Consider the following 112,757-nt stretch of genomic DNA (forward strand, 5'->3'; position numbering starts at 1 on the left):
CGCCTTCACCGGCGGAAGGCTGTCCCGGCTGGAGGGTTCGCTCCTTGTGACAGGCTATGCAGGCTACACTGCGGTCACCGCCGGCCTGGTATGATCCGGACGTTCAAATCACTCGAACGATGGACGGCTCAGGCTTAACCCGGCCAACGGGCTGGTAAGAAACCGTTAGCGCGACTCACCAGATCGCAGTAAATAGCGCACGTCCCGAGCCAATCGTGGTTGCGGGCATTCTAGGAAAAATCGAAGATGACTAAAGTCGTTCTTGCCCTTGGCGTGAGCCTCGGTGCACTTGCGCTCGCTGCTTGTGATGGTCTTTCATCGCAGGACACTGCCTCGGAAACAGGCGTGCCGGCCACCGTCACTGAAACTCCTGCTGTCGAGCCGGCTGAGCCCGCTCCTGCAGCTCCCGAAGCCGCTCCGGCGGATGCTCCCACGACCGAGGGAGTTGTTGAAGACCTCCCTGCGCCTGCCGAAGAAAGCCCTTCGCCCAGCATCTGATCGGGACAACATCCAGGAGCGCGTTGTGCAATGCAGGATGCGCTCCTGCCTGGTTTGAACGTTGTATCAAGAGCTGCGCTACATGTTTGCGGAGTGTTCCTAATGACAGAAACTATGGCTGTGGTTGCACTGAGTAATGACGCCCGGCGCGAACGAATATCATCATTGCTTGTCCGCTATCCTGAACTTCAGGGTAGCGAGCTCGAAGAGCTGATCGATTTTTACAAAACCGCTCCGCCGATCGAAACTGCCCTCCTGACGTGCGAGGAGAATGTCGCGGCAAAAGCCAGGCAGTTCCTCAACGAGCATGCGAAGGCAACATCGCGCGGGCTGGAAGCGCCTCTCGTAGTGGTCGTTTTCGTTCTCCTAGCCATCGTAATCATGTTTGCCTTAGCGTTTCACTTACCTGCATGACGAATATCGATAGCTCGCGGCTTCCGCTATGAAACCTCCGTCGCAAGACCAATTTTCAGCGCTCGAAGTGGGGGTCGCAGCATTCAATGTTGCATGCGGTTTCCTTGTTGCTGTCGTTCTTATCCATGTCGTTTTTGGGCAAACACTCCTCCAACAGATCTTCATCTGGCTGGCCGGTAGCCTTGCAGTTGGGATTTTGGCGCGGGTCTGGCTTCGACAAAAAGAGACGCGCAGACATCCCGTAAATTTCCTCCTCGTTGCGGTCGCGGGCTTCGTTGCACTGGATGTTACGGTGTAGGACGCTGGGGCTGGGCGATCAGAGCGATTTTTGGGGGCCGTATCGCTTCGTCTGTTTGGTTGGGGCGGAGTAAGATCGGGGTTGCTTGTTCACCTGCGCCCCATCCGCCCGCATCTATAATTACTCTTGTGTGGTCAATCACCGTTGGGAGCTGGATTCCCATCGTTGTTCCGAACTTCAATAATTATTCGAGCGAGGTCCGTCGAATGGAACGGGAAGCCCAGAAGCCAATCGAACGTATCCAAGAAAATATGCTCGCCCGCAGTGAGCGGCGTCTCCTAAACTGGATCTGCGCGCGAATGCCCGCATGGGTGTCACCCGACATGCTAACCTTCGTGGGCATGGCGGGTGCCTTCATGGTTTTTGCAGGATATGTCGGAAGCAACCTCGGGGATGAGTGGCTGTGGCTGGCCATCGCGGGATATGTAATCCAATGGTTTGGCGATTCCACTGACGGTAGCCTCGCTCGCTTCCGCAAGATCGAGCGGCCACGATACGGCTACTTCCTCGACCATAGTTGCGATGGTCTGGCAACGACGCTTGTAGTGGTGGGCATAGGACTCAGTCCTTACGTGACACTCGAAATAGCGCTTGTGGCTCTATCGGGCTACCTCCTGCTCTCGATCCACGCCTTTCTCTCGGTGCGCGTTCTTGGCGAACTAAAACTGTCGTATTTGAACGCCGGCCCAACCGAGCTGCGCTTCCTGTTGATTGCCTTGACCCTGGCGATGGTGGGATTTGGAACGGGTCCCGGTGTCTTTGGGAAAGTGAACGGGTTTGATCTTTTCGTCGGTGGTGTCGGGTGCGTGTTGATCATTCTATTCACCATTCAAACCTGGGTCACAGCACGTCGGTTGGCGAAAGAGGAGCCGTCTCGTAACGCGGAGTGGTCCAGTCAGCGAGGGGCTGGAGATTAGCCGTGCCCAATACTCTGCATGGTTGATTTACTCTCCGCTTTCCACCCATTCGGGGATGTTCGCGCTGAGAAATTTACGTCCTATGAGCTGAAGGTCCGAACTTTGCGCCGATTTCGCACTGTCTGCTACCGCTTAGGCAGAAGACTGTCGTTGAGGTTAGAGCCAGGTGGATGGCGTCTCATGCTGCATCGATCGAAAATCGATGACGCGAGGCTAAGTGTAGAGTCTGGCTATTCCGCAACTATAGTGTGCAGCCTAGCCGAACCAGACCGTCGCGCGTTCGAAAGGAGAAGGTTGAATGGAAATCCCGGCTCATGGCCGCCCTTGGGATGAAATTAGGGTCGAGCTTGTGAATCGAGGATCGGGGGATGCCAATTGGCGCGAGGGCAAAACTGCAGTCTACGTCTTCAACGCCGGCCCCGAGCTCACTCAGGTGCAAAAGGAAGCTTACTCACTCTACATGTCCGAAAATGGTCTAGGACCGATGGCTTTTCCCTCGCTCGCCCAGATGGAACGCGAGGTCATCCAGATGGCACTCTCCATCCTCAATGGGCCAGATGGCGCCACTGGCGCCATGACCTCCGGCGGGACCGATAGTATCACCATGGCGATGAAGGCCGCCCGCGACTTCGCCAGAGCGGAGAAGGGACATGCGGAGCAAGGAAATGTCGTCTTGCCGTTTTCTGCTCACCCCGCCTTCGACAAGGCGGCGCATCTGATGGATCTCGAGATCCGTCGGATCCCGCTCAAGGACGATGGCAGTTACCAAGCCGACCCTGAAAGAATGAACGTTGCTTGCGACGATCGAACGATCATGCTGGTCGGCTCGGCCCCGAATTTCCCTCATGGGATTATCGATCCTATCAAGGCTTTGGGAAAAGTGGCGGCAAGCAAGGATATCTGGCTGCATACTGATGCCTGCGTCGGTGGATATTTCGCTCCTTTCGCCCGTATGAATGGTGTGCCTGTGCCTCCTTTCGACTTTGGGGTTCCGGCTGTCAGGTCGATTAGCGCCGATCTGCACAAGTACGGCTATGCAGCCAAAGGTGCGTCAACGGTCTTGTTCCGGTCTGAAGAGTTCTACGACCACATGCCTTTCTCGAACAAAGAGTGGAATGGCGCCCCAATGAAGACGCCAACCCTTGCCGGCACGCGACCAGGAGGTGCCATTTCCGCAGCATGGGCAGTGATGAATTTTCTGGGTATCGATGGGTACTGCGAAAAGCAGGGTCTGGTTTGCCAAACACGGGAGCGAGTAGCAGAAGGTCTCAAGAAGCTTGGTTTTGAGATCCTGGGCGATCCGCTCCTTGGATTAATCGCCTTTCGCCATCCAGAGGAAGACAACCTCGCGATCTATGGTGAAATGTACCGAAAGGGATGGTTCACCTCGATGACCACCCAACCGCCGAGTCTACATCTCATGCTCTCGCCAAAACATGCTGAGGTTGTTGATGAATATCTCACCCACCTGAAGGAAAGTTTGGCAACCGTCGCTTCAGGGAGGCAGGGCAACCAGATTACACCGCGCTACAGCTGATCTTGACCGGAATGGCCGCAGAGAATCTCTGCAATCAGGGCTTGGAAGTCCAAAGCCTATGGCTTGGAAGAGGGCGCAAAACTGCCCAGAGATTCTAGCGAGGACTTGTGTATGGATTCGGAACCGGTCCCTGTCGGGGGGAGTGGAGCAGAAACGGCGTTCTCTACCCAATCTTCTCAGGCAGCGCGAACAGGCTCACGAAGTTTTCAGCTGCGGTCAAATCCCCCTCGAGATCCTTGGAAGGTGTGGCGAAGCCGCAGGGAGTGGGGCCATGCGCTTCACCAGAGACGGTGTTTGGACCTCCGCCCATAATATCGACCGGCTATCGTGGTGCAACTATGGCGAGAAGCAGAGCGACCGCGCAAAGACAGATTGAACGAATGTTCCGACACGGTACGGAAGGTCTGTAATTCGCTTACAGGCCCCGCATCGATGCATGTCACGCCTTCGCCGGGCTTCAGCTCTGCCCTGGCACAACCTGCTCGCTGATCCGAGAAAGTCCGTCAGTAGCAGCTTCGACTGCCCCAATCCGCGCCAGGGAGTTCAATCTGGCGGCCGTGATCATTCCCAAATGGGCTGGATGCTGAAGCAGATCGCGGCCCCCGCTTCGCAAGCGCTCCGACAGGAATTTCTGAACTTATGGCCATGTCATTCGTTGGCCTTGTGAAACGGAATAGATGACGCAGGTGAAAGCAGGGGAAGCTATGTCCGATCCCGTCCTGACAGAGGCCGCACCGGTCGAGGAAAGCGCCAGGATCAAGGTCAACCCGCCGGTATTTTACATATCGGCCGGCCTCATCCTCGCTTTTGCGCTGTTCGGAGCGCTGGCCCCCGACCAGGCGGGGCAGATATTCAGCGAAGTCCAGGCTTACATCGTGCGCGATTTCGGCTGGCTTTACGTGTCGGCCGTCGCAGGCTTCCTGCTTTTCGTCGTCTACCTGATGCTGAGCCGCCACGGTGATATCAAGCTTGGGCCCGACGAAAGCGAGCCGGACTACAGCTACCTGTCATGGTTCGCGATGCTGTTCAGCGCGGGCATGGGGATCGGGCTCGTATTCTTCGGAGTAGCAGAGCCGATCCAGCACTACGCGTCGCCGCCCACGGGCGAAGGCGGCACCGTTGATTCCGCCAGGCGGGCCATGACGCTGACCTTCTTTCACTGGGGGCTGCATGCCTGGGCGATCTACATCGTCGTGGGTCTATCGCTCGCCTATTTTTCCTTCCGCAGAGGGCTGCCGCTGACGATCCGTTCGGCGCTCTACCCCCTGATCGGTCACCGCATTGATGGACCGATCGGGCATGCCATCGATATCTTTGCCGTACTAGGGACGATGTTTGGCGTCGCGACCTCGCTCGGGCTCGGAGTCCTGCAGGTGAACGCCGGTTTTGCCTACCTCTTCGATATTCCGATTGCAGCCCAATCACAGTTGATCCTCATCGCCGTGATCACCCTGCTGGCCACGCTCTCGGTCTTTCTCGGGCTGGACAAGGGCGTGAAGCGATTGTCGGAGCTCAACATCATCCTCGCCATATTGTTGCTCGGCTTCGTCCTCTTCTCGGGGTCCACCATATTCCTGCTGCAGGCCTTCGTCCAGAATGTGGGTACATACCTTGGCGAGGTGATACCGCGCACCTTCCGCATGTATGCCTACGACCCCAATCCGTGGCTGGCGGACTGGACCCTGTTCTACTGGGGTTGGTGGATCGCCTGGTCGCCCTTTGTCGGCATGTTCATTGCCCGCATCTCGCGCGGACGCACCATTCGCGAGTTCGTGGGCGGCGTGCTGCTGGTGCCGGTGCTCTTTACTTTTCTCTGGATGACCGTCTTCGGTAATACCGCCATCTCGCTCGATCTGGCGGGAACGGCGCCTATCGCCCAGACCGTGGCGGATAACCTGCCCGTTGCCCTGTTCGCGACGCTGGCGGAACTGCCGCTGGAGGCGATAACCTCGCTGGTTGCGACTTTCCTCATCATCACCTTTTTCATCACATCCGCCGATTCCGGCGCGCTCGTGATCGACATGATCACCTCCGGGGCAGCGAAAAACCCGCCCGTGTGGCAGCGGATATTCTGGGCCGTGTGCGCCGGCGCGATTGCTGCGGTCCTCTTGGTCGCTGGCGGGCTACAGGCGCTCCAGACCGCCGCCATCGCCAGTGCGTTGCCATTCGCGGTCATCATGATCTTCATTTGCTACGGGCTGTATCGCGGATTGGGCATGGAATCCGAAGGCACGTCGACCGACCTCATGCTTGCGCCAACCAGAGAACGACTTCCCGAGTTAACCTGGCAGCAACGGCTAACGTCCATCATGGGCCACTTCGGACAGAAAGACATTCACGCCTTCATCGCGGACACTGCCGGACCTGCCATGGAAGCGGTTTCGGAGCAGATGCGCGAAAGCGGCTTCCAGCCCGAAATGGAACAGACGCCTGACTGCATCGAGATCACCGTGCCCCACGGTGAGCGCGGGGCCTTCAGATACACCGTGCGGAGCCGGCCGTTCCTCCTCCCCAGCTTCGTATGGGCGGAATCGCGCAAGGAACGCGAAGAGGACCCGCGCCATTACCGGGCGATGGCACACACGTCGGAAGGTGAAACTCCGCATGACGTCACGGGATTCTCGCGTGATCAGCTGATCAACGACCTGCTCAATCGCTATGCGCGCTTCCGTCATTCGCGGCGGATCGCCTGATAGGTCAGGTCAGGCTCAGAGGCTCCAGTTGAGGCCGATACGGCCGACCACATCGTACTCGTCGATACCACTTGCCACCTCGCTATTGGGCACCCAGAGATCGACAGCGCCAGTGAGAGTCAGACCAGGAAGACTGTCGCGTGCCGGCTGGCCTGATAGGGCAAGGCCGGTGCGAAAGAAGCCGAAAGTCTCTTTCCCGCCGTCGATCCCGTCATAATACTCGTCGGATAGGCCGACCATCAGGGGTATCGCGACGTGGATCGGTTCACCGCCGATCTGCGCATCGAAGGACGGTGTAAGCGAAGGCTGGATATATAGCGCATCCTCCCGCCCCGGCCGTCCGGCCTCCTGCACCAACCGCAGGGATGGGGAGAGGCTGAAATTCTCCAGCGGCACGCCGTCCCATGCTCCCGTGTCGTCATAGGTCGCGATCATTTCCAGGTCATTATAGCCCTCGAAGGAATCGCCAAGAGATTCGTAGCGGTAATAGGTCGCCGATATATTCCACCTCTCGGCCAATTGGATCGCCGCCCCCGCGTATAGGTCGGTCTCGTAGAAACGAGTGAGGCGGCCGGCTGGGCCCGCGGGCACCGAGCCGAGCTTGATGCTCGCCCAGCTGCCAACGAAAACGTCGGCGTCCGTAATCAGCCCGCCTTCGTCATCTGCCACATCAAGCGATATGGTGACGCTGGGCTGCAAGCTCACTTCCTCGGCAAACATGACCCCGCGCGAAATGTATTCGGTGACCACGCCCGCACCGACATTGATCGAAACGCGGTCATCCACCTTCGGCGCTTCGCTCTCGGGTAGAGCGGCTGGAGGCAAGGGCTCTGCGGTTGCCACAGGCTCGCTTTCCTGTGCGATTGCCGCACCGGTCGCAAAGGGAGCGATGGCAATGGTTGAAAGAAGATGTCTTTTCACGGTTTCCTCCGCGCAATTCGGCAAGCGTTATGCCGGCTCAACCAAGCGAAAAGCGCAGATGTTCCGAAAAGGGGAGGTGCCAGACAGTTTTTCGAATCACGTCGGAGACTGAAAAGTGAACCCGCTCTCGCCCACATCTAGACGGCGATCGGAGCGTGCCATTGATGGTTCGGACCGTGACAGACGATCGACGTGATGGCGAAGTCAATGTGGTGGCGAACGGATAGAGGCCCCATCAAACGTAGAGGCCCAAGACACTACGCCTACGTCCGCAATCGGGTCGTTAGCTGACGGTCTGGTACTCTTCTCTAAGCGGTCGAAGCAGACAGTCCAATTACGACCCGATAGCGGACATCCGAGGGCCGGGGGTGACTGCGGGTTACGTGCCTGTTAGGTGAGATCGCTAATGGCGATCGGAATTCGATCAGCCTTCAGGAGAGTATGCATGCTTTTTCACACCATGGTCGGATCGAACGACATTGAGCGATCCAAGCGTTTCTACGACACGGTGCTCGGCACCCTGGGTGCAGGGGAAGGGACGCGGAACATCGCCGACAGCGGCCATACCCGTCTGATCTACAATAACGGCAACGGAACCAACTTCATCGTCAGCCAGCCGATCAACGACGAACCGGCAAGCGTCGCCAACGGCAGCACAGTCGCCTTTTCCTGCGACTCGCCCGAGCAGGTGAAGCAACTTCACGATACCGCCGTTGCCGCTGGCGGAACCTCGATCGAAGCTCCACCTGGACCGCGCGAAACTGCCTCCATGGGCACCATCGAACTGGCCTATTTTCGTGATCCCGACGGCAACAAACTGTGCGGAATTCATTTTCCTGCCTGATCCGTCCGGCACGGGTCTGCTTCTAAAACTAGCGGAGTTCGATCATGCGATCCCGCGAATGTCCGCATTCCACCTACCTACGGCCGATCAACCACGTTCCGCGAAGTCCGGATAGCGGACGTTCAGGCGCCGGCGCTCTCCAAGGCCTTCAGCCCAGCCTCTTCTCTTGCAATCGCGCGCTTGAACGCATCGCGCGAAGTCAGGCGTTCGCGATAGGCTTTGAGACTGTCGGACACGCCTTCGTCCAGTCCCACGCTTTCGGACAATATCAGCGCATAGCCGCAGCAAATGTCAGCAACCGTAAACCGGTCGCCGCAGAGATATTCGCGCCCCCCTAGCCGCCGCTCCAGCTTCACGAGCCGCTTCCAGAACCACTTGGCATAGGCGTGGCCTGCCTCCTGCAGCCCCTTGTCCTTTTCGAACAAGACGAAGCGCATGAAGACGGTTTGCGGGAAGGTGATCGTCGCATCTGCGTGGTAGGTGAAATCGCAATAGGCGGCGTAGTCCGGCTCGCCCGGGGCGATGGCGAGATCGGTGTAACCGTCTTTCGTGGCGAGGTAATGAGCGATCGCGCAGCTCTCGGTCATCTTTGCCTCGCCGTCGACCAGCATCGGCACGGTGCCGAGCGGGTTGATCTCCTTGTACTCGGGCGCGAGGTAGCGCGGCGGGAACGGCAGAACCTTCAGGTCGATATCGACGCCCGCTTCCTCCGCCGCCCAGGTCGCACGCAAACCGCGAGAGCGCGCACAAGTATAAAGGATCGGCTTGTCCGCCACCTCAGTGAGCCTCCGCTTGTTTGCCGAAGCCGTGCCCCATGTGCACGACCTTGTGCAGCACGAAAGCGATGATCGCGCCCAGCACCAGCCCGATAAGGGCCGAGACCGTCGCATAGGCCAGCCAGCCTGCGAAACCTGCCGCGCCGGGCAGGACGCCCTGCGCCCAGTATTCTGCGCCGTGCGCGAGGTTGTAGAGTACATCGATCCCGATTTCATGCGTGCCGTGGACGATAATGCCGCCCCCGACCCAGAGCATGGCGATTGTTCCGATGAAGGAGAGCGCCACCAGCAGCTTCGGCATGGCGGCCAGCAGGAACCGCCCGACCGATTGCGCCAGGGCAGAAGGCTTTTCGGCGAGATGCAGGCCGACGTCGTCCATCTTCACGATCAGCGCGACCGAGCCATATACGATCACGGTGATCGCTATGCCCACTGCAGCCAGCGCGGCTGCGCGTACCCAGAAGCTATCGGTAATGGTCGCGATTTCGTTGAGCGAAATTGCGATGATCTCCGCCGAAAGGATCAGGTCGGTGCGGATCGCGCCATTGATGCGCTGCTGTTCGAATTTGGCCGGATTCTCGATCTTGTCTTCAAGCGTCTTGCCGTGCTTCTCGCCCTCCAGCTTCTCCATGACCTTCTCGGCCCCCTCGAAGCTCAAATAGGCACCACCCAGCATCAGGATGAAGATGATCGCCTGCGGCAGGAACCAGCTCAGCGCCAAAGCGCCGGGTAGCAGGATCAGCAGCTTGTTCTTGAGGCTCCCCTTGGTGATCTGCCAGATGATCGGCAGCTCGCGCTTGGGGCTAAGGCCGGTGACGTAGCTCGGCGTGACAGCGGCATCGTCGATCACGACGCCTGCCGCCTTGGTGCCCGCCTTGCTCGCCGCGACGCTGATGTCGTCCATCGAAGCTGCTGCTGCGCGCGCAATCACCGAGACATCGTCGAGCAGCGCTACCAATCCGCCGGGCAATCCACTTCTCCTTGAAAACCTTTGCGGTGTGAACGGTCCCCTGCCCGCCCCGTTCCGCCTTCGCAAGCCCTACACTGCACTTGCTTTCCTCCCGGAAACCGCTATGTGCGCGCCTTCCCTGCGGCAGAACCGCTGCCACGGGGATTCGAAGAAAGCCGGAGGGGCCCCGTCATCCGGACGGACAAGCCAGCGATCGGCATAAATGTGAAAGGAAGCGAGATGGCTCTTTACGAGCATATCTTTCTCGCGCGTCAGGACCTGAGCCAGTCCCAGGTCGACGCGCTGGCGGCAGCCGCCACCGAAATCGTCGAACAGAACGACGGCAAGGTCACCAAGACCGAGACCTGGGGTCTCAAGTCGCTCGCCTACAAGATCGACCGTAACCGCAAGGCACACTTCGTGATGCTCAACATCGATGCCCCGGGCACCGTTGTCGAGGAACTCGAGCGCCAGACCCGTATCAACGAAGACGTCATCCGCTACATGACCATTCGTGTCGACGAACACGAAGACGGTCCTTCGGTGATGATGCGCAAGAACGACCGCGACAAGAAGCGTCGCAGCGATCGTGAGGAGCGTAACTGATGGCACGTCCGTTTTTCCGCCGCCGCAAATCCTGCCCGTTCTCGGGCAAGAACGCGCCGAAGATCGATTACAAGGATACGCGCCTTCTGCAGGGCTTCATGTCCGAGCGTGGCAAGATCGTTCCTTCCCGTATCACCGCCGTCAGCGCCAAGAAGCAGCGCGAACTCGCCAAAGCGATCAAGCGCGCTCGCCACATCGGCCTGCTGCCCTACATCGTGAAGTAAGAGGAGAAGACACATGGATATCATCCTCCTCGAACGTATCGAGAAGCTCGGCACGATCGGCGACGTCGTCACCGTCAAGGACGGTTACGCCCGCAACTTCCTGCTCCCGCAGAACAAGGCTCTGCGCGCCAACGAAGCCAACAAGAAGGTCTTCGAAGCGAACCGCGAACGCCTTGAAAAGGAAAACGCAGAGAAGCGTTCGGAAGCCGAAAAGCAGGGCGAGAAGGTCGACGGCACCGAGATCGTCCTGATCCGCGCTTCCTCGAACGCCGGCCAGCTGTACGGCTCGGTCAACGTCCGTGACATCGTTGCCGGCCTCGCCGACAAGGGTCACGAGATCGACAAGAAGCAGGTCATCATGGGCAGCCCGATCAAGACGATCGGCATGCACGAAGTGACCATCGCCCTCCACCCCGAGGTGCATGTGACGGCCAAGGCCAATGTCGCACGTTCCGAAGACGAGGCCGAATTGCAGAGCCAGGGCGTCGACGTGCTCGCGCAAATGTTCGAAGAAGAACAGCGCGAAATCGAAGAAGCTGCCGAAGCGAACCGCGTCGATCCGACGCTCGAACCGGGCGAAATCCCCTCCGAGCTGTTCGAAGACGGCGTCGAGCCGCAGCCCGAAGGTGAGGCTGTGGAAGCAGCGGCCGAAGACGCTTCGGACGATGCTGAAAAGAGCGACGAGGCCTGAGGGCTTAGTCGAGCTCTAGCTCACTGATCCAAAAGGGGTCGGGACCAGCGATTTGTCCGCTGTTCCCGGCCCTTTTTCTTTGCGGCCACTCACGCAAAGGAACCGCTGTCCTTGGATTGACGCAAATTGCGCGCTATCGGGCGTCGATGAACGATTCACGCACAATAGTATCCGAACTGCAGGCCATTTTTGACCGCGCCTGCGAAGAACTCCGCACCGATATCCTCGCCTTCGCCAAGGATGGCACCACACCGCCACAGCGCAAGCGAGAGGACGGTAGCTACGCCTATCCGGAATTACGGCTGCATTTCTCCGGCGAGGGCAATCCGTCCGACCGCTCGCGCGCCTTCGGACGGCTCGAACAGCCAGGGGTCTATTCGACGACGATCACACGCCCGTCGCTCTTCGCCAGTTACCTCGAAGAACAGATCGATCTGATCACCAAAGACTATGATGTTCGGCTCGAGGTTTCCCCCTCGCGCCAGGAGATCCCTTTCCCCTATGTGCTCGATGGCGACGCGGGCGCTATGATGGCGGGAATAGCGCCGCATGAACTTGCCAAGCACTTCCCCGCGACGGATCTGGCGCTGATCGGCGACGAGCTGGCCGATGGGCAGGAACTGAATGAGCCCGTCGAAACCTATCCATTGTCGCTGTTTGACGGGCTGCGCACAGATTACTCGCTGGCGCGTCTCGCGCACTACACCGGCACCCGCACGGACGATTTCCAGCACTTCATACTGTTCACCAACTACCACCGCTATGTCGATGAGTTCGTTGACTGGGCAGCGCAGCAGGTCGGCACGGATGGCTATATCGGTCTGACCGGTGCAGGCGGGCTCAGTATCGGCACAGAGACCGAAGACGCGCGCAGCCAGCTGTCCGACACCGCCTGGCGCAAACACCAGATGCCGGCCTATCACCTCATGCGCGAGGACAAGAGTGGTATCACCTTGGTCAACATCGGTGTCGGCCCTTCGAATGCGAAGACGATCTGCGATCACCTGGCTGTGTTGCGCCCGCACAGCTGGCTGATGATCGGCCACTGCGGCGGACTTCGCTCAAGCCAGAAGATCGGCGATTTCGTCCTCGCCCATGCCTATCTGCGCGACGATCACGTGCTCGACGGGGTTCTCCCTCCCGAGATCCCGATCCCTCCCATTGCCGAGGTACAGCAAGCGCTCGCCGGGGCTGCGGAGTCGGTTTCAGGTACGCAGGGCGCGAACCTCAAGCAGCGCATGCGCACGGGCACGGTCGTGACGACCGACGACCGCAACTGGGAACTCCTCTATTCGAACAGCGCCAAGCGATTCTCGCAGAGCCGCGCGATCGCGATCGAAATGGAAAGTGCCACCATCGCTGCACAGGGTTATCGCTTCCGCGTCCCCTACGGCACGCTGCTATGCGTGTCGGACAAGCCGCTCCACGGCGAAATCAAGCTGCCGGGACAGGCCAACCAGTTCTACGAGGAAGCCATCGCCGCGCATCTCCAGATTGGACTGGTGGCGTGCAAGCGCCTGCGCGATGAAGGTGACCGGCTGCATTCGCGCAAGCTGCGCGCGTTCAACGAGCCGCCCTTCAGATAAGAAGCAGTCAGGGAGAGATACATTGTCGAACAGATCGCGCTCTATCGAAGGTCGCATCGCCATCGTAACCGGTGCCGCCAGCGGCATGGGCCGCGCTACGGCCAAACTGCTCGCAAGCGAGGGTGCCAAGGTTGCCGTCACCGACCTCGATCTGGGCGCGTGTCAGGAAGTTGCGCGTGACTGCGGTGTCAACGCGCGGCCCTATGCGCTCGACGTATCCAATGCCGAAACCATCAAGAGCGTGGTGGCCCGGATCGCAGAGGACTTCGGAGGCATAGACATTCTCATCAACAATGCGGGCGTCTCGTGTCATGCTTCGCTCGACGCGGACGACGACGAATACGAAGAGGTGTGGAACCGCGCCCTCACCATCCTGCTCACCGGTCAGCAGCGTATGGTGCGCGCGGCATTGCCTCATCTGCGCGAGAGCGATGCGCCGCGCATCGTCAACATCGCCTCGACCGAAGGGCTCGGCGCGACGCCCGGACTTTCACCCTATGTGGCGGCAAAGACCGGGGTCACCGGCCTAACCCGATCGATGGCTGTCGACCTCGGCCCCGAAGGCATCACCGTTAACTGCCTCTGCCCCGGCCCGATCAATACCGCGATGACCTCGAGCATCTCGGACGAGCACAAGACGATCTACGCCAAGCGACGCACCGCACTGAGACGGTACGGAGATCCTGAAGAAGTCGCGCATGTCACGATATCCCTCGTGCTGCCCGCAGCGAGCTTCATCACTGGCGCCGTGATACCTGTCGACGGCGGATTGATGGCAAGGAACGCTTGAGGGTCTGCCGCTCGATCGCTGCTTGTCATTTCTCGAGGGTGGTCATCGCGCGATACGATAGCTAGGCGCTCTCCCCGATAACAAAGAGAGTTTCACTTATGCCTGCATTCCCCCGGTTGCTGATAGCCTGTTCCGCTCTGTTGCTCGGCAGCGGCAATGGTCTGGCGCAAACTGACAGCACTGGCAGCACTGGCAGCAATGCGACCACCACCCTTGCAAAGCTCGAGCAATTCGATGCTTTCGCGCGCGAATATCGGTTGCGGCATTCAGTTCTCAGCATGTCGTACGCGATCGTCAAAGATGGCGAAATCATAGCGTCCGAGGGTATCGGATGGCAGGATCACGACGCCGAAGAGAGAACCACCAAAGACACAAGCTATCTCGTGGCGTCGATCACCAAGACCTTCACGGCCGCCACCTTGCTGGGCATGGATGCAGATGGTCTGATCGACCTCGACGACGACTTCACGAAGCTAAGCGACTGGGAATCGCGGTGTGAGTGGCTCTCGACCAGCGGGAACATATTCGGGGGCGGAAAGGCCCTGGATGATGGCTACACTCCGCCACCTATCGACTGCTCGGCAAGCCTGACCCTGCGACAGGTCTTGCAAATGCGCGTGCTCGGCCAACCGGGCAGCAACTTCCTCTACAATCCCATCGTTTACGGTCGTTTGTCCAACTGGGTTGAAGAACAAACCGGCACGACATTTGACGTTTGGGTGCGCCGCTATGTGATCGACAAGGCCGGACTCCAAAATATCGCCGCTGGATGGCGAGACGGCCAAGGTGGAGACGCGCTGCGCATGCTGGCGCCCCCGTTTCGCCACGCACCCGAACAACCGGACAATCTCGATCCGTCGGTACTGCCAAATCCTGAAATGAACGGTTCAAGCGGTATTATCGCCAGCGCCCATTCTCTCGCGGAGTACTCGATCGCGCTGGACGAAGGCCGTATCCTCAAACCCGAGTTGCTGGACCAGATGTGGACTCCGCCCACTGACGGCGATGGCAGTAGGGCAAGCTACGCCTATGGCTGGTGGAGTCAGGAATGGAACGGGAAACGTCTGGTCTGGCATGGCGGGTGGTGGCCGGACGCCTATGCCGGTTTCCTGCTGAAAGTACCCGAAGAAAACCTCACCCTGGTTGCATACGGCAATACGGATGGCTTGCATTGGGGCAACCGGCTCCAGGTTGCTGAAATCCAGAAATCCCCTCTGGCGCTGAAATTCCTGGAGTTATTTGCCGCGAGCAAATGACTGAAATCGGGTAACTGGCATCCATTTCACCCCCTGCCCTTGGTCTTGGTCTTCCCGTCCTTGGCGTTCTTCTCGATGAAGTCGATGATCATGCCGGCGACATCCTTGCCGGTCGCCTTCTCGATACCCTCGAGACCGGGCGAAGAGTTGACTTCCATGATCACGGGTCCGTGATTGCTGCGCAGCATGTCGACGCCGCAAACATTCAGTCCCATGCGCTTGGCCGCGCGCACCGCGGTCGAGCGTTCTTCGGGCGTGATCTTGATCACCTGCGCGCTGCCGCCACGGTGGAGGTTTGAGCGGAAATCATCCGCCGCACCTGTGCGTTTCATGGCCGCGACGACCTTGCCGCCGACCACCAGCGCGCGGATGTCGGTGCCGCCGGCTTCCTTGATGAACTCCTGCACGAGGATGTTGACGTTGGCCCCGCGGAAGGCCTCGATCACGGACTTGGCCGAGGACATCGTTTCGGCCAGCACGACCCCGATCCCCTGCGTCCCCTCAAGCAGTTTGATCACCACCGGCGGGCCCTTCACCGCCTTGATGATCTCTTCGGCCTGTTTGGGATCGTTGGCATAGGCCGTAAGCGGCAGGCCCAGCCCGTGCTTGGCGAGGATCTGCATGCTTCTGAGCTTGTCCCGGCTGCGCCCGATGGCGACGCTTTCGTTGAGCGGCCAGCAGCCGCGCATTTCGAACTGGCGCAGGATGGCGAGCCCGTAATTGGTGATCGAGGCACCGATACGCGGGATGACTGCGTCATAGCCGACCATCGGTTCGCCATTATAGAACACTTCGGGACGATGGCTGGCGATGTGCACCGTGCAGCGCAAGGTGTTGACGATATCCAGACTGTGCCCGCGCTCCTCCGCCGCCTCGACCAGACGCTTGTGCGAGTAAAGATTGGGATTGCGCGCCAACATGGCGATTTTCATGTCTTATGTCCTTTGACGGGTTCGCGGCCGGGGCTCTGAAGCCAACTGTGTCCGCTGTCGACGACAAAACGCCGACGTAAGGAAGAACGGCCGATCAACATCGGAAATTTCATGTCGCTACGGTTTGCCAAGCTGATCTCTGCGCGGAATTCCAGACTGCCGATGCGCAGCGGCGTCTTGATGACATAGCGGCGCTGGGTTTCGCCGTTGGAGCTTGTAATACCGCGAATGTCGACGTGGATCGCCTCGCATTCATGGCGCACCCCGCCCCAGTCGACCGCGAAGCGCACAAACCGCTCGCCATCGCGCCTGAACTCCTCGAGCACATGGGCGTGAAGCGACGACGTCCGCGCCCCGGTGTCGATCTTGGCCGGAATGTCACGCAGACCGAGCTCGGGCAGAAATGCCATTTCCCGCCAGCCGAGCGTGGTCATCGTTCTGACGGGCTTGCTCAATCGAAGATCGCCATTCCGTCGCCCCCGCCTTCGCCCGGCAGGCGGCGCAGCACTTCGCCGCTGTCGTAGTCGACCTCGGCAATCGTGTTGCTGCGGGTTTCCGCGACATAGATCCGCTCGCCATCGGGCGACCACAGCACCGTGACCTGAAAGCGTTGCTCGGCCTCATCCGGGCTGGAAACCGCAATGCTGCGCAGCACCTCGCCGCTCGCAAGATCGATGACGGACATTCCGCCATCCTGAAGGTCGCTCGTCACTGCAACGTCGCCCTGCGGGCGGATCGCGATGCGCAGCGGGAAGGCTCCGGTCGCAACGGTCTTGCGGATTTCGAGCGTCTGCGGATCGAGTTCGAATGCTGCGTTCGACCCCCGCGCAGAAACCCAGAGCGCCTTGCCGTCGGGCGAAAGCGCAATCCCTTCCGGCTCGATCCCGACCTCCACCGAACGCGGCGCGCGGCGTGTCTTCAGATCGACGAGCGTGACGGTCTTCGACCCGAGATCGGTCGTCCAGGCATGATTGCCATTAGGGGCAACCACGAGCATGTGGCTGCCCTGCTTCGCCGTCGAATATTCGAAGGTCTCCGCAGAACCGAGCGGGTCCCTGATCCAGAACACCGACTGGCGGCCCTCTGCCGTCGCGTAGAGATCGCCATTGGCATGCCACTGGATGCCGTGCGGCCGGGCGTTATCGCCGAGGTCGATACTCTTCACCTTGGCGAGGTCTTCGGCGCGGAAGATATCGACGCTCGTCCCGCCATAGCAGGCGAGCGCGACATGCGTGTCATCGGGCGAAGTCGCCAATTCATGCGGGTTGGCGCAGCTATCGACCCGGGCGGTCTCGGCTCCGCTGGCGAGGTCGATCCGCGCCAGCGTGTTGCCGAACTTGCCCGCCACGAACAGCGCCCCTGCCCCGTCGCCTTCGGCGGAACGTTGCGACGCCGCACCCTCCCCCGCGACCGGAGCGCAGGCGGCAGCGCCAAGCGCAAGCGCTGCGATTGAGCCAACGAACCGCACCTGCATGCTCATCACCATGATTACCAACCCTTGGGCTTGCCCTCGTTCTGCTCTTCAAGCCATTCCATCAGCGGGGCGAAATATTCGACCATCGCCTTGCCGCTCATCTGGCGTTCGCCGGTGAAGGCTTCGAGCGCATCGGGCCACGGTTTCGACGCACCCATTTCCAGCATCGCATTGAGGTTCTTGCCGACTTCCTCGTTACCGTAGAACGAACAGCGGTGAAGCGGCCCTTCCCAACCGGCCTGATCGCAAGCCGCCTTGTAAAACTGGAACTGCAGGATCCGCGCGAGGAAATAGCGGGTGTAAGGCACATTGCCCGGCACGTGGTATTTCGCACCAGGATCGAAGGCATCAGGGCCGCGCGGCACCGGCGGGACAATGCCCTGATACTGGTAGCGCAGGCTGGTCCACTGCTCGTTGTAGTCGGCGGGCGCGACCGATCCGTCGAACAGGCTCCAGCGATAGCGGTCGACCAGCAGGCCGAACGGCAGGAAGGCAACCTTGTCCATCGCCTGGCGCAGCAGCAGGCCGATATCCTTGTCGGCGCTGGGTACGTCGCTTTCGTCGAGCATGTCGATCTGGACGAGATATTCGGGCGTAATCGACAGCGCGATCATGTCCCCGATGGCTTCGTGGAAACCGTCGTTGGCACCGTTGAGATGCAGGTAATCCTGGCTGTTGTAGGCGCGCTGGTAATAATTGTGGCCCAGCTCGTGGTGGATGGTGATGAAATCGTCCGCATTCTGCTTGATGCACATCTTGATGCGCAGATCGTCGACATTGTCGACATCCCAGGCGCTGGCGTGGCAGACGACTTCGCGGTCGGCAGGCTTCACGAACTGGCTGCGTTCCCAGAAGGTTTCGGGCAGCGGCGCAAAACCCATCGAGCTGAAGAAATCTTCGCCTGCGCGAACCATGTCGATTTCGCTGAGGCCCTTCTCCTCGATCAGCTCCGTCAGGTCATAGCCGATGTCGCCCGCCCCTTCGGGTGCGACGAGAGGGTAGATATTGCCCCATTCCTGCGCCCACATATTGCCCAGCAGATCGGCGCGGATCGGGCCGTTGGCGGGCTGGATCTCGTCACCGTACTTCTCGTTGAGCTTGCTGCGGACATAGGTGTGGAGCGCGACATAGAGCGGCTTTACTTCCTGCCACATCCGCTCGGTCTCCGCCGCGAACTGGTCGGGATCCATGTCGTAGTTCGAGCGCCACATCGCGCCGAGGTCGGCAAAGCCCAGCTCCTTGGCGCCCTCGTTGGCGATCGACACCATGCGGGTGTAATCATCGCGCATCGGCGCGCCGACATTATCATGCCAGCTCGCCCACATCTCGGCGAGCTCTTCAGGCGTACGCTCGAGATTGCCCATTTCCGCCTCGATGTCGGAGCCGTTGATTTCCTCGCCATTCAGCGTGCCGCGACCCTTGCCGTATGCAGCGCCGAGAGCCGTCGCGATCGAGGCGAGCTCGGTAGCCGCACCATCGCGCACCGGCGCGGGCATGACGATGCCATTGCGCAGCATGTCGAGCTTGCGCGCGACCTCGGGATCGAGCCCGTCTACCTGCGCGTATTTCGCAGCGTCATTGGCATAGGTCACCGCCTTCGCCGTGGCTTCCGCGCCGTATTTCGCGGCGAGTTCGTTGGAATCGTGAATGATGTAGGTGTTGTTGATCCACTCGACCCGGGCATATTCGACCGAGAAATCGAACATGTCCTTCTCGACCATGGCGATCCAGTCGGCCGCGCCCTGCGGGGTCAGCGGATAGGGGTTCGCCTCTTCCTGAACGACAGGTGCGGCTGCAGCAGTCTGAGCTGGCTCTGCCTGCACGGTCGCGCAGGCGGCAAGCGAAAGAGCAATCGCAGAAGCGCCCATGAGGCGGGCGGCATTGGCGAGTTTCATCGAAGCGTATCCTCTCAAAATGTAATCCGGTTACAGTTGCAAACAGTTTGAACGTCTCGCGGAACGGAATCAACCGGACGCGCGGCTCATTCTGTGTCTTTCAGCCAGTTCACCATGGCTTCGCCCATTTCGGGCTTGGTCGCCGAGACCAGGTGCGCGCCGGGGGTCTCGACATAGGTCGCATTGGGGAGCAGCGCCGCCAGTTCCTCGGCATTGCCATTGTCCGTATCCTCGTCCCCGCACACCACCAGCGTCGGCATGGTGATATTCGCGAGCTTCTCCTTCTCGAGATCGGTCATGGTGTCGAGCAGCAGCCGCGCGGCCGTGCGGTTGACGCCCTGCGATTTCAGAAACTGCTTCGAATAGTAAGCCGGATCGCCGGGTTTGATATCGTCGAACTCGTCGATCACGCGCTTGAAGAAGGCGCTGCGCCGGTTCCAGTCGGCAACGCCGGCCACGCCCATGCCGCCGATGATGAGCCGCTGCGGTGCAAGCACGCCATTGCCGACAGCATGGAGCGAGGTCCGCGCACCGAGCGAAAAACCGCCCAGCACGTAGTTTTCGAGGCCGAGGTGCTCGATCAGCGCCGCGACATCGCGCACCAGCACGTTCTTGGGATATTTCTCCGGATCGTCCGGGCTCTCGCTTTCGCCGTGCACGCGGAAATCGAGCATGATCACGTCATACCCCGCCGCCGCCAGCCGATCGGCATGACCCCATTTGATCCAGTTCATCTCGGCGCTTGAAAACAGCCCGTGGAGCAGAACCAGCGGTCGACCCGAGCCAACGCGGTGCACGGCCAGGCGCATGCCGTCGAAGCTGACAAAGTGGTCGGTCTTCACGGCGCTCACCGCTTCTCCAGTCCCTTCTGCTCCATGCGCCATTGGGCCATCTCGATCCGGTCCTGACCGAAGAAGGGTTCGCCATCGAACACCAAGGTCGGCACGCCCCAATGGCCCGCAGCTTCCAGAGCCTGCTGGTTGGCAGCGATCTCCTCGTCGAGAGCGTCTGCCTCGGCTTCAACCTCGGCATCCAGTTCGGCAAGGTCGAGACTGGCCGCCTCAGCGGCATCGGCGAGGTGGTTTCCCTCGTGCCAGTTTTCCGCTCCGCCCCAGATCAGCCTGGCCGCCTCGTGCGCGAAGACGAGACCCTTGCCGCGGCGCGCCGCTGCCTGACCCAGCCGGGTGATCCGGCGAATGTAGGGCTGATCCTCTGCGATCTTGCGCGTCGCCATGTCCTGAATGATCGGGTCGGGCCGCGGGGCTCCAAAGGGAATGCCGTGAAACTGCGCCACGCGGATCATGTCGATCATGGTGTAGCGCAGCCAATTGGGATGGTTACGCTCGAAGAAATCGGGCTGGCGCACGGCCAGCGGATAAACCGGGCGCAGCGCGATATCGACGTCGTATTCCTCGGTCATCGCACGATACCGCCCGATGCTGAGATAGCTGTAGGGCGAACGGAAGCTGAAATAGAGATCGGCCGAGAGCGTCATAGATCGTCAGTCCTAGCAGATTGATCATGAGTCGCCAGCGCGCGTTGCATATAGTAAGCTAGCTTATTATATGTCCGCCTATGATTCTGGATCTCGGCTACCGCATGTCTGACAACTCGCGCCTGTTGCGCCGCTTGTTCGATGAACGCGTGCGCGACCTCGGCCTCACCGCCGCGCAGGCGCGCCTCCTCCTGTCGCTCAAGCGACACCCAGACGAAAATCAGGCATTTCACGCAGAACGGCTCGAAGTCGAACCGATCACTCTCACTCGCATCATCGACCGGATGGAAGAAGCCGGCTGGGTGGAACGGAGGGCCGATCCCGCCGACCGCCGCGCCCGCATCCTTCATCTGACCGACAAGAGCCGCGCCACGGTCGAGGAACTGCGGCAGATCATCGAAGCGATGTTCGAGGAAGTTCTGCTGGGGCTGGACGATGGCGAGCGCGGCCAGCTTGCAGACTTGCTCGAACGGATCGGCGCCAATCTTGCCACTGCGCGTGAGGTGGAGCTCGTAAATGGCTGAAGCCGATCCCGTCATCGAGCCGCAAACCGCCGAGGAAGTGCAGGTCGAACAGCAGGAGCCAGCGACGCCCAAGCGGCGCTGTATGCGGCTCGCCCTGATGCTGTCCATTCCCCTGCTGCTCATCGCCGGAGCCGGAATTTACTGGCTCGGGCTGCAGGGCAAGGTCTCGACCGACAACGCCTATATCCAGCAGGACAAGGTCTCTGTCAGCGCCGAGGTCGGCGGCAAGATTATCGAGGTGCTGGTTGCCGAAGGGGACGAGGTCGAGGCCGGCCAGCTGCTCTTCCGGATCGATCCCGAGCCTTACCAGCTTCAGATCGCGCAGGCCGATGCCGCCATTGCCAGCGCGCAGGCCAACGTCATCGCGCTCCAGAACGACTCTGACCTTACTGGTGTCGACATCTCCGCCGCGCGTGAAGACATAGCTTTCGCCCAGGCGAAGTTCGAGCGGATCAAGGCGCTGTGGGATCGCGGCTTCAGCACAAAGGCTGACTATGACGCCGCAGAGCACGCCATGACGCAGGCGCGCGAGCAGCTAAAGCAGGCGCAGGCCCGCCAGACCGAGGCTCGCGCAAGGCTCGCACGTGGCTCTGCCGTTCCGGGCGAGAACCCGCAGATCGCAGCTGCCAAGGCGCAGAAAGCCAGCGCCGAACTGGCCCTGCGGCGCACCGAGGTCCGCGCGCCTATTGCGGGCGTCGTCGCTCAGGCCGACCGGCTCCAGCCGGGGCAACAGGTCGTATCCAATCTTCCCGTCCTGACACTGGTTTCCGAGACCACGACCTATGTCGAGGCCAACTTCAAGGAAACCGACCTTGCCGACATGCAGCCGGGCCAGCGCGCCCGGATCGAGTTCGACGCCTATCCGGACCTCGAGCTGACGGGCCACGTCCATTCGATCGGCGCGGGCACGGGTTCGGAGTTCTCAGTGCTTCCGGCGCAGAACGCGACGGGCAATTGGGTCAAGGTTACCCAGCGCGTGCCGGTTCGCATCGCGGTCGATGAGCAGAGTCCGCGCCGCCTGATCGCCGGTCTCTCTACCGAAGTGACGGTCTACACGAACGACGACGCGAAGGACTGAGCGTGGCGAGCAGCGCGGCCGCATCTCCTACCACGCGACCCGCGGGTGCACCCGACGCCCCGCCCGTGGAGGACGTCGCACATCTCCACACCGATAACTACCCGCTGCTGATCCTCGGCATCATGGCCGCGTCGCTGATCCAGATCCTCGACACGACCATCGCCAATGTCGCCATCCCGCATATGCAGAGCTCGCTCGGCGCGACGGTCGACACGGTCACCTGGGTTCTCACCAGCTACATCATCGCCTCTGCCGTGGCGCTGCCGGTGACGGGCTGGCTCGCCGACAGGATCGGCGCGCGTCGGCTGTTCATCCTCTCGGTGGCGGGATTCATCGCCGCGTCGATGGCTTGCGGAATGGCGCAGAACCTCGAAGAAATGGTCATTTTCCGCGGGCTGCAGGGCATTGCGGGCGCGTTCATTGCGCCGCTCAGCCAGAGCTTCATGCTCGACACTACCAAGCCCACCAAGCATGCGCAGGTCATGGCGCTGTGGGGCATGGGCATCATGATCGGCCCCATCCTGGGTCCGGTGCTGGGCGGCTGGCTGACCGAGAGCGCGAGCTGGCGCTGGGTGTTCTACGTCAATCTGCCGATCGGCCTGCTCTCGCTCGCCGCGCTGATGGCCTATCTGCCGCATCGCGAGCAGAAGTCGCGGCGGTTCGATCTGCTCGGCTTTTTCCTGCTCGCCACGTCGCTGACGACATTCCAGCTGCTGCTCGACCGCGGCAACCAGCTCGACTGGTTCGATTCGGGTGAGATCTGGCTCTACGCGCTCGTCAGCGCGTCCTGCGCCTGGATGGTCGTCGTGCATTTCGCCACAGCGAAAGAGCCGATGTTCGAAACCGCGCTGTTCAAGGATCGCAATTTCGCCATCGCGCTGTTCTTCATGCTGGTGATCGGCGTGGTGATGTTCGCCGTCATGGCGCTACTCCCGCCCATGCTGCAGAACCTGTTCGATTACGGCGTGATCGATACAGGGCTGGTGCTGATGCCGCGCGGCGTCGGCGTGCTGATCAGCATGCAATTGTCGGGTCTGCTGATGCGGCGCGGAATAGACGCCCGCCCGGTGGTCGCCGCGGGTTTCCTCATCTGCGCGCTGTCCCTGTGGGAGATGGCGCACTGGTCGCTTGCTGTGGACGAATACAACATCGTCATCAGTGGTTTGACGCAGGGGATCGGCATGGGGCTCGTTTTCATTCCGCTGCAGGTCAGCGCCTTTGCCACCCTGCCCCCGCATTTCCGCACCGACGGGTCGAGCCTGCTCAACCTGCTCCGCTCACTCGGCGCATCGGTCGGCATTTCGGTGATGACCGTGCTGCTCGGCCGCAATATCCAGATCGGGCATCAGGACCTGGGGAGCCATGTCACCGCGGCGACCGGCGGGATGATCGATTTCTCGACCATCGACCGCTTCCAGTCGCTGGGAGACGCAGCGCTGCGGATCGTCGATGCAGAGGTGAACCGGCAGGCCGCGATGGTCGCCTACGTCAACGATTTCTACCTGATGATGTGGATCACGCTGGCGGCAGCGCCGCTGACATTATTGATGCGGAAGAACGCCAACCCTAACGCGGCGGCGCGGCGCTAGAACGCCCGCTCTCAACGGAAGAGGCAGTTCACCCCGGCCCACATGGCTGTCGGCTTGGCTCCCTCGGTATCGTCCGAGAACAGCAGGCTGATCGTGTTCCCGCCTTCGTTGCCGATGATGTATTCCGCGCCCAGCGTGCTGTCCTCAACCGCGGTCATGTCGCCGCTATCGCCCGTCAGTTCCGCGCGGGTCGCATCCGGCAGATAGTCGCCGCCATTGGCGAACCAGCCGACGAACTTGTCCTTCTGGAAATTGAGCGTGATGCCGTCGTAATTGGTCGAGCTGATCGGCCCGGCCGGACATTCGCCATTGGCCTGGCGATCCTTGATGCTGCCGAGCGCCGAGGAAAGCGTATCCTCGGTCGCGGCGCGCACACTGCCGAAGGGCACGACCATTTCCGCATCGCCGTCCTGCGGCGGGATGGTGATGCCGCTCGCGTCGAGATTGACCACACGCTTGGTAATACCGCTTTCCGCAGCATCGGCCGTGTCATCCCCCGATGTCTCGTCCTGCGGCGTACAAGCCATCAGTGCGGAACCAAGAGCGACCGGAGCCAGCAGTGCGATCAATCTCATCGTGTTTCTATCCCTTCTTGAGGTGCTTGCGCCCGAGCAGCTCGGCGATCTGCACCGCATTGAGTGCTGCACCCTTGCGCAGATTGTCCGACACGCACCACAGCGTCAGGCCGTTCTCGACCGTCGGGTCTTCGCGCACGCGGCTGATGTAGGTGGCACCGTCGCCCGCGCATTCGACCGGCGTGACGTAACCGCCATCCTCGCGCTTGTCGACCAGCATGCAGCCGGGTGCCTCGCGCAGGATTTCCATCGCCTGTTCGGCGCTCAGCTCGTTCTCGAACTCGATATTGACCGCTTCGGAGTGTCCGACGAACACCGGCACCCGCACGCAGGTCGCGTTCAATTTGATCTTCGGGTCGAGGATCTTCTTGGTCTCGACCACCATCTTCCACTCTTCCTTGGTCGAACCATCATCGAGAAAGGTGTCGATGTGCGGGATCACGTTGAACGCGATCTGCTTGGTGAACTTCTCAGGTTCCACCGGATCGCCGACGAAGATCGCGCGGCTCTGGTTGAAGAGCTCGTCCATCCCCGCCTTGCCCGCGCCGGAGACCGACTGATAGGTCGAGACGACCACGCGCTTGATCGTCGCCGCGTCGTGCAGCGGCTTCAGCGCCACCACCAGCTGAGCGGTCGAGCAATTGGGGTTCGCGATGATGTTGCGCTTGGTATAATCGTCGATCGCATCCGGGTTCACCTCGGGCACGATCAGCGGAACGTCAGGCTCCATCCGATAGAGCGAGCTGTTGTCGATCACGACGCAGCCTGCCGCCGCCGCCTTTGGCGCGTATTCCTTGGCTGGGCCGGAGCCTGCCGCGAACAGGGCGATGTCCCAACCAGCGAAATCGAAATGCTCGATGTTCTTGCACTTGAGCATCTTGCCGGTGTCGCCGAACTCGACCTCGGTGCCTGTCGAACGGCCAGACGCGACCGCAGCCACCTCGTCACAAGGAAACTCACGCTCGGCAAGGATTGCCATCATTTCGCGCCCGACATTCCCGGTCGCACCCACTACGGCTACACGATAGCCCAATTCAACTTCTCCAACTGTTTCGCACACGCTCTAGCGGTGCAGGAGGAAATCTCAACGACAAGGTTTTCGATTGCACGCCATAGAAAAAGGGCGCCCTGACCTGTGCCAGAGCGCCCTTTCCTTGCGTTTCGTAATGAAAGCCTCGCCTTATGCGTCAGCCTTCACATTGTCGCGGCGCTCTGCAATGCGCGCACGCTTACCGGTGCGGCCACGCAGATAGTAGAGCTTCGCCCGGCGCACGACACCGCGGCGAACCACGGTGATGCTGTCGACGATCGGTGCGTAGAGCGGGAATACGCGTTCCACGCCTTCACCGAAGCTGATCTTGCGCACGGTGAAGTTCGAACCCATGCCGCGGTTCGAACGGGCGATGCACACGCCTTCGAAATTCTGAATACGTTCGCGGTTGCCTTCCTTGACCTTCACGCCGACACGTACGGTGTCGCCTGCGCGAAACTCAGGGATGTCCTTTGCCGCAGCGGCCATTTCTTCCGCTTCGATCTGCTGGATCAGGTTCACTGGTCCATGTCCTTCTTCTTTCGCCGCGCGCCAGAGGCAGACTGGTCCCGAGCGTCACTATAACGCTCCCAAAGGTCCGGCCTGCGTAACCGAGTATCGTCTTCGCTCCTTGCCTTGCGCCAAGCAGCGATTTTCGCATGATCCCCCGATCGCAGCACTTCAGGGATCGTGCGCCCTTCCCATTCAAAAGGTCGGGTGTATTGCGGATATTCGAGCAAGCCTTCCTCGAAGGATTCCTCAGTCCCGCTTGAAGCCGCGCCCATTACCCCCGGAAGCAGCCGAATGCAAGCGTCGAGTATGGCGATCGCCGCGGTCTCTCCACCGGAGAGAACCACATCGCCCAGACTGACCTGTTCGATCTGTGGGCGCGCCTCGAACAATCGTTCGTCGAAGCCTTCGAACCGGCCGCACAGGATGGTGACGCCCGGCCCTGCGGCAAGTTCCCGGATACGCTCCTGCGTGATCGGTTTCCCGCGCGGCGTCATGGCCAATATTGGTATTGAGGCCGTGCCGCCCGCGCTCTGGGCATTAACAACATGATCCACCGCGGCGCCAAGAATGTCCGCCTTGAGCACCATGCCCGCGCCGCCGCCTGCAGGCGTATCGTCGACCGTCCGGTGCTTATCGGTCGCGAAGTCGCGGATCTGCACCGTCTCACAGGTCCAGTCGCCCCGCTCGAGCGCCTTGCCAGCGAGCGAAATGCCGAGCGGTCCGGGAAACATCTCCGGGTAAAGCGTTAGGATGGTAGCGGCGAAACTCATGGTGTCGCCCATGCTCAAGCGAGGACCGAATGGCAAGTGACGTGGATGATTGCATTATCGTGGGTGCGGGCCCAGCCGGGCTGACCGCCGCGATTTACCTCGCGCGATACTACCTCGATATCCGCCTGTTTGACTGCGGGACGAGCCGCGCCAGCTGGATTCCGAAGACCCGCAACCACGCCGGCTTTCCCGATGGGATCAATGGCGAGGAACTGCTCGAACGAATGCGCGAACAGGCTGCGAAATATGGCGCACTGCGCGAGCCAAAGCGGGTGACCGACCTCACGAAGGAAGGGGACGAGTTCCTAGTCACCACGGAAGACGCGGAGTTCCGTGCGCGCACGGTTTTGCTCGCGACAGGCGTGGTGAATAACCGGCCCGAGGGGTTCGATGACGCGCTTCATGACGAAGCGCTCTCCCGCGGACTGATCCGCTATTGCCCCGTATGCGACGGCTATGAGGTCACCGACAAGAAAGTCGCGGTGATCGGCACGGGTGACCACGGCGCGGCTGAGGCGCATTTCATCCGCACCTACACGAAGGATGTAACCCTGATCTCGCCGGGCGACGTGCACGAGTTATCGGAGCAATGCGCCGCCGATCTCGAAGAGGCAGAGATCGCGCGCGTCGACGGACCATGCGGCAGTTTCGCGATCGAGAACGCGCAGATCGCCTTCGACACCGCCGAAGGCCGGATGCGCTACGATTCGATGTATCCGGCGCTAGGATCGGTCGTGCGTTCCGGCCTCGCGCGATCCTGCGGCGCCGATGTCAGCGACAAGGATTGCATCGAGGTAGGCGACCACATGGAGACCAGCGTTCCGGGGCTTTTCGCCGCCGGAGACGTCGTGATCGGCCTCGACCAGATCAGCCACGCCATGGGCCAGGCAGGCGTAGCCGCGACAACTATTCGCAATCGGCTTGCGGAGGAGACACCGCTCAGGCGCTAGCCCCGGTGCTCAATCGCTGCATTTCACGAAGACCACACCGTCACCCTTGATCGTCGCGCTTCCGATACTGACCGGATCATAGGCCGCATCTGTCGCGGGGCGCAGGATGGCAACACCATCAGGGCCGCGCGCTTCCATTGGCAGATCGTCCATCGGCTCATCGAGAACCAGGCGCGGATAATCGCCAAGCGCGATAGCGGCGCTGCGATCATGGCGCGAGATATCGGCTTCCATCACCAGTGCCCCTGGACTCTTGCTGACGGTGAAGTCTGGGTCGTCGCAATTGGCGTCAACGCCTTTCGCGACCCAGCTTCCGATCAGATAATCCTCGGTCAGCGCTATGCCGCCGCTGCGGGCCGGATCGCGATCACGAGCGGGCGGCTCGATTTGCTCGATATTCTCCGGGATGAGCGTCGCCTGCCCTTCCATGCAGAAACTGGCATCGGCCTCTTCACCGGTGAAGCGCACATAGTCACCCGGTCCGAAATCGGCTTCGCCCAGGCTGAGCGCGTAAACCTCGCCATCCGGTGTCCGCAGAATCGGGCATTCGGTTCCCTCCTCGATCCGCCCTTCGACGGTGACGAGCGAGGGTTCATCTGCCGGCCGCGTCTGCGTTGCCTGTTCGGATTCCGTTGGGTCTGGATTGGGCGTTTCACCTCCGCCACAGGCTGAAAGAGCGAAAGCGGTACCAATTGCGAGTGTCGAAATGAATTTCTGTCTCATGTGCGATTCAGCGAACGAGCGCGCGCACATGTTCCGAAAAACTACTCTGCGAAACCGGCGGAGATCACCAGTCTCTCCGCATCCCATTCGAACACGGCCTGCTCAGTCATGGGCACCATGAAGGTCTTCTGCCCCTTGGCCGGAGCAGGATCGCGTTCGATTTCGATGATGTCGGTCGCGCCGAAATTATGGACGGCGATGGTCTTGCCGACGTGATCGCCTGCGTCGGTTACGACAGCGAGCCCAATGAGATCAGCGTGGTAATATTCGCCCTCTTCGAGCGGAGGGAGGTTTTCGCGCGAGACGCTCAGCACGGTCCCGCGCAGCTTTTCCGCATCACCGCGATTGGTGATCTCAGCAAAGCGGGCGATCGCCCCGCCCTTGCTGTCGTCGCGGATCTTCGTGAGGGTCAGCGAGGACTCGTTGAAGCTTTTATGGGCCTTCAGGGCATCGAGCCCCTCGCCCAGCAGCTTCAGACGGACCTCGCCCGTCACGCCATGTGCACCGGTGACGGCTGCCAGCGTGACGGGTTGGTCCGGCATCGGAAAGGCTTACTCGGCCTTTTCTTCGGCTTCGTCGGCGGTTTCCGCAGCTTCTTCAGCGGCGCCTTCTTCAGCAGCAGCTTCCTCTGCGGGAGCTTCTTCGGTTGCTGCTTCTTCTTCAGCCGGTGCGTTGGCTTCTTCTTCGGCAGCCTTGGCAGCTTCTTCGGCCTCAGCAGCCTTCGCAGCCTTCTCTTCAGCGCGTTCCTTGGCGGCTTCGCCCGGCTCACCCTTCTGCGGGTTGTTACGCGGAGCGCGTTCCAGAATGCCGGCAGCGTCGAGGAAGCGCAGGACGCGGTCCGAAGGCTTCGCGCCGACCGACAGCCAGTGACGTGCACGGTCTTCGTCGAGCTTCACGCGCTCGCCCGAATCCTTGGGCAGCATCGGGTTGTAGGTGCCGATCTGCTCGAGATACTTGCCGTCACGCGGGCTGCGCGTGTCCGATACGACGATGCGGTAGTAAGGACGCTTCTTCGCGCCACCGCGCGAGAGACGAATTGCAACTGCCATGATAGATTACCTTTCCAGTATAAATCTTTGAAATTATTTCTTGTTGAGCATGTCGCGAAGATCGGGCGGGAGCGTGTTCGGATCGACCGAAGGCCCTTTGCCGCCCGGACCACCGAGGCCCGGAAGCCCGCCGGGACCGGGACCGTCGAGGCCAGGCATGGCTGCGCCCATGCCGCCTTTTCCGAACAGGGCGCCGAGGCCCTTGAGCCCGCCCATCTTCTTGATCTGTTTCATGGCGCGGGACATCTCCTGGTGCATCTTCAGCACCTTGTTGACTTCCTGCACCTCTCTTCCCGCACCCGCCGCAACGCGCTTCTTGCGCTTGGCGTTCATCAGCGCGGGATTGGCGCGTTCCTTGGGCGTCATCGAACCGATGATCGCGTCCATATGGACCAGCACCTTGTCGTCCATGTCGGAGGCCGCGAGCGCCGCCTTTGCCTTCTTCATGCCGGGCAGCATGCCTGCCAGCATGCCGAGGCCGCCCATGTTCTGCATCTGCTTCAGCTGGGTGCGCAGGTCATTGAGGTCGAACTGACCCTTGGCCATGCGCTTGGCCATCGCCTCGGCGTCTTCTTCCTTGATCGTCTCGGCAGCCTTTTCGACAAGGCTGACGACGTCGCCCATGCCGAGAATACGGCCGGCGACGCGCTTGGGATCGAAGACCTCGATCGCGTCGAGCTTCTCGCCCGTACCTGCGAACTTGATCGGCTTGCCGGTGACGTGGCGCATCGACAGCGCCGCACCGCCACGCGCATCGCCATCCATCCGGGTGAGCACGACGCCAGTTAGCGGCACCTCGCCGGAGAAGCTCTGCGCTACATTGACCGCGTCCTGACCCGTCAGACTGTCGACGACCAGCAGCACTTCGGTCGGCGCGGAAACGCTTGCAACGGCCTTCAACTCGGCCATCAGCGCTTCATCGACGTGGAGGCGGCCCGCGGTATCGAGCAGCAGCACGTCGGCTGCCTGCAAACGTGCCGCTTCCATCGCACGGCGGGCGATATCGACCGGCTGCTGTCCGGCGACGATCGGGAGCGTGGCGACATCGACCTGCTCGCCCAGCACCGCCAGCTGCTCCTGCGCAGCGGGGCGATTGACGTCGAGCGAGGCCATCATCGCCTTCTTGCCGTGCTTTTCGCGGATCAGCTTGCCGAGCTTGGCCGTCGTGGTGGTCTTACCCGAGCCCTGCAGGCCGACCATCATGATGACGACCGGAGGCTTCGCATCGAGTTTCAGCCCGGCGACTTCGGTGCCGCCGAGCATCTCGACCAGCTCGTCATTGACGATCTTGACGACCTGCTGGCCCGGCGTGACCGAACGCAACACGTCCTGCCCAACAGCCTTTTCGGTGACGGCATCGATGAAACGGCGGGCTACGGGAAGTGCGACGTCGGCTTCGAGCAGGGCGATACGGACTTCGCGCATTGCATCGCGAACGTCCTGCTCCTTGAGTGCGCCCCGCCCCTTCAGGCGATCAAACACGCCGCCGAGGCGATCTGACAGATTGTCAAACATGCGTGTTCAACTCCTTTGCGAGCCCGAAAGCCCTGAAACTCTGCTTGGTCGCTTCCCGAACCGAAAAAGTGGAAGCCACTTTTTCCGGGAAACTCCCGAAAACGCGAAAAACGCCGGCGGACGAAAACTCGTCGGCCAGCGTGCGAACTCCCTTCTGGGAAATCCGACTTTTCTGTTTCGACTGGTGGAGCCTAGCGGGATCGAACCGCTGACCTCTACAATGCCATTGTAGCGCTCTCCCAGCTGAGCTAAGGCCCCGTGCCAGTCGATATATGCAGGCGTTCAAGCCTGCGGGAGCCGCCCAATATAAGGGCGACCATCCCTTTGCAACTTGTTTTTTAGCTCCAGATCGCGCCGGTTGGCGGTCAGTCGAGGCCGTGGCCTCGCAAGGGCGACCGCCCGCCCGCAGCGATGCGACCTTCAGGTCGCCTGAGCGAGGATATCGCACCCCGGATGGGGTGCGCGCCCCTTAAGTATCGTCGTCGTCGTCGTCGCCCTTGCCCTTGCTGACGCCGAGATCGTCGTCACCACCAAGGTCGACTTCATTGTCCGGGGAATCATCGTCCTCGTCGATATCGATGTCGAGATCATCGTCATCGCCGCTGAGGTCGCTATCCGCTTCGGCGTCCTTCTTCTTCTTTTCGTCTTCTTCGAACGGGATCGGCTGCTTGGTCTTGAGCACCGGTTCCGGATTCCATTCCTCACCGCATTCGATGCAGGTGACGGGGTCTTCCTTGCCGAGGTCATAGAAGCGTTCCCCGCATTTGGGGCAGGAACGCTTGGTGCCCCATTCTGGCTTGGCCATGTTTTACCTATTCCTTTGGTCGGGCCCGGCTTCCGTGTAAGCGAGCCGCGCGAAAATCTAGTATCTTGATGGGTAGCAAGAGGCTCCGAATCAAGAGCGCGGCGCGCCTTGCCATAGGGTCATGCCCCTGTCAAAAGCCGACGCCGTTTTACAGCCACCCCTCACGCCTTCGGAAGAACCCTTGCCCGCCCATCGTTTCACATCATCAGGCCCGCTCACAGGCCGCCTGCGCGTCCCCGGCGACAAATCGATCAGCCACCGCGCGATCATGTTTGGCGCGCTCGCCGTCGGGGAGACTCGCGTCACCGGCCTGCTGGAGGGCGAGGACGTGATGGCGACCGCCGCTGCCATGCGGGCGATGGGCGCTCAGATCCTGCGGCGAGCCCCGGATGAGCGGGGTATCGCGGAATGGAGCGTCCACGGTGTGGGCGTCGGCGGATTGCTGCAACCCGCTCAGGCGCTCGACATGGGCAATAGCGGCACGTCGACCCGCCTTCTGATGGGAATCCTGGCCAGCCATGGCGTCACCGCCAGCTTTACCGGCGACGCCAGCCTCTCGGGCCGCCCGATGCGCCGCGTGATCGAACCATTATCGAAGATGGGTGCAAGTTTCGAGGCCTCTCTCGGCGGCACCCTGCCGCTGATGATGCGCGGCGCCCTCCCCGCTGTCCCGATCGAATACCGCCTTCCGGTCGCCAGCGCTCAAGTGAAGAGCGCCGTGCTGCTCGCCGGGCTCAACACGCCGGGCATCACCACGGTTATCGAGCCGGTGCCGACGCGCGACCATACCGAACGGATGCTGCGCGGCTTCGGAGCAGAACTCGAAGTTGAGGAGATCGACGGCGAACGCGTCATCCGCATTCATGGCGAGGCCGACCTCAAACCGCAGCAGGTCGAAGTGCCGGGGGACCCCTCTTCTGCAGCCTTCTTTATCGTCGCCGCGCTGATTACCGAGGGGAGCGACCTCGTGATCGAGAATGTCGGCCTCAATCCGACCCGCGCAGGCGTCATCGAGGTACTGCGCCAGATGGGCGGTAGCATCGAGGAACTGGACCGCCGCGAAGTCGGCGGCGAGCCGGTGGCGGACCTACGCGTCAAGCATTCGGCATTGAAGGGCATCGAGGTCGATCCCGCCATCGCGCCCAGCATGATCGACGAGTTTCCCGTGCTCTTCGTCGCCGCCGCCATGGCCGAAGGAACAACCAGCACCAGCGGGCTGGATGAACTTCGGGTCAAGGAATCGGACCGCCTGTCCGCCATGGCCGAGGCGCTGACTTCCATCGGCGTTCGCGTGGTCGAACATGACGACGGGCTCGACATAATCGGCAGCGGCGGCGCACCATTGCGCGGCAGCGCCAACGAGCCGGTGACCACCCATCTCGACCACCGTATCGCGATGAGCATGGCGGTGGCGGGCCTTGCCTCCAAGGACGGCGTCGAAGTCGACGATACCGCGCCGATCCAGACCAGCTTTCCGAACTTTACGGACTTGCTGGAAGAGGCTGGGTCAGCCAGATAAGGCCCCTAACGAGACCGATTTAAGGATTCACATGGCTTCCCGTCCGCTTCATCACTTTCTTGCTCCCACTCTGCTGGCGATTGCCGCCTGTTCCACTGCCGCGCAGGCAGCGACCTATACGATGTACAAGGATCCCAATTGCGGCTGCTGCGACAACTGGGCCGATCATGTGCGCGAAGACCTGGAAGCCGAAGTCGCCATCAATCAAAACGCCGATATGCTGGCGGTGAAGGATGAACACGGCGTGCCGTCTCAGTTGCGCTCCTGCCATACGATGATCGTCGATGGTTTTGTGATCGAGGGCCACGTGCCCGCCGCCGATATCGAGCGTCTGTTAGAAGAGCGACCCGAGGGTGTGCGCGGGATCGCGGTACCCGGCATGCCGATCGGTTCGCCGGGCATGGAAATGGGCAACCGCTCCCAGCCCTATCAGGTCATCGCCTTCGGAGATTCTGGGCTGTCGGTCTTCGCCAGCTACGAATGATCAATGGTCACTGACCTCGATCTCTACAGCTATATCGGTTTCATCGGCACCGCCTGCATCATCGGCGCCTATGCCTATTTGACCTACAGCAATGAGCCGAACCCTTTCGTGCTCCACGGCACCAATCTGACGGGCGCGGCGCTGCTGACGATCAGTCTGGTCGTCCACACGAATTGGCCGAGCCTCGTCCTCGAAGGGTTCTGGGCGGCCATCGCCATCTGGGGCCTCGCCAAGGCATTCAAGGCAAGGAAGCAGAATACATGATCATCGCCGTCGACGGCCCCACAGCGTCAGGCAAAGGCACGATTGCCAAGGCGCTTGCCGCGCATTTCGGCCTGCCGCATCTCGACACCGGGTTGCTATACCGCGCTGTCGGGCGACAGGTGCAGCTAAACGACGGCGATCCGAACAATCCGGCGGACGCCCTCGCCGCGACTCACTTTCTCGACGCCTTGCTCCTCGATGATTTTCTTCGCAGCGAGGAAGTCGGCGGGCTCGCAAGCCGGGTCTCGGTCCATCCCGCTGTCAGGCAAGCCCTGTACGACCGCCAGCGCGCCTTTGTCGAACAGCCCGGCGGCGCAGTCCTCGACGGGCGCGACATCGGCACGGTGATTGCGCCCGAGGCCGAAGTGAAGCTGTTCGTCACCGCCAGCGTAGAAGCCCGCGCGCGCCGCCGCTGGCTGGAGATGACGGGTCGCGAAATCGAGATCCCGCTGGCCGAGATCGAGCAGGACATCGTCCGCCGCGATGCGCGCGACATCAATCGCAAGGATGCGCCGCTCAAGGCTGCGCCGGACGCACTGATCCTCGACACCACCAGTTTCGACAAGGAGCAGGCGATCGAGGCCGCGATCGAGGCGGTGAAGGAAAGACTGTCTTCTTAGCCTCATTCGCCGGCGTTCGCATCCGCTCACTTGGCTTTCGCGGCATAAGCCGCGTCGCGCAGTCGCGCTCTGACTGACGTGACCAGGAACCAACTGACTTGCGACCCGTAAGCCGCGATGCAATTTCGCGCTGTCCTACACGCGCCTGCCCGCGCTAGATGGGCGGATGGACATGCCCGCCACAAGCCCCCTCGCCGCGCACATCGCGTTGGAAAAGTGTCAAGCACGTCCAACATGGCGCAGCCCGCGGATTTCCGCCACTCTGAGCCCCATTCTATCGCTTGACAGGGTGTCAATTGTGTCAAGTTTGTTGGAATGCGTTCTGCCGCCCCGCAAACCCGCATTTCCCTTGCATTGCGCAGCGTTTTCACCTAGGCGCGCGCCCGTCCCGAACATCCAAAAGATCGAAAGGACCTTCGCGGCGGCATCCGGCCTCGCGGAGACGTCGGCCCTCTTGCCCCGTACACCCACGCAATCCTGCGCGGGGGACGGAGAAAGACCCCGGTAAAACCGGTGGCCGGTAGCAAAACGATTAGGAAACTCCAGCACATGGCAACTGCAGCCAATCCCACGCGCGACGATTTCGAAGCGCTACTTAACGAACAACTCGGCGGTGCAGGCGAAGACGGCTTTGAAGGCCGCGTCGTCAAGGGCACCGTGACCGCCATCGAAAACGGCATGGCAGTCATCGACGTAGGCCTGAAGAGCGAAGGGCGCGTCAACCTCAAGGAATTCGCACGCGGCGAAGACGAGCACGGTCTCGAAGTCGGCAGCGAAGTCGAAGTCTACATCGACCGCGTCGAAAACGCTGACGGTGAAGCGATGCTCAGCCGCGATCGCGCCCGCCGCGAAGCAGCCTGGGACAAGCTCGAAAACGAATTTGGCGAAGGCAAGCGCGTCGAAGGCCGCATCTTCGGCCGCGTCAAGGGCGGCTTCACGGTCGACCTCGACGGCGCCGTGGCCTTCCTCCCCGGTTCGCAGGTCGACATCCGCCCCGTGCGCGACGTCACCCCGCTGATGGACATGCCGCAGCCGTTCCAGATCCTCAAGATGGACCGTCGCCGCGGTAACATCGTGGTTTCGCGCCGCGCTGTCCTCGAAGAAACCCGCGCCGAACAGCGCAGCGAGCTGATCGACAAGCTGACCGAAGGCCAGGTGATCGACGGTGTCGTCAAGAACATCACCGATTACGGCGCCTTCGTCGATCTCGGCGGTATCGACGGCCTGCTCCATGTCACCGACATGAGCTACAAGCGCGTCAACCACCCGAGCGAAGTGATCGAGATCGGTCAGACCGTGACCGTCCAGATCGTTCGCATCAACGAAGACACGCAGCGCATCAGCCTCGGCATGAAGCAGCTGGAGAGCGATCCGTGGGACGGCGTCGCCGCCAAGTATCCGGTCGGCATGAAGCTGACGGGTACGGTGACGAACATCACCGAATACGGCGCATTCGTCGAAATCGAACCGGGCATCGAAGGCCTGGTCCACGTTTCGGAAATGAGCTGGACCAAGAAGAACGTCCACCCGGGCAAGATCGTCAGCACTTCGCAGGAAGTCGAAGTGATGGTGCTCGAAGTCGACAGCGAAAAGCGTCGCATCTCGCTCGGCCTCAAGCAGGCCCAGCGCAACCCGTGGGAAGAGTTCGCCGAGAAGCACCCGATCGGCAGCGAAGTCGAAGGCGAAGTCAAGAACGCCACCGAGTTCGGCCTGTTCATCGGTCTCGACGGCGACGTGGACGGCATGGTCCACATGTCGGACATCGCCTGGGGCATCTCGGGTGAAGACGCGCTGGCGCTCCACCGCAAGGGCGAGCAGGTCAAGGCTGTCGTTCTCGATGTCGACACCGACAAGGAGCGCATCAGCCTCGGCATGAAGCAGCTCGAAAAGGGCGCACCTTCGGCAGAAGGCGCGGACTCGAGCTCGCTGCGCAAGGGCCAGACCGTCACCGTCACCGTTCTCGAAGTCCGCGATGGCGGCCTCGAAGTGCAGGTTGGCGACGACGGCGCGACCGGCTTCATCAAGCGTTCGGACCTCGGCCGCGACCGCGACGAGCAGCGTCCGGATCGCTTCCAGACCGGCCAGAAGGTCGATGCGATGGTTGCTGGCTTCGACCGCTCGAAGAAGCCGAACTTCTCGATCAAGGCCCGTCAGATCGCCGAAGAGAAGGAAGCGGTGCAGCAGTTCGGTTCGTCCGACAGCGGCGCGTCGCTCGGCGACATCCTGGGCGAAGCGCTCAAGAAGAACGATTGATTGGGTTGAGTGGCGTGGATCATCCGATCCACGCCGTTCGGCCTACCGGCCGGCGCGCAGTCGCGCTTTGAATGCCGTGACCTAGAGACAAACGGCGGCTCAGCCGCCGCGAAACAATCTCGATTTGAGGAAGGCCCGTTGCTCGGTTTGAGCGGCGGGCCTTTCCTACTTTGGCAAGGGCGCGTAGGATGCTGGCATGACCCTCAAGATCCACCAGTTCCCCTGCCTGTCCGATAATTACGGATATCTGATCCACGATCCTGCCAGCGGTGAAACCGCCGCGATCGATACGCCCGATGGCAAGGAGTACCTTCGGCAGGCCGAGGCCAAGGGCTGGACCATCACCCAGATCTGGAACACGCATTGGCACCCCGATCATGCCGGCGGGAACAAGGATATCGTCGAAGCGACCGGTGCCAAGGTCTTTGCGCCCAAGGAAGTCGAGCGCATCGCCGCCATCGATACCGAAGTGCAGCACGGCGACACGGTTTCGCTGGGTGACATGACCGCCAAGGTGATCGACGTCGGCGGGCATACCCACGGACATATCGCCTATCACATGCCCGACGAGGGTGTGGCTTTCGTCGGAGACAGCGTGTTTGCACTCGGCTGCGGACGCATGTTCGAAGGCAATCCCGAGCAGTTCTGGGCGAGCCTCGAACGGTTGAAAGCCCTGCCACCTGAAACGACGCTCTATTGCGCGCATGAATACACGCAGGCCAACGCCGCTTTCGCGCTCCATGCCGACCCGGATAACGAGGCCTTGCGTGATTACGCAGAGGAAATCGCCGAGAAGCGCTCGCAGAATTTGCCGACCGTACCGATGGGCCTCGCACGCGAGCTCGAGACGAACCCCTTCCTGCGTGCCGATGATCCGGCTCTCCGCGCCAAATGGGGCGGCGAGACATCGGCCGAGACTTTCGCCGCACTTCGCGAAGCCAAGGACAATTTCTGAGCGCCATGCAGGCTCTGCGGGTGGAATCGCTGTCGGACGACCTGACCGGTGTCGAACTGGTTGATCACCCCATGCCGACGCGGCAGCCGGGCGAAGTGCTGGTGCAAGTGCGCGCCGCTTCGCTCAATTTTCCCGACCTGCTGATGACGCAAGGCAAGTATCAGTTCAAACCCGAGCCTCCCTTCACCAGCGGCCTCGAACTGGCTGGCGAAGTCGTCGAGGCCGATCCCGGCAGCGCATTCAAGCCCGGCGACAAGGTCATCGGCGGCAACAAGACCGGCGCCTTTGCCGAATTCGCCAGAGTGCCCGAGCGCGGCCTCTCTCCCCTTCCTGCCGGTATGAGCTTCGCGCAGGGCGCTGCCATGGGGGCAGCCTATCAGACGGCCTACACCGGCCTCGTCGAACTCTGCGGCCTTACAGAAGGCCAGTGGGTCCTGGTCACAGGGGCTAGCGGCGGTGTTGGCCTTGCCGCAGTCGATCTGGCCAAGGCGCTTGGTGCCCGTGCGATCGCGGCGACAGGCGTGGAGGACAAGCGCGAGCGCATCGCGCAGCTCTACAAGCCTGACGCGGTGATCTTGTCAGAAGGGCGTTTTCGCGAGCAGGTGAGCGAGATCACCGATGGGGCGCTGTGCAATATCGTCTTCGATCCGGTTGGCGGCGACGTTTTCGACGAGTGTACACGCTGCGTTTCCTTCGCAGGAAAACTCGTCGTGGTCGGCTTCACCAGCGGACGGATTGCCGAGATCGCGACCAATATCCCTCTGATCAAGGGCTTCTCCCTCGTGGGTCTGCGCGCCGGTGAATACGCGCGGCGCTTTCCGGAGCGAGGTAGTGCGATCAATCAAGCCATCGCCGAGCTCGCAGAGGCTGGCCGGATCACGCCTGCCATCGACCGCACCCTGCCGCTTTCGCGGTGGCGCGAGGGCTTTGACGCGATGGCCAATCGCGATCTGGTGGGAAAACTGGTGTTCGAGCCGGGCGCCTGACGCGCCCCCATCCGATTCGCTGCTCGTTCAACCCAGCAGAACGAAGATCACGAACGCGCCGAAGCCGGCAACGCTGCTGACCAGCGTCAAGCGCCGCAAGGCCTTGACCTGCAGACCGAGGATCAGCCCGCTTGCGACCAGCAGAAACAAGACCGTGGCGAGGATGGTCGCGTAGACCTTGAATACCGTACTTCCCTTGGCCTTGTGCAGCTGCACCAGCCAGCGATGAAAGCTCGCCTGCTTGATCGTGACTTCGGCCACCTGCGGATCATCGGTCGGCTTCACACTGGCTTCGCTGCGCGCACCGGTCCAGTTGAGCGATTGCTCGGCACCTTCGCCCGAGAGACTTTCCGTTCCGCTCGGGATCGCTGCGCCCTGGTCAAGCAAGACCTGCACTGCGATCGAGGTCAGCGCGCCCTGGCTCTGGCTTGCATAGGGTTCGCTGAGGGAGACCTCATGGCTGGACTCCTCCCAATCGCCCTTCTCGCCCCAGGTATAGAGCGCGCCAGTTGCGAGAAACATCAGGATCGCCGGGAACATGAAAGCAGCCAGCACGAGATGAAGCTTGGTGAGGAATAGGCGGTTCAAGGGAAAAGATTCCGATATGCAAGGATTTGAGAATGCCTCGCATTAGCGTGCTTGCTCAACCTCGCAAGGGTCAATTTACATTTCTCCAAAGAAAAAGGGCGACCCAAACGGATCGCCCCAATTCTCTATCCATAAACTCGGAAATTAGATCGAGCCGATAACCTCGTCCGCCAGCTTGCGATCTGCCTCTGCGTCGTGACGCTCGGCGATCAGCTTGCGGCTGGCAGCGGCAGCAGCGACAGCCGCCGATTGGCGAACTTCGTCGACCGCATCGCGTTCAGCAGCGGCGATCTTGTCTTCGGCCATCTTCTTGCGCCGTTCGACCATCGCCTTGCTGTCAGCCTCAGCCTTTTCGAGAATGGCGTCCGCCTCGCGCTGCGCGCCTTCCATCATCGCCTCGGCATCCTTCTCAGCGCCCGCGATCTTGGCCGCATACTCGTCGCGCAGCTTTTCGGCCTCGGCGCGAAGCTCCTTCGCCTCGTCGAGCTGCTGCTTGATGGCAGCGATCTTGTTGTCGAGCCCGCCTGTGATCAGCTGCGGCACCTTCTTCCAGATGAAGAGCGCGATCAGCACTGCCATCGAGATCGAAACCCATTGATAGGGTTCAAGTCCGAGGGCCGTCGGATCTGCGGGCGCTTCGGCGCCTGCTACGAGGATTGAGAACATATCAGCCATTTGCCATGGCCTCCTTCACCGCGACGCGTGCGGTCGCCGGGTCGACTGTCGCACCGGCCAGCCGCGCGACGATGTCCTGCGTGGCCTCTGCGGCGACGCTTTCGACTTCGGTCATCGCGGCGGTCCGGGCTTCGGCGATGCGCGCTTCTGCCTCGGCCAGTTTCTTGTCCAGCCGCTTCTGCGCGGCAGCGATTTTCTTTTCCGACTTGGCCGCGGCTTCTGCCTTGGCATCGGAAATCACGCGCTGGGCTTCGGAACGGTTTTCGCTTTCACGGACGCGCCACGCCTCTTCCTGCTCATCGGCACGATCGCGGGCCGCCTGGGCAGCTTCGAGATCGTCCGAGATCTGCTTGTCGCGCATGGCAACCGTATCCATCACCTTGGGCACCATGCCGCGCCCGATGAGGAAGAAGGTAATGCCGAAGAACACCAGCAACCAGAATACCTGGCTGGAGTATGTATCGGCGAGTTGCGCTATCTGAGGCATACTTCGAGTCCGCTAAAACGTGATCGTCTAATCGGATGATGCGCTGCCGGCCAGCTATCGGCCAGCCGGCAATGCACAATCAGTAATTAGGCAACGAAGATCAGGATCATCGCGACCACGAAGGCCAGCAGGCCGAGAAGTTCGGCTGCGGCGAAGCCGATGAACAGGCGGCCCTGCTGACCGTCTGCGGCACCCGGGTTACGAAGCGCGCTCTCGAGGAACGAGCCGAAAACGTTACCCACGCCGATGGCTGCCATGCCGGCACCGATTGCTGCAAGGCCAGCGCCTACGAGCTTGGCTGCTTCTGCGTCCATTTTAAAACTCCTTTAGGTAGTAACTTGAAAGTGAATGGAAAACTTAGTGGAGGTTCTCTGCGTCATTGATGTAGAGCGACGTCAGAAGAGCGAAAACATAGGCCTGGATGCCTGCGACCAGGATCTCCAGCGCGCTGATGCCGATCATCAGCAGGAAGCTGGGAGCGCTGACCAGCGCAGCAAAGCCGGCGCCAGCATTGATACCGTCGATCACGAAGCTCGAAAGCACCTTGAGCAGCACGTGGCCCGCCATCATCGCAACGAAGAGACGCAGCGCGAGGCTGAAGGGGCGCACGAGGAAGCTTATCAGCTCGATCGGGAAAATGATCGGGATCATCGGCAGCGGCGTGCCATGCGGCACGAACAGGCTGAAGAAATGGAACCCGTGCTTCCAGAAGCCAACGACCAGAACGATCGAGAAGCTGATGATCGCGAGCACGCCGGTGACGGTGAAGTGGCTCGTGAAAGTGAACGGGTGGAGGCCGACCACGCCGAGCGGCAACAGCCCGAGCAGGTTGGCGAAGAGGATGAACATGAACAGGCTGAAGATGTAGGGCACATATTTGCGCCCGGCCTTGCCGACGTTCGCTTCGAGCATGTCATCGATGAAACCGGTGAAGCTTTCCACCATCATTTGCCAGCGGCCAGGCACTAGCTCGCGCTTCATGCCGCCGAGGACGAATGCCCACAGCAGCACGGTGGTGATCAGCATCCACAGCGCGCTGTTGGTGAATGCGATATTGAACCCGGCCAGTTCCCAACCTTCCGAGCCGAACAACGGCTCGATGGTGAACTGATGCATCGGATCGACTTTGCCCTCTTCGGCTGCCACGATCGCTTGTCCCTAATGCCCTATGTGAAACGCGCCCCGATGTGACCCTATTCCGGATCGACAGGGGGCGTGTTTGCCGCTCGAATAATGTTCCTGAAGGCCACGGCTATTCCGAGGAACAGCATGATCAACAGACCCCAGGGCGATGTGTCGGCGAAATAGTCGATAGTCCATCCGATCACAGCGCCGCCAAGAATCCCGCCAAGGAGGTCTGCGAGTACTCGGTTGCCACTGCGATAATTCGCATCGGCACCCGAAACCTGCGACCGGTTACGCTTCTCTTCACGCTCGCGTGCGGCCCTGAGCCGCTCTTCGAGCGCGTCGATGCGCGCATCCTCAGCGATGGGTTCTCGTGCGGACTTCTCGTCGCTCATGCCAGCCTCCTGAAATGGGAATGCGCGGCACAGGCAAGAGGTGCCCGCCGAGGGCGCCGCCCCCTTAGAAGGGGGCTATTGGCAAGTCAACCGGTGCTGCAGGTGCGAAAGGGTAAAAAACCCAAAAAATCGAGCGGGAATGCGATCAGGCGGGCGGGCAACGCGGATCGCGCAGCGGAGCGGCGCTGGTCCGTGTCTGCCAACTGCCGTCGGGCGCCTGGTACTTTTCCCCCGGCACGGTCTTGAGAATAAGCTGGCAACCTGCCGTGAGCGCATACTCCTCGAGCGTGGCGTTGGCAGCCTGTGCCTTCTCCGAATAAACCGCGCGGCGTTTGATGTTGATATCGTTGACGATGCGGCGCAGATCGGCGGTTTCTGCCCCCACAATGCCGAGATAGCCGTCCATCTTCTCTCCGATCGCGCCCGATGAGCGCGCGGAGGCATAGGCCGGATCGCGCTGCGCCTGGGCAGGCATGGCGAAACCGGTAATCGCCAGTGCCATCGCGGCAAGGCCGAGGGTCGTTTTGGTCGTTTTCATCATCTCACCCTTCAGAAAATATCCGCATTCTCTTCAATCGTATTGCCCGCATCTTCGGCGAGCCGGTAAATCACTTCCTGCCGGATGTTGACGTTGAGCTCGATCACGATCGGCTCTTCCGGGGCATTCACGGTGATACACCCTCCAAGCACGAGCATGACCGGCAAAGCAGCCGTCATCCGCCACGTTCCGCGCATCTTGCCTGCCCCTCCCCGCATAGTGCCGGTTGTGGCGAGCCGCGCACGGTCCGTCAATTCGCCCTGTTTCATGGCATATTCTCGCTTTCCTGGTCCTGAATGGCGGGTTCATCCGGAATCACGTCTTCCGGATCGATATCGGCTTCGGCTTCCTCGCCGGTGATCTCGCGGCGCAGCAGGCGCGTGCCGTCATCGGACAGCAGGCCGAGCTCGCGCGGATCGCGCACCGAGGCGGGATCGTAGAGTGACTTCATCGAGGTGATCAGCTTGAAGAAGTCGGCGCGGATGTTGACGCGGAATTGCAGCGGAAGCTTGGAAAGGCGCTTCGTCACGAAGTTCGAATCGGCCTCCTCTCCCTGTTTCACGCCGTCGAAACGCAGCCGGGTGATGATTTCGCCGGTCAGCGGCCCTTCCATTTCGACCCGCATCTGGTTGAAGTCGAGGCTCCTGAGCGCGCCGAACGCATAGTTCGCGATCGGCGAGAGGTCTTCGTAGGTCAGCTCGCCGACGTAGGAGAGATTGCCGCCGGGCGGGCGTGAAATCAGCAGCCCCTGGGCAATGCTGCCGTCGCCCTGCGCATCGAACACGATCGGGATCGTACCGTCGAAAGTGCCGCGCGCGGCGAGATTGCCGAGTTCCAGCCGCTCGACGAAAACGCCCGCATCCAGGCCGACGATCTCGAACAGATAGAGCCGCTGTTCCTCGACGCCGAAGTTGAGCTTCACCGGGCGCAGAATCAGCTCCCCGCCCATGAAGGGCCAGCGCCCGCCGGTTACTGTCAGCAATTGTCCGTCTTCGAGAGCGAAGGAAACCTCGCCGTCGTTCACCTCGATTCCGGGATTGATCGAGGCGACCTTGAGCGTCTGACCCGGCGCAGTGGTGAGGCTGAGCAGGTCATCGAACACGACCGTGCCGCTGGCACCCTTCACCGGCCCGAATGCCGCTGCAAAATCGAGATTGTCTGTTGAGAAGCGACCGGTGCTGGTGACCTCCTGCTCATTCCAGTCGATCCGTCCCGTCCCGGTGACGATACCCTCTGCCAGTTCGATCACGCCATCGAGCGACACGGTCAGCTGATCGGGCTGAAGCGCATCGTCGAAACGCAACTCGGGCACATCCAGATCGGCGAAGCCGGTACCGGTTGTAAGATCGTGACGAATATCGACCCGCGTGACCAGGCGGTCGCTCTCCGGGTGGCGCAGGTCGGCCTGCGCATTGATGACATTGTCCTCCAGCGTCAGCTGCGCGCCGCGTGCGCTGAGTGGCTCGAACCGATCCTCCGCCTCGCGGTCCAGCAAGCGGAAGGCACCCTCGGATAAAGTGAGCACTTGGTCGCGATAGGCCCACTCGCCGTTCGCACCGACGATATCCAGCGGAACAGCGTCGAGCGAGATGTCGGCTTCGGAAAATGTGCCCCTGATCTCCTCCTCCAATTGCGCGTCGAGTTCGCTGATCGTGAAGCGGCTGGCGGTCCCTTCAGGCCCCAATGCGACGTCCACATTTCTCGCCGTGACTGCCCCCGGCCACGCGAAACCAACCGCGCCGGATTGCAGGCGGATCGGGGTTTCGGCCAAGCGCCCTGAAAGATCGAGCGACGGGATGCCTGCTGCAATCCGCAGCTCGCCCGAGGTCGTGCTGACAATAGCACCGCTGCCTGCCGGGCAGACAGTCAAACCGCGCCTGTCCAATTCGAGATTGGCGAGCAGGAGGCGGTCGAAACGAACCTCGGCGCACTCTCGCCAGAGGGACAGCCCGCGCGTCGGGGCCCAATTGCCGCTGATCGGCATGGAGAGCCCGTCGACTGATCCACCAGGCAGCGGCCCCTCCGCCCGAAGTTCGCCTGAAAATCCGATGGCGCCCGTGGTGCTTTGCGCGATCACCATCCCGGGGAGCGCGATGGCACTCTCGCCCGCGCGATATTCCTCCATCCGCAATCGCAGCCCAAGCTGGCCGCCGGGTGCGCGTTCCATGCGTCCCCTTATGACCGGCAAGTCCTCGCCACCTGTCGCGACATTGCCAGCGATGCGAAGCGCGCCGGTCCCAGCGGTGCTGAAATCGACTTGGGACAGCGCGAGCAGCGTCTGGTCGTTCGCGCTTCGCAAGGACGCGGTGGGCATCGCTCCGCTGATGACCTCGCCAGTGCGCCGCAATGTCAGTTCCGCCCGCAAATCGCTTCCCGGCAGTCCGCGATCCAGACCGCGCCGCAGCTTGGCGAGCAGTGGCGCCGCAAGCGTGCCCTCGGCGGACTGCTCCAGCGCGGCGATATTCTGGCTGATCGACGCTCCGGTCGCCAAGTCGCTCCCGGCAAGGCTGGTGTCGAGTTCGATTCTTTCGAAGCCATCGCGCACGCGCAAAACGCCGTCAGCCTGCAGCTTGGCAAGCGAGGCCTGCGGTGTCCTTATGCCGCCCGCTTCGAGCGTGTAGCGCGAATTAAGCTGACCATCGCGCGAACCGATCTGCATCTGCCCCGCGAGCGTCTCGATTCGCGATTCTCCGAAGGCAAAAGATTGCGCGGCGATGCGCATCTCGCCCGATGGCGCCGACAGCGTTTCATCGAGGCGGAAATCGGTCTCGGCATCAAATGATTCGAGCGCCAGCCCGTCGGCGCACTGCAAGCCGCGCAACCGCACGGGGCCTGCAAACCGCGGCTCGCCGCCGCTGGTGACAAGCTTTCCAAAGGCGGTCGTGCGCGAAGCCTGACAGCCGCCTATCGCAAGGTCGGGTGCCACCGCCGCCAGCATTCCGTCGAAACCGCTATCGAGTTCACCCTCGCCTTCCGCCTTGATCCCGATCGGACCGTAGTCGCTTTCGATCAGCGCGCGCCCGTCGACCAGCTTGATGTCGAGATCGGGCAGTCCAGCCGGCTCGTCACTCTCGGTGAAGATCAGCGGGTCGAGCGCGCCAAAGCTCAGCTCGCCATCGCGTAAAGTTCCATAGAGGCGCGGTTTCACCAGTTCGACCCGGCCGATTGTCGGGGTGCCGAGGCGATAACGCAGCAGCACTGCGACGCTCTCGATCGTCATGTCGGGATTGTCCGGATCCCCGATCACGACATTTTTGAGCACCTGACGGTCGGGGCCTATCGCACCGATCTCGTAGGTCGCAGGCAAATCGAGCTGGCGCAGCTGTTCCTCTATGATGTTGTTTGCGATGCGCTCGCGCGTGACCCAGCCGAGCAGGATGCCCCCGAGGATTAAAAGGCTGAAAACGATGAGCGCACGCCAACGCTTCCGGCGGGGCCAGAAGCGGCGTGTTTCCGGGGATTCGTCCACCTTTTCTGCGACCTGCGCCATTCTGTCCCACTCTTGCGCGTGTCACCCGCCAAAGGCAATGCAATCGCTGCAACTGGTGCAACACCTTTGCGGAGACAAAGTTGCCGCAAGCTGAAGAAATACCGAAAGGAAACGGCTCGAAGCCGCATCCGGCAGCCGGCCATCGCTCGCGCTTGCGTGCGCGCCTTCTGGGTGGGGGGGCAGAGGCTCTGGCCGACTACGAGTTGCTCGAATACCTCCTCTTTGCCGGGATGCGCCAGGGCGACACCAAGCCCATCGCCAAGGCGCTGATCGCCCGCTTCGGCAGCCTTGCCGCCGTACTCAATGCCGATCCTGCTGCCCTGCAGCAGGTCAAAGGCGTCGGCGAGACCAGCGCCGCCGCGCTCAAGAGCGTGGCGCTTGCCGCAAGACGCATGGCGCGCGGACAGGTCCTCGAAAATCCGGTGCTGGGAAGCTGGCAGGCGCTGCTCGACTACCTCAGCATCGACATGGCGCATCTGACCGTAGAGCGGGTTCGCGTGCTCTACCTCGACACGCGCAACCGGTTGATCGACGATCACCACGTAGGCGACGGATCGATCGACGAGGCTTCGATCCACCCGCGCGAAGTCATCCGCAGGGCGATGGACCTCGGCGCAAGTGCGCTGATCCTCGTGCACAACCACCCCTCGGGCAATCCCGAACCGAGCCGCGCCGATATCCAGGTAACGCAGCGCATTGCGGAGGCCGGGCGCCTGCTCGGCGTCACTGTCCACGACCACGTGATCGTCGGGCGCGAGGGGCACACCAGCCTGCGCGCAAAGGGATTGATCTGAAAAACGCCGCTCGGGACACTTGATCTGGGGGGCCGGCAAGCCTAGCCGCGCGGCATCGAAAACCCCTTCTTTCGGAGTCCCGACCAATGGTCCCTCGTTACGCCCGCCCTGCCATGACCGAGATCTGGGAGCCGGAAAGCAAGTATCGCATCTGGTTCGAGATCGAGGCGCATGCGACCGAGAAGCTCGGTGAGCTTGGCGTCGTTCCGGAAAGCGCGGCCAAGGCGCTGTGGGACTGGTGGGCGACGAACCCCGAGATCGATGTCGAGGCGATCGACGCCATCGAGGCGGTGACCAAGCATGACGTCATCGCCTTCCTCACCTGGGTGGCTGAGAATGTCGGCGAGGAAGCGCGCTTCATGCACCAGGGCATGACGTCGAGCGATGTGCTCGACACCACGCTGGCGGTGCAGCTCGCGCGCTCGGCCGACCTCCTGCTCGAAGACCTCGACCAGCTGCTCGCCGCGATCAAGCGCCGCGCCGAAGAGCACAAATACACGCCGACCATCGGGCGCAGCCACGGCATTCATGCAGAGCCCGTTACCTTCGGTCTCAAGCTGGCGCAGGCCTATGCCGAGTTCGACCGCTGCAAGAAGCGCCTCATCGCCGCGCGCGAGGAAATCGCGACCTGCGCCATTTCAGGCGCGGTCGGCACCTTCGCCAATATCGACCCTTCGGTAGAAGCCCATGTCGCCGACAAGCTCGGCCTGTCGATCGAGCCGGTCTCCACCCAGGTCATTCCGCGCGACCGTCACGCGATGTTCTTTTCGGTCCTCGCGGTCATCGCCGGGTCGATCGAGCGCCTCGCCGTAGAGATCCGCCACCTGCAGCGCACTGAAGTCCTCGAGGCGGAGGAGTATTTCTCACCGGGGCAGAAGGGCTCCAGCGCCATGCCGCACAAGCGCAATCCGATCCTGACCGAGAATCTCACCGGACAGGCGCGCATGATCCGCGCCTATGCCCTCCCCGCGCTCGAAAACGTAGCGCTGTGGCACGAGCGCGACATTTCGCACTCCTCCGTCGAACGCTTCATCGGGCCCGACGCCTGCATCACGCTCGACTTCGCGCTCGCGCGCCTGACAGGCGTGGTCGACAAGCTGCTGGTGTATCCTGAGCGCATGCAGGCCAATCTCGACCGGATGGGCGGCCTCGTCCATTCGCAGCGGGTGCTGCTCGCCCTCACCCAGAACGGCGTGAGCCGCGAAGATGCCTACCGCCTCGTCCAGCGCAACGCGATGAAGGTATGGGAATCGGACGGCAAGCTCTCGCTGCTCGACCTGCTCAAGCAGGATGAAGAAGTGAAGGCCGCGCTTTCGGACAGCCAGCTCGAAGAGAAGTTCGATCTCGATTACCACTTCAAGCAGGTCGATACGATCTTCGACCGGGTCTTCGGCTGATTGCGACAGCTTCGGCGCGATGCCTAGACTCCTTGGCCAAAAGCCTTAGGTTTGCGCGGCATAGTGGGACTTAAAGGGGAATAATAATGCAGGTCGTTCGCACCATTGTCTGGTTGCTGATTCTCGTCGGTGTCCTGCTGTTTTCCTGGGCCAATTGGGACGAGCGAGTCACCGTCAATATCTGGAACAACCTTGTGTGGGACACGCGCCTGCCTGCGGTGGTGATCGTCAGCTTCCTGCTCGGCCATCTACCGATGTGGCTCTATTACCGCGGCGTTAAATGGAACCTCGGGCGGCGCATTACCTCGCTCGAGAACGCTGCCCGTTCGAGCGCGCTGTCGCGTCACGCCCCGACCCCTAGCGCATCCTCGGATGCAACACCTACGCCGACGCCCGCTTCCACCGCCACGGCGGCTCCCATCAGCGATCCCGCTGCAGCCGATGACACGCTGACACCCACGAAAGACAACAATCCGTGAGCAATCCGGTCTATCTCGCCCTCGATGTCCCGCAGATTGATGCGGGCAAGGCGCTGCTCGAAAAGGTCAAGGCGCATATCGGCGGTGTGAAGCTCGGGCTCGAGTTCTTCTGCGCCCATGGCAACCACGGGGTGCACGAGATCGCGCATGCCAGCGGCCTCCCTATCTTTCTCGACCTCAAGTTCCACGACATCCCGAACACAGTCGCCGGGGCGATGCAGGCGATCCACGTTCTCGAACCCGCGATCGTGACCGTCCATGCCAGCGGCGGGCGCGCGATGATGGAAGATGCCAAGGCGGCTGCCGCCAATGGGACCAAGGTCGTCGGCGTCACCATGCTCACCAGCCTCGACGAGCGCGACCTGACACGTACCGGTGTCGAAGGGACGCCACACGATCACGTGATGCGGCTGGCCGATCTGGCTCATGACGCGGGGCTCGACGGTATCGTGTGCTCGGGCGAGGAAGTCGGCGCCGTTCACAAGCAATGGAAGGACGGTTTCTTCGTCGTGCCCGGCCTTCGCCCTGCGGGAAGCGCGATCGGCGACCAGAAACGCGTCGTCACCCCGCGCAAGGCACGTGACGATGGCGCGAGCGTGCTGGTAATCGGGCGACCGATCAGCCGCGCCGAGGATCCCGCCGCCGCCGCAAGGGCGATCGAGGGAACGCTCTAGGACAAGTTATGACAGTGCAGATCAAGATTTGCGGGCTCTCGACGCCCGAGACCATCGATGCCGCCGTGGAAGCGGGCGCGAGCCATGTGGGCCTCGTCCATTACGAGCCAAGCCCGCGGCACGTTTCGCTGGAAGACGCCGCGCGGCTGCGCGGACGGGTTCGCGGCAAGGCGAAGGCGGTGCTGCTGCTCGTCAATGCCGATGCGCAGACAACTGCGCGCGCGATCGATGTAATCCGGCCCGACGTGCTGCAGCTTCACGGGAGCGAGACGCCCGAATGGTGTGGCGTGCTGCGCGAGAAACTCGATCTCGAGATATGGAAAGCGCGCGGCCTGCGCGATGCCGGTACGCTGGAGCGCGCCAGGCAATATGTCGGCCATGTCGATCGCCTGCTGTTCGATGCGCCCGCCCCGCGCCAGGAGGGTGCGCTGCCCGGCGGCAATGGCGTCGCCTTCGACTGGACGCTGCTCGCCGATCACGACCACCAGGTCGACTGGGCCTTGGCTGGCGGCCTCACGCCCGACAATGTCGCGCAGGCTATCCGCGAGACCGGTGCGCCGCTGGTCGATGCGTCCTCCGGCCTCGAAAGTGCGCCGGGCGTGAAGGATGTGGACTTGATCCGGTGTTTTTGCGAAGCGGCTCGAGCAGCTTGAGGTGAGCATGACCGACCAACCCAACTCTTTCCGCAACCAGCCTGACGACCGGGGACACTTTGGCGATTACGGCGGCCGTTTCGTGGCAGAGACGCTGATGCCGCTCGTCCTCGATCTGGAGAAGGAATATCGCGCGGCGCAGGCCGATCCGGCGTTCAAGGCGGAATTCGACGACCTGCTCGAGCACTATGTCGGGCGTCCTTCCCCGCTTTATTTTGCAGAGCGGCTGACCGAGGCGCTGGGCGGAGCGCAGGTCTGGTTCAAGCGTGACGAGCTCAACCACACCGGCGCGCACAAGATCAACAATTGCATCGGGCAGATCCTGCTCGCGATCCGCATGGGCAAGACGCGCATCATCGCCGAGACCGGCGCAGGCCAGCATGGTGTTGCGACCGCGACGGTCTGTGCGCGTTTCGGCCTGCCTTGCGTAATCTACATGGGCGCGACCGACGTCGCGCGGCAGCAGCCCAATGTGTTCCGCATGAAGCTGCTCGGCGCCGAAGTGGTGCCAGTGACCAGCGGCGCGGCGACGCTCAAGGACGCAATGAACGAAGGGCTGCGTGACTGGGTCGCGAACGTCCACGACACCTTCTACATCATCGGCACGGCGGCAGGCCCGCATCCCTACCCTGAGCTGGTCCGCGATTTTCAGAGCGTGATCGGCAAGGAAGCGCGCGCGCAGATGCTCGACCGTGTGGGCCGCCTGCCCGACATGCTCGTGGCGGCGATCGGCGGCGGTTCGAACGCGCTCGGCCTGTTCCATCCCTTCCTCGACGATCCGGACGTGAAGATGCTCGGGGTGGAGGCTGCAGGATATGGTTTGGATGGCGACCAGCACGCGGCGAGCCTGCTCGGCGGCGTTCCCGGCGTGCTTCACGGCAACAAGACCTATCTGCTGCAGGACGAAGACGGCCAGATCACCGAAGGCCACTCGATTTCGGCAGGGCTCGACTATCCCGGCATCGGCCCGGAACACGCCTGGCTGAAGGACATGGGCCGCGTCGAATACACCGCCGTAACCGATGACGAGGCGCTGGATGCGTTCCAACTGCTCTGCCGGACGGAGGGGATCATCCCCGCGCTCGAGCCGAGCCACGCCATCGCAGCGGTGGCCAAGCGCGCGAAGGAAATGCCCGAGGACGCGATCATCCTCGCCAATTTGTGCGGGCGCGGCGACAAAGACATCTTCACCGTGGCCGAAAAGCTGGGAGTGGAGATGTGAGCTTCTCTCCTGCGCGCGCGCTCGTGTTCTTTGTGATTGGATTGCCGATTGGATTCATCCTGTCGGCGCTCGGTTTCACTATCCTGTCACGCGATATCTCCGCTCCTGCCATCGCCCCGTGGGCGCTTGTCATCGCTGCCATCGGCGGCATCGGTGCCGGATTGCGAAAGGAACAGGCATGACCCGCCTCTCCTCCGCCTTCTCGAAGTCTCATCCCGCGCTCGTCTGCTTCATCACTGCAGGCGATGGCGACACCGCATCCAATCTCGACGCGCTGGTCGAAGGTGGCGCGGATGTGATCGAACTCGGCATGCCCTTCACCGACCCCATGGCTGATGGCCCCGCGATCCAGGCGGCGAACCTGCGCAGCCTTGGCAAAGGCACGCGCACCGCCGACGTCCTTCTGATCGCCAACGAGTTCCGCGAGCGCCATCCGGATGTGCCGCTGGTGCTGATGGGCTATGCCAATCCGATGGTGCGGCGCGGCGCCGAATGGTTCACGGCCGAATGCAAGGGCTGCGGCGTCGATGGCGTGATCTGCGTCGATATTCCCCCCGAAGAGGACGACGCGCTCGGCCCGGCATTGCGCGATGCGGGGATCGATCTCATCCGCCTCGCCACTCCTACCACCGATGCAGCGCGACTTCCGCAGGTCCTCGAGGGTTCTTCGGGCTTTCTCTACTACGTTTCTGTCGCCGGTATCACCGGCAAGCAGCAGGCGGCGCAGGCGAGCATCGAGGAGGCCGTTTCGCGGCTCAAATCCGCAACCGACTTGCCCGTTGCGGTGGGATTCGGTGTGAGGTCACCCGAGCAAGCTGCTGAAATCGCAAAGGTCGCTGATGGGGTAGTCGTCGGGTCGGCCCTCGTCGAACTGGTCGGCGAACACGGCGCGAATGCTCCGGAAAAACTTCGCGAACTTACCTCTGCGCTTGCCAAGGCGGTCCATTCGGCGGCAAGGGACTGAGCTATGAACTGGTTTACACGCGTCCGCAATTCGATCGGCTGGGGTCCCAAGCGCTCGACCGAGAAAGACCTCTGGGTAAAATGCCCCTCCTGCCAGGAAATGCTCTTCGCGCAGGAATATGCCGAGAATCTGAGTGTCTGCCCGCGCTGCGACCATCATGGCCGCATCGGTGCCGACGAGCGCCTCAGTCTGCTGCTCGATGAAGGCTACGAGCTGCTCGACCAGCCCGAGGTTGCCGAGGATCCGCTGAAGTTCAAGGACACCAAGAAATACACCGACCGATTGAAGCAGGCGCGCGCAAAGAACCCGCATGCCGATGCCTTCAGCGTGGGTTCGGGCACTATCGACGGCCATGACGCGGTGGTCGGGGTGCAGGACTTCGGCTTCATGGGCGGATCGATGGGCATGGCGGTTGGCACGGCTTTCTGCGCCGGTGCCGAGCGCGCGCTATCCCGCAAATGCGCCTACATCGTGTGCACCGCTGCGGGCGGCGCGCGTATGCAGGAAGGTATCCTTTCGCTGATGCAAATGCCCAAGGCGACGGTGATGACGCGGCGCCTTCGCGAAGCAGGCCTGCCCTATATCGTCGTGCTGACTGACCCGACGACGGGCGGCGTGACCGCGAGTTACGCCATGCTCGGCGATGTCCATATCGCAGAGCCCGGCACCCTGATTGGCTTCGCCGGACAGCGCGTAATCAAGGACACCATTCGCGAGCAATTGCCCGAGGGCTTCCAGCGCGCCGAGTACCTGCACAAGCACGGCATGGTCGACATGGTGGTGCATCGCAAGGATCTGAAGGAACAGCTTGCTACCCTGCTGGACTATCTCCAGCCGGCGAAGGCCGCCTGACCCAGCGATGAAAGATTTCGGACGCTCGGACGATCCGCGCGTCCAGGCGCAGCTAGACCGGCTAGGCGCACTGACGCTGCGCGAGGGGCGCATCAATCTCGATACCGTCCGCGCGCTGTTCGAACGTTTGGGAAATCCGCAGGATCGCCTGCCGCCGGTCTTTCATGTCGCCGGGACAAACGGCAAGGGTTCGACCTGCGCCTTCCTGCGCGCCATGCTGGAGGCGGACGGCAAGACTGTTCACGCGACCACCAGCCCCCATCTGGTGCGGTACAACGAGCGTATTCGCGTCGCGGGAAAACTGATCCAAGACGCGCGGCTTGCGGAGCTCCTGGAAGAGGTGTTCGATGCATCCGAGGGACTTGCGCCGAGCTTCTTCGAGGTCACGATCGCTGCTGCGTTCACGGAGTTCGCCAGCGTCCCGGCCGATGCTTGCGTGATCGAGGTTGGCCTTGGCGGGAGACTCGATGCGACCAACGTCCTTCGTCCCGAGGTGCTCGCAGCATGCGGCATCGCGGCGCTGGGGATCGATCACGAACGCTTCCTGCTCGCGCCCGAGGCAGGCACGCCGGAGGAGCCGATCGCGCGCATCGCGTTCGAAAAGGCAGGTATCGCCAAACCGGGCGTGCCTCTCATCACGCAAACCTATCCGCCGTCAGCCGAGCTGGAGATCGAACGCGCGGCAATGACCGCTGGCTGTCCGCTTTCGATGCGCGGCCGCGATTGGCACGTGAGCACCACGACAACCGGCCTCCACTACGCAGACCGGCATGGCGAGCTCGCCCTGCCACTTCCCGGACTACCCGGCCCGCATCAGACGGAGAACACGGCGCTGGCAATCGCCATGCTGCGCCATCAGGACAGGGTGAACGTCTCCCGCAATGCGATCGCGCAGGGTTTGCGAACCGCGCACTGGCCTGCACGCCTGCAATTCCTCGCCCCCGGTCCGCTCACCGGCAATCGCGAAATCTGGCTGGACGGAGGCCACAATCCGAGTGCAGGCGAAATGCTCGCGCGGCACTTTGCAGGCCAGCAGGTACACCTCATCATCGGAATGATCGAAGGCAAGGATCCCAAAGCGCTGGTTGGCCCCTTGGCCGAAGCGCTGGAAAGCATCCATGTCGTACCGGTGCCCAGCTACGATGCTCTACCAACCGAAAGTTTCGGTCCAGACGCTCGCGCTGCCGAAAACGTGCCGAGCGCCCTCGCCGCTCTGCCCAATGACGGGTTGCCGGTATTGATTGCAGGGTCGCTCTACCTCGCGGGCGAAGTCCTGCGGCTCAATCAAGAGATTCCGGACTAGCTTCGTTCGGCTCGACCAGTCGCGGTTGCATCGTCAACCAGCTGAACAGGGCAACCAGCGCTAGCAGGCCGACAACGAGCGCCAATTCCTGACCGCCGCTCACGTTATCCTTGAAGCGCCAATGGATGAGGAATGCGACCAGCGCGATCCCCATGCCAGACCCTTTCGGGACTACGAGCTTCGCCTTGCATCGCGGACAGTCATATGGCTTGCCGAGACCCCAGACCAAAAGCCGGGCTGGCATATCGGACCCACATTTGGGGCAGGTGGGAAAACCAAGTTTCACAAGAACTACTCCGCCGGGGCTGCGGCAGCTTCGGGCGCCACCACGCCCGCCGACTTGCCCAGCCGGGCCTGCCTTACCCATTCGATGATGCACAGAACCACGGCAAACATCCCGATCAGCGTGGTGAGGATGAACACATCGAAATAGCCCTGCTCCTCGATCATCTGGCCGAGCGCGCCGCGCCCAAGCGTTCCGACCAGCAGCGTCAGCGATGACAGCAGCGCATATTGCACGGCGCTGTAACCCTTCGACACGATGCTGGAGAGATAGGCGACGAAGGCAGCACCAGCGACGCCGACAGCGATGTTTTCGCCAGCGATAGCCATCATCAGCTTCGATAGCCGCTCATCACCGCCAAGCGCAGAGACCAGCCAGGTGAAGCCGATGTTGTCGGCTACGGCCTGCACCACCGCCCCGCCCCTGGCGAGATCGGCATAGAGCAGATTGGTCGCAGCGGCGAAGAACGCGCCGAGCGTCAGCGTCAACATCCGCCCGATGGCGGTAAGCAGATACCCGCCAAGCGCGAGGCCGAGCAGCAGCGCGCCGACCCCGAAGAACTTGGACGCGACCGCGACCTCATCCTTCGAATACTGGAGCTCGCCCAGATAGAACGGATAGGCAAAGCTTCCCCAGATCGCATCGGTAATCCGGTAGGTAAGGACGAGGGCGATCACGATGATCATGGCCCAGCCCAAGCGCCCGATCAGGTCGGTCAGCGGCAAGACGAGCGCGCGATAAAGATGATCAACCGCCCTGTCGGTGCTGCTCTGCGCCGGAGCGGCTTCTGTGAGGAGATTGGTCCCCTTGCGCTCCTGCCTGACCAGCGACGCGGCAATCAGTGATGGCACAACGACCGTCGCGATCACGATCAGCGGTCCCATCGTCGAAATGAACTCGACCGAGTCCGGACGTGTATCCGGGTTGCTCGAAAGGGAGCGCACCATGAAGGTACCCACGGTGACGAGAGCCCAGCCCCACAGCAGCCCGACCGCAGTCAGCGCGTAGGTCCGTAGCCGGGGGTGAAGTTGGCCGACACCGCGCAGGCCATAGGGATCATCGCGGTCTTCATCCTCGATCGTTTCACGAGCTGTCGCATCGGCATCGGGCGCCCAGAGACCGGCAAAGCCAACGACCAGCATCAGGCCGCCCATAGTGAGATAGACGGTCGGCCAGTCGGTGCGCTCGGCCATAAACAGCGCGAGCGCGCCGCCAACCAACGCAGCAATCCGGTATCCCATCTGGTAGATCGTCGAGAGTATGTCGATCGTCGCGACATCATCGGCGACGTCCACGCGCCAGGCATCGATCACCACATCCTGCGTCGCACTTGCAAAGGCGGCGAGCCCCGCCAGCAGGCTGAAGATGCCTATCGTCTCGTTGGTCGGCGCGATCATGCTAAGCGAAACCAGCGCGGCACCGATCAGCAATTGCGCGGTTACGATCCATTGTTTCCGCTTCCCCAGCCGGTTCAGAAGCGGAACGTCGACCCGGTCGAGCGCCGGCGACCACAGGAACTTGAAGGCGTAGGCGAGGCCGATGAGCGAAAACACGCCCATCGTCTCCAGATCGATCTCTCCGCTATCGGAAAGCCATGCGTAGAGCGTGCCGAGCACCAGTGCGTAGGGAAGACCGGCAGCGAACCCGAACAGCAGCATGTAGCCGGTTTTGCGATTGCGGAGCGCCAGCCCCAGCGCTCGCCAAGTGCTCTTCTTCTTCTCTGCCGCCGCTTCGGCCATGCCCTAGCGTCCTTCCCTGAACTTCAAATTTCTGCGACACTAGTCGCGCAATGAGAGGATAGGAACGGTCCGATGAACGAGGCCAAGACGAAATCACCAAGTTTGCGCCCAACCGCAGGCCAATTGGCGCTGGCAGAGGCGGTGGCACGCGGCGAAATGCGCACTGCCGACACGATCGAGACGGTCCCGGCACGCGTCTACACGGATCCCGATCACTTTGCCCGCGAAAAGGCGGCATTGTTCGACAGGCTACCGCAAGTGCTGTGCGTTTCGGCGCTCTTGCCCGAGCCGGGGATGGCCGTGCCGCACGATGCGACGGGCCGCCCGATGCTGATCACCCGCGATGCCGAGGGCACAGCCCATGTCTTCCTGAACGTCTGCCGTCACCGCGGCACGCGACTGGTCGAAGGCGAGGATATCCAGTGCGCGAAGCGGCTTGTGTGCCCCTATCATGCGTGGACCTACAAGCTCGACGGCAAGCTGCTTGCCCTGCCCCGCCCTGAGACCTTCCCCGGCATGGACAAGGGCGACTACGGGCTTATCGAACTGCCTTCTCTGGAGGCGGGCGGGCTGATCTGGTTCTCGCCCAACGAAAGCGCTGATTTCTCCGAGCCGCGGAAGCTGGGCGAAGATTTTGCCGCCTTCGGCATGGACCAGGCCTATCTTTTCCGCCGCAAGCTCCACACGGTGAAGGGCAATTGGAAGCTGATCATGGATGCCTTTCTCGAAAGCTACCATGTCACGCGGCTCCATGCGCAGACCATCGGCCCGTTTTTCAAGGACGGCGTAACCTCAGGCGACCAGATCGGCCCGCATCAACGCAGCGCGGTCGGGCGGCTGGAAGAAATGGAGGGTGTCGACCTCAACGACATGGCGGCGCTGCGCAGGGTGGTAACCTTCGCCTATCAATTGCTCCCGGCAACGATCATCGTGCCCAGCCCCGACTATGTAAACGTCATGGTCCTGATGCCGCAGGCGCACGACCTGACACTGGTCGAGGATTTCATGCTGATCCCGGAAGAGCCTGCAACCGACAAGGCCCGCGACCATTGGGAGCGCAGCTGGAAACTGCTCGACGGCGGCGTTTTTGCCAGCGAGGATTTCCGCGCGGCGGAACTCGGCCAGCAGGGCCTTTCGAGCGGCGCGGTACCGCATCTGACGCTCGGAACGCTCGAAGGCGGCATCGCCCGCTTCAACGCAATCGTCGAAGAGGCGTTGCGCGAGGTGAATTGAGCGCCTACTCGCTTGGGTCATGTCGAACGGCCCACAGCGCGACGGACCGCGTCCCGAAGGCGAGCGCATCGCCAAACTGCTCGCCCGCGCAGGTGTCGCCAGCCGACGCGAGGTCGAGCGCATGATCGCCGACGGTCGCGTCGCGATCGACGGACTTGTGCTCGAAACCCCGGCGACGATCCTGAAAGATCTGAAAGGCGTAACGGTCGATGGCAAGCCTGTCGCCAAGCCGGAACCGACACGGCTTTTCGCATTTCACAAGCCGACCGGCCTGATCACTGCCGAGAGCGATCCTAAGGGCCGCCCCACGATCTATACGGCGCTGCGCAATTCGCTTCCGAAGAACACGCCGCGGGTCATGCCGATCGGGCGGCTCGATCTCAACACCGAGGGGCTGCTGCTGCTCACCAATGACGGTGAACTCAAGCGGCAAATGGAACTGCCCGCTTCGGGCATTCCGCGTGTCTATCGCGCGCGAACCTTTGGCGATGTGACGCAGGAGGATCTCGAAGACCTGATCGACGGAATCACGATCGACGGCGTCAATTACGGCAGCATCGATGCGAATATGGAGCGGCGCACGGGCCGCAACCAGTGGATCGAGGTCATGATCACAGAGGGCAAGAACCGCGAGGTTCGCAAGGTGCTCGAACATCTCGGGCTGCAGGTCAGCCGTTTGATCCGCACCGCCTACGGGCCCTTCGAACTGGAGGACTTGCCGCGCGGAGCTGCACGCGAAATCCGCAAGCATGACATCGGGCGGTTCCGCAGCCAGCTGAAAAAGTATCGCCAATGAGGATCATCGCCGGCGAATGGCGCGGGCGTAAGCTGACCGCGCCCAAGGGCGATTCGACGCGTCCGACTGCTGATCGCACGCGCGAGACGCTGTTCTCCATGCTGACCAGCCGCCTCGGCTCGTTCGAAGGGCTGAGTGTCCTCGACCTGTTCGCCGGTTCCGGTGCTCTGGGATTGGAAGCGCTTTCCAGGGGAGCAGAGCATTGCCTGTTCGTCGAACAGGACAAGGCGGCGCTCGATGCGATCCGGGCGAACATCGCTTCATTCGGTTGCCGCAGCAGAGCAACGGTCAGCGCAGGTTCGGTAATGTCGCTCAGCCCGGCGAAGGAGCCACATGACCTAATCCTGCTCGACCCGCCCTACGGTACGGGTGCCGCCTCGGTGGCTTTGGACAGGATGCTCCGGCTGGGCTGGATTGGTCCTGCGACATGGATCGCGGTCGAAACCGGGTCCGATGAAGATGTAGCGGTCAAAGGGTTGGAACTTCAAAAAGACCGCCGCGTGGGCAAGGCAAAGCTTCACCTTCTTACCCTCGCCATCTAACCATCCCTTCAGGCCATCGCGGTGGCCGCTATGGTCAAAATCCCGATCGCGATGACTGCCAGGTCCGATTTGCGCATGCGCCCTCTCCTTATTTTCCAGGCCTGGAGTAATTCCGCCCGGTCTTCCGGAGTTCCCGAAAGCAAAGACAACCTGCCGCTCCCGACCGGATGGTGAAAGGGGCCGGGCTTTCGCAAGGCCTTGTTTCAATCACTGTCTGCCGCGAGCCGTTGGTGCGGTGCGGCCAGAGGATTTACAGCCCACACACGAAAACGGCCGAACATCGCTGCCCGGCCGCTTTTCATTTCGCGCCCCGATGAAGGGCGTGACTGTCAGCAATTACATGCTGCTGGCGGGCTGACCCGGCCAATAAGTAAGCGGACGATTGCCCCAATTGAGGCCTGCTGCGCGCGGATTGATGCAGCCGTCCTGGTCGTTCTTCATGCAAACGTCATAGACCTTGTCGCCCACCTTGACCTTTGTAGCCTTGCCCTGTGCGTTGGTCTCTACGACCTCAGGTGATTGGGCTTTCCAGTCGGCCTTGTGATTGTCGGCAAGCGCCGGACTGGCAAATCCAAGGGCCATGGTGGTGACGGCTGCTGCTGCAAATAGCTGTTTCATAGAGGCATCTCCTGATTTGTTCCCGTGTTGCCCATTCAACGGGCACCCCCGCCGCATGGTTCCGAATTGGGTGGAAAGCGCGCAATTGCGCTTGCCGGGCGGGGCCTCGTTCCCTACCTGTTCACCAATATCATGAGCGATAATCCCCCCCTCCCCGCCGAAGTGGACCCGCCCAAGGTCCCCGCCTACGCCGCGCGTCTCAACCCGCCGCAGCGTGAGGCTGTTCTGACGACGGAGGGGCCGGTGCTGATGCTGGCGGGCGCTGGAACGGGCAAGACAGCCGCGCTCACATCGCGACTGGCGCACCTTGTGGCAACAGGACGCGCATGGCCCAGCCAGATCCTCTGCGTGACCTTTACCAACAAGGCTGCCCGCGAGATGCGCGAGAGGGTCGCGGGCCATCTGGGCGAGGCGGTAGAGGGCATGCCGTGGCTCGGCACCTTCCACTCGATCTGCGCCAAGATGCTGCGCCGCCATGCAGAACTTGTCGGGCTGGAGAGCAATTACACGATCATCGATACCGACGATCAGATGCGCCTGCTGAAGCAGCTTATCCAGCAGAACGAGCTCGACGAAAAGCGCTGGCCCGCGCGCCAGCTGGCCGGACTGATCGACCGCTGGAAGAACCGCGGGCTCAATCCCGAAGATCTCGATGCGGTCGAGAACGAGAGCTACGCCAATGGGCGCGGTCAGCAGTTTTACAGGCTTTATCAGGACCGGCTGAAAGCATTGAACGCCTGCGATTTCGGCGATCTGCTGCTTCACATGCTCAACATTTTCCGCCGCGAACGCGAAGTGCTGGAGCGGTATCAGAAGCAATTCCGCTATATCTTGGTCGACGAGTATCAGGACACCAACGCCGTCCAGTACCTCTGGCTGAGACTGCTGGCGCAGGAAAGCAAGAACATCTGTGTCGTCGGCGATGACGACCAGTCGATCTATTCATGGCGCGGCGCAGAAGTCGCCAATATCCTGCGGTTCGAAAAGGATTTTCCGGGCGCCAAGGTAGTGAAGCTGGAGCAGAACTATCGCTCCACCCCGCATATACTCGCGGCCGCTTCCGGACTGATCGCTGCGAATAGCGAACGGCATGACAAGACGCTGTGGACCGAGCACGATCATGGCGAGAAAGTCCGCGTGATCGGTGTCTGGGATGCGCCAGAAGAAGCGCGGCGAGTCGGGGAAGAGATCGAGCGGCTCGAACGCGAGGGGGCCTCGCTCGACAACGTCGCGATACTCGTGCGCGCCCAGTATCAGACGCGCGAGTTCGAAGACCGCTTCATCCAGATCGGCATAAACTACCGCATCATCGGCGGTTTTCGCTTCTACGAACGCGCGGAAATCCGCGATGCGCTCGCCTATCTGCGCGTGATTGCGCAGCCGCAGGACGATCTGGCATTCGAGCGCATCTACAACCAGCCCAAGCGCGGCCTCGGCGCAAAGACGCTCGAAAAGATGCATCAGCATGCGCGGCGCACCGATCTGCCGCTAGCCGCCGCTTCGCTGCAGCTTGCCGACAGCGACGAGCTGCCGCCGCGCGCGCGCTCCACCATTGCTGCGCTGATGGGCCAGTTTCTGGCTTGGCGCGAGCAGTCCGAGCAGGTCACACCTGCCGACCTCTTGCGGATCGTGTTGGAGGAATCGGGCTATTCCGACATGCTCGAAAACGAGAAAACGGCAGAGGCAAAAGGCCGCCTCGAAAACCTGACCGAGCTTGCCCGCGCGATGGAAGAATACGAAACGCTCGGCGATTTCCTCGAACATGTCAGCCTCGTCATGGACAATGATGCGGCAAACGAGGAAGAGACCGTAACCATCATGACAATGCACGCGGCCAAGGGGCTCGAATTCGATCATGTCTTCCTCCCCGGTTGGGAGGAAGGCGTATTCCCCTCGCAGCGCGCGATCGACGAAGGCGGGCTGGCGAGCCTCGAGGAAGAGCGGCGCCTAGCCTATGTCGCGATCACTCGCGCGCGCCGCCGCTGCACGATCTTCCACGCCGCCAACCGCCGCATTTACGGTCAATGGACGAGCAGCATCCCCTCTCGTTTCATCGAGGAATTGCCCGATGAACATATCGACCAGGAAACCACGATGAGCGGCGGGGCTTCGCTCTGGCGCGCCAACTGGTCGGAAAGCGAAGACCCCTTCGCCCATGTCTCTGAATCGCGGCCCGATCGTTCAGGCGCGCGCGGCCCAGGCTGGCAGCGGGCGCTTTCGACCGGTTACGAGACGAAGCAGGTTCGGCTGAAGGAGAACAAGCGCTCTGCTGCGAGCTTTGCCGCAAAGCCGCGCGTCGACATCGCGATCGGACAGCGTGTCTTTCACGACAAGTTCGGCTACGGCACAGTGATCGATCAGGAAGGCAACAAGCTCGAGATTAATTTCGAGAAGAGCGGCACCAAACGCGTGATCGACAGCTTTGTGAAAACGGCTGACTAAGAGGAGCCTACTCAGCCGCAACCCGGTCCTGCTCGCAGCCAAGCGGCGGAAGCCATTCGCCAAGTACCGCTTCAAGCCCTTCGATCGTGAAAGGCTTGGCCAGATGCCCCTGCATCCCGGCGTCCAGGCAGGCCACAATATCGGATTTGTATGCATTGGCCGTCATTGCGATGATGGGAAGCCTGTCTGCGCTGATACCCTGTTTGCGCAGTTCACGCGAAGCAGACAGTCCATCGAGCACGGGCATCTGGATATCCATGAGGATCAAATCAAAGGGTTCGCCTCCGCGCTCGGCTGCGAGAATGCCTTCGACCGCCTTCTGCCCATTATCGAACAGTTCAGCATCCACCCCTATCCACTTGCATATCTCGAGGATGAGCATCTTGTTGATCGCGTGATCCTCGGCAAGACCGACCTTGTATTGGCTCCATCGCCCGCCCTCTGACCGAGCCTGAGTGACCGGCTTCGGTAAACTGGTCGCCACGGGGGGCTGTGCTGACTTCAACGGCACATTGATCGTCACACAGGTCCCCTTGCCCAGTTCACTTTCCAAAGCGATCGTCCCGCCCATCAATCTCACCAGTTCACGGGAGATATGCAGCCCCAGTCCGGTGCCCTGTGGACTGCGATCGTCCCCACCTTCGACCTGCACGAACTCATCAAGCACGCGCTGCGCCTGCTCGGACGGAATCCCTATGCCGGTATCGCGAACCCTCACCGACAGGAACTTTCCGTCATATTCGGCACGTAAGCTGATCCAGCCGGTTTCGGTAAACTTCAGGGCATTACCAAGGATGTTAGAGATGATCTGGCGCAGTCGAAGATCGTCGCCAAAGGCGAATTGCGGCACCGCCCTGTCGATCTCGAGCGTTATCTTCAATCCCTTGTTCACCGCGCTGGCGCTGAACAGGTTGACGCAGCTTCCCAGCAAGTGATGCAGTTTGAAACGCTCTGTTTTGATCTGGAGCTGGCCTGCTTCGATACGCGACATGTCGAGGATCGTGTTAAGCAGCTTCAGCATGGTTTGGCCCGATTCATTTATGAGGCGGACCTTCTCCTGCTGATGCGGCTGCAGGTCCTCTTTCAGAAGCAGGTCGGAAAGTCCGAGAATGCCGCTCATCGGAGTGCGCAGTTCGTGGCTCATATTGCCGAAGAAGCGTGACTTCGATTTCAGCAGGGCCATCGCGTTCTCGGCTTCGCGAGCCCGGGATGCGGCGCGCTCTTGTTCGGCGAGGCTCGAACGATGTGCCCCAGCGATCAAAAGAGTGGCGACAGCCATCGCGCTGGCAAGTGCGAGCAGGCTCAACTGAAAACTGGTATCGAACAGGTTGCTGCGAATTGCCAGACTTGTACCGAACGCCAATGCAAAGGGCAGGATCAGCGCCAGCGGCAAGATCCGCCGAAGTGCGATCGATGCATCGCCCTTGCCGAGCACGACGCCCACCCATCCTTGATTGCCGTTGCGCAATAGGATGGCAGCAATCAGGCAGATGAAGCAGAGCGCCGTAGGCAACGACATGGATGAAAAGAGCGCCGCGCTGCTGATTGAGCTGGCTTCGAACAGAAACAGGGTGAGCGCGAGCAATGCGGGAAATAGCGCGACCGTCGAAAACGTGGCCTTGATGCGGGGACTTTTCGAGACTGCCAGGGCAGCACCCAGCAAGATGAACGCAAAAGCAGTCGCCTCCGACATCCGAAGATTGGTGAAAGCTGCGACATGAGGCATCAGAATCTCGTCGACACCATTTGCCAGCCCAGTCCAGATAACCGCGAGATTGGCAGCGGCGACGGCGAGAATGAGGCCGGCGGCGACGATGCGGGGATCGATCGAAGTTCTGTCCATGTATCGCCAGTCGGACAGCAGGACGGAACAGCTTGCGATCAGAAACAGGCCCGCGGTCGATGGCACCATGGCAGCGAACTGGTGACCGAAATTGGTCATGGCTTCGATGCCCATCCCCCAGCCAAGGATGAGAATGACCCCTGAAAGCATCGCGCAAGCGCCGAGAAAGGCCCTTGCCAAGGGTCGCAGGCTTAACGCCAACCCATCGAGCGCATCAGGCTGAGGTATTTCGCGAGGGTCGTCTCCACCTTGCCCGCCGGTGGAAGGCTTCACCAATTCCTCACGAGCCGCGCTGCTCGCCATGAACGGCCCGGACCGAAGGGGATGAAGTTTGGCCTCCCTGAGTGAGGTAAAGCTGTTCATGGGCACGGTCTCTCCCAAAGAGGCGGCTGCCACGGTGAACCAATGCTTGCTCGACCATTGAAACCGCCGGCTCGATCCCGCCCAGTAAGGCCCGGTGGGATAAAGACACAACTCGGGAATGCTACCTAGCCGCGCGAAAATCCAGCTTGTTCAAGGGGATATCCAGGGTCCGCTGGATAAGGCGCAGGGTCGTTGTTCAACCTACGCCTACGTCCAGGAAGCTAGGCTTGGGTCCGTTCCATTCGCCAGCAGCCACCGGCTCGTCGTCCCCGCTGCGCTTGCGACCGGATTCCTTCGATTGGGCGGCCTTCGCCTTGCCCGCCTTGTCTTCGGATTTGGCTCTCGAAGCGCGACCGGGCTTTTCTTCTGTCGCTTTCTTGCCGCGCGATTTGGCGCTGGTCTGCTCGTCCCCGCGTTTTGAGCTCGAACGCGAGCCCTTCTTGGGCTTCTCGTCAGCGTCGTCGCTTTCGCGCTGCGCAGAGGTATCCGAACTCTGCGAAGAACTGTCCTTCAGTTCGACGCGTACATCGCTTTTGCCGAAGACCGGGATCTTGCTTCCCGTTAGCTTTTCGACATTGGCGATCGCCTCTGCGTCCTCCTCCGCTACGAAGGTGAAGGCACGGCCCTTTGCCCCCGCCCTGCCCGTACGGCCGATACGGTGAACATAATCATCCGGATGCCAAGGCGTGTCGAAGTTGAAGACATGGGACACCCCCTTGATGTCGAGGCCCCGCGCGGCGACGTCGGATGCCACCAAGATATTGATCTCGCCGTTCTTGAAACGCTGGAGTTCCTTGACTCTGCTCGCCTGGTCGATGTCGCCGTGGATTTCCCCGCTCGCAAAGCCATGACGCTGAAGGCTCTTGTTGAGCTCGCGTACGGTCGTCTTGCGATTGGAGAAGATGATCGCTGTCTCGACGTGATCGTTATTCAGCAACCAGCGCAGCGTCTCACGCTTCTGGCGACTTTTGACAGGCACCTTGAACGCGGTGATATCCTTGTTGGTCGATGCTGCGCGGCTGACCTCGATCCGTTTCGGATTGCTGAGGAACTTCTTGGCCAGCTTCTCGATGGGCGGCGGCATGGTCGCCGAAAACAGCATGGTCTGGCGAATTTCGGGCAGCTTCGAGCAAATGAACTCGATATCGGGGATGAATCCCATGTCGAGCATACGGTCGGCTTCGTCGATCACCAACAGCTCACAGCCGCTGAGGAGGATCTTGCCGCGCTCGAACAGGTCCATAAGGCGGCCTGGCGTGGCGATCAGGACATCGACACCTTCGTCCAGCGCCTTGAGCTGGTCGCCCATCTGCACGCCGCCGATCAGCAGCGCCATCTTGAGATCGTGGTTCTTGCCATATTTCTCGAAGTTCTCGGCGACCTGTGCAGCCAGTTCGCGGGTCGGTTCAAGGATCAGCGAACGTGGCATCAGCGCCCGGCGGCGACCGGATGCCATCACGTCGATCATCGGAAGGACGAAACTCGCCGTCTTGCCCGTGCCGGTCTGCGCAATACCGATCAGGTCGCGCATCATCAGGACGGTCGGGATCGCCTCCGCCTGGATCGGCGTAGGCTCGGTATAGCCGGCGTCAGAAACCGCCTGTAGCAATTCGTCGGAAAGGCCGAGATCGGCAAAGGTCATAAGTGTTCGGTTGTCCGGATATCGAGGGGGACGTTGCCCCGGTCATCAAAGCCCTGGATGCAAAGCGCCCACGAGCCGCCGCGCCCTTCGCCAAAAATAGCCGAAAAGTCAAGAAATCCGAGGGCGAACCCTCTAGTCGGCTACCGCCACAAGCTGTCGCAAGCGGTCGATCTCGCAATTGGCACCCGAGCGGGACTGCAGCTTGTCGCGATCGGCGCACAATTTTCCGTCTTCGTTCCGCTCCAGATAGAACCCCGAATAGAAATCGCGTGCACGGCAGGATTTCTCCAGGCTGGCGGTTACGATACGGCGATCGCGGAGGAACAGAAGCAGGCGGTTGCCGCTCCCCGTCTGCACGCCAGCGATCCGCTCGACCGGGATGCATTTGTCCATCTTGCGTTCTTCGTAACGCTGCGACCGGACCTGGCTGGCATCCGCAGCCAAGCTTTGGCGCGAAACATTTCGCCGAGGCGAGATACGAACAATCACGCGCTGTTCGATACGGACCTGGTTCTGCACCGGGATTTCATGGATCGCGTCCATCGCGGTCCGGTCCTGCAATCCCAGACCAGCCTCTAAAATCGGTGCGAACTTGGGATCGAGATGCGCGGGCTGCGGTGTCGCCTCGTGCGCGTCGCTCGGTGAGGAGAGAGGCAACATGAGCGCCAGCGGCGCCAGAAGGGCGAACACATTCATCATCGGCAATCGATCGCTGCTGCGGTTTCCCTCACTTTGTCGCAAGCATCGGCACAAGCGACATTTTTCAACCCCTGTGCTGCGCTTGATACCACGCAGGCTTGAATGGAGGCTTAATTGTTCAGGCCTTCTTGGCAAGAGTTGGCCAGGTACCAAGTGCTGGAAATGCACTGCGCTCGCTGGCATAGCGCCGCCATGGAAGAGACATCGAAATTTGCGCAGGAAGCGCGCGCCCTGCTCGGCGAACGCGGTTTCACTTGCGACCCTGACCTGCTCGAGCCTTGGCTCACCGACTGGCGCGGTCGGTTTCATGGATCGGCGATCGGCCTCGCGTCGCCCGCATCGACGCAGGAGGTGTCCGACTTTGTGAAACTTTGCGCAAAACACGATGTCCCCATCGTGCCGCAGGGCGGCAACAGCGGCATGTCGGGCGGCGCAACGCCGGACAAGAGCGGTGCCAGCGTGTTGCTGTCCTTGCGCAGGATGAACACGATCCGCTCGCTCGACCCCGAGGCCGGTCAGACGGTATGCGAGGCTGGCGTTATCCTGCAGAATCTTCACGAGGCGGCGGAAGAGCACCGTCTGCGTTTTCCGCTGACCCTGGGCGGCAAGGGTTCTGCGACCGTGGGCGGCCTGATCTCCACCAATGCCGGCGGCACTCAGGTGCTCAGGCACGGCACGATGCGCGCGCAGGTGCTCGGGATAGAAGCCGTTCTGCCAGACGGTGCAGTGTTCGATGGGCTGACCGCGCTCAAGAAAGACAATCGCGGGTTTGATCTCAAGCAATTGCTTATCGGGTCGGAAGGCACTCTCGGTATCGTAACCGCTGCGACGCTGCGGCTATTGCCTGCGATCGGGAGGCGCGTCGTGATCTGGGCCGGGCTCGGTTCGATCGGCGACGCACGCAAGCTGCTCATCAGTTTCGAGCGCGCGCTCCCGCAGGAACTCGAAGGGTTCGAGGTCGTGCCGGCGCATTGTCTTGAAAGCGTGCTCGACCACATGCCCGATGCACGCGCGCCGCTGGATGGCTCTTACCCGTGGAATGCGCTTATCGAGCTGGTCGTACCGGACAATGACGATGCGGATCTGCGTGAAAAGGTCGAGATATTGCTCGCCGCGGAAATCGAGAACGGGCTCGTTGCAGATGCCGTAATCGCTGCCAGCGAAAAGCAGGCAGAGGATTTCTGGTTGCTGCGCGATTCGATAGCCCCTGCAGAACGCGCAATCGGGCCCGCGATGCAGCACGATATCTCCGTCCCCGTCCCGCGCATGCCCGAATTCGTCGAGGCGGCCATCCCGGAGGTCGAGAAGGCCTTCCCCGGGACGCGTGGCGTGGCATTCGGCCATCTGGGTGACGGAAACGTCCATTTCCACATTCTGGCCCCCAAGGGCGCCGTGCCCGGGGAATGGGAAGAGAGCGATGGCAAGCGGATCAGCCGCATGGTGCACGATCTGGTCCGCGCGCACGGCGGCTCGATCAGCGCCGAACACGGGATCGGCCAGCTCAAGCGGGACGAACTGGGCCGCCTCGGCGACCCCGTCTCGCTTTCGTTGATGCGGCAGATAAAGCAGGCGCTCGACCCTCGCGGATTACTCAATCCTGGCAAGCTTGTGCCGCTTGCACCTGAAGAAACTAGCCCCTAAAGCGCCCGAGAGGGTCCCGTCGCTCTCCCAATCGGGACGAATGACAGGAAAACACCAGGACATTTTGGAGACTATTCATGGCCAGCGCGCCGCAGCAACCGCAACTGCCGCTTTTCTACAAGGATCTGATGCCGCTCAACAGCCGCGATCACCAGGGCTGGAAGAGCAAGAACTTCGACGACGCGAGCTTCCTTGCTTCGACGCACGCCATTCCGATCACCGTGGACGAGTTCATCGACACGCAGCGCAATTTCCCGATCGTTTTCACTTCGGGCGAGAATTCGCTCCCGATCGCGCTGATGGGCCTCAATGAAGGCGTGAACACCTTCGTGAGCGACGACGGCAAGATCGAAGATAACATCTATCTGCCCGCCTACGCGCGCCGCTATCCTTTCATGCTGGCAAAGCTGCGTGAAGATTCGGACGAACTTTCCTTGTGCTTCGATCCCTCCGCGGGCGTGGTCGGCGAATTCGACGAAGGCAGTGCGCTGTTTGATGGCGACCAACCGAGCGAAACCACCAAGAACATCCTCGATTTCTGTCAGAAATTCGAAGAATCGGGTCAGCGGACCAAGGCTTTCATCGACGAGATCAACAAGCTCGACATTCTGATGGATGGCGAAATCGGCATTACCACACAGGAAAATCCGAATAACCCGTTCAATTACCGCGGTTTCCGCATGGTAGATGAGAACAAGCTTCGCGAACTGCCGACCGATACGCTCGAAAATCTGCACAAGAACGGCATGCTCATGCTGATCCATGCGCATCTGTTCTCGCTCAATCTCATGCGCGTCATTTTCGCGCGCCAGGTCCGCCAGGGCAAAGGCCCGCAGGAAGTAACGCAAGCCGCTCAGGGCTAAGCCGTTTTTGTAAAATTGCCTCGGTGGCCCGGTCGAAGGACTTGCAGGCCATCGGGGCGATACCTATTTTAGGATCGTTCGGACGCGGTTTCCCTCATAGCCCGTCCGGACAGTGCGCCAATTGGCGCACACCCTCCCTGAACCTTGGCCACCTCGTGCATATTGCGCGAGGTGGTTTTTTCTTGAGCCTGGCTATTCAGCGGCCTGTGCGTAATGCCCGCGCTGCGCCAATCTTGCGGTAGCTGCCCCGAGATCGCGAACAAGGGTCGCCATGAGCGCGGCAACCGGGGCAAGGCCATCACCAGGTTGGTCGAGATTCTTGTCGAGATAGGTCGATCGGCAGATCTCGAACTGCAATGCATGAATCCCGCGATTGGGCGCGGAATGATGATCCAGCACGAAACCGCCCGAATAGGGACGGTTATGCGCCACGGGCCATCCCTGCGCCTGGAGCGAGCGCAAGGCATATGCTGTCAAGCTACCGTCACACGAGGCCCCGAATCGATCCCCGAGAACGAAACGCGCCACCTGATGTTCGCCCGGACGTCGCTTGAGTGGCGGCATGGAGTGAAAATCCACCAGCAGGGCAGCACCCCATTCGTCCCGGATACGTTCGAGCTTTTGGGCGAGAGACGCATGGTATGGCCTGTGAATTCCCTCGATACGCTCATCGAGTTCCGCCTGGGTGAGGTGGTTCTTCCAGATGTCGCCGAAACCGGGCAACCGTCGGGGGACAAGCCCCAGCCCGCTACGCGATCTTCGATTTGCCTGGGAATGCGGAACTTCTCCCGGACTTTTGCCCGCTATCATTCCCCAATCGACGTCATCACGCGCCCTGTTGAGGTCGAGCATGGCGCGCGGTGCGCGTGCCGTGATGATTGGCACACCGGCTGCACTCGCCACCTCGCGGGCGAGCCGGTCGACATAGCGATCTTCCAGCCGCAACTGCGCAAAGCGCGGTTCGCGAAGGGAATCAAGCACGTGCGCGGGATAATCGCGGCCAGCGTGCGGGACCGCGATGAGCACGGGCACGGGCGCATTCGGCGCGGGAGACATTGCAAAGGCGGGCTTGTCGCTGCCCGAGATAAAGCCGCCGTGGACGAGGCTCGAATCATCATTATCGAGATTTTTCGCGGGCATGAGTTAGTGCTGCCCACTAACGGAGGCTGTGTCAAAGCAGGTCACCCATCATCGCAGGAAAGATTTCTTAAGCGCTTGGGTTTATGGGACGCATCATGACTTCAACGAACGCCCACCGGATTCTCCTCGCCGAAGACGAGGAAGCCATGCGCGCCTATCTCGAGCGCGCCCTTACCAAGGCTGGTTACGAGGTCGTGGCGGTCGACAGGGGTACCGAAGCCGTGCCCCTGCTCGAATCGAGTCATTTCGACTTGCTGCTCTCGGATATCGTCATGCCGGAAATGGACGGGATCGAGCTGGCACAGGTCTGTGCCGAGGTCAGCCCGCGCACCAAGGTGATGTTCATCACCGGTTTTGCCGCCGTGACGCTGCGCGCAAGTCGCGAACAACCGCAGGCAAAGGTGCTTTCGAAACCGTTCCACCTGCGCGACCTCGTGCTGGAAGTGGAGCGTGTTTTCGAAGAGCAGCAAGAGGCGTCTCTTTAAATTTCCGGTTCGCGCGAATTGCTGCGCGAATCGCTTGCATGCTCCGAGGCTCCGCGTTAATGGGCGCCTCCGCCGCGAAAAGCGGCTGTTCGATGGCTGGGGCGTATAGCTCAGTGGTAGAGCACTGTATTGACATTGCAGGGGTCGGAAGTTCAACTCTTCCTACGCCCACCATCGCACCAAAGCCCGCCACTGGCGGGCTTTTTCGTTAGGGCTTCGGTGCCTCGCGACCTTGCACAGCGCACCGCCTCTGCTACAGCGCGCGCAACTGTTTTCATGACATCATAGATAGCAAGGGCAATCATGCAGAAAATTCAGGTCAAGAACCCGGTCGTCGAGCTTGATGGCGACGAAATGACGAAGATCATCTGGCAGTGGATCCGCGAACGGCTGATCCTGCCCTATCTCGATGTGGACCTGAAATATTACGATCTCTCGATCGAAAAGCGCGACGAGACCGAAGACCAGATCACCATCGATGCCGCCAATGCGATCAAGGAATATGGCGTCGGCGTGAAGTGCGCCACGATCACTCCGGACGAAGCGCGCGTCGAAGAGTTCAACCTCAAGAAGATGTGGGTCAGCCCGAATGGCACGATCCGCAACATCCTGGGCGGCGTGGTCTTCCGTGAGCCGATCGTGATCGACAACGTGCCGCGCCTCGTACCGGGCTGGACCGACCCGATCGTCGTCGGTCGCCACGCATTCGGCGACCAGTATCGCGCCAAGGACACCCTCATCCCGGGTGCCGGCAAGCTGCGCCTCGTCTTCGAGGGCGAGAATGGCGAGAATATCGATCTCGACGTTTATGAGTTCCAGTCCTCGGGCGTCGCGATGGCGATGTACAACCTCGACGACAGCATTCGCGACTTCGCGCGCGCCTGCATGAACTATGGCCTCGACCGCAAGTGGCCGGTTTACCTGTCGACCAAGAACACCATCCTCAAGAAGTATGATGGCCGCTTCAAGGACCTCTTCCAGGAAGTGTTCGACGCCGAGTTTGCCGACAAGTTCGCCGAAGCAGACATCACCTACGAACACCGCCTGATCGACGACATGGTAGCCGCCGCGCTCAAGTGGAACGGCAAGTTCGTCTGGGCCTGCAAGAACTACGACGGTGACGTGCAGTCCGACGTCGTGGCTCAGGGCTTCGGCTCGCTCGGCCTGATGACCTCCGTGCTGATGACGCCCGATGGCAAGACCGTGGAAGCAGAAGCTGCCCACGGCACCGTCACCCGCCACTATCGCCAGCACCAGCAGGGCAAGGCGACATCGACCAACCCGATCGCCTCGATCTTCGCCTGGACGCGCGGCCTGATCTATCGCGGCCGCTTCGACAACACGCCGGACGTGGTGCGCTTCGCCGAAACGCTCGAGCAGGTCTGCATCAAGACGGTCGAAAGCGGCCAGATGACCAAGGACCTTGCCCTGCTGATCGGCCCGAACCAGAACTGGCTCACCACCGAACAGTTCTTCGAGGCCATCGTGAACAATCTCGAGAAGGAAATGGCAAACTGGAGCTAAGCTTCGGAACGCACGCCATTGCCTGCGCGTAATAGAAGGGCGGCCCGTCATAGCGGTGGGCCGCCTTTTGCGTTTCAGTTTCAGATACCGGACGGGGCAGCACATCCATGACCGAAAAACGCCGCACCGCTAAGCGCTCCAAGGCTCGCCTGGAAGTCCGCCAGGCCGAGCTAGGCGACGTTCGCGCTATCGCCGATCTCGTCCGGCGCGTGTACGAGGACATGCCCGCCTACACGCATGGCGAAATCCGCGGGCAGTTGAACAATTATCCCGAGGGCTGCTTCGTTGCCAAGCTGGACGGCAAGCTCGTCGGCTATTGCGCCACCATGCGCCTCAGCGAGCATCTCGCTCTGTCGGACCAAAATTGGGACACGATGACCGGCAACGGCTTCGGCAGCCGCCACAATGCCAAGGGCGACTGGCTCTACGGATACGAAATGTGCGTCGATCCCAAGACGCGCGGGACGCGGATCGGGCGCCGTCTTTACGAGGAACGTCGCGCGCTTGCCGAACGGCTCGACCTGACCGGCATCGTCTTCGGCGGACGCATGCCCGGCTATGCCCGTGCGACCCGGCGCAAGACCAATCGTGCCGAGAGCCCCGAAGAATATCTCGACATGGTGCTGGAGGGGAAGATTCACGACCCCGTGCTGCGCTTCCAGCTTGCCAACGGCTTCGAACCGCAGGGCATCCTCGAAGGCTATCTGCCCGAGGACAAGGCATCCAAGACCAACGCCGTGCGCATGGTCTGGCGCAACCCCTATGTCGACAGCGACGCACCGCCCAAGCACCGTGTTCCGCGCGACGTCGAAAGCGTGAGGATCGCGACCTGCCAGTTGCAAGCTCGCGCAGTCTCCGATTTCGACGAGTTCATGCGGCAGGTCGAATACTTCGTCGACGTTGCAGCCGACTACGAAGCCGATTTCATCGTCTTCCCCGAGCTCTTCACTCTCATGTTGCTGAGCGCGGAAGAGAAGGAGCTCAATCCCGCCGAAGCGATCGAGGCCCTGAGCCGCTACACGCCCCGCATCCGCAAGCAGCTGAGCGAGATGGCGCTCAACTTCAACATCAACATCATCGGCGGATCGCATCCGACACGAATGGACGACGGTGACATTCATAACATCGCCTATGTCTGCCTGCGTGACGGATCGATCCACACGCAGGAGAAGATTCACCCGACGCCCAACGAGGCATATTGGTGGAACATCAAGGGCGGCGACAGCATCGATGCGATCCAGACCGATTGCGGCCCGATCGGCGTCCTGATCTGTTATGATTCGGAGTTCCCCGAGCTTGCTCGCCGCCTCACCGACGAAGGCGCGCGGATCATCTTCGTCCCGTTCTGCACCGACAGCCGCCAGGGATACATGCGCGTGCGCTATTGCGCCGCTGCCCGCGCGATCGAGAACCAGTGCTATGTCGTGATGAGCGGCAATGTCGGCAATCTGCCCAATGTCGCCAACATGGACATCCAGTACGCCCAAAGCTGCATATTGACCCCTTGCGACTTCCCCTTCGCGCGCGACGGTATCGCGGCGGAAGCGAGCGAGAACGTGGAAACGCTCACCATCAGCGATGTCAATCTGGCCGATCTCAGCTGGGCCCGCGCCGAAGGCACGGTCCAGAACCTCGCAGACCGCCGCTTCGACCTTTACAGGATCGAGTGGGACAAGCGTGTGGGACAGGTCAGCCCTCGCATCGGAGAGGAACAGTCGGGTGACGCACCACCGCACGGTCGCCATGCGCCGGGTGGCGGCTGACTGATCGCACTTCACCTATAAGCGCACTCAGCGCACTGGCGGTCTTCAGCCGATAACAACGACTTCTGCCTGCAATATCTCGCATCATGGCGTGACAATCGCACGAGCGGCCGATAATTGCAGGGCATGGCCGGTGAACTCTCCCCCTCCCCCATGCTATCCGACGCGCTGGTCATCCTGGGGGCGGCCGGGATCGTCATTCCGGTCTTCGCACGTTTCCGCATCACGCCGATTATCGGGTTCATCCTGATCGGGATTGCGGTCGGGCCCTATGGCCTCGGCGCCCTGGTCTACGAGAGACCCTGGCTGGCGCATATAACGATATCGGATCCGGAGGGACTGGAACCCTTCGCGGAGTTCGGCATCATCCTGCTGCTGTTCGCCATCGGGCTTGAGCTGTCCTTCAACCGATTATGGCAATTGCGACGGCTCGTCTTTGGTCTTGGCGCGCTCGAATTGCTGATCATCGGTTCGTGCCTTGCGGTCGCGCTGTCGATGATGGGGCAGTACTGGACGGGCGCACTTGCGCTGGGCTTCGCGCTCGCGTTCTCCTCTACCGCGATCGTGCTGCCGATTGCGGGAACGAAATCGCCTGTCGGGCGCGCGGCGCTGTCCATGCTTCTGTTCGAAGACATCATGATCGTCCCGATCGTCTTCATCCTCGGCGCCATGGCTCCCTACGCCCAATCGGAAGGGTGGGAGGGCCTGATGTCCACGCTCTGGCAAGGTGGCCTGGTCATTCTGGCCCTGCTCGTCCTCGGTCGGATCGCCCTGCCGCGCCTCTTCGCACAGGCGGCGCGCACCAAGAGTCCGGAGCTGTTCCTGGCTGCCTCGCTCCTCGTCGTGATCGGGGCGAGCCTCGCCACCGCCGCCACCGGGCTTTCCCCGATCGTCGGCGCGCTGATTGCAGGATTGCTGATCGCCGAGACCGAGTATCACAACGAGGTCGAGAGCATCATGGAGCCGTTCAAGGGACTCGCGCTCGGCATCTTCCTGATCACGGTCGGCATGAGCATCGACCTGATGACCATCTGGGACAACCTGTGGTCGATCATGCTGGCAGTGGTCCTGGTGCTGCTGTTCAAGGCGCTGGTAACCGGCATCCTGCTGCGCCTGATGGGCGCACGCCGCTCGACCGCTGCGGAAACCGGCGTGCTGATGGCTAGCCCCAGCGAGACAACGCTGATCGTGCTGTCCGCAGCTGGTTCGGCCATGCTTATCCAGCCCGGCACCGCGCAATTCTGGCAGATCGTGACCGCAATCGGCCTTACCATCACACCCGTGCTTGCGCGGCTCGGCCGAGTAATCGCTCGAAGGGTCGAGCCTGTGCCGGAGCTGCCGGAGGAAGATACCGGAGAACCGCGCACGATCATCATCGGTGTCGGCCGCGTAGGTCGTCTGGTCGCCGACATGCTGGAGGCGCATGAAAAGCCTTATATCGCGATCGATTCGGACGCCGACTTGATCGAATACGCCAAACGGCTGGGCTATCGCGCGACATTCGGGGACGCGTCTCGCGTGGACGCGCTATCGCGTCTTGGGATCGAGGACGCACCCGCCATCGTGCTCACGATGGACGAACCGGTCCTCGCGCAGCGTGTGACAGCCAAGCTCAGGAAATCCTATCCCGACCTGCTGATCGTGGCGCGCGCCCGCGATTCCGAACATGCCGCCGAACTCTATCGTGCGGGGGCTAGCCATGCCGTTCCCGAGCAGCTCGAAAGCTCGCTTCAGCTATCGGAAGCCGTGCTGACGGATATCGGCGTGGCGATGGGACCGGTGATCGCATCGATCCATGAAAAGCGCGACGAATATCGCGTCCAGATCGAGCGGGACGGCAAGCTGGATCACAAGCCAAAATTGCGGACAAGCACGGCGGACGCCTGATTTCTTCTGAACCAATCCGCATGGTCATGCGTTGGTTGGGAAAAGGAGAAACAGTATGTCCGACAAGACGGATCCCACCAAACCCATCCCCAACGACGAGAAGTTCAAGCCGCAGAACGTGGCCGACCCGAAGAAGGGCGGCAACCCGACGAACCAGCATCGCAGCAAGCCCGGCGATACCGGCGGCAACGATCTTTCGCAGGGTTCTGAAGGCGTGACCAAGAAAACGCCGAGCGCGTAAAATCCCGGCTTAGGCGGTGACGGCTTCCAGCTGTTTGCGGACGGCCTCGATAGCGTCCGACGCCTTGCTGCCGTCCGGTCCGCCGCCCTGAGCCATGTCGGGGCGGCCACCGCCACCCTTCCCGCCCAGCGCCTCGACGCCCGCACGCACGAGATCGACTGCGCTGAAGCGATCGGTCAGATCATCGGTCACAGCCGCAGCAAATGCCGCTTTGCCGTCATTGACCGCGCAAATTGCCGCAACGCCCGAGCCGAGCCGCGACTTCGCTTCATCGAGCAGCGGGCGCAATTCCTTGGGATTTAGGCCTTCGATCACTTGCCCGCTGAACGTGACGCCGCCGATTTCCTCTTCGGCCGAAGCCGGGCCATCGCCCGCGCTGCCGCCACCGCCGAGTGCGAGTGCCTTCTTGGCTTCCGCCAATTCTTTTTCGAGCCGCTTACGCTCGTCAAGTAGCGCGGCGATGCGCGCAGGGACTTCCTCCGGCGTGGCGCGGATCGTACCTGCCGCGGCCTTGAGCGCCTCCTCGCGCTCTACCAACCACTGACGAGCGGCCTCGCCGGTCAGCGCCTCAATTCGGCGAACGCCAGAGCTTACCGCACCTTCCGACACGATACGGAAAATGCCGATGTCACCGGTCGCCTTGACGTGGGTTCCGCCGCACAGTTCGACCGAGTAATTCCGTCCGCTGCCATCCTTGGCGCCGCCCTTGCGACCCATCGAAAGCACACGCACTTCATCGCCATACTTCTCGCCGAACAAGGCGAGAGCACCTGCCTCGACAGCATCATCGGGCGTCATCAGCGTGGTGCCGACCTGTTCGTTGGCGCGGATTTCCGCGTTCACTTCGGCCTCGATCGCCGCGATCTCTTCGGGCGAGAGCGGCTTGGGATGCGAGAAGTCGAACCGCAGACGATCCTCGGCAACCAGCGATCCCTTCTGCGTGACATGTTCGCCGAGCTGATTGCGCAATGCCGCATGGACCAGATGTGTCGCGGAATGATTGGCGCGGATGCGGTCGCGCCGCTCCGCATCGACTTCGAGATGGACGGTATCGCCCACGGCGATCTTGCCCGCCGAAATCGCCGCATGATGCACGTGCAAGCGGCCCAGAGGCTTGGACGTCTCCGAAACCTTCGCCGCAAAGCCGTCAGGCGTCGTGATCGTGCCGCTGTCACCCGTTTGCCCGCCGCTCTCGCCATAGAACGGGGTCTGATTGGTGAGGATCAGGACTTCATCACCCGCACCAGCCTTGTCGACTTCGGCGCCGTCCTTGACGAGCGCCACGACCGTGCCTTCGCCGCTCGTCGCGGTGTATCCGGTGAATTCGGTACCGCCTTCACGGTCGGCAATATCAAACCAGACTTCGCTCGATGCCGCTTCGCCCGAACCTTTCCATGCCGCGCGCGCAGCCGCCTTCTGGCGGTCCATCGCCGCATCAAAGCCCGAACGGTCAACACCGATCCCACGTGAACGGAGTGCGTCCTCCGTCAAATCATAGGGGAAGCCGAAGGTGTCATAGAGCTTGAATGCGGTTTCGCCATCAAGTTCGCCGCCTTCGCTCATGTCACCCGTCGCATCGTCAAGCAGGCGCAAACCCTTCTCTAGCGTCTTGCGGAACTGCGTTTCCTCACGCTCGAGCACTTCCTCGACAAGCGCCTGGCCGCGCTGCAATTCGGGATAGGCCTGGCCCATTTCCGCAACCAGCGCTGGGACGAGACGATGCATGAGCGGTTCGCTCGCACCAAGCAGGTGCGCGTGACGCATGGCGCGCCGCATGATCCTGCGCAGCACATAGCCACGACCTTCATTGGAGGGCAGGACCCCGTCGGCCATAAGGAAGCTGGTCGAGCGGAGATGATCCGCGATAACGCGGTGGCTGGCCTTGTTATCACCTTCTGCCGCTACGCCGGTCAGACTCTCCGAAGCCGCAATCAGCGCCTTGAATGTGTCAGTATCGTAATTGTCGTGTACGCCCTGCATGACCGCTGCGATCCGTTCGAGACCCATGCCGGTATCGATAGAGGGTCGCGGCAGAGGCTGGCGTTCACCGCCTGCCTGCTGGTCGAACTGCATGAAAACGAGGTTCCAGATTTCGACAAAGCGATCGCCATCTTCATCCGGACTTCCGGGAGGTCCACCGGCAATGTGATCACCGTGATCATAGAAGATCTCGGAGCACGGTCCGCAAGGCCCGGTGTCACCCATCGACCAGAAGTTGTCGCTGGTTGCGATCCGGATGATGCGCTCTTCGGGGAGGCCCGAAATCTTCCGCCAGAGGTCGAACGCTTCGTCATCGGTATGATAGACGGTTGCGGTGAGGCGCTCGGGCGCGATGCCCCATTCCTTGGTCAGCAAGGTCCAGGCATGAAGAATTGCCTGTTCCTTGAAGTAATCGCCGAACGAGAAATTGCCGAGCATCTCGAAGAAGGTGTGATGCCGCGCGGTGTAGCCGACATTGTCGAGATCGTTATGCTTGCCGCCTGCGCGCACGCATTTCTGCGAGCTGGTCGCACGCGGTGCCGGCGGCGTCTCAAGTCCGGTGAACACGTTCTTGAACGGCACCATGCCCGCATTGACGAACATGAGCGTCGGATCGTTGTAGGGAACCAGCGGTGCGCTCGGCACCTCCGCATGGTCCGCGCCGGCAAAATAGTCGAGGAATGACCGGCGAATGTCATTGGTCGAAGTCATGTCAGCGCAGTTAGGCGTTCAGGGCGCGAGCGACAAGCCGAATAAGGCCGAAGCATGGCAAGCGCGTGAACCGTGTTGCAGCCATCACGCAGCGCCTGCCCAGAGGGGAACAGGAACGGAAAAGCCGGCGAGGCTGTTCGGGGCATTGAGCAGCGCACGCCGGCTATCCATTTGACCGGACGGCGATCAACGCACGTCCGCTTGAGGCGATGTGTCAGTCCTCCGCGTCCGGGCCTGTCATCATCTCCTCGGCGACCTCGTCGGTGCGGCCGCGGATGGCGGCTTCCAACTTGTCGCAAACTTCAGGGTTTTCCTTGAGGTAGGTTTTGGCGTTCTCGCGCCCCTGGCCGATCCGGATGCTGTCATAGGAGAACCAGCTACCCGATTTCTCGACCAGTCCAGCCTTCACGCCAAGGTCGAGGATTTCGCCGATCTTGGAAATACCCTCGCCATACATGATGTCGAATTCGACCTGCTTGAACGGCGGAGCAACCTTGTTCTTGACCACTTTGACGCGGGTCGAGTTGCCGACCACTTCGTCACGATCCTTGATCTGGCCGGTGCGGCGGATGTCGAGGCGGACCGATGCGTAGAACTTGAGCGCGTTGCCGCCCGTCGTCGTTTCGGGGTTACCGTACATCACGCCGATCTTCATGCGCAGCTGGTTGATGAAGATCACCATGCACTTCGAACGGTTGATCGACCCGGTGAGCTTGCGCAGGCTCTGGGACATGAGGCGCGCCTGCAGGCCGACATGGGAATCGCCCATCTCGCCTTCGATTTCGGCGCGCGGGACAAGCGCAGCCACCGAGTCGACGACCAACACGTCGATCGCATTCGAACGTACCAGCGTATCCGTGATTTCGAGCGCCTGCTCGCCCGTGTCGGGCTGCGAGACGATCAATTCGTCGATGTCGACGCCCAGCGCCTTGGCATAAACCGGGTCGAGCGCGTGTTCGGCATCGACAAAGGCAGCGGTGCCGCCATTCTTCTGCGCTTCTGCGATGACATGCAGCGCGAGCGTGGTCTTTCCTGAACTTTCAGGGCCGTAAACTTCGATCACGCGGCCTTTGGGCAGGCCGCCGATTCCGAGTGCGATGTCGAGACCGAGCGATCCGGTCGAAATCGATTCGACATTCATCGCCTCCTTCGAGCCCAGCTTCATTGCCGAACCCTTGCCGAATGCACGATCAATCTGAGCCAATGCGGCGTCGAGCGCCTTCTGACGGTCCACGGACGATTCCTTTTCTACCAGCTTGAGATTCGTCGCCATCGCATGGCCTCCTCTGCTTGCCTAGGGTCACAGGCCGGTTATCGACTGCACCCTGTCACGGCTTCCATGTTGGAATGCGATGTATCCCATTTGTTCCACAAGAACAAGAGTGGAACAGAAATTTTTTCCAGTGACGGAAATGGCGGCTTTACGCGCCCTCTGGCGCGCTACCCGCTCCGGCGCATGCGGAAGGTAACTTCCTTGCGACCGTTTCCGGACACCGTGGTTTCGAAAATCCGGTTGCCGTCTTTTAACCGCGTACCGCGCACGCCCTTCACTTCCCAGTCGCTTGCACCACCAAGATTCGCGCGCACCCGCACTGACCCCGGGTTGGCGTTGGTGAGGAGGAGCTTCATTCGTACCCACGGTCGACCTTCGTCGTCGGGATCGATGCGTTCGATACGCGCGCATTCGGCAAAGACCTGGGTGCTCTCGCCCAGACCGATTTCGACATCCTGCCCCACGGCATAGTCGCGGATCGTTTCCTCCCCGACCAGCCGGGGACCGGTTTCAGAGGGCTCGTAGAGCGTGAAGCCGCCCATCGGCAAAGCGACGCCCAAGCCCTTGCCCTCGACATTTTTGGTCGCGAGCAGGATCTCGGTCGTCTCCATATCGCGCTCGTCTTCGATCCGGTCGAACATGTCGCCCGGATCGCAATAGGCGACATAGAGAAACTCGCCCTGCACATCCTGTTTATTGAGGAAGGCGACCTGCTTCAGACCCTGCGCGTTGACGCTTACCTTTTCGGGCACGCGATAAAGCTTGAGGTCGCCAAGCTGTTCCTCGACCGCCTGGATCGCGACCGCCGTTTCCATGATCGCGCTCTTGGCCCGCGCGCCAGTGACGACGATCGCTTCCGCATCGGCATAAGCCGCCATCGGTGGCGGGGGTGGAGGAGGTGGCGGCGGAGCGAAGGGCGTGCCACGCGCCGTGCTGCCGAAAGGATAGCAGGTGAGCCGCAACGGCGCTGCGACGGGCGGATCAGCAAGTTGCTGCATATCGGTGACGATATTGAGCTTGCCCGCAACCGCCATGAGTTCAGCATCGGCAAAGCTCTGGCCATTGTCGTTGAGCACGGTGAGCCAGGACAGCACCCGCATGCTGACCTTATTGTCGTCATCGCGCCCTTCGTCGAGCGTGGCGACATAGTGTGCCTGCCAGTCGAAGCCCCAGGCGAGATAGCTCAGCGTGATATCATAGGTACCGCCAGTCTCGTCGCGCGTGTCGATCGTGAAGACAGGCTCGGCGGAAAGCCCCTCGGGAACCGAAGGGAAAGTGAGCTTTTCAGGAATGCCCGCGCAACGCACAGCCTCGTAGCCTTGCGACGTTTGCAGCACGAGTCCGCCATCGGCGCGGGTGCGGACAATCGCTTCCTCGCTCGAAGCGACACCAGTTGCCGGATTGGTCCGCGTGATCGTAATGCGATTGCCGAGCATGCCGTTGACCAGAGCGGCGGGCGAAAGCAGCTCTGCATTGCGGTTCTTCTCGATCGTCCCGCCCGGCAGGCCCGTGACGATGGCGGAGACAGCCACCATTCCCTCGGCGACGCCGGTGAAGCGGATCGTCGATTCGCCGGGCGGCAGAGTCACGCGCCGCGTCTCGCTGATCATCGCAAAGCCACGCGGCCAATCGGTGTTCATCCGGTCACCCTCGGACCGTGCGGGATCGCGATAAACTGTGACGGCGAGCTTATCGGGCTCCGACGCATCGACCACATCGCGCGCAGCTAAAGGCGCTGCCAACACAGCGAGGCCGATCAGGAAGGCGGCGCGCGCCACGGTGCCGCCCTCAATACCGGGTGGCGTAGGTGACGCGGACGACACGCTCGCTATTGGCGGGCACGGTCACCACATATTTGCGCCGGTCGACATTGATCTGTTCGCCGGGAACGTCCTCGCTCTCGATGCGGAAATCGCGCGCCCACCAATAGGGGTTGAGGCCTGCTTGGACGAGCTCGACATCGACCGGTGCCGGTTTGGCGTTGGTGAAGGTGTAGCGCATGGTTGTGCGATAATAGGTCGGCTTCTCTTCGCGCGTGTAGGTGCGGGTGCGCCCGTCATCCTCGATCACACGGTAGCGAACAGTCGATTCCCACTCGTCCTCGGTGATCCGGCTGCGCTCCTCGACCTCGGCCTGGACAAAGACATCGAAGGCATCACCAGTGGCTAGATTGAGAGTGCTGCCCATCGGCGTGTGACCAATGCCGTTCTCGCCGATGAACTGCGGCGATCCCTTGCGGTCGCGCTGGTAGAAACGAACGTTGCCGGCGGGAAGCGCATCTCCCAGTCCGGCCGCGCGTGAGCTCGAAAACTCGATGCTGCTGACGGCGTTTTGCGGCGAATTGTCATTGGTCATCCAGTTGACCGTTCGCGAATAGACCCGCTCCGCCTTTACGCCCTGCACATCGAGAAAGCTGACCTGCTTGGTCTGCGCATTGGCGATCGTGGTACGCCCCTCGATCGGATAGAGATAGTAGTCGCCAAGCTGCTCCCGATCCGCCGTCTCGGTACCGGGGCGCACGAGGTTACGGTTGTTTCTTGGTCCGCTCTGCCTGCCCTGCCCGGGACTGCCCGCGACGAGTAGCGTATCGGCATTGTGGAAGGTCGTGCCGGTGTTGTTGGTGAGCGTGACCCAGCCCTGCATGTCGACCGTCGAGCTGGCTTCGTCATAGAGTGCGACATAGTCGGCGTTCCAGCGCAGACCCGGGGTGAGATAGCGGATCGCAGCCGGCCGCGTGCCCGAACGGCTGCTCTCGACATTGACCGAGAGTGTCGGTCGGGCGCGGAGATTGGGCGGCACACGATCGAAGACGACGCGGACGGGCAGGCCATCGTCGCGCAGCACTTCGATCCGGTCACCGATCTGGATCACGACACCGCCGGCGGTCGATAGAACCTTGGCGCGCTCGCGTGTTTCGACACCCGTGGCGGGATTGGTGCGGATAAGAGTGACGGTCTGGCCGATCGCCTTCTCCATCATCTTGGAAGGCGTCAGCAGATCGAAGTCGAAGTTCTGTTCGATGATCGCTGCGCCATCGGCCGCAAAGCTCAGCGTCTCGGGCCGGATCTGCGCCGACACGTCGGGAAACTCGATCCTGCTGCGTCCGGCAGTAATATCGAGCTGGCGAATGTCCTGCACCAGCGCCTGATTGTTGTTGTAGATCGTGATCGAGAGATCGCCCTGCGCGGTCGTTTCATCGGCTGATTGGGCGAGGACCGGTCCGGCAAGGGCAAGCCCCGCGACAAGCCCGAAGTTGCGTGCAACGATACCGATGTCAGCCATGCCAATCCTTCCCCGTTTCCAGTCAGTTGCATAGCTTCCTATGATACGATGTATCAATGATGAATGCGCGAAAATGCGCCGTTTTTACCTAGCGAGCGCCGACCCTTCGCATGACGTCCGCCACCTTGTCGCCGATCTCCTGCACGCTGAACGGCTTGGCAATGAAATGCATATTGGGAATGTCGATGTCCTTGCGCAGCTGTTCCTCGGCATAGCCCGACATGAACAGCACCGGCAGGTCTGGGTGAATTTCGCGTATGCCGCGCGCCATGGCCGGGCCATCCATTCCCGGCATGACGACATCGCTGACGATGAGATCGAACTCGCCGCCGCGCTTGATCGCCGCGAGACCCTCCTCGCCATCCGAATATGCCTTCACCTCGTAGCCGGCTCGCGTGAGCGCACGTTCGGCAACCGCGCGCACCATGTCCTCGTCCTCGACCAGCAGGATCCGTCCACCACCCGACCAGTCGCTTGACGGCACCGGCTCCGGCTCGGCGGGTTTTGCCGGCATTTCGCCCTTGTGAACCGGCAGATAGATCGTGAAGCGTGCGCCCGTCGCGCCGCCCGCACCTTGAATATTGTCGGCAAAGATGAAGCCGCCCGACTGCTTGACGATACCATAGGCGGTCGAAAGACCTAGCCCCGTACCCTTGCCCTGCTCCTTCGTCGTGAAGAACGGCTCGAACAGCTTCGGCAGCACTTCGGCAGGGATACCGCCGCCGGTATCCTGCACGATCAGCACGGTGTAGTCGGCTGCGGGCAAGATTTCAGAGCCCATCTTCGCAACATCGTTGACCGTGAGCCGCCGGGTCGAGAGCGAGATCTTGCCCGTCCCGTCACCATGCGACTGGATTGCATCGCGTGCGTTCACCGCGAGGTTCATGATGACCTGCTCAAGCTGTTGCGGGTCGGCGCGCACCGGCCCCAAGTCGCGATCATGCTTGACCTGGTATTCGATCTTGCCGCCGAGCAAACGCATGATCAGCGGCCCCACTTCGCTCACCACATCGGGCAGCTGGAGGACTTCGGGCCGCAAGGTCTGCTGGCGCGAGAAGGCGAGCAACTGGCGGGTGAGCGAGGCCGCACGGTTCGAATTCGCGCGGATCTGCTGGATGTCGTCATAATCGCTGTCGCCCGGCGTATGGCGCAGCAGCATCAGGTCGCAGGTGCCGATGATCGCAGTCAGGACATTGTTGAAATCATGCGCGACGCCGCCTGCGAGCTGGCCCACCGCCTGCATCTTGGTTGCCTGCGCGACCTGCCGCTTGAGCTGCGTTTCCTCATGGCTGTCGGCGAGGCTGACCAGCACCGCCGCTTCGCCCAGACCGCGCACACCCGCAAGGCCGAGCGAAACCGGCTCATCGGGATTGGTGGTTAGCCGCACGGCCATGTTGCCGCTCGTCGCCGGACCGCGCCCGTGACGGCGGACCGCGTCCGAAAGCGCCGCCTTGTCTTCGCGCACCACCAGGTCGGTCGGGAACGCCGGAAGACCCCTGCCCTCGCGGTCGATTGCGCGCAGGAAGGCGTCATTGCCGAACAGGAAGCGCCCGTCGCGGTCGGTCATGGCAAGGCCGAGTGGCAGCTGGCCGAGCAGTGCCTCCAATTGCGCGACACCAGCTTGGGAGCCGCCGTCGAAACCGCCGCCGATCCCGACACCACTATCGACCAGCAGCATCAGCGAGCGCGCCTGGTCCGGTCCAGGCGAGAATTTCGCCTCAGGGTCTTCGAGCGGGACGTGAATCAGCGTTTGCGGAGTGCCGCCGCGTCCTTCGCGCGCGAAGAAGATGCGTTCGCGTTCGTCAGAGCGCAGGAAGGAAACGAAATCCTGACCCGCCAGCGTCGCGCCGACATCGCCGGCAGCCCGCTCGGCAAAGCCGGCGCTCACCGACTTGATCACGCCATCCGGGGAAGTAATCGCCGCTTCGATGCCGGATCGTGTCAGCGTGCGGCCAAAAGCGCCGGTGACATCGACATTCTCCAGCGCCTTGAGCAATTCGGGCTCACGCTTGCTGAAGCGCCAGACGAGATGGTCTTCGCCCCGCCCTGCCCGCTCCGCTGCGACGTTCCAGGTCTCGCCGCTTTCGTCATCGCCGCCAAGGCTATCGCTTCCGGCCGACCCGTCGCGCCAGGCTTCTCGCGCCAGTCGCGTCAGCTCTTCGAAGGCGGTTCGTTCGAGCGGCAGATTGGGCGGCGCGCTGCCCGAACCAAACCACTCGATATAGGCCCTGTTCGCACAGACCAGTCGATTGGCACGGTCGGTGATCGCTATGCCTTCGCCCTTGCGTTCAATCGCTGCGACGGTGACCGACCAATCCGAAGCGGCAACCGCTTCCGCCACCGGGCTGGTCTCCATCCTGTTGAACGCGAACAGGCCGCCCAGCAGCACGGCGATGCCGAGAAGGAAGACCAGCGCGAGCAACGCGCTGCCACTAGCGATCCACAGGATCCCGGCCGTCAGGAGCAGCGCCCCCGCTAGCCCGCCCAGCACCATTCCGGGTTGGCTGGCGGATTTCTTCACCATCGTGTTCACTTCGCTTCGGTCCCGAGGCGTTGGTCGAGCTTCGCTTCAAGCTTTGCGAGCCGCCGCATCCGTTTGCGCGCGACCACGAACCGCCAGACGAAGCTGGAGATTAGGTAACCGATCGCAGAGGTGACTACCGCAAGGACCACGAAACCGAATGCGGTGACACCGGCCAGCTCGAAGAACTCCGCCAATGCGCCGCGATCATCCGCGAGCTGTCCGGCGGTACCAGCGCCCATCGCAGCGTCGATGTTTAACACCAGTTCACCCACTTCCTTTGCCACGACTGCCCAGAACGGAAATGTGAACGGATTCGTGACGAAGGTGACCGCTGCCGAGAGCGGTACGTTCGCCCGGGCCGGTAGGGCCATGAAGGCTGCAAGAAAGATCTGCCCGAGCGGCACGATAAAGGCCGCGAACAGGCCCAGAGCGACCCCGCGCGGTACGGAGCGGCGGGTGAAGCGCCAGAGTTCGGGCGATAGAAAACGATGCGCGATCGGCGCGAGGTATTTGTTCCGCGCCATTTCCTCCCGGCTGGGCATGTATTTGCGCAGCGTGTCTGCAAGCCAGGTCTTGGATCTGAAAGCGGTCATGATTGCGCGCTCGCCTTGCTCCGCCGAAGCGTCTTTCGCAAGGCCCAGAAGGCGATATTCGGCAGATCGGTCATCATTGTCGACATGGGTAGCACGGCCCGCATGTCAAACAGGTGAATCGCCCTAGGGTAATTTCACCCTTTTTCGCGCATGAGCCGGGCCTTGTCGCGCTTCCAGTCGCGCTCCTTGATCGAATGCCGCTTGTCATGCGCCTGCTTACCCTTGGCGAGCGCGAGTTCGACCTTCGCGCGGCCTGTCTTGTTGAAATAGATCGACAGCGGAACGAGCGTCATGCCCTTTCGCTCGACAGCGCCGAACAGCTTGTTGATCTCGCGCGAATTGAGCAGCAGCTTGCGCGGGCGGCGCGGTTCGTGATTGAGCCGGTTCCCGTGGCTGTATTCCGGAATGTTGGCATTGATCAGCCAGACCTCGCCATCGCGGACCTCGGCATAGCTTTCGGCAATGCTCGCCTCCCCGGCGCGCAGCGCTTTCACTTCTGTGCCTTGCAGCGCGAGCCCGGCCTCGAACTTTTCATCGATCGCATAGTCGAAACGTGCCCGCCGGTTCTCGGCGACTACTTTCTGCTTGTCGAAGGTTTCGGGTTTGGGGCGTGCCATGGTGGCGGCGCATCTAGGCGCTCGATGAAGAAAACGAAAGGGGCCAGCTCGAAATTGCCAGCCTCGAGAGAAGCCTACAAGTCGGACGGAAGCGTCGGCTCGCTCAGGATTTCGATCATCCGCACCCAGCGCGCGTCCTGGTCCTCACCAGCCGCTTCGACGCTATCGCGCACCATGTCGCGGCCAAGTCCGTAATTGATGATGTAACTGCGATAGGTGTCGATGAAGCGCAGCGATTGCGCGGCGCGTTCGGGCGAGACGAGCTGATATTTTTGCAGCAAGGCTTTCGCTCGCTCGGCGTCGATCTCGCCCGCGAGATATTGCGAGGCAATCGTGTAGCGCGCAGGTCCAAGCGCGCGCATGGCCGCCCCCAGGTCGCGATAGGTTTCGAGATCATCGGTCGGAAGCCCGGCGAGCGGCGCCAGCACTTCGGTTTCGAACGCCATTTGCTCATCGCCCGGAAATGCGAGGTCGATCCCGTGATTGGCCGATCCTTCTGCGATCAGCGACTGCGGCGAAAAGAGCGGATAGACCGAAAACTCGATCCAGCCGCGCGTGTTCACCAGATTCTTCTCGAGCAGCGCATTGAAGGCGTGATGGCCCGGATAACCCTCATGGCAACCCAGATCGACCGCGCGGCTGAGCTTGGTCGGCAGGTCGGTGTTGATCTCGATCTTCGAGCGGTAACCGCCCTGATAATAATTGTAGCCGCTCCACGGCTTGTCGGTGACATAGCCGAGCGTGAAGCTCTCACCTGCGGGCAGGTCCATGTGCTCGAGCGTGCGGCGCTTGCATTCGGCAATCGCAGCATCGAACACTGCCGGTAGACGATCGGCGGGAATATCGAAGCGACTGTTGAAACTGTCGATGCGCTGCCAGAGCGCACCCTCGCCCGGTACAAGTGCTTCGATCTCGGCAAGAACGGGATCAAAGGTCTCGAGCGGCGCAAGCTCCACATCGACTCCGAACAGGCCCTTGGCCTCCTCGGTGAAAGTCAGCTCTTCGCCGCGCATCATCTTGAGCCGCGTGCGCGCGGCGGTCAGTTGCGCGACGAGGAAACGGGCGCGGCGCTCTTCCAGCGTCTCGCCCTCGACGCCATCATCGGCGAACCGCTCCGCACGGACCCGCAGGCCGACCGTCTGCGCTTCAAGCAGGGGCAATGACATGGCCGGAGCCGCCGCGACGGCCTGCGCCTTGACCACCTCCGGACCATAATAAGCATCGATATAGCCGTCTTCCTTCTCGCCAATGGTCAGCTGGAGAAGGAGGTAATCCTGCGCGATCCGGTCGAGGCTGTCAGACGGAGGTTCAGGCGCGGTTGCGCAGGCTGCCAGCGCTAGCGCACCGGTCGGAACGAGCGCCGCGCGTATCAAAGCAGGCCCGCATGTTCGAGCGCCTCGTCCACCGCCTTGCGCGATTCCTCACTCGCATTGCACAGCGGCAGGCGCACATCGGGCTCGAACCAGTCGTGCACGCGGCTGAGCGCATATTTGACCGGCGCTGGCGATGCGTCTGAGAACATCGCGTAGTGCAGCGGGAAGAGCCGGTCGTTCAATTCACGCGCCAGTTTGAGGTCATTGGCTGCGATGGCCTCCTGAAACTCGGCGCACAGCGCAGGCGCGACATTGGCGGTGACGGAAATCGCACCGCGGCCGCCTGCCGCCGAATGGGGGAGCCACAGCTCGTCATTGCCCGAAAGCTGGCAGAAATCCTTGCTCAGGCCCATGCGGTGATCGGCAACACGCGAAAGATCGCCGCTCGCATCCTTGATCGCAACGATCCGGTCGGGATATTTCTTGACCAGAGCGATCACCGTATCTTCCTCCAGATCGGTGACCGTGCGGCTCGGCACGTTGTAAAGAACGATAGGCAAGTCGCTGTTTTCCGCCAGATGGCTGAAATGTGCGATCAAGCCGGCCTGGCTCGGACGATTGTAGTAGGGTGCGACACAAAGCCCCGCGGCCGCTCCTGCCTTCTTCGAAAATTGCATGTGCAACAGGGCGTTCTTCGTATCGTTGCTGCCGCAACCCGCGATTACCGGGACGCGGCCTGCTGCCTGCTCGATGCAGACTTCGATCACACGGTGGTGTTCGGCATTGGAGAGCGTCGAGGCTTCACCGGTCGTCCCGCAGGGAACCAGCGCGCTCGAACCATGCTCGATCTGCCAGTCCACAAGCTTGCGAAAAGCCGCTTCGTCGAACGATCCGTCGCGAAAAGGAGTAGCCAGAGCGGGAATTGAGCCGGAAAACATTGATTTAGCGTCCTTGCTTACCACCTAAAATGTCATGAAAATAATGGAACAGTTAGACATTCGGGGAATTGATTCAGCGTCTGATAAGGATCACTTTAGCAGGATGTCCAGCATGCTTAGAAAACCGCGCCGAATCGCCATCCTGACCAGCAGCCTTCTGGCGGCGGTTTCCGCTCCAGTTGTTGCACAAAGCACCACCCAACCGGCTACGACCCAATCCGAGAAGGCCCGGGTCCAGATGGTGGCTAACCAGCCGGGCAGCATGGCGCGGGCAGTCGATCGCTGGGAATATCTTGCCGAAGCGCAGAATCTGGGTTTTGAACCCTATGCCAGCTTCCTGCTCGCCTATCCGGGATTCCCGCGCGAAAGCACGTTCAGGACCCGCGCGGAAAATGCGCTCGACAACGAAGCGCCTACGACAGAGCGACTGATCCAGTTCTTCGACCAGTACCCGCCGCTGACCAATTCGGGCCGCGCGCGCTATGCCCTCGCCCTCGCGGCCAAGAACCGGCCCGAGGCGCTCGACACCGCGCGCGAAGCATGGCGAGCAGGTTCCATGAGTGGTTCGGCTGAGGCCTATCTGCTCGGCCTCTTCGGCCCTCGCTTTACCCAGGCCGATCACGCGGCACGCATGAACGCGCTGCTATGGCAGGACGATAAGGAGGCGGCGGTCCGCCAGATCATCAATGTCTCCCCCGACCGGCGCGACATCTACATGGCGCGTCTCGCTCTCGTTCAAGGTGACATGCCTTCCAACGCAGGGGTCGCGACGCCGCAGTCCGCACGCAGCGATGCGGGCTATGTCTACAACCTCGCCAAATATTTTCGCCGTTCGGGGCAGCCCTACCAGGCCGTCTCGCTGCTGGCCGAAAGGCCCACATTCGATCAGCCCGCATTCGAGCCTGACGATATGGTCTCGCTCATGCTCGATGTCGCAAAGGGCGCTGGCGCGCGCCAGGCTGCACAAATCGCCGGCAAGGTCGACGACCTATTCCCGCCGGACACCGATATCAGCGACGGCAGTTTCCGCCTGCGCGACAAATATACCGACCTGATGTGGCTCGGCGGGACCAAGGCTCTGTGGAGCCTCGGCGACGGCAACACCGCGGCGCCGCTGTTCTATCGTTATGGCATGGCAGCCAAGACGCCGCTGACCCGCTCGAAGGGACTGTTCTGGGCCGGTCGCGCTGCCTCGCAAGCAGGAGACCGCGCCGCTGCCGAGCGTTATTGGAACCAAGCCGCACAATATGCCGACCAGTATTACGGCCAGCTTGCGCTCAATTCACTGGGTCGCGCGATCCCGAGTTTCGCCGATCAGCCGCCTGTCGTTCCGACCGATGCCGAACGTGCCGCTTTCCAGGCCGATCCGGCAGTCGGCGCGCTGCGGGCCATTGCCAACAACCGCCGCGACTGGCGCACCGAACGCGCATTCTTCAGCGCACTGGCCGACAAGGCCGACACGCCGGGCAAGATGGCACTGCTGGTCGATCTGACTCGCTCGCTTGGCCTCGAAGAGATGGCCGTGGTCGCCGGATTGACCGCGCCCGAGCACGGGCTGTCCGGCTTCGAGAAGTTCGGGCACCCGACCGTCTCGGTGCCCTATGGCGTCGACTGGACGATGAGCCACGCGATCATGCGGCAGGAAAGCGAATTTGACCGTAACCGCGTCAGTCACGCGGGCGCTCGCGGGCTGATGCAGCTCATGCCGGGTACCGCGCGGGAGCAGGCTGGCAAGCTCGGCATGAATTACATGTCTGCAAACCTTACCGGCGACACGCATTACAACATCCGTCTGGGCGATGCCTATTTCCGCCGCATGCTCGATTACTACAACGGATCCTACCCGCTCGCACTTGGCGCCTATAATGCTGGGCCGGGCCGCGTGAACCAGTGGCTGCGCCTGAACGGCGATCCGCGCACCGGCGAGATCGACTATGTGACATGGATCGAGAAGATCCCATCCAATTTCGAGACCCGCTATTACATCATGCGCGTGCTCGGAAACGCGGTCGCCTACGACAACATGTATCCCGAGAAGGCACCGGCGAACCGTCCGCGTTCGATCGACTACTTCCTTCGCTAGAGCCTCGTGCTACAGCGCCTTCGATGAAACCTCAGGGCGATCCGATAACACCTGCCGGCATGGCCGCGCTCAAAGCGCGTTACGACCATCTGTTCGGCACCGAACGCCCCGAGATCGTCGAGATCGTCAGCTGGGCGGCCGGCAATGGCGACCGCAGCGAGAACGGCGACTATCTCTACGGCAAGAAGCGCATGCGGGAGATCGACCGCGAGCTGGCGCATCTGGCCCGCCGGATGAAAGCCTTGCGTGTGGTCGATCCAGGAGCGCAGCCGGATCGGTCGCGGGTATTCTTTGGCGCAAGCGTCACTCTGGCGGATGAAGACGACAACGAGAAGCGCGTCACCATCGTCGGCGATGACGAGCAGGACGCAGGTTCCGGCCGGATCGGCTGGTCCTCGCCCATGGCGCGCGCGCTGCGCGGCGCATCCGTCGGGGATTTACGGACGGTGACCCTTCCCGGCGGTGCGAAAGAATGGGAAGTTGTCGCCATCTCCTATGATTAGGCTTGCCGCGCTTTTCCCTCTGTCATTGCTTCTTGCAGCCGTTCCGACCGCTGCGAAGGACAATCTGGGCGTATATGAGAATTGGGCGGCTTTCCGCGATCCCTCGGTCCCGCGTTGCTATGCCATCGCCAAGCCGCGCCCGAGCACGCTGGAGCGCGATTACGAGCCTTATGCCAGCATTGGCACCTGGCCCGAGCGCGGGATCCGCGGCCAGGTGCACTTTCGCCTGTCCCGCAAGCTGGCGAAGAACGCGCGTGTGACAGCCAACATCAATGGGCGGCGCTTTCGTCTCACCGGCGGCGGCGGCGATGCCTGGGCCGAAGACAAGACGATGGATGCAGCCATCGTCGCAGCCCTTCGCGCCGGTTCGCGCCTCACCGTCAGCGCCGTCGACAGCCGCGGGCGGCGCTTCTCCAACACATATGATCTGGGCGGTGTCGCCACGGCTATGGACGCCGCCACTGTAGGCTGCGCGAGGCGCTGATTGCGCATACGAAAAAGCCGGGAGCGATCTGCCCCCGGCTTTCTCTTGTTCGTCGGACTGTCGGCTTAGAAGCGCAGGCCGAAACCTGCCATCACCTGGTGACGGTCGAGATCGACGTCGAAGCGCTCGCTATCGGGAAGCGTCCCGTCGAAATCGACTTCGCCTTCCTTGTAGTTCGAGTAGCGGTATTCGAGCTTGAAGAAGCTGTTCTCGCTCATCGCGTATTCCGCACCCGCGCCGACGCGGAACCCGTCGAGGTTATAGTCCTCGTCGAACTCGGTCACGCCGTCATTGGCGAGGACGTTCAGCTTCGCATTGGTGTAACCACCCTTGGCATAGAGCAGCAGGTCGGGCTGGACCTTCGCACCGGCACGCGCACCGATGTAAAGGTCACGGCCAGCATCGACCCGGCCAAAGCCGAAGCCTTCGAAATCGCCGTCTGCAAACTCGGTCTTGGCAGTCGAATCGGTCCATTCACCTTCTACACCGACGACTGCGCCGCCAAGGTCGACGTCATAGCCGACGCCGATGCCGTAAGTGACACCTTCGATCGACTGGTCGTTGTTCTCGTTTCCGTCGTCATCGACGCTGCTTCCGGCCTTCACATCGTCATAGCCGACCAGAGCCTCGACGCGCGGGCCGGTGAAGGGGTCATCGGCGCTTTGCGCCATAGCGGGGGTTGCGATTGCGATGGTCGACCCGGCGACCAGCATTGCTACGATCTTTTTCATTCTTGGTACTCCGTTCTTTCTTCAAGTGGCGTTTTCAGCGCGCCACGGACCACCAGAACGGGGCGAAACGGCGGTTTGTTTCATTAACCTCGCACAACATCAAATTGTTGTTTTTATGATACAAATCATGCGATGAACTGTATCCTGCGAGCGCCGGATTGACGGGAACCCGTTGCCGTCGACGAGCCGCTTTGAGAAATCGTCGAATGGTGGGAACGAGACGGTTTGCGCGGCATTTTTGCGCGCCCGCATGGCTGCGCTTCCATTATCGGGGCGGAATCACTATATGCGCCGCTCCCATGGCCGACACAGACCTCATGCCGATCCCCGGACAGGTGGATCCCGTTCCCGTCGCGCGTGACATCACGCCGCGCGCCGATGGCCGTATCGACCTGATCGGCCTCTCCAAGGATCGTATTCGCGAACTGTTCGAAGAGGCTGGTCTCGACGCCAAGCAGGCCAAACTGCGTTCGAAGCAGGTGTTTCATTGGCTCTACCATCGCGGCGTCACCGATTTCGAAGCGATGACCGATATCGCCAAGACCATGCGCCCGTGGCTTACCGAACGCTTCGTGATCGGCCGCCCCGATGTGGTCGAGGCTCAGCATTCCTCCGACGGCACGCGCAAATGGCTGCTACGCACGGCGGACGGCCACGAGTTCGAGATGGTGTTCATCCCCGACGCCGATCGCGGAACGCTGTGTGTCTCCTCTCAGGTCGGCTGCACGCTCAATTGCCGCTTCTGCCACACCGGCACGATGAAGCTGGTGCGCAATCTGACGCCCGGGGAAATCGTCGGTCAGGTCATGCTCGCGCGCGATGCGCTGGGCGAATGGCCCAAGGGCAGCATGGCCGGTCTCGATGAAGCGGAGGATGCGGGGCACTACACCGCCGACGGGCGCCTGCTCACCAACATCGTGATGATGGGCATGGGCGAACCGCTCTACAATTTCGACAACGTCAAAGGCGCGCTCAAGCTAGTCATGGACGGCGACGGGCTTGCCCTGTCGAAGCGCCGCATCACGCTTTCGACCAGCGGTGTCGTCCCGGCGATGGAGCGCTGCGGCCAGGAAATCGGCGTCAATCTGGCGGTGTCGCTCCACGCGGTGACCAAGGAAATCCGCGACGAGATCGTCCCGCTCAACAAGAAATACGGCATCGAGGAATTGCTGCAGGCCTGCGCCGATTATCCCGGCGCATCGAACGCCCGCCGCATCACGTTCGAATATGTCATGCTCAAGGACAAGAACGATACCGACGAGCATGCGCATGAGCTTGTCCGCCTGCTCAAGCAGTACAACCTGCCGGCCAAGGTGAACCTCATCCCGTTCAACCCCTGGCCCGGCGCGAATTACGAATGCTCGACGCCGGAACGGATCAAGCGCTTCTCCGATATCGTGTTCGAAGGCGGGATCAGCGCGCCGGTTCGCACCCCGCGCGGTCGCGACATCGATGCGGCCTGCGGCCAGCTCAAGACGGCAGCAGAGAAGAAGAGCCGCGCGCAGCGGGATCGTGAAGAAGCGGAGGCAGCAGAGGCGGCAAAGGCCCCTAGCCAGCCCGCCGGCTAGTTTCGCTCATACCCCGGTTACCGTGAAGACCAGCGGTGCGTGATCGGACCATTTCTCGGTCCATTCGTCCCGCTCGCTGTCGGTGTTGAGCTCTGCCCAGCCCTTCACTTTCACTTCCTTCCCCGCAGTCTGCTTCAGCGTCATGTGATCGGCGACGAATACGTGATCGAGCGGCGACGGGTCTATCGAGGACGATGAGCCCGGCCAGTAGGAGTTCGGATGGCTCTTGCTCGCCATCCGCATATCGCGCGATCTCATGCGCTTTTCCAGCACCTCGATCTCGCGGTTCAGACTGATATTTCCGATGTTTCGGTAATACTTCATGCCCATCGTGTTATAGTCGCCCAGCACGATGAAATTGGCGCTCTCGTCATCATTGCCGGTCATGGCCTGCGCGGCATCGTCGAGCGCATTCTTGAGCGAGAAAATCCGTTCGTACATCGCATCGCGCAGGCCGAAGCCTTCGGGAGCGGTCATGCTCTTCAGGTGCACGAACAGGATGGGGATGTGGACGCCATTGTCATGCACGGTGAGCAATGCGCCAGGGCGCAGATAGATATTGTTGCGCTTGAACTCGTCCTTCTGTGTGAAGAATGCGCCAAGTCCGGAGCGCACACCGATCAGGATTTGCTGCGATTGCTGGCCGGTCGTGATGTTGAAGGTATGGTTGGGGAAGGCTTCGACCATGGCCTGGTAGACGAAACCGCTCGACACTTCCGAAATGCCGAAAACGTCGGGATCCTCTTCTTTGAGATACTCGACAATTCGCTTGAGCCGGTTCCGCCGTTTCTGCCGCGTCGCAGTATCGCTTCCTCCTCCGCCATAGAAATGTTCGACGTTCCACGTGAGTATCTTAAGCGGCAGCATAAGCCCCTCCCCCGTCATTTCGTGCCAATACTTGATAGCATGAAACGCAAAATCCAGACAGGCGGCATGCTTGCGGCGATTGCACTCGAGACTATGGTCGACCGGCCATGCCCGATAACGATACCATCGCCTTCTACCAGCGCGAGGCACCGCGCTATACTTTGAGTTTCGGGCAGGCGCCCAGCCGCCACCTTGATGGCTTCCTCGACCAGCTCGAGCCAGGTGCACGCCTGCTCGAACTGGGATGTGGTGGCGGAAGGGATGCTGCGCGGATCATCGAGCGGGGTTTCGACTTGGACGCGACCGATGGCACTCCGGCGATGGTCAGGAAAGCCAATGAGAGATTCGCTGTGGGAGCGCGGTTGATGCGGTTCGACGAGCTGGACGCGATCGAGGAATATGACGCCGTGTGGGCGCATGCCTGCCTGCTGCATCTTGCTCGCCCCGAACTGCCTGGCGTGCTGAAAGCGATCCTCGCCGCGCTCAAACCGGGAGGCTGGCATTTCGCCAATTACAAGCTGGGAACCGGCGAAGGCCGCGACCTGCTTGGGCGATTGCACAATTTTCCCGATGAGCGCTGGATTGCGCAAGCCTATGAGGCGGCCGGTTTTCAGATTGTCAAAAGCGAGATATATCCCGGCAAAGGTGCCGATGGCACGCAACGCGACTGGATTGCCTTGTTCCTCCGAAAATCAGCCGCATGAAGCTACAAGTCGCTGCCATTTGCGCAGGGGCAGCAAGCACCCTGCCCTCCGGCAAATCGAGCGGAATCCATAAGCAGCCGCTCGAAGGACCGGTAATGATCGGCGTGCGCGGGATAGAGACCGACGAGCAGGTCGACCGCAAGCATCATGGCTATCCCGCCATGGCGCTGCATCATTTTCCGCAGGAACATTACGATTGGCTGCGGTACCATTTCGGACAGCTCAATCGCCTCGGCGGAGCTGGCAGCATGGGCGAAAACATCGCGACGACCGGCCTGACCGAGCATGATGTCCATATCGGCGACCGCTTTCGCCTGGGCAGCGCGCTGATCGAGGTCACCCAGCCGCGCCAGCCATGTTCGACCATCGAACAACACCTGGAGGCGAAAGGCATGGTGAAGGCCATCGTCAGCGCCGCGAGGCCGGGCTGGTTCTATCGCGTTCTCGAGCCGGGCATGGCTCAGGCTGGCGACCACTTGGAACGCGTGGAAACCGGCGATATGCGCTGGAGCGTCGCGCGGGCCTTTCTAAGCGTTTACGGGGCGAATCGCGCGCCTGACGCCGAGCTTGAACAGTTGGCGGCAGTCCCGCGCGTGTCGGATCGTCTGGTGCTCGATATCAGGAAACGCCTTTCGCGGTAATCCGATGCGATTCATCGCGTCCGCAAACACGCCTCGTCGCAAAAATCGCGTTTACCTTCGGCGTTCATCCAGCGTTGTGGATCGCTGAACGAGAAGGACCGTTGATCGGGTAGAACACTCGAAGAATGGGAAAAAGACTATGAAAAAGCTCGCAATCGCATTCGCCGCCTCCGCCATGGCCCTCACCGGTCTCGGCACCGCTGCTCCGGCTGCAGCCGATCCGCCGCCGTGGGCCCCGGCACATGGGAAGCGTGCCAAGGACCGCGCCATCTACGATTCGCGCGGATATTATCGCGAACCGCGTCGTCTCGACCGTTCGAGCCGCGTGTGGCGCGGTGATGACGGCCGGTATTACTGCCGCCGCGACAACGGGACGACCGGTCTTGTTATCGGTGCCGGCGTCGGCGCACTGGCGGGCCACGAGCTTGCCGGACGCGGCGACAAGACGCTTGGCGCTATTCTCGGCGCAGCTGCCGGCGGACTGCTGGGCCGCGAAATCGATCGTGGTGACCTGAAGTGCCGCTAATCTGATCTTTCGGGTCGCAATCGAAAGATTGAAGGGGTCGCGTTCCACATCGGAGCGCGGCCCTTTCTTATTTCTTCTTCGCGCCAAACATGCTCCAAGAGGGCATGGTAAAGCCCGCAGTTCTCGTCACCGGAGGCGCCACCCGCATCGGGGCCGAGATCGTCAGGCATTTCGCCGCGGCAGGTTGGCATTGCGTGATCCATTATTTCGGATCGGACGACGAAGCCGAGGCGCTGGCACAGTCCCTCCCTTCCGCCGAGACCATTCAGTGCGATTTGAACGACGGCGGCAAAGCCAAAGCGATGGTCGAGGAGCTGGCTTCGCGGCTCGACAACTGGCGTGTGCTGATAAACTCCGCCTCGGTATTTTCGCCTGACGATGTAACCGCACTCGACCCTGCGACGAACCGGCAGGCAATGCAGGTCAACGCCGTGACGCCGACGATCATGGCACAGGCTTTTCTGGCGAAGGCAAAGGCGCAAGGGGGACGGTGTGTGATCCAGATAACCGATCAGAAGATCGAGAATCCCAATCCCGACTTCTTCAGCTACACCATGAGCAAGCACGCACTGGCCGCCACCATTCCGATGCTGGCGATGGGCGCGGCAGGTCCAGAGGACAGGGTATATGGGCTGGCACCCGGCGCAATCCTCGCCAGCCACGACCAGAGCGAAGAAGAGACCGAGATTTCCCACCGGCTCAACCTCTTGGGGCGCAAGACCGGTGCGGAAGAGGTCGCGCAGGCGGCGCTGTTTCTGGCGAGCGGAAAGCTCCGGTCGGGCGAAACGCTTTTCATCGACAGCGGGCAACACCTGCTCGACCAGGATCGCGACGTGATCTACCTTGCCCGCGAGATGCAGGACGCCTCATGAAGAAGCATGCCCTCTCCACCCGCCTGTGGCACTGGCTCAACCTCGTGTGCATCATCGTCCTGTTCATGAGCGGGCTGAACATCTCCAACGCGCACCGCTATCTCTACTGGGGCGAATACGGCTTCTCCCCCGCCGATGCATGGACCAGCGTGATCCGCTTTCCCGGCTGGGCGACAATCCCGGGCTATTACAACCTCGCCGAGGCGCGCGACTGGCACATCTTGATGGCCTGGCCTTTTGCCCTGGGCCTGCTGTTCATCTGGGTCGCGATGCTGGCGAACAAGCATTTCTGGCGTGACCTCAGGACAACCCGCGAGGAGTGGACACCGCGCGCGATCTGGCAGGATATCGTCGATCACCTCAAGTTCCGCTTCGACCATGATGGCGGATACAATTTCCTCCAGAAGCTGACTTATGGCGTCGTGCTCGGGATATTCCTGCCGGTCATGGTTTTCTCCGGCATGGCGATCAGCCCGGGGATCGAACCATCCATGCCGTGGCTAGTCGACATCTTCGGCGGCAGGCAGAGCGCGCGCTCGATCCACTTCATCACCGCCTGGGCGATCGCAGGGTTCTTCGTCGTGCATGTCCTGCTGGTGCTCGTCACCGGCCCGATCCGGCAGATCCGAGGGATGATTACAGGAGGCCGCAAATGAGCGATGGCGTGAAACGCAGGACAGCCCTTGCCGGAATGGCGGCGCTTTTCGCAGGCGCCTGCTCGAAGATCGCCGATAGCGAGACAGGCTCCTCCCTCCTTTCCGCAGCGGAGGACTGGCACCGCAAGGCGCATCGCGCACTCGCCAATCGGCAGGCATTGGCCAAGGAATACACGCGCGCCGATCTTTCGCCGACCTTTCGCGGGAATGGCTCGCTCACGGTCGATACGGATGCTTATCGCCAAGCGCTCGACAGTGGCTTTCCCGACTGGACGCTGGAAGTGCGCGGGCTTGTCGATACGCCACTCTCGCTCAGCATGGAGAACATCCGCCGCCTGCCGCAGCGCACCCAGATCACCCGCCACGATTGTGTCGAGGGCTGGAGCGCGATCGGCGAATGGACCGGCCCGCAGCTCTCCACCCTGCTCGATGCAGCGGGCGTACAGGAGGGCGCGAACTTCATCGTCTTCCGCTGTGCGGACAATCTCAACGGTCAGGATTATTACGAAAGCGTCGACATGGTCGATGCCTATCACCCGCAGACGATCATCGCGCACATGCTGAACGGCGAGCCGCTACCCGAGAAGAACGGGGCACCCTTGCGTATGCGGATCGAGCGGCAGCTCGGCTACAAGCATCCCAAATACCTCACCGCCATCGAAGCTGTCGCCAGCCTCGACGATGTCGGTGCCGGAAAGGGCGGCTATTGGGAGGATCGCTCGGGCTACCAGTGGTACGCCGGCGTCTGATCGGTCGACGGGTTTCGGCCACAGCTTTCCCTTCCCTCCATGATTGACAGGCCAGCGCATGAAACGCAGTCTGCGCGCGGGTCCAATCAGGGGGAACATCCAAGACCATGTGGCTACTCGACAAATTTCTGAAGACAGCCATCAAACATGGCCAGCTGATCGTCACCGATCACGATGGCAAGGAATACAGCTACGGCCCCGGTGGCGGCGATTATGACGAGCGGGTCGGCGGACGGCCCGGCCCGATCCGCATTCGCCTGACCAACAAGAAGTCCGCGGCGCATATCGCGCGCTATCCGCAGCTCGGCGCGGGCGAGGCCTTCATGTGGGGCTGGCTCGTGGTCGAGGAACCACACGACATTCGCGACATGATCCTGTTCGTGACGATGAACGCGAAAAGCCTAGGCGAGGCCTCACTCAAGCCCAAGGGACCTTTCCGCCGTGGCGCGCAGAAGCTTGTCGCCAAGCTCGACGGGATCAACCTTCGCGCCAGCGCGCGCAAGAACGCCGAGCACACCTACAATCTGACCCGCCAGCTTTACGAACGCTTCCTCGACGAGGATCGCCAGTACACCATGGCCTATTACCGCGAGGAAGATCCCTCGCAGACCTCGCTCGAACAGGCGCAGATGGACAAGAAAGCGCATCTCGCCGCCAAGCTTTACATGAAACGGCCCAAGGACAACGGCGGCAAACCGATGAAGGTACTCGACATCGGTTGCGGCTGGGGCGGTTTCGCGCTCTACCTCAACAAAATGTACGATTGCGAGGTGCTCGGCGTGGCGCTCGCGCCGGACCAGATCGCCTTCTGCAAGGAGCGCGCGGAGGCCGCCGGCGTCGCCGACAAGGTGAAGTTTGCGCTGATGGACTATCGCGATGTCGAAACCGAGGACGGTGGGCGCTTCGACCGTATTTCCAGCGTCGGTCTGCTCGAACATGTCGGCACGATCCACTATCCGCAATTCTTCGAGCACACCAACCGCCTGCTGAAGCCGGACGGGGTCATGGTCAGCCATTGCTGCGGGCGCGCGGGCCCTCCCGGCTTTACCGACGCCTGGACGCGCAAATACATCTTCCCCGGCGGCTATATCCCCGCGCTGAGCGAACTCGTGACGCAGAGCGAACGCTATGGATGGCAGGTGATGGATGTCGAGGCGATGCGCTTCCATTACTCGCACACGCTGGAGGAATGGTATGCACGCACCGTGATGCACCGCGAGGAAATCACCGCGATGTATGACGAAGAATTCTATCGCATGTGGCTGTTCTATCTCGCCGGGGCCGAGCAGAGCTTCCGCAACGGGACAATGGTCAACTGGCAGTTGCAGTACGTGAAGGACCGTGCGGCAATCCCGATGACGCGCGAATATATTCACGAGGAAAGCGCCAGGCTGCGTGAAGTGGGCGAAATACCCGACTGGCGCTTCGATCCGGGGCTTAAGGAAGCGGCGGAATAGCATTCACCGGGTCAGGCCGCTCAATCCTCATTGCCAAGGTAGTGCGCGAGGACTGCAGCATCGTGCATCATCGCTTCGGGCGATCCTTCGTAGATATTGGTCCCTGCATCGATGACATATGCCCGGTCGATGACCGAGAGCATTTCGGGGACATTCTGGTCGGTCACCAATATGCCGATGTTCCGCCTCTTCATGTCACGGATCATGCTCTTGATGCTGGCGATGGTCAGCGGGTCGATACCGGCAAACGGCTCGTCGAGGAGCATGAAGAGTGGATCGAGCGCCAACGCCCGGGCGACTTCGCAGCGTCGCCGCTCACCGCCCGACAGCGAATTGGCTGATGCATCGCGTAAATGCGTTACATCGAGGCCATTGAGCAATTCCTCCAGTCGGCCCGCCCTCACGTCCGGATCGGGCTCCACCAACTCCAGCATGGCGCTGATGTTCTGCGCGACAGTCAGACCGCGAAAAATCGATGTCTGCTCAGGCAAATAACCCAGCCCCATGATTGCGCGTCGATAGAAGGGAAGATGAGTGATGTCCGAGCCGTTAAGCATCACCCTGCCGGCATCGGGTTTCACCAAGCCGAGCATGCAGTAGAAGGTTGTCGTCTTGCCCGCGCCATCGGCTCCGAACAGCCCGACGACCTCTCCCTGTCTTACCTTGAGACTGATCCCGCCCAGCACCGGACGACGCCCATAGGCCTTGCGAAGATCGATCGCTTCGAGCGCGGAACTTCCATTCGCATCGGCGCTTGCGGTCTCTGGCCCCTCAAGGTCATCGCGCCCTTGCAACGTCACCTCATGCATATGACACTGGATGACCGATTGACTGACTTGGAACATTGACGAAGGTCAAGGTTTCGATTTGACCGAGGAAGACTTAGATTGGGCCGCTTTATGGAGGATCGACCATGCCAAATCCGCTGATCGATCGCTTTCTTGGTTCCGTGATCAAGAAGGGGCACCTCACCGTGACGATGGCGTCGGGCGAGGTGCACACTCTCGGCACGCCGAGCGAGGGCTATCCCGAGGTCGCGATCCGCCTGACCGACAAACGCGTCGTGCGCGATATCCTGCTCGATCCGCGGCTGGGTGCCGGCGAAGCCTACATGGACGGCCGCATCGTGGTCGAACAGGGCGATATCATGAGCCTCGTCCAACTGCTGCGGATGAACAGTCCTTGGGAACGGGGCGGCACGCTGAGGCCCCCTTCCCCGCTCCGCCGGGTCAAGGACGGCGTTAAGTTTCTGCGCAGCAGTTTCAACCAGGCGGCCAGTTCGAAACGCAATGTCGCGCATCACTACGACATCGGAAATGATCTCTATCGCCTGATGCTCGATCCCGAGCACATGCAATATAGCTGCGCCTATTGGGCTCCGGGTGTCGAGACGCTGGCACAAGCGCAGGAGGCGAAGCTCGCGCATATCGCGGCGAAGCTCCACCTGTCGGACGGTCAGCGCGTACTCGATATCGGCTGCGGTTGGGGCGGCATGGCAATCTTCCTTGCGCAGCATTTCGATGTGCGCGTCACCGGCATCACCCTCTCCGAAGAACAGCTCGCGCTGGCGAAGGAGCGCGCCGAAGCTGCGGGCGTGTCCGAACGTGTGTCGTTCGAGCTGGTCGATTATCGCGATCTCGCCAAACGTGGAGAGCGCTTCGACCGCATCGTGTCCGTGGGGATGTTCGAACATGTCGGCCGCCCGCAGTTCGAGACCTTCTTCCGATCTTGCGCCAACTTGCTGACGGACGAAGGGGTGATGCTGATCCACACCATCGGGCGGTTTGGCGGGCCGGGCAAGACCGACGCCTTCACCTCGAAATACATCTTTCCGGGCGGCTACATTCCGGCGCTATCGGAGACGTTGGCAGCCTCTGAAAAGATGCGGCTGATCCACACGGACATTGAAACGCTACGACTGCATTATGCCAAGACTTTGCGCGCATGGTACGCCAATGCTCAGGCCAATCGCGAGGCGATCATCGACCTGATGGACGAGCGCTTCTACCGCATGTGGACCTTCTACCTCTCCGGCGCGACCGCGGCTTTCGAAAGCGGCGGCATGGGCAATTACCAGATCCAGTTCGCGCGCAGCCGCCATGCGCTGCCGATCACGCGCGACTACATGGCAGAGGCGGAAGAGCGCTTACGCGGATAGCAAGACAGCGCGGATCGTATTTTCCTACCCGCGGCGCGCAGTCCATTCTCGCGCCATGTTTCGCAGCGATCTTTCAACCGAGGATGCCGGTCTTGCAAAAGAGATGCTTCCGCGAGCGCAAGCTAATCGCGATTGCTCCGCGCCCCCTCGCCTGTTAGCGGGCGCAGCGTATTCGCAGGAGCGCGCAATCCATGTCTGATCCAAAACGTGTAGTACTCGCCTATTCGGGCGGCCTCGATACCTCGGTCATCGCCAAATGGCTCGAAGTCGAGCGCGGGCTGGAGGTCGTAACCTTCACCGCCGATCTCGGCCAGGGCGAGGAAATCGAGCCGGCGCGCGAGAAGGCCCGCGCGATGGGCATTCCCGACGAGCACATCTACATTGAGGATCTGCGCGAGGAGTTCGTACGCGATTACGTCTTCCCGATGATGCGCGCCAATGCTCGTTACGAAGGTGATTACCTGCTCGGCACCTCGATCGCGCGGCCACTGATCTCGAAACGTCTGGTGGAGATTGCGGCGGAGACCGGCGCGGGAGCCATCGCGCATGGTGCGACCGGCAAGGGCAACGATCAGGTCCGCTTCGAGCTTTCGGCCTATGCGCTCAATCCAGACATCAAGGTAATCGCTCCGTGGCGCGAATGGGATCTGACGAGCCGCACCGCGCTGATTGCGTGGGCGGAAACGCACCAGATCCAGGTTCCAAAGGATAAGCGCGGCGAAAGCCCCTTCTCGACCGATGCGAACCTGCTGCACACCTCTTCCGAAGGAAAGGTGCTGGAGGATCCGTGGGAAGAGACCCCGGACTATGTCTATTCGCGCACGGTCAATCCGGAGGATGCTCCGGACGAGCCCGAATATATCACCATCAGCTTCCAACGCGGCGATGCGACCGCGATCAATGGTGAGGCGATGAGCCCGGCGACGCTGCTGGCGGCGCTTAACGACTACGGCCGCAAGCACGGTATCGGACGGCTCGATCTGGTCGAGAACCGGTTTGTCGGGATGAAGTCGCGCGGCATGTACGAAACGCCAGGCGGCGAGATCTATGCGCGCGCCCATCGCGGCATCGAACAGCTGACACTCGATCGCGGTGCTGGGCACCTCAAGGACGAGTTGATGCCGAAGTATGCAGAGATGATCTACAACGGCTTCTGGTTCTCGCCCGAGCGCGAAATGCTCCAGGCGGCGATCGATCACAGCCAGGCCAGCGTGACCGGCGATGTGCGCATGAAGCTCTACAAGGGCAGCGCCGATGTCGTCGGACGGCGCGCTGACGTGGACTACAACCTCTACAGCGAGGACGTCGTGACCTTCGAGGACGATGCGGGCGCATACGACCAGAAGGACGCTGCAGGATTCATCGCGCTCAATGCGCTGAGGTTGAAATTGCTTGCCAAACGGGTCCGACCAAAGCCCTGAGGGGCAATTTTGGCTGGCGAGCGCAAGATTTTGCGACGAAGCGTTGACTTATCCACCTCCCTCCACAGATGATCTGAGGAAAAGTGGATAACTCGGCCTTGCCAAGCTTGCGCGACTCACTTCGAAAGCGCAGTCTCAAGACATCGGAAGGGAGAGAAACCCAACCGGAAATCTGGCTCTAACGAGCTGATTTTACGAGAGTTTCTCAGAACAACCGAGACGGTGGAAATTGTCCACGCGGTCTTTGAGGCCGGACATGCAGAAGACTTAGGTCAGAAGCAAGTCCAGTTGATCGAGAAGAACGCGATCGCTGTTCCATCGGATAGACCGGACATTCGGTCTGTAGTCGAAGGACGGGTCAAAGACTTCGGTCGGAGATCCAGCCGTTTGAGACAGCAGGCCAACATGGATGATCGGTCTCGGTACCGCCGGAAGGCAGGTGCGACAGGAAAGGACTTCGGTCCGGACATGTCGAAACCGCCGGAAGACGGCACCGGATGCCGGCGCGAGCGCCGGTGACAAAAGCTTCCAACCCGTTTGGGAGCCTAGACATCGGACGCCAAGTGCGTTTCGGAAGGTTCGCCTGAAGAGACACCCACGCGTCGGTGAGAGTGGGGTCGGCAGTTTACTGCCGGCCCCATTTGCTTTGCGGCCGCTAATTGATCTTGTTCAACAGGATTCGCCGAGAATCGCTGTCCCAGAGCGGGATTCACCTGTTCAGAATGGCCAGAACGCCCCGAATCCGCGCCAAAGCGCCTCCAGACAATTGCCTGGCTTTACTCCCGACCGCTATATCGTATCGCCATGACGGGAACTCTTATCCGCTCAGATGTGCGTCGTATTTTGACAGCTTACGCAGCCATGGCACTGTGCTTCGGCACCGCCGGGCACGCCGAATCCAGCGACAGCGACTCTGGCTTCCACAGCGAATTTTCCGATTTCGCCGTTCCGAACAGGGATGCAGAACCGGTTCCCGGAGCCGTTGACGTGACGTTGATCGACCCTCCGATTGAGGTTGAAACCGCGCCGGCCGCACGTACTCTCGGATCCGGCATTGCCTCGTACTATGGACGCCGATTCCACGGACGACCGACCGCGAGTGGCGAGCGCTTTGACATGCACGCGCTGACGGCGGCACACAGGACGCTTCCCTTTGGAAGCCTGGTCGAAGTGACCAACCCCCGCAACGGACGCTCCGTGATCGTCCGCGTAAACGATCGCGGGCCTTTCGTGCGTGGTCGCACGATCGATGTTAGCCGTGCAGCAGCAGAACAACTCGGCATGATCAGCAGAGGTCACGCGCGCGTTGAACTCGCCCTGCTGGAAGACTAATCGGTCAAGCTCAGACCCGTAACTCGCTTACGTCACGAAAACTGCCGATCTTTCCCCTGACGAAAGTGTTGAACGCGATTGAGTAGCGCGGTTCGCGCTCATTGTGCGGCTCAACGTAGTGCTGCAGCCCGCTCGAAAACAGGATCAGGTCGCCCTTTGCCGGAATGATCGCGTTGCGCGGCGCATTGTAGATATTGTTCCGACCTTCATCGACCAGCAGTTCGATCTGCCGGTAGTGATTGTGCCGCTCGAAAATCATCTTTCCCGGCGGGTCGGGCATCTCGGTGTAATAGAGCGAACCCGATATTATCGAGTTTGAATGCGTGTGCCCATGCATTCCCACGCCGGGCGGATTGATCAGCGACCAGCTCTGCGTCACTTCCAGCCTCTGAGTGATCCCCATGACCTCCCTGGCGAAGGTATCGAGCGCCTGCTGGATCGCCTGTTTGACGCTCTTCAGTTCCTTTCGCTCAAACAGGTAGAGCTCCTCGGAGATCTGGTTCGTCTGGTTCTGGATCATCGTCTGACCCTTGATGAACTTCTCTTGCGCCGGACTGATCGCATCCGCGATGTTCATCTTGAAATACGGTTCCGCGAAAAGCGGTTTCACGTCGTAGGCGCGCGCGCCAGCCTTCGTGGCTGTGGTAGCCATCGTGTCCAGTCCCCCACATTGTTCCCACGCCGATCATAGTATTCGCGCGGCGAATTTCGCAAGACCCCGCACATTGCCGCCCGGCCGCCCACATGCCATAGCCGCCCCACCATGGCCCGCGCCGAGCCTCCGTATATCGCCCCGCCCGAGAGCTTCCTCACCCGCCAGCTCATCACCTATATCGGCAACAAGCGCGCGCTGCTCCCGTTCATCGACAGCGCCTTCGCGCAGGTGCAGGCCGAACTCGGCCATCGCCGCATGTCGATGCTCGACCTCTTTTCCGGCTCCGGCGTTGTCGCGCGCCTGATGAAGTCGCGCGCCTCCCTCGTCTGGGCCAACGACCTCGAAACCTACGCCCAGGCCATCAACCGCTGCTTCCTCGCCAACCCCTCTGCCATCGACCACGCAGAGCTCGCCCGCCACACCGCCGCCATCGCCGCCCTCGCCAATGAGCGACCGTCACGCGAGGGCTTCATCCGCCGCCTCTACGCGCCCGCAGACGAGCAGCGCATCTCCCCCGAGGACCGCGTCTTCTACACCGTCCGCAACGCCCAGGTCCTCGACTCCTGCGCGCCCGCGATCCGCGCCCTCCCCGCGCCTTTCGCCGACCTCCTCATGGGCCCGCTGCTCTCGGCAGCCTCCCGCCACGTCAACACCGCCGGCGTGTTCAAGGGCTTCTACAAGGACCGCGCGGGCACCGGCCGCTTCGGCGGCGCCGCCGAGAACGCGCTCTCCCGCATCCTCGCCCCCATCGCGATCGAGCCGCCCGTCCTGTTCGAGGCTCCGGCAGAGGCCCGCGTCACCGCCCTCCCCGCCGAGACGCTGGTCGAGCAGATGGAGCCGGTCGACTGCGCCTATCTCGACCCGCCCTACAACCAGCACCCCTATGGCTCGAACTACTTCATGCTCAACGCCATCGCGCGGTACGAGGAGCCGCAGGAGGCGAGCCGCGTCTCCGGCATCCCGAAGGACTGGAACCGCAGCGCCTTCAACAAGCCTGCGACCGCGCTCGAGGCGCTGACCCACTGCGTCGCCGCGGTCCGCGCGCGCTTCGTCGTCATCTCGTACAATTCGGAAGGCTTCATCGCGCCCGAGGCGATGACCACGATGCTCGAACGCTTCGGCAGTTTGCGCGTGACGAGCCAGGAGTACCCGACCTTCCGCGGATCGCGGAACCTCGCCGCGCGCGACAAGTCCGTCCGCGAGTTCGTGTTCCTCCTCGACAAGGGCTGAGGGCGCAGCCTTTCCAACAAACTTGACATAATTGACACCCTGTCAAGCAGCCGGAAAGGAGTGTTTGTGGCAGAATTCCGTAGGTTTCGGGGTGTTGGACCTGCTTGACACTTTACCAACACGTTCGCCCGCGCCTCGCATGATAACTGGCGAAAGAACGGGCCACGACCAGTGGCCCGCAAGGCCGACTGGCCGTCGCGCCGTATGGCGCGGAAGCCAAGCGACGCGGATGCGTCGCGCCCGGCGTTTGAGGGCGTAAACAAAGACTCACGCCACTCAGTACCTCCTCCCGAACATCGCCAGCTCGTTGCGCACGATGGTGCGAAGGTTCTCGGGCTGCATGGGAGCCTGCCTCCCGATCCTCCCCGCCTCGACATGGCGGAGCCAGCTTCGCGCGCAGTCCTCCGGCGTCGGCGCACCGAAGGTCGGCGAGCCATCGCGCGGCAGGGGTTTCGTGTTGTCGTAAGGGGTGGTGCAGGGATCGTGGGGCATGCGGTTCACTCCTTGGGAGAGAGGGAGGGAACCGGACTAATTATTCAGAATGGGGCCTGTAGGACAGCAAGAACACAAGCTAAATTTGCTCATCGGATTATACCTATCATCTATTGCCGCAAGTTGGCCTCGCGTGGAAAAGCCTCGCGAACTTCTTGTATTAAACTGAAATAAAGAAATAAGCTGCCCTTTGGTATCCAAAGGGGACGAGATTTGGCTGAGCATCTAAAATTTGTTTTCGATGGCAAACTTGCTGCGCAGAATGTCATGGATTTTTATGAGTCCTCGAGGTTCCAATATGCCGCTTCACGACTATTAGTAAAACTCGATAATTTTCGGCGTTCCGGAACATTTCCCAAAAAGATCACATATAAAAATACTCCCGACATCGTCATTCTTCCACCACAGAGGGGGAGCTACGGCCTCGAAGTGATTGGTCCAACATTAGCGGCGGCAGGCCCTTTGTTGTACGAACTCCCACTTGGCTACTTATTCTCATATGTTGTCGACCGCATATTTAGATCCGGCGATGAAGATGATATTCGAACAGCGTTGGGACATAGCGACAGGCTCCTAGACACTTTCAACATGACTATCGCAGGGCGAGACGAAACAATCGAGAATACGCTGGATTTGCTGCGTCAACAAATTGATGAGAACCGAGAGCTTCAAGATCGAGAGCGACAGCTGTTCGAAAGGCTTTTAGCAGATCAACAGCGCAAAGACGCTCTGCTACAAGAAGCCGACATACTTCGAAGCATCCCTGAGGAGCAAGAAGCCGAACTGGTTACTATGGCAGCTCCACTACTAAGAGAAATGAATGTGCCTCTTAGGCGAAGTGCCAGTCGGGTAACAATATCCGCCGCAGTCAACGACAATCAATTTCAGATTCTGAGTGCCGATAAAGAAATGGCTGATGCCGTGGACACTGAGAATGTTGATCGACACCTGACGACGATCGATATAGATGTGGTCCAATTCAACAAGGAATCTGGATGGGGAAAGTTTGAAAATGAAGATTGGGAGGGGCGCCCCTCTTTCTCTATTCCAGGAGAAGAACTTCAGAATATGAGACAGACCGTAGTCAATGCGATGCACAAGGACATGGTAGAAGCTGACTGCTATTTTGTGCGCAGCAAAGCCGGAATACCGCAACGAATAATAATCTCAGATATGCGCGATATTGATGAATAATAATACAGACATTTTGGATATTTACAACCCAAAATATTTCATTGAATATTTAGAATTTTCCTTCGATTTTTCTTTTACTTGGGTTTTCCTGTCTTTGGGAGCGGTATATTAGGCTACCTAGTCAAATCTGCCCGTTTACGATACCTCTTCTCTCTTTGTAGGCAAAAAGGTATGCGTGCCTACGCAATTCCTTTCTGGAGATCATGAATGAATTGTTCGCACAAGGCTTTGCTTGTTCTCATAACCGTCTGCCTGATCTCCTGCGGTGATAATTCGCAAGACGATAGCGTGAGCAACCAGATCGACGCTCTTGCTGAACAGTATCCGAGGATTGATCCGCAAGGCATTGAGATTCCTCCGGTAAGTGATTTGACCAATCCTGACTTCGATATTGGTGGCTATTGCCTCTCGCAGGAGTCCGTTGGGAACGGCTCATTCGAGTTTTGCTTGGAGGTCCTTGGGCGTGAGCTGATCGCTCTCGGCGGGCCGCGCTAAACAGCCTATTGCGCTTCCGTCATGAGGAAGCGCGCCCTACTAATTTCGCAGCGTGGTTCTATCGAACTCCGCAACCCTACTCCACAATCCGTAGCTGTCCGCGGATTGCTCCGGCGGGGTAGTCCGCATTGTGCAGGTTCACGTAGAAGCCGCCCGGATTGTCGAGGATGCGCTGGGCCAGGCCTGCGTCGATCTCGGTACAGGCGTTGGCGCGCTGGCCGAGTTGCGGGGTGATCAGCGGGGCGGCGACGCCTCCGGCAACGCCCGCTGCGCCTTCATGGATATGGGCGGCGGTGATCAGATCGGTCCCGCGTGCCTCCATCTCGTAGCACATGCGACCTTCCGCATTGAGCGCGGCGAGGAAATCTCCCGAGCCGTCCGGATCGCCGAGTTTCGGGACTTCGTTCGCCCCGTCGAGGTCGGCGGCGAGCCGCGTGCCGAAGTCGAGCGGGTCGTTGGCGCTGTAGCTCGCGCAGGCGGACAGCGCGAGGGCGGATGCCGCGACGAGGCTTGTCCGGGCGAGGTTCTGGAACTGGCGCATGGAATTCTCCCTTTTTCTCATGGCGCTACCCTACGCCGGGCGCGCGCCGTCCGAAAGGGGAAGTATTGGGAGTGTTATTCCGCGGGTTCGCGTTCCTTCGCCACCTGCCGTTCGAGCATGGGCTTCAGATACTGTCCGGTGAAGCTGCGCGGTTCCTGCGCCACTTCTTCCGGCGTACCCTCGGCCACCACTTCGCCGCCGCGCACGCCGCCTTCCGGCCCGAGGTCGAGGATATGGTCGGCGGTCTTGATGACGTCGAGATTGTGTTCGATCACCACCACGCTGTTGCCCTGGTCGACGAGGCGATGGAGCACTTCGAGGAGCTTGCGGACATCCTCGAAATGGAGGCCCGTGGTCGGCTCGTCCAGGATGTAGAGCGTCTGCCCGGTGCTGCGTTTCGACAGCTCCTTGGCGAGCTTCACCCGCTGCGCCTCGCCCCCTGACAGGGTGGTCGCCTGCTGGCCGACCTTGACGTAGCCGAGGCCGACCTCGTTCAGCATGTGCATCTTGTCACGGATCGGGGGGACGGCCTTGAAGAACTCCTCCGCATCCTCGATCGTCATGTCGAGCACGTCGGCGATGGAGTGGCCCTTGAACTTCACCTCCAGCGTTTCGCGGTTGTAGCGCTTGCCGCCGCATTCCTCGCAGGTGACGTAAACGTCGGGCAGGAAGTGCATCTCGATCTTGATCAGCCCGTCGCCCTGGCACGCCTCGCAGCGGCCACCCTTGACGTTGAAGCTGAACCGGCCGGGCTTGTAGCCGCGCGCCTGCGCCTCTGGCAGTCCGGCGAACCAGTCGCGGATCTGAGTGAAGGCGCCGGTGTAGGTCGCCGGGTTGGAGCGCGGGGTGCGGCCGATCGGCGACTGGTCGATCTCGATCACCTTGTCGCAATATTCGAGGCCGGTGACCTTGTCGTGCGCCCCCGCGATCACGCGCGCGCCATTGAGGTGCCGCGCGGCCGAAGCGTAGAGCGTGTCGATGGTGAAGCTCGACTTGCCCGAGCCTGAAACGCCGGTGACGCAGGTGAATGTGCCGAGCGGGATGGAGGCGGTCACATCCTTGAGGTTGTTCGCCTTCGCCCCGTGCAGGGTGAGCTTGTGCCCGTTGCCCTTGCGGCGGTTGGCCGGAACCTCGATCTCGCGGCGACCGGTGAGGTAGTCCGCCGTCATCGAGTTCCTGGCCTTCATGATCTGCTTGAGCGTGCCTTGCGCCACAACCTCGCCGCCGTGAACACCCGCGCCGGGGCCGAGGTCGACGATATGGTCGGCGGTGCGGATCGCGTCCTCGTCATGCTCGACCACGATCACAGTATTGCCGAGATCGCGCAGGCGCTTGAGCGTCTCCAGCAGCCGGTCGTTGTCCTTCTGGTGAAGGCCGATCGAAGGCTCGTCGAGGACGTAGAGCACGCCGGACAGGCCGCTGCCGATCTGGCTGGCCAATCGGATGCGCTGGCTCTCCCCGCCCGACAGCGTGCCCGAGGTCCGGTCGAGATTGAGGTAGTCGAGCCCGACATTGTTGAGGAAGCCGAGCCGCTCGTTGATCTCTTTCAGGATAGCGCGCGCGATCTGCTGCTGCGTATCGCCAAGCTTGCCCTCGAGACTGCCGAACCATTCAACCGCATCGGCGACGCTCATCTTGGTCGGTTCGGCGATGTCCGTTTCCGCCACACGCACCGCGAGCGCCTTTTCATTGAGACGCTTGCCACCGCAGGCCTCGCACGGCTGCGCAGTCTGGAACTTCGCCAGCTCTTCACGCATCCACGCGCTCTCGGTCTGCAGCAGGCGGCGGT

The 112,757-nt window shown here is 61.4% G+C and carries 112 protein-coding genes and 2 tRNA genes (1 of these 114 running past the window's edge); 63 read left to right on the forward strand and 51 right to left on the reverse strand.

Annotation, left to right across the window (positions count from 1 at the left end):
- Window positions 1–246 precede the first annotated feature (246 nt).
- The 6 genes from CCE89_RS00005 to CCE89_RS00030 all read left to right on the forward strand — a co-directional run bounded on the left by CCE89_RS00005 (window position 247) and on the right by CCE89_RS00030 (window position 6,357).
- The gene (locus tag CCE89_RS00005) at window positions 247–498 is read left to right on the forward strand and encodes a hypothetical protein (protein ID WP_086436019.1); all 252 of its coding nucleotides are present in this window, start codon (window positions 247–249) and stop codon (window positions 496–498) included.
- Between the two features lie 102 nt (window positions 499–600).
- Window positions 601–912 carry a hypothetical protein gene (locus CCE89_RS00010; protein ID WP_143255919.1) on the forward strand — a complete coding sequence of 104 codons (312 nt, stop codon included), beginning with the start codon at window positions 601–603 and terminating at the stop codon, window positions 910–912.
- Between the two features lie 28 nt (window positions 913–940).
- On the forward strand, window positions 941–1,210 hold the full coding sequence (locus tag CCE89_RS15370) for a hypothetical protein (RefSeq protein WP_086436021.1): 270 nt from the start codon (window positions 941–943) through the stop codon (window positions 1,208–1,210).
- Window positions 1,211–1,416: 206 nt separating this feature from the next.
- The gene (locus tag CCE89_RS00020; RefSeq protein ID WP_086436022.1) at window positions 1,417–2,127 is read left to right on the forward strand and encodes a CDP-alcohol phosphatidyltransferase family protein; all 711 of its coding nucleotides are present in this window, start codon (window positions 1,417–1,419) and stop codon (window positions 2,125–2,127) included.
- 298 nt (window positions 2,128–2,425) lie between these two features.
- Window positions 2,426–3,664, forward strand: a complete 1,239-nt coding sequence (locus tag CCE89_RS00025) for a pyridoxal phosphate-dependent decarboxylase family protein (RefSeq protein ID WP_086436023.1) — start codon at window positions 2,426–2,428, stop codon at window positions 3,662–3,664.
- A gap of 704 nt (window positions 3,665–4,368) precedes the next feature.
- The gene (locus tag CCE89_RS00030) at window positions 4,369–6,357 is read left to right on the forward strand and encodes a BCCT family transporter (RefSeq protein WP_086436024.1); all 1,989 of its coding nucleotides are present in this window, start codon (window positions 4,369–4,371) and stop codon (window positions 6,355–6,357) included.
- Between the two features lie 15 nt (window positions 6,358–6,372).
- Here CCE89_RS00030 and CCE89_RS00035 read toward each other — a convergent pair whose 3' ends face one another.
- A complete protein-coding gene (locus tag CCE89_RS00035; RefSeq protein WP_200810261.1) occupies window positions 6,373–7,278 on the reverse strand; it encodes a TorF family putative porin in 906 nt (301 codons plus the stop codon).
- A gap of 445 nt (window positions 7,279–7,723) precedes the next feature.
- Here CCE89_RS00035 and CCE89_RS00040 point away from each other — a divergent pair, with 445 nt between their 5' ends.
- The gene (locus CCE89_RS00040) at window positions 7,724–8,122 is read left to right on the forward strand and encodes a VOC family protein (protein ID WP_056422467.1); all 399 of its coding nucleotides are present in this window, start codon (window positions 7,724–7,726) and stop codon (window positions 8,120–8,122) included.
- A 122-nt stretch (window positions 8,123–8,244) separates the two neighbouring features.
- Here the strand turns inward: CCE89_RS00040 and CCE89_RS00045 are convergent, their stop codons facing one another.
- On the reverse strand, window positions 8,245–8,898 hold the full coding sequence (locus CCE89_RS00045; RefSeq protein ID WP_234989855.1) for a glutathione S-transferase family protein: 654 nt from the start codon (window positions 8,896–8,898) through the stop codon (window positions 8,245–8,247).
- Window position 8,899: 1 nt separating this feature from the next.
- Window positions 8,900–9,868 carry a DUF808 domain-containing protein gene (locus tag CCE89_RS00050; protein ID WP_086436026.1) on the reverse strand — a complete coding sequence of 323 codons (969 nt, stop codon included), beginning with the start codon at window positions 9,866–9,868 and terminating at the stop codon, window positions 8,900–8,902.
- Window positions 9,869–10,087: 219 nt separating this feature from the next.
- On the opposite strand from CCE89_RS00050, the gene rpsF reads away from it, so the two are divergent.
- The 6 genes from rpsF (at window position 10,088) to CCE89_RS00080 (ending at window position 15,000) form a co-directional block, all read left to right on the forward strand.
- Window positions 10,088–10,453: a 30S ribosomal protein S6 gene (gene rpsF, locus CCE89_RS00055; RefSeq protein ID WP_086436903.1), complete on the forward strand. Its 366-nt coding sequence runs from the start codon at window positions 10,088–10,090 to the stop codon at window positions 10,451–10,453.
- Entirely contained in the window at window positions 10,453–10,677 is a 225-nt protein-coding gene (rpsR, locus tag CCE89_RS00060) for a 30S ribosomal protein S18 (protein WP_086436027.1), read from the forward strand. Before rpsF ends, rpsR begins: the two co-directional genes overlap by 1 nt.
- Window positions 10,678–10,690: 13 nt before the next feature.
- Window positions 10,691–11,368, forward strand: a complete 678-nt coding sequence (gene rplI, locus CCE89_RS00065) for a 50S ribosomal protein L9 (protein WP_086436028.1) — start codon at window positions 10,691–10,693, stop codon at window positions 11,366–11,368.
- 146 nt (window positions 11,369–11,514) lie between these two features.
- Window positions 11,515–12,954 carry an AMP nucleosidase gene (locus CCE89_RS00070; RefSeq protein ID WP_086436029.1) on the forward strand — a complete coding sequence of 480 codons (1,440 nt, stop codon included), beginning with the start codon at window positions 11,515–11,517 and terminating at the stop codon, window positions 12,952–12,954.
- Between the two features lie 22 nt (window positions 12,955–12,976).
- Window positions 12,977–13,744 (forward strand): SDR family NAD(P)-dependent oxidoreductase, encoded by a 768-nt coding sequence (locus tag CCE89_RS00075; RefSeq protein ID WP_234989856.1) that lies wholly within the window; start codon window positions 12,977–12,979, stop codon window positions 13,742–13,744.
- A gap of 98 nt (window positions 13,745–13,842) precedes the next feature.
- Window positions 13,843–15,000, forward strand: a complete 1,158-nt coding sequence (locus tag CCE89_RS00080; protein WP_086436031.1) for a serine hydrolase domain-containing protein — start codon at window positions 13,843–13,845, stop codon at window positions 14,998–15,000.
- Between the two features lie 26 nt (window positions 15,001–15,026).
- Here CCE89_RS00080 and rimK read toward each other — a convergent pair whose 3' ends face one another.
- The 6 genes from rimK to CCE89_RS00110 form a co-directional block, all read right to left on the reverse strand.
- On the reverse strand, window positions 15,027–15,932 hold the full coding sequence (rimK, locus tag CCE89_RS00085) for a 30S ribosomal protein S6--L-glutamate ligase (protein ID WP_086436032.1): 906 nt from the start codon (window positions 15,930–15,932) through the stop codon (window positions 15,027–15,029).
- Entirely contained in the window at window positions 15,929–16,366 is a 438-nt protein-coding gene (locus CCE89_RS00090; protein WP_086436033.1) for an ATP-dependent zinc protease family protein, read from the reverse strand. Before CCE89_RS00090 ends, rimK begins: the two co-directional genes overlap by 4 nt.
- Window positions 16,367–16,383: 17 nt before the next feature.
- Complete coding sequence (locus CCE89_RS00095) at window positions 16,384–17,418, reverse strand: YncE family protein (protein WP_234989857.1); 1,035 nt, start codon at window positions 17,416–17,418, stop codon at window positions 16,384–16,386.
- A 2-nt stretch (window positions 17,419–17,420) separates the two neighbouring features.
- Window positions 17,421–19,301, reverse strand: coding sequence for a M2 family metallopeptidase (locus CCE89_RS00100; RefSeq protein ID WP_086436034.1), 1,881 nt, complete (start codon window positions 19,299–19,301; stop codon window positions 17,421–17,423).
- Between the two features lie 86 nt (window positions 19,302–19,387).
- Window positions 19,388–20,185 (reverse strand): alpha/beta fold hydrolase, encoded by a 798-nt coding sequence (locus tag CCE89_RS00105; RefSeq protein ID WP_200810262.1) that lies wholly within the window; start codon window positions 20,183–20,185, stop codon window positions 19,388–19,390.
- Window positions 20,149–20,796: a 2-hydroxychromene-2-carboxylate isomerase gene (locus CCE89_RS00110; RefSeq protein WP_086436036.1), complete on the reverse strand. Its 648-nt coding sequence runs from the start codon at window positions 20,794–20,796 to the stop codon at window positions 20,149–20,151. Before CCE89_RS00110 ends, CCE89_RS00105 begins: the two co-directional genes overlap by 37 nt.
- 80 nt (window positions 20,797–20,876) lie before the next feature.
- Here CCE89_RS00110 and CCE89_RS00115 point away from each other — a divergent pair, with 80 nt between their 5' ends.
- The 3 genes from CCE89_RS00115 to CCE89_RS00125 are packed head-to-tail and all read left to right on the forward strand — an operon-like array spanning window position 20,877 to window position 23,987.
- Window positions 20,877–21,320 carry a MarR family winged helix-turn-helix transcriptional regulator gene (locus tag CCE89_RS00115; RefSeq protein WP_086436037.1) on the forward strand — a complete coding sequence of 148 codons (444 nt, stop codon included), beginning with the start codon at window positions 20,877–20,879 and terminating at the stop codon, window positions 21,318–21,320.
- Entirely contained in the window at window positions 21,313–22,398 is a 1,086-nt protein-coding gene (locus CCE89_RS00120) for an HlyD family secretion protein (protein WP_086436038.1), read from the forward strand. The genes CCE89_RS00115 and CCE89_RS00120 overlap by 8 nt, the downstream gene beginning before the upstream one ends.
- 2 nt (window positions 22,399–22,400) lie before the next feature.
- A complete protein-coding gene (locus tag CCE89_RS00125) occupies window positions 22,401–23,987 on the forward strand; it encodes a DHA2 family efflux MFS transporter permease subunit (protein WP_086436039.1) in 1,587 nt (528 codons plus the stop codon).
- Window positions 23,988–23,998: 11 nt separating this feature from the next.
- Here the strand turns inward: CCE89_RS00125 and CCE89_RS00130 are convergent, their stop codons facing one another.
- The 4 genes from CCE89_RS00130 to trmD all read right to left on the reverse strand — a co-directional run bounded on the left by CCE89_RS00130 (window position 23,999) and on the right by trmD (window position 26,875).
- Entirely contained in the window at window positions 23,999–24,562 is a 564-nt protein-coding gene (locus tag CCE89_RS00130) for a hypothetical protein (protein ID WP_086436040.1), read from the reverse strand.
- A gap of 7 nt (window positions 24,563–24,569) precedes the next feature.
- Window positions 24,570–25,595 carry an aspartate-semialdehyde dehydrogenase gene (locus tag CCE89_RS00135; protein WP_086436905.1) on the reverse strand — a complete coding sequence of 342 codons (1,026 nt, stop codon included), beginning with the start codon at window positions 25,593–25,595 and terminating at the stop codon, window positions 24,570–24,572.
- 147 nt (window positions 25,596–25,742) lie between these two features.
- Window positions 25,743–26,114, reverse strand: a complete 372-nt coding sequence (gene rplS, locus CCE89_RS00140) for a 50S ribosomal protein L19 (protein WP_086436041.1) — start codon at window positions 26,112–26,114, stop codon at window positions 25,743–25,745.
- Window positions 26,111–26,875, reverse strand: a complete 765-nt coding sequence (trmD, locus tag CCE89_RS00145) for a tRNA (guanosine(37)-N1)-methyltransferase TrmD (RefSeq protein ID WP_086436906.1) — start codon at window positions 26,873–26,875, stop codon at window positions 26,111–26,113. The genes rplS and trmD overlap by 4 nt, the downstream gene beginning before the upstream one ends.
- 29 nt (window positions 26,876–26,904) lie before the next feature.
- Here trmD and CCE89_RS00150 point away from each other — a divergent pair, with 29 nt between their 5' ends.
- Window positions 26,905–27,825, forward strand: a complete 921-nt coding sequence (locus CCE89_RS00150; RefSeq protein WP_086436042.1) for an NAD(P)/FAD-dependent oxidoreductase — start codon at window positions 26,905–26,907, stop codon at window positions 27,823–27,825.
- 9 nt (window positions 27,826–27,834) lie between these two features.
- On the opposite strand, the gene CCE89_RS00155 is transcribed toward CCE89_RS00150, so the two are convergent.
- From CCE89_RS00155 to CCE89_RS00180, 6 genes are all read right to left on the reverse strand, one after another.
- A complete protein-coding gene (locus CCE89_RS00155; protein WP_143255920.1) occupies window positions 27,835–28,548 on the reverse strand; it encodes a DUF5818 domain-containing protein in 714 nt (237 codons plus the stop codon).
- Between the two features lie 41 nt (window positions 28,549–28,589).
- The gene (gene rimM / locus CCE89_RS00160) at window positions 28,590–29,090 is read right to left on the reverse strand and encodes a ribosome maturation factor RimM (protein WP_086436044.1); all 501 of its coding nucleotides are present in this window, start codon (window positions 29,088–29,090) and stop codon (window positions 28,590–28,592) included.
- 9 nt (window positions 29,091–29,099) lie between these two features.
- A complete protein-coding gene (gene rpsP, locus CCE89_RS00165) occupies window positions 29,100–29,597 on the reverse strand; it encodes a 30S ribosomal protein S16 (RefSeq protein WP_086436045.1) in 498 nt (165 codons plus the stop codon).
- 33 nt (window positions 29,598–29,630) lie between these two features.
- A complete protein-coding gene (gene ffh, locus CCE89_RS00170) occupies window positions 29,631–31,112 on the reverse strand; it encodes a signal recognition particle protein (RefSeq protein WP_086436046.1) in 1,482 nt (493 codons plus the stop codon).
- A 182-nt stretch (window positions 31,113–31,294) separates the two neighbouring features.
- A tRNA-Ala gene (locus CCE89_RS00175) sits at window positions 31,295–31,370 on the reverse strand.
- Between the two features lie 211 nt (window positions 31,371–31,581).
- Window positions 31,582–31,917, reverse strand: coding sequence for an FYDLN acid domain-containing protein (locus CCE89_RS00180; RefSeq protein WP_086436047.1), 336 nt, complete (start codon window positions 31,915–31,917; stop codon window positions 31,582–31,584).
- 121 nt (window positions 31,918–32,038) lie between these two features.
- Between CCE89_RS00180 and aroA the strand changes: the two genes are divergently transcribed.
- From aroA to CCE89_RS00220, 7 genes are all read left to right on the forward strand, one after another.
- Window positions 32,039–33,436: a 3-phosphoshikimate 1-carboxyvinyltransferase gene (gene aroA / locus CCE89_RS00185; protein ID WP_086436048.1), complete on the forward strand. Its 1,398-nt coding sequence runs from the start codon at window positions 32,039–32,041 to the stop codon at window positions 33,434–33,436.
- A gap of 31 nt (window positions 33,437–33,467) precedes the next feature.
- Entirely contained in the window at window positions 33,468–33,920 is a 453-nt protein-coding gene (locus CCE89_RS00190) for a DUF411 domain-containing protein (protein WP_234989859.1), read from the forward strand.
- 3 nt (window positions 33,921–33,923) lie between these two features.
- Window positions 33,924–34,184: a CBU_0592 family membrane protein gene (locus CCE89_RS00195; RefSeq protein ID WP_086436049.1), complete on the forward strand. Its 261-nt coding sequence runs from the start codon at window positions 33,924–33,926 to the stop codon at window positions 34,182–34,184.
- A complete protein-coding gene (gene cmk, locus CCE89_RS00200; protein ID WP_086436050.1) occupies window positions 34,181–34,804 on the forward strand; it encodes a (d)CMP kinase in 624 nt (207 codons plus the stop codon). The genes CCE89_RS00195 and cmk overlap by 4 nt, the downstream gene beginning before the upstream one ends.
- Before the next feature lie 549 nt (window positions 34,805–35,353).
- A complete protein-coding gene (rpsA, locus tag CCE89_RS00210; RefSeq protein WP_086436052.1) occupies window positions 35,354–37,057 on the forward strand; it encodes a 30S ribosomal protein S1 in 1,704 nt (567 codons plus the stop codon).
- 196 nt (window positions 37,058–37,253) lie between these two features.
- Window positions 37,254–38,012: a hydroxyacylglutathione hydrolase gene (gloB, locus tag CCE89_RS00215; RefSeq protein WP_086436053.1), complete on the forward strand. Its 759-nt coding sequence runs from the start codon at window positions 37,254–37,256 to the stop codon at window positions 38,010–38,012.
- A 5-nt stretch (window positions 38,013–38,017) separates the two neighbouring features.
- Window positions 38,018–38,998 carry an NADPH:quinone oxidoreductase family protein gene (locus CCE89_RS00220; protein ID WP_086436054.1) on the forward strand — a complete coding sequence of 327 codons (981 nt, stop codon included), beginning with the start codon at window positions 38,018–38,020 and terminating at the stop codon, window positions 38,996–38,998.
- A 27-nt stretch (window positions 38,999–39,025) separates the two neighbouring features.
- Here the strand turns inward: CCE89_RS00220 and CCE89_RS00225 are convergent, their stop codons facing one another.
- The 9 genes from CCE89_RS00225 to CCE89_RS00265 all read right to left on the reverse strand — a co-directional run bounded on the left by CCE89_RS00225 (window position 39,026) and on the right by CCE89_RS00265 (window position 46,296).
- Window positions 39,026–39,586, reverse strand: coding sequence for a PepSY domain-containing protein (locus CCE89_RS00225; RefSeq protein ID WP_086436055.1), 561 nt, complete (start codon window positions 39,584–39,586; stop codon window positions 39,026–39,028).
- Window positions 39,587–39,730: 144 nt separating this feature from the next.
- Window positions 39,731–40,261 (reverse strand): F0F1 ATP synthase subunit B family protein, encoded by a 531-nt coding sequence (locus CCE89_RS00230; RefSeq protein WP_086436056.1) that lies wholly within the window; start codon window positions 40,259–40,261, stop codon window positions 39,731–39,733.
- Entirely contained in the window at window positions 40,254–40,748 is a 495-nt protein-coding gene (locus CCE89_RS00235; RefSeq protein WP_086436057.1) for a F0F1 ATP synthase subunit B family protein, read from the reverse strand. Before CCE89_RS00235 ends, CCE89_RS00230 begins: the two co-directional genes overlap by 8 nt.
- Window positions 40,749–40,834: 86 nt before the next feature.
- Window positions 40,835–41,062 (reverse strand): F0F1 ATP synthase subunit C, encoded by a 228-nt coding sequence (locus CCE89_RS00240; RefSeq protein WP_011414432.1) that lies wholly within the window; start codon window positions 41,060–41,062, stop codon window positions 40,835–40,837.
- 43 nt (window positions 41,063–41,105) lie between these two features.
- Window positions 41,106–41,864 carry a F0F1 ATP synthase subunit A gene (locus tag CCE89_RS00245; protein ID WP_086436908.1) on the reverse strand — a complete coding sequence of 253 codons (759 nt, stop codon included), beginning with the start codon at window positions 41,862–41,864 and terminating at the stop codon, window positions 41,106–41,108.
- Window positions 41,865–41,941: 77 nt separating this feature from the next.
- Complete coding sequence (locus CCE89_RS00250) at window positions 41,942–42,268, reverse strand: AtpZ/AtpI family protein (RefSeq protein WP_086436058.1); 327 nt, start codon at window positions 42,266–42,268, stop codon at window positions 41,942–41,944.
- 145 nt (window positions 42,269–42,413) lie between these two features.
- Entirely contained in the window at window positions 42,414–42,809 is a 396-nt protein-coding gene (locus CCE89_RS00255) for a YdbL family protein (RefSeq protein ID WP_086436059.1), read from the reverse strand.
- Window positions 42,810–42,817: 8 nt separating this feature from the next.
- Window positions 42,818–43,075, reverse strand: coding sequence for a YnbE family lipoprotein (locus CCE89_RS00260; protein WP_200810263.1), 258 nt, complete (start codon window positions 43,073–43,075; stop codon window positions 42,818–42,820).
- Complete coding sequence (locus CCE89_RS00265; protein ID WP_086436060.1) at window positions 43,072–46,296, reverse strand: intermembrane phospholipid transport protein YdbH family protein; 3,225 nt, start codon at window positions 46,294–46,296, stop codon at window positions 43,072–43,074. The genes CCE89_RS00260 and CCE89_RS00265 overlap by 4 nt, the downstream gene beginning before the upstream one ends.
- 80 nt (window positions 46,297–46,376) lie before the next feature.
- On the opposite strand from CCE89_RS00265, the gene radC reads away from it, so the two are divergent.
- The 10 genes from radC (at window position 46,377) to CCE89_RS00315 (ending at window position 54,634) form a co-directional block, all read left to right on the forward strand.
- On the forward strand, window positions 46,377–47,090 hold the full coding sequence (radC, locus tag CCE89_RS00270) for a RadC family protein (protein WP_234989861.1): 714 nt from the start codon (window positions 46,377–46,379) through the stop codon (window positions 47,088–47,090).
- An 86-nt stretch (window positions 47,091–47,176) separates the two neighbouring features.
- Entirely contained in the window at window positions 47,177–48,487 is a 1,311-nt protein-coding gene (gene purB, locus CCE89_RS00275) for an adenylosuccinate lyase (RefSeq protein ID WP_086436061.1), read from the forward strand.
- Between the two features lie 86 nt (window positions 48,488–48,573).
- A complete protein-coding gene (locus tag CCE89_RS00280; protein ID WP_086436062.1) occupies window positions 48,574–48,966 on the forward strand; it encodes a hypothetical protein in 393 nt (130 codons plus the stop codon).
- A complete protein-coding gene (gene pyrF, locus CCE89_RS00285; protein ID WP_086436063.1) occupies window positions 48,963–49,640 on the forward strand; it encodes an orotidine-5'-phosphate decarboxylase in 678 nt (225 codons plus the stop codon). Before CCE89_RS00280 ends, pyrF begins: the two co-directional genes overlap by 4 nt.
- 8 nt (window positions 49,641–49,648) lie before the next feature.
- The gene (locus CCE89_RS00290) at window positions 49,649–50,293 is read left to right on the forward strand and encodes a phosphoribosylanthranilate isomerase (protein ID WP_086436064.1); all 645 of its coding nucleotides are present in this window, start codon (window positions 49,649–49,651) and stop codon (window positions 50,291–50,293) included.
- A 7-nt stretch (window positions 50,294–50,300) separates the two neighbouring features.
- The gene (gene trpB, locus CCE89_RS00295; protein ID WP_086436911.1) at window positions 50,301–51,515 is read left to right on the forward strand and encodes a tryptophan synthase subunit beta; all 1,215 of its coding nucleotides are present in this window, start codon (window positions 50,301–50,303) and stop codon (window positions 51,513–51,515) included.
- Window positions 51,512–51,697: a hypothetical protein gene (locus CCE89_RS00300; protein ID WP_086436065.1), complete on the forward strand. Its 186-nt coding sequence runs from the start codon at window positions 51,512–51,514 to the stop codon at window positions 51,695–51,697. The genes trpB and CCE89_RS00300 overlap by 4 nt, the downstream gene beginning before the upstream one ends.
- Complete coding sequence (gene trpA, locus CCE89_RS00305) at window positions 51,694–52,479, forward strand: tryptophan synthase subunit alpha (RefSeq protein WP_086436066.1); 786 nt, start codon at window positions 51,694–51,696, stop codon at window positions 52,477–52,479. Before CCE89_RS00300 ends, trpA begins: the two co-directional genes overlap by 4 nt.
- A gap of 3 nt (window positions 52,480–52,482) precedes the next feature.
- Complete coding sequence (gene accD / locus CCE89_RS00310; RefSeq protein ID WP_086436067.1) at window positions 52,483–53,331, forward strand: acetyl-CoA carboxylase, carboxyltransferase subunit beta; 849 nt, start codon at window positions 52,483–52,485, stop codon at window positions 53,329–53,331.
- A 7-nt stretch (window positions 53,332–53,338) separates the two neighbouring features.
- A complete protein-coding gene (locus tag CCE89_RS00315) occupies window positions 53,339–54,634 on the forward strand; it encodes a bifunctional folylpolyglutamate synthase/dihydrofolate synthase (RefSeq protein ID WP_086436068.1) in 1,296 nt (431 codons plus the stop codon).
- Here CCE89_RS00315 and CCE89_RS15205 read toward each other — a convergent pair.
- Window positions 54,612–54,788, reverse strand: a complete 177-nt coding sequence (locus CCE89_RS15205; protein WP_159456553.1) for a hypothetical protein — start codon at window positions 54,786–54,788, stop codon at window positions 54,612–54,614. The two genes, CCE89_RS00315 and CCE89_RS15205, sit on opposite strands and share 23 nt — an antisense overlap.
- Window positions 54,789–54,925: 137 nt before the next feature.
- Window positions 54,926–56,656: an AmpG family muropeptide MFS transporter gene (locus CCE89_RS00320; RefSeq protein WP_086436069.1), complete on the reverse strand. Its 1,731-nt coding sequence runs from the start codon at window positions 56,654–56,656 to the stop codon at window positions 54,926–54,928.
- Window positions 56,657–56,728: 72 nt separating this feature from the next.
- On the opposite strand from CCE89_RS00320, the gene CCE89_RS00325 reads away from it, so the two are divergent.
- Genes CCE89_RS00325 through rsmD form a run of 3 tightly spaced genes read left to right on the forward strand, consistent with a single transcriptional unit; the run spans window position 56,729 to window position 59,227 of the window.
- The gene (locus CCE89_RS00325; protein WP_086436070.1) at window positions 56,729–57,889 is read left to right on the forward strand and encodes an aromatic ring-hydroxylating oxygenase subunit alpha; all 1,161 of its coding nucleotides are present in this window, start codon (window positions 56,729–56,731) and stop codon (window positions 57,887–57,889) included.
- Between the two features lie 19 nt (window positions 57,890–57,908).
- Complete coding sequence (locus CCE89_RS00330; RefSeq protein ID WP_086436071.1) at window positions 57,909–58,685, forward strand: pseudouridine synthase; 777 nt, start codon at window positions 57,909–57,911, stop codon at window positions 58,683–58,685.
- A complete protein-coding gene (gene rsmD / locus CCE89_RS00335) occupies window positions 58,682–59,227 on the forward strand; it encodes a 16S rRNA (guanine(966)-N(2))-methyltransferase RsmD (protein ID WP_086436072.1) in 546 nt (181 codons plus the stop codon). Before CCE89_RS00330 ends, rsmD begins: the two co-directional genes overlap by 4 nt.
- Before the next feature lie 336 nt (window positions 59,228–59,563).
- Here rsmD and CCE89_RS00340 read toward each other — a convergent pair whose 3' ends face one another.
- Window positions 59,564–59,845 carry a hypothetical protein gene (locus CCE89_RS00340; RefSeq protein ID WP_086436073.1) on the reverse strand — a complete coding sequence of 94 codons (282 nt, stop codon included), beginning with the start codon at window positions 59,843–59,845 and terminating at the stop codon, window positions 59,564–59,566.
- A gap of 132 nt (window positions 59,846–59,977) precedes the next feature.
- On the opposite strand from CCE89_RS00340, the gene CCE89_RS00345 reads away from it, so the two are divergent.
- Window positions 59,978–62,287 carry an ATP-dependent helicase gene (locus tag CCE89_RS00345; RefSeq protein ID WP_086436912.1) on the forward strand — a complete coding sequence of 770 codons (2,310 nt, stop codon included), beginning with the start codon at window positions 59,978–59,980 and terminating at the stop codon, window positions 62,285–62,287.
- Window positions 62,288–62,294: 7 nt separating this feature from the next.
- Here the strand turns inward: CCE89_RS00345 and CCE89_RS00350 are convergent, their stop codons facing one another.
- The 3 genes from CCE89_RS00350 to CCE89_RS00360 all read right to left on the reverse strand — a co-directional run bounded on the left by CCE89_RS00350 (window position 62,295) and on the right by CCE89_RS00360 (window position 66,834).
- Window positions 62,295–64,493, reverse strand: coding sequence for an ATP-binding protein (locus CCE89_RS00350; RefSeq protein ID WP_143255921.1), 2,199 nt, complete (start codon window positions 64,491–64,493; stop codon window positions 62,295–62,297).
- Window positions 64,494–64,689: 196 nt separating this feature from the next.
- Complete coding sequence (locus CCE89_RS00355; RefSeq protein ID WP_086436075.1) at window positions 64,690–66,135, reverse strand: DEAD/DEAH box helicase; 1,446 nt, start codon at window positions 66,133–66,135, stop codon at window positions 64,690–64,692.
- Between the two features lie 132 nt (window positions 66,136–66,267).
- Entirely contained in the window at window positions 66,268–66,834 is a 567-nt protein-coding gene (locus CCE89_RS00360) for a hypothetical protein (protein WP_086436076.1), read from the reverse strand.
- 192 nt (window positions 66,835–67,026) lie between these two features.
- On the opposite strand from CCE89_RS00360, the gene CCE89_RS00365 reads away from it, so the two are divergent.
- Both CCE89_RS00365 and CCE89_RS00370 read left to right on the forward strand, forming a co-directional pair.
- Window positions 67,027–68,475 (forward strand): FAD-binding oxidoreductase, encoded by a 1,449-nt coding sequence (locus CCE89_RS00365; RefSeq protein WP_086436077.1) that lies wholly within the window; start codon window positions 67,027–67,029, stop codon window positions 68,473–68,475.
- 77 nt (window positions 68,476–68,552) lie between these two features.
- Entirely contained in the window at window positions 68,553–69,338 is a 786-nt protein-coding gene (locus CCE89_RS00370; protein ID WP_086436078.1) for a SapC family protein, read from the forward strand.
- Between the two features lie 192 nt (window positions 69,339–69,530).
- Here CCE89_RS00370 and CCE89_RS00375 read toward each other — a convergent pair whose 3' ends face one another.
- Window positions 69,531–70,478, reverse strand: coding sequence for an N-formylglutamate amidohydrolase (locus CCE89_RS00375; RefSeq protein ID WP_086436079.1), 948 nt, complete (start codon window positions 70,476–70,478; stop codon window positions 69,531–69,533).
- 95 nt (window positions 70,479–70,573) lie between these two features.
- Here CCE89_RS00375 and cpdR point away from each other — a divergent pair, with 95 nt between their 5' ends.
- The 6 genes from cpdR (at window position 70,574) to CCE89_RS00405 (ending at window position 76,378) form a co-directional block, all read left to right on the forward strand.
- Window positions 70,574–70,963 carry a cell cycle two-component system response regulator CpdR gene (cpdR, locus tag CCE89_RS00380; protein WP_086436913.1) on the forward strand — a complete coding sequence of 130 codons (390 nt, stop codon included), beginning with the start codon at window positions 70,574–70,576 and terminating at the stop codon, window positions 70,961–70,963.
- Between the two features lie 99 nt (window positions 70,964–71,062).
- A tRNA-Val gene (locus tag CCE89_RS00385) sits at window positions 71,063–71,137 on the forward strand.
- Window positions 71,138–71,266: 129 nt separating this feature from the next.
- Window positions 71,267–72,487: an NADP-dependent isocitrate dehydrogenase gene (locus tag CCE89_RS00390; protein WP_086436080.1), complete on the forward strand. Its 1,221-nt coding sequence runs from the start codon at window positions 71,267–71,269 to the stop codon at window positions 72,485–72,487.
- Window positions 72,488–72,594: 107 nt separating this feature from the next.
- Window positions 72,595–74,250 carry a GNAT family N-acetyltransferase gene (locus tag CCE89_RS00395; RefSeq protein WP_086436081.1) on the forward strand — a complete coding sequence of 552 codons (1,656 nt, stop codon included), beginning with the start codon at window positions 72,595–72,597 and terminating at the stop codon, window positions 74,248–74,250.
- Between the two features lie 126 nt (window positions 74,251–74,376).
- Window positions 74,377–76,137, forward strand: a complete 1,761-nt coding sequence (locus CCE89_RS00400; protein ID WP_086436082.1) for a cation:proton antiporter domain-containing protein — start codon at window positions 74,377–74,379, stop codon at window positions 76,135–76,137.
- 55 nt (window positions 76,138–76,192) lie between these two features.
- Window positions 76,193–76,378 carry a hypothetical protein gene (locus CCE89_RS00405; RefSeq protein WP_086436083.1) on the forward strand — a complete coding sequence of 62 codons (186 nt, stop codon included), beginning with the start codon at window positions 76,193–76,195 and terminating at the stop codon, window positions 76,376–76,378.
- Between the two features lie 9 nt (window positions 76,379–76,387).
- On the opposite strand, the gene alaS is transcribed toward CCE89_RS00405, so the two are convergent.
- The 9 genes from alaS to dapA form a co-directional block, all read right to left on the reverse strand.
- Window positions 76,388–79,069 carry an alanine--tRNA ligase gene (gene alaS, locus CCE89_RS00410; protein ID WP_086436084.1) on the reverse strand — a complete coding sequence of 894 codons (2,682 nt, stop codon included), beginning with the start codon at window positions 79,067–79,069 and terminating at the stop codon, window positions 76,388–76,390.
- Between the two features lie 214 nt (window positions 79,070–79,283).
- Window positions 79,284–80,342 (reverse strand): recombinase RecA, encoded by a 1,059-nt coding sequence (gene recA, locus CCE89_RS00415; protein WP_086436085.1) that lies wholly within the window; start codon window positions 80,340–80,342, stop codon window positions 79,284–79,286.
- A 167-nt stretch (window positions 80,343–80,509) separates the two neighbouring features.
- Window positions 80,510–82,120 (reverse strand): DUF4139 domain-containing protein, encoded by a 1,611-nt coding sequence (locus CCE89_RS00420; RefSeq protein ID WP_086436086.1) that lies wholly within the window; start codon window positions 82,118–82,120, stop codon window positions 80,510–80,512.
- A 10-nt stretch (window positions 82,121–82,130) separates the two neighbouring features.
- On the reverse strand, window positions 82,131–83,624 hold the full coding sequence (locus tag CCE89_RS00425) for a DUF4139 domain-containing protein (RefSeq protein ID WP_086436087.1): 1,494 nt from the start codon (window positions 83,622–83,624) through the stop codon (window positions 82,131–82,133).
- 88 nt (window positions 83,625–83,712) lie between these two features.
- Complete coding sequence (locus tag CCE89_RS00430) at window positions 83,713–86,148, reverse strand: hybrid sensor histidine kinase/response regulator (protein ID WP_234989862.1); 2,436 nt, start codon at window positions 86,146–86,148, stop codon at window positions 83,713–83,715.
- A 5-nt stretch (window positions 86,149–86,153) separates the two neighbouring features.
- On the reverse strand, window positions 86,154–86,741 hold the full coding sequence (locus CCE89_RS00435) for a DUF2062 domain-containing protein (RefSeq protein WP_234989863.1): 588 nt from the start codon (window positions 86,739–86,741) through the stop codon (window positions 86,154–86,156).
- Window positions 86,742–86,875: 134 nt separating this feature from the next.
- The gene (smpB, locus tag CCE89_RS00440) at window positions 86,876–87,358 is read right to left on the reverse strand and encodes an SsrA-binding protein SmpB (protein ID WP_086436089.1); all 483 of its coding nucleotides are present in this window, start codon (window positions 87,356–87,358) and stop codon (window positions 86,876–86,878) included.
- Between the two features lie 74 nt (window positions 87,359–87,432).
- A complete protein-coding gene (locus CCE89_RS00445; RefSeq protein ID WP_200810264.1) occupies window positions 87,433–88,731 on the reverse strand; it encodes a hypothetical protein in 1,299 nt (432 codons plus the stop codon).
- The gene (dapA, locus tag CCE89_RS00450) at window positions 88,728–89,609 is read right to left on the reverse strand and encodes a 4-hydroxy-tetrahydrodipicolinate synthase (RefSeq protein ID WP_086436090.1); all 882 of its coding nucleotides are present in this window, start codon (window positions 89,607–89,609) and stop codon (window positions 88,728–88,730) included. Before dapA ends, CCE89_RS00445 begins: the two co-directional genes overlap by 4 nt.
- Before the next feature lie 112 nt (window positions 89,610–89,721).
- Here dapA and CCE89_RS00455 point away from each other — a divergent pair, with 112 nt between their 5' ends.
- The 3 genes from CCE89_RS00455 to CCE89_RS00465 are packed head-to-tail and all read left to right on the forward strand — an operon-like array spanning window position 89,722 to window position 92,679.
- Window positions 89,722–91,692, forward strand: coding sequence for a lytic transglycosylase domain-containing protein (locus tag CCE89_RS00455; protein ID WP_234989864.1), 1,971 nt, complete (start codon window positions 89,722–89,724; stop codon window positions 91,690–91,692).
- 23 nt (window positions 91,693–91,715) lie between these two features.
- Window positions 91,716–92,195, forward strand: a complete 480-nt coding sequence (greB, locus tag CCE89_RS00460; protein ID WP_086436092.1) for a transcription elongation factor GreB — start codon at window positions 91,716–91,718, stop codon at window positions 92,193–92,195.
- Window positions 92,188–92,679, forward strand: a complete 492-nt coding sequence (locus CCE89_RS00465) for an invasion associated locus B family protein (RefSeq protein WP_086436093.1) — start codon at window positions 92,188–92,190, stop codon at window positions 92,677–92,679. The genes greB and CCE89_RS00465 overlap by 8 nt, the downstream gene beginning before the upstream one ends.
- Window positions 92,680–92,744: 65 nt before the next feature.
- Here the strand turns inward: CCE89_RS00465 and CCE89_RS00470 are convergent, their stop codons facing one another.
- Window positions 92,745–93,410 carry an outer membrane beta-barrel protein gene (locus CCE89_RS00470; RefSeq protein WP_086436094.1) on the reverse strand — a complete coding sequence of 222 codons (666 nt, stop codon included), beginning with the start codon at window positions 93,408–93,410 and terminating at the stop codon, window positions 92,745–92,747.
- Between the two features lie 299 nt (window positions 93,411–93,709).
- Between CCE89_RS00470 and rlmN the strand changes: the two genes are divergently transcribed.
- A complete protein-coding gene (rlmN, locus tag CCE89_RS00475; RefSeq protein WP_086436095.1) occupies window positions 93,710–94,978 on the forward strand; it encodes a 23S rRNA (adenine(2503)-C(2))-methyltransferase RlmN in 1,269 nt (422 codons plus the stop codon).
- 6 nt (window positions 94,979–94,984) lie between these two features.
- Here rlmN and CCE89_RS00480 read toward each other — a convergent pair whose 3' ends face one another.
- On the reverse strand, window positions 94,985–95,845 hold the full coding sequence (locus CCE89_RS00480; protein ID WP_159456554.1) for an endonuclease/exonuclease/phosphatase family protein: 861 nt from the start codon (window positions 95,843–95,845) through the stop codon (window positions 94,985–94,987).
- A 107-nt stretch (window positions 95,846–95,952) separates the two neighbouring features.
- On the opposite strand from CCE89_RS00480, the gene CCE89_RS00485 reads away from it, so the two are divergent.
- From CCE89_RS00485 to CCE89_RS00515, 7 genes are all read left to right on the forward strand, one after another.
- Entirely contained in the window at window positions 95,953–96,549 is a 597-nt protein-coding gene (locus CCE89_RS00485) for a class I SAM-dependent methyltransferase (protein WP_086436097.1), read from the forward strand.
- A 95-nt stretch (window positions 96,550–96,644) separates the two neighbouring features.
- Window positions 96,645–97,190 carry an MOSC domain-containing protein gene (locus CCE89_RS00490; protein WP_234989865.1) on the forward strand — a complete coding sequence of 182 codons (546 nt, stop codon included), beginning with the start codon at window positions 96,645–96,647 and terminating at the stop codon, window positions 97,188–97,190.
- 139 nt (window positions 97,191–97,329) lie between these two features.
- The gene (locus CCE89_RS00495) at window positions 97,330–97,716 is read left to right on the forward strand and encodes a glycine zipper 2TM domain-containing protein (protein WP_086436099.1); all 387 of its coding nucleotides are present in this window, start codon (window positions 97,330–97,332) and stop codon (window positions 97,714–97,716) included.
- 104 nt (window positions 97,717–97,820) lie between these two features.
- Window positions 97,821–98,588, forward strand: a complete 768-nt coding sequence (locus CCE89_RS00500) for an SDR family oxidoreductase (protein WP_086436915.1) — start codon at window positions 97,821–97,823, stop codon at window positions 98,586–98,588.
- Window positions 98,585–99,244, forward strand: coding sequence for a cytochrome b/b6 domain-containing protein (locus tag CCE89_RS00505; RefSeq protein ID WP_086436100.1), 660 nt, complete (start codon window positions 98,585–98,587; stop codon window positions 99,242–99,244). The genes CCE89_RS00500 and CCE89_RS00505 overlap by 4 nt, the downstream gene beginning before the upstream one ends.
- Window positions 99,241–99,993: a molybdopterin-dependent oxidoreductase gene (locus tag CCE89_RS00510; RefSeq protein WP_086436101.1), complete on the forward strand. Its 753-nt coding sequence runs from the start codon at window positions 99,241–99,243 to the stop codon at window positions 99,991–99,993. The genes CCE89_RS00505 and CCE89_RS00510 overlap by 4 nt, the downstream gene beginning before the upstream one ends.
- Before the next feature lie 107 nt (window positions 99,994–100,100).
- A complete protein-coding gene (locus CCE89_RS00515) occupies window positions 100,101–101,450 on the forward strand; it encodes an SAM-dependent methyltransferase (protein WP_086436102.1) in 1,350 nt (449 codons plus the stop codon).
- A gap of 20 nt (window positions 101,451–101,470) precedes the next feature.
- Here CCE89_RS00515 and lptB read toward each other — a convergent pair whose 3' ends face one another.
- On the reverse strand, window positions 101,471–102,259 hold the full coding sequence (gene lptB / locus CCE89_RS00520) for an LPS export ABC transporter ATP-binding protein (RefSeq protein WP_086436103.1): 789 nt from the start codon (window positions 102,257–102,259) through the stop codon (window positions 101,471–101,473).
- A 104-nt stretch (window positions 102,260–102,363) separates the two neighbouring features.
- Here lptB and CCE89_RS00525 point away from each other — a divergent pair, with 104 nt between their 5' ends.
- The 3 genes from CCE89_RS00525 to CCE89_RS00540 all read left to right on the forward strand — a co-directional run bounded on the left by CCE89_RS00525 (window position 102,364) and on the right by CCE89_RS00540 (window position 106,361).
- Complete coding sequence (locus tag CCE89_RS00525) at window positions 102,364–103,608, forward strand: class I SAM-dependent methyltransferase (protein ID WP_086436104.1); 1,245 nt, start codon at window positions 102,364–102,366, stop codon at window positions 103,606–103,608.
- A 191-nt stretch (window positions 103,609–103,799) separates the two neighbouring features.
- Window positions 103,800–105,029, forward strand: coding sequence for an argininosuccinate synthase (locus CCE89_RS00530; RefSeq protein ID WP_086436105.1), 1,230 nt, complete (start codon window positions 103,800–103,802; stop codon window positions 105,027–105,029).
- Between the two features lie 804 nt (window positions 105,030–105,833).
- Complete coding sequence (locus CCE89_RS00540) at window positions 105,834–106,361, forward strand: septal ring lytic transglycosylase RlpA family protein (protein WP_086436107.1); 528 nt, start codon at window positions 105,834–105,836, stop codon at window positions 106,359–106,361.
- Between the two features lie 10 nt (window positions 106,362–106,371).
- Here CCE89_RS00540 and CCE89_RS00545 read toward each other — a convergent pair whose 3' ends face one another.
- Window positions 106,372–107,013, reverse strand: coding sequence for a TIGR02466 family protein (locus CCE89_RS00545; RefSeq protein ID WP_086436108.1), 642 nt, complete (start codon window positions 107,011–107,013; stop codon window positions 106,372–106,374).
- A 111-nt stretch (window positions 107,014–107,124) separates the two neighbouring features.
- Between CCE89_RS00545 and CCE89_RS00550 the strand changes: the two genes are divergently transcribed.
- A complete protein-coding gene (locus CCE89_RS00550; RefSeq protein WP_086436109.1) occupies window positions 107,125–108,246 on the forward strand; it encodes a DNA adenine methylase in 1,122 nt (373 codons plus the stop codon).
- 276 nt (window positions 108,247–108,522) lie between these two features.
- On the opposite strand, the gene CCE89_RS00555 is transcribed toward CCE89_RS00550, so the two are convergent.
- A complete protein-coding gene (locus CCE89_RS00555) occupies window positions 108,523–108,738 on the reverse strand; it encodes a hypothetical protein (RefSeq protein ID WP_086436110.1) in 216 nt (71 codons plus the stop codon).
- A gap of 213 nt (window positions 108,739–108,951) precedes the next feature.
- Here CCE89_RS00555 and CCE89_RS00560 point away from each other — a divergent pair, with 213 nt between their 5' ends.
- The gene (locus tag CCE89_RS00560) at window positions 108,952–109,932 is read left to right on the forward strand and encodes a hypothetical protein (RefSeq protein ID WP_086436111.1); all 981 of its coding nucleotides are present in this window, start codon (window positions 108,952–108,954) and stop codon (window positions 109,930–109,932) included.
- Between the two features lie 288 nt (window positions 109,933–110,220).
- Window positions 110,221–110,427, forward strand: coding sequence for a hypothetical protein (locus CCE89_RS00565; RefSeq protein WP_159456555.1), 207 nt, complete (start codon window positions 110,221–110,223; stop codon window positions 110,425–110,427).
- Between the two features lie 76 nt (window positions 110,428–110,503).
- Here CCE89_RS00565 and CCE89_RS00570 read toward each other — a convergent pair whose 3' ends face one another.
- Together CCE89_RS00570 and uvrA are read right to left on the reverse strand one after the other, a co-directional pair.
- Window positions 110,504–110,968, reverse strand: a complete 465-nt coding sequence (locus CCE89_RS00570) for a CHRD domain-containing protein (RefSeq protein ID WP_159456556.1) — start codon at window positions 110,966–110,968, stop codon at window positions 110,504–110,506.
- Window positions 110,969–111,042: 74 nt separating this feature from the next.
- A protein-coding gene (uvrA, locus tag CCE89_RS00575; protein WP_086436114.1) for an excinuclease ABC subunit UvrA crosses the window boundary here: on the reverse strand, window positions 111,043–112,757 show its 3' portion. 1,213 nt of this gene lie beyond the right edge of the window; the window shows 1,715 of its 2,928 coding nt (coding positions 1,214–2,928); its start codon lies beyond the right edge, outside the window; its stop codon occupies window positions 111,043–111,045.

Source organism: Altererythrobacter xiamenensis, assembly GCF_900177715.1.
GTDB lineage: Bacteria > Pseudomonadota > Alphaproteobacteria > Sphingomonadales > Sphingomonadaceae > Erythrobacter > Erythrobacter xiamenensis.

Excerpts from the sequence above, each read along its gene's own strand:
- CCE89_RS00005 (WP_086436019.1), top strand. The coding sequence starts at position 247 with ATGACTAAAGTCGTTCTTGCCCTTGGCGTGAGCCTCGGTGCACTTGCG.
- CCE89_RS00010 (WP_143255919.1), top strand. The coding sequence starts at position 601 with ATGACAGAAACTATGGCTGTGGTTGCACTGAGTAATGACGCCCGGCGC.
- CCE89_RS15370 (WP_086436021.1), top strand. The coding sequence starts at position 941 with ATGAAACCTCCGTCGCAAGACCAATTTTCAGCGCTCGAAGTGGGGGTC.
- CCE89_RS00020 (WP_086436022.1), top strand. The coding sequence starts at position 1,417 with ATGGAACGGGAAGCCCAGAAGCCAATCGAACGTATCCAAGAAAATATG.
- CCE89_RS00025 (WP_086436023.1), top strand. The coding sequence starts at position 2,426 with ATGGAAATCCCGGCTCATGGCCGCCCTTGGGATGAAATTAGGGTCGAG.
- CCE89_RS00030 (WP_086436024.1), top strand. The coding sequence starts at position 4,369 with ATGTCCGATCCCGTCCTGACAGAGGCCGCACCGGTCGAGGAAAGCGCC.
- CCE89_RS00040 (WP_056422467.1), top strand. The coding sequence starts at position 7,724 with ATGCTTTTTCACACCATGGTCGGATCGAACGACATTGAGCGATCCAAG.
- rpsF (WP_086436903.1), top strand. The coding sequence starts at position 10,088 with ATGGCTCTTTACGAGCATATCTTTCTCGCGCGTCAGGACCTGAGCCAG.
- rpsR (WP_086436027.1), top strand. The coding sequence starts at position 10,453 with ATGGCACGTCCGTTTTTCCGCCGCCGCAAATCCTGCCCGTTCTCGGGC.
- rplI (WP_086436028.1), top strand. The coding sequence starts at position 10,691 with ATGGATATCATCCTCCTCGAACGTATCGAGAAGCTCGGCACGATCGGC.
- CCE89_RS00070 (WP_086436029.1), top strand. The coding sequence starts at position 11,515 with ATGAACGATTCACGCACAATAGTATCCGAACTGCAGGCCATTTTTGAC.
- CCE89_RS00080 (WP_086436031.1), top strand. The coding sequence starts at position 13,843 with ATGCCTGCATTCCCCCGGTTGCTGATAGCCTGTTCCGCTCTGTTGCTC.
- rimK (WP_086436032.1), bottom strand. The coding sequence starts at position 15,932 with ATGAAAATCGCCATGTTGGCGCGCAATCCCAATCTTTACTCGCACAAG.
- CCE89_RS00090 (WP_086436033.1), bottom strand. The coding sequence starts at position 16,366 with ATGACCACGCTCGGCTGGCGGGAAATGGCATTTCTGCCCGAGCTCGGT.
- CCE89_RS00095 (WP_234989857.1), bottom strand. The coding sequence starts at position 17,418 with ATGGTGATGAGCATGCAGGTGCGGTTCGTTGGCTCAATCGCAGCGCTT.
- CCE89_RS00100 (WP_086436034.1), bottom strand. The coding sequence starts at position 19,301 with ATGAAACTCGCCAATGCCGCCCGCCTCATGGGCGCTTCTGCGATTGCT.
- CCE89_RS00105 (WP_200810262.1), bottom strand. The coding sequence starts at position 20,185 with ATGGCGCATGGAGCAGAAGGGACTGGAGAAGCGGTGAGCGCCGTGAAG.
- CCE89_RS00110 (WP_086436036.1), bottom strand. The coding sequence starts at position 20,796 with ATGACGCTCTCGGCCGATCTCTATTTCAGCTTCCGTTCGCCCTACAGC.
- CCE89_RS00115 (WP_086436037.1), top strand. The coding sequence starts at position 20,877 with ATGATTCTGGATCTCGGCTACCGCATGTCTGACAACTCGCGCCTGTTG.
- CCE89_RS00120 (WP_086436038.1), top strand. The coding sequence starts at position 21,313 with ATGGCTGAAGCCGATCCCGTCATCGAGCCGCAAACCGCCGAGGAAGTG.
- CCE89_RS00130 (WP_086436040.1), bottom strand. The coding sequence starts at position 24,562 with ATGAGATTGATCGCACTGCTGGCTCCGGTCGCTCTTGGTTCCGCACTG.
- trmD (WP_086436906.1), bottom strand. The coding sequence starts at position 26,875 with ATGAGTTTCGCCGCTACCATCCTAACGCTTTACCCGGAGATGTTTCCC.
- CCE89_RS00150 (WP_086436042.1), top strand. The coding sequence starts at position 26,905 with ATGGCAAGTGACGTGGATGATTGCATTATCGTGGGTGCGGGCCCAGCC.
- CCE89_RS00155 (WP_143255920.1), bottom strand. The coding sequence starts at position 28,548 with ATGAGACAGAAATTCATTTCGACACTCGCAATTGGTACCGCTTTCGCT.
- rimM (WP_086436044.1), bottom strand. The coding sequence starts at position 29,090 with ATGCCGGACCAACCCGTCACGCTGGCAGCCGTCACCGGTGCACATGGC.
- rpsP (WP_086436045.1), bottom strand. The coding sequence starts at position 29,597 with ATGGCAGTTGCAATTCGTCTCTCGCGCGGTGGCGCGAAGAAGCGTCCT.
- ffh (WP_086436046.1), bottom strand. The coding sequence starts at position 31,112 with ATGTTTGACAATCTGTCAGATCGCCTCGGCGGCGTGTTTGATCGCCTG.
- CCE89_RS00180 (WP_086436047.1), bottom strand. The coding sequence starts at position 31,917 with ATGGCCAAGCCAGAATGGGGCACCAAGCGTTCCTGCCCCAAATGCGGG.
- aroA (WP_086436048.1), top strand. The coding sequence starts at position 32,039 with ATGCCCCTGTCAAAAGCCGACGCCGTTTTACAGCCACCCCTCACGCCT.
- CCE89_RS00190 (WP_234989859.1), top strand. The coding sequence starts at position 33,468 with ATGGCTTCCCGTCCGCTTCATCACTTTCTTGCTCCCACTCTGCTGGCG.
- CCE89_RS00195 (WP_086436049.1), top strand. The coding sequence starts at position 33,924 with ATGGTCACTGACCTCGATCTCTACAGCTATATCGGTTTCATCGGCACC.
- cmk (WP_086436050.1), top strand. The coding sequence starts at position 34,181 with ATGATCATCGCCGTCGACGGCCCCACAGCGTCAGGCAAAGGCACGATT.
- rpsA (WP_086436052.1), top strand. The coding sequence starts at position 35,354 with ATGGCAACTGCAGCCAATCCCACGCGCGACGATTTCGAAGCGCTACTT.
- gloB (WP_086436053.1), top strand. The coding sequence starts at position 37,254 with ATGACCCTCAAGATCCACCAGTTCCCCTGCCTGTCCGATAATTACGGA.
- CCE89_RS00220 (WP_086436054.1), top strand. The coding sequence starts at position 38,018 with ATGCAGGCTCTGCGGGTGGAATCGCTGTCGGACGACCTGACCGGTGTC.
- CCE89_RS00230 (WP_086436056.1), bottom strand. The coding sequence starts at position 40,261 with ATGGCTGATATGTTCTCAATCCTCGTAGCAGGCGCCGAAGCGCCCGCA.
- CCE89_RS00235 (WP_086436057.1), bottom strand. The coding sequence starts at position 40,748 with ATGCCTCAGATAGCGCAACTCGCCGATACATACTCCAGCCAGGTATTC.
- CCE89_RS00240 (WP_011414432.1), bottom strand. The coding sequence starts at position 41,062 with ATGGACGCAGAAGCAGCCAAGCTCGTAGGCGCTGGCCTTGCAGCAATC.
- CCE89_RS00245 (WP_086436908.1), bottom strand. The coding sequence starts at position 41,864 with ATGCATCAGTTCACCATCGAGCCGTTGTTCGGCTCGGAAGGTTGGGAA.
- CCE89_RS00250 (WP_086436058.1), bottom strand. The coding sequence starts at position 42,268 with ATGAGCGACGAGAAGTCCGCACGAGAACCCATCGCTGAGGATGCGCGC.
- CCE89_RS00255 (WP_086436059.1), bottom strand. The coding sequence starts at position 42,809 with ATGATGAAAACGACCAAAACGACCCTCGGCCTTGCCGCGATGGCACTG.
- CCE89_RS00260 (WP_200810263.1), bottom strand. The coding sequence starts at position 43,075 with ATGAAACAGGGCGAATTGACGGACCGTGCGCGGCTCGCCACAACCGGC.
- CCE89_RS00265 (WP_086436060.1), bottom strand. The coding sequence starts at position 46,296 with ATGGCGCAGGTCGCAGAAAAGGTGGACGAATCCCCGGAAACACGCCGC.
- purB (WP_086436061.1), top strand. The coding sequence starts at position 47,177 with ATGGTCCCTCGTTACGCCCGCCCTGCCATGACCGAGATCTGGGAGCCG.
- CCE89_RS00280 (WP_086436062.1), top strand. The coding sequence starts at position 48,574 with ATGCAGGTCGTTCGCACCATTGTCTGGTTGCTGATTCTCGTCGGTGTC.
- CCE89_RS00290 (WP_086436064.1), top strand. The coding sequence starts at position 49,649 with ATGACAGTGCAGATCAAGATTTGCGGGCTCTCGACGCCCGAGACCATC.
- trpB (WP_086436911.1), top strand. The coding sequence starts at position 50,301 with ATGACCGACCAACCCAACTCTTTCCGCAACCAGCCTGACGACCGGGGA.
- trpA (WP_086436066.1), top strand. The coding sequence starts at position 51,694 with ATGACCCGCCTCTCCTCCGCCTTCTCGAAGTCTCATCCCGCGCTCGTC.
- accD (WP_086436067.1), top strand. The coding sequence starts at position 52,483 with ATGAACTGGTTTACACGCGTCCGCAATTCGATCGGCTGGGGTCCCAAG.
- CCE89_RS00315 (WP_086436068.1), top strand. The coding sequence starts at position 53,339 with ATGAAAGATTTCGGACGCTCGGACGATCCGCGCGTCCAGGCGCAGCTA.
- CCE89_RS15205 (WP_159456553.1), bottom strand. The coding sequence starts at position 54,788 with ATGGGGATCGCGCTGGTCGCATTCCTCATCCATTGGCGCTTCAAGGAT.
- CCE89_RS00320 (WP_086436069.1), bottom strand. The coding sequence starts at position 56,656 with ATGGCCGAAGCGGCGGCAGAGAAGAAGAAGAGCACTTGGCGAGCGCTG.
- CCE89_RS00325 (WP_086436070.1), top strand. The coding sequence starts at position 56,729 with ATGAACGAGGCCAAGACGAAATCACCAAGTTTGCGCCCAACCGCAGGC.
- CCE89_RS00330 (WP_086436071.1), top strand. The coding sequence starts at position 57,909 with ATGTCGAACGGCCCACAGCGCGACGGACCGCGTCCCGAAGGCGAGCGC.
- rsmD (WP_086436072.1), top strand. The coding sequence starts at position 58,682 with ATGAGGATCATCGCCGGCGAATGGCGCGGGCGTAAGCTGACCGCGCCC.
- CCE89_RS00340 (WP_086436073.1), bottom strand. The coding sequence starts at position 59,845 with ATGAAACAGCTATTTGCAGCAGCAGCCGTCACCACCATGGCCCTTGGA.
- CCE89_RS00345 (WP_086436912.1), top strand. The coding sequence starts at position 59,978 with ATGAGCGATAATCCCCCCCTCCCCGCCGAAGTGGACCCGCCCAAGGTC.
- CCE89_RS00350 (WP_143255921.1), bottom strand. The coding sequence starts at position 64,493 with ATGAACAGCTTTACCTCACTCAGGGAGGCCAAACTTCATCCCCTTCGG.
- CCE89_RS00355 (WP_086436075.1), bottom strand. The coding sequence starts at position 66,135 with ATGACCTTTGCCGATCTCGGCCTTTCCGACGAATTGCTACAGGCGGTT.
- CCE89_RS00360 (WP_086436076.1), bottom strand. The coding sequence starts at position 66,834 with ATGATGAATGTGTTCGCCCTTCTGGCGCCGCTGGCGCTCATGTTGCCT.
- CCE89_RS00365 (WP_086436077.1), top strand. The coding sequence starts at position 67,027 with ATGGAAGAGACATCGAAATTTGCGCAGGAAGCGCGCGCCCTGCTCGGC.
- CCE89_RS00370 (WP_086436078.1), top strand. The coding sequence starts at position 68,553 with ATGGCCAGCGCGCCGCAGCAACCGCAACTGCCGCTTTTCTACAAGGAT.
- CCE89_RS00375 (WP_086436079.1), bottom strand. The coding sequence starts at position 70,478 with ATGCCCGCGAAAAATCTCGATAATGATGATTCGAGCCTCGTCCACGGC.
- cpdR (WP_086436913.1), top strand. The coding sequence starts at position 70,574 with ATGACTTCAACGAACGCCCACCGGATTCTCCTCGCCGAAGACGAGGAA.
- CCE89_RS00390 (WP_086436080.1), top strand. The coding sequence starts at position 71,267 with ATGCAGAAAATTCAGGTCAAGAACCCGGTCGTCGAGCTTGATGGCGAC.
- CCE89_RS00395 (WP_086436081.1), top strand. The coding sequence starts at position 72,595 with ATGACCGAAAAACGCCGCACCGCTAAGCGCTCCAAGGCTCGCCTGGAA.
- CCE89_RS00400 (WP_086436082.1), top strand. The coding sequence starts at position 74,377 with ATGGCCGGTGAACTCTCCCCCTCCCCCATGCTATCCGACGCGCTGGTC.
- CCE89_RS00405 (WP_086436083.1), top strand. The coding sequence starts at position 76,193 with ATGTCCGACAAGACGGATCCCACCAAACCCATCCCCAACGACGAGAAG.
- alaS (WP_086436084.1), bottom strand. The coding sequence starts at position 79,069 with ATGACTTCGACCAATGACATTCGCCGGTCATTCCTCGACTATTTTGCC.
- recA (WP_086436085.1), bottom strand. The coding sequence starts at position 80,342 with ATGGCGACGAATCTCAAGCTGGTAGAAAAGGAATCGTCCGTGGACCGT.
- CCE89_RS00425 (WP_086436087.1), bottom strand. The coding sequence starts at position 83,624 with ATGGCTGACATCGGTATCGTTGCACGCAACTTCGGGCTTGTCGCGGGG.
- CCE89_RS00430 (WP_234989862.1), bottom strand. The coding sequence starts at position 86,148 with ATGGTGAAGAAATCCGCCAGCCAACCCGGAATGGTGCTGGGCGGGCTA.
- CCE89_RS00435 (WP_234989863.1), bottom strand. The coding sequence starts at position 86,741 with ATGACCGCTTTCAGATCCAAGACCTGGCTTGCAGACACGCTGCGCAAA.
- smpB (WP_086436089.1), bottom strand. The coding sequence starts at position 87,358 with ATGGCACGCCCCAAACCCGAAACCTTCGACAAGCAGAAAGTAGTCGCC.
- dapA (WP_086436090.1), bottom strand. The coding sequence starts at position 89,609 with ATGTTTTCCGGCTCAATTCCCGCTCTGGCTACTCCTTTTCGCGACGGA.
- CCE89_RS00455 (WP_234989864.1), top strand. The coding sequence starts at position 89,722 with ATGCTTAGAAAACCGCGCCGAATCGCCATCCTGACCAGCAGCCTTCTG.
- greB (WP_086436092.1), top strand. The coding sequence starts at position 91,716 with ATGAAACCTCAGGGCGATCCGATAACACCTGCCGGCATGGCCGCGCTC.
- CCE89_RS00465 (WP_086436093.1), top strand. The coding sequence starts at position 92,188 with ATGATTAGGCTTGCCGCGCTTTTCCCTCTGTCATTGCTTCTTGCAGCC.
- CCE89_RS00470 (WP_086436094.1), bottom strand. The coding sequence starts at position 93,410 with ATGAAAAAGATCGTAGCAATGCTGGTCGCCGGGTCGACCATCGCAATC.
- rlmN (WP_086436095.1), top strand. The coding sequence starts at position 93,710 with ATGGCCGACACAGACCTCATGCCGATCCCCGGACAGGTGGATCCCGTT.
- CCE89_RS00480 (WP_159456554.1), bottom strand. The coding sequence starts at position 95,845 with ATGCTGCCGCTTAAGATACTCACGTGGAACGTCGAACATTTCTATGGC.
- CCE89_RS00485 (WP_086436097.1), top strand. The coding sequence starts at position 95,953 with ATGCCCGATAACGATACCATCGCCTTCTACCAGCGCGAGGCACCGCGC.
- CCE89_RS00490 (WP_234989865.1), top strand. The coding sequence starts at position 96,645 with ATGATCGGCGTGCGCGGGATAGAGACCGACGAGCAGGTCGACCGCAAG.
- CCE89_RS00495 (WP_086436099.1), top strand. The coding sequence starts at position 97,330 with ATGAAAAAGCTCGCAATCGCATTCGCCGCCTCCGCCATGGCCCTCACC.
- CCE89_RS00500 (WP_086436915.1), top strand. The coding sequence starts at position 97,821 with ATGGTAAAGCCCGCAGTTCTCGTCACCGGAGGCGCCACCCGCATCGGG.
- CCE89_RS00505 (WP_086436100.1), top strand. The coding sequence starts at position 98,585 with ATGAAGAAGCATGCCCTCTCCACCCGCCTGTGGCACTGGCTCAACCTC.
- CCE89_RS00510 (WP_086436101.1), top strand. The coding sequence starts at position 99,241 with ATGAGCGATGGCGTGAAACGCAGGACAGCCCTTGCCGGAATGGCGGCG.
- CCE89_RS00515 (WP_086436102.1), top strand. The coding sequence starts at position 100,101 with ATGTGGCTACTCGACAAATTTCTGAAGACAGCCATCAAACATGGCCAG.
- lptB (WP_086436103.1), bottom strand. The coding sequence starts at position 102,259 with ATGCATGAGGTGACGTTGCAAGGGCGCGATGACCTTGAGGGGCCAGAG.
- CCE89_RS00525 (WP_086436104.1), top strand. The coding sequence starts at position 102,364 with ATGCCAAATCCGCTGATCGATCGCTTTCTTGGTTCCGTGATCAAGAAG.
- CCE89_RS00530 (WP_086436105.1), top strand. The coding sequence starts at position 103,800 with ATGTCTGATCCAAAACGTGTAGTACTCGCCTATTCGGGCGGCCTCGAT.
- CCE89_RS00540 (WP_086436107.1), top strand. The coding sequence starts at position 105,834 with ATGACGGGAACTCTTATCCGCTCAGATGTGCGTCGTATTTTGACAGCT.
- CCE89_RS00545 (WP_086436108.1), bottom strand. The coding sequence starts at position 107,013 with ATGGCTACCACAGCCACGAAGGCTGGCGCGCGCGCCTACGACGTGAAA.
- CCE89_RS00550 (WP_086436109.1), top strand. The coding sequence starts at position 107,125 with ATGGCCCGCGCCGAGCCTCCGTATATCGCCCCGCCCGAGAGCTTCCTC.
- CCE89_RS00555 (WP_086436110.1), bottom strand. The coding sequence starts at position 108,738 with ATGCCCCACGATCCCTGCACCACCCCTTACGACAACACGAAACCCCTG.
- CCE89_RS00570 (WP_159456556.1), bottom strand. The coding sequence starts at position 110,968 with ATGCGCCAGTTCCAGAACCTCGCCCGGACAAGCCTCGTCGCGGCATCC.